The 111,174-nt window shown below is 65.9% G+C and carries 111 protein-coding genes, 5 tRNA genes and 1 pseudogene (2 of these 117 cut by a window edge); 66 read left to right on the top strand and 51 right to left on the bottom strand.

What is annotated here, in order from left to right; genetic code table 11:
- The 6 genes from ACNS84_RS09110 to ACNS84_RS09085 all read right to left on the bottom strand — a co-directional run.
- Positions 1-123, bottom strand: partial view of a branched-chain amino acid ABC transporter permease gene (locus ACNS84_RS09110; protein ID WP_435074525.1) — the beginning only. The gene continues 750 nt to the left of window position 1, outside the view; the window shows 123 of its 873 coding nt (coding positions 1-123); the start codon lies at positions 121-123; the stop codon falls past the left edge of the window.
- 60 nt (positions 124-183) lie between these two features.
- Positions 184-903: an ABC transporter ATP-binding protein gene (locus ACNS84_RS09105; RefSeq protein ID WP_435074524.1), complete on the bottom strand. Its 720-nt coding sequence runs from the start codon at positions 901-903 to the stop codon at positions 184-186.
- Position 904: 1 nt separating this feature from the next.
- Complete coding sequence (locus ACNS84_RS09100) at positions 905-1,615, bottom strand: ABC transporter ATP-binding protein (protein ID WP_435074523.1); 711 nt, start codon at positions 1,613-1,615, stop codon at positions 905-907.
- Positions 1,612-3,099 carry an amidase gene (locus ACNS84_RS09095; RefSeq protein ID WP_435074522.1) on the bottom strand — a complete coding sequence of 496 codons (1,488 nt, stop codon included), beginning with the start codon at positions 3,097-3,099 and terminating at the stop codon, positions 1,612-1,614. The genes ACNS84_RS09100 and ACNS84_RS09095 overlap by 4 nt, the downstream gene beginning before the upstream one ends.
- Entirely contained in the window at positions 3,074-3,508 is a 435-nt protein-coding gene (locus ACNS84_RS09090; RefSeq protein ID WP_435074521.1) for a GNAT family N-acetyltransferase, read from the bottom strand. Before ACNS84_RS09090 ends, ACNS84_RS09095 begins: the two co-directional genes overlap by 26 nt.
- A 92-nt stretch (positions 3,509-3,600) precedes the next feature.
- Positions 3,601-4,929 carry an ABC transporter substrate-binding protein gene (locus ACNS84_RS09085; RefSeq protein WP_435074520.1) on the bottom strand — a complete coding sequence of 443 codons (1,329 nt, stop codon included), beginning with the start codon at positions 4,927-4,929 and terminating at the stop codon, positions 3,601-3,603.
- A gap of 514 nt (positions 4,930-5,443) precedes the next feature.
- On the opposite strand from ACNS84_RS09085, the gene ACNS84_RS09080 reads away from it, so the two are divergent.
- The 4 genes from ACNS84_RS09080 (at position 5,444) to ACNS84_RS09065 (ending at position 10,772) form a co-directional block, all read left to right on the top strand.
- The gene (locus ACNS84_RS09080) at positions 5,444-6,685 is read left to right on the top strand and encodes a Zn-dependent hydrolase (RefSeq protein ID WP_435074519.1); all 1,242 of its coding nucleotides are present in this window, start codon (positions 5,444-5,446) and stop codon (positions 6,683-6,685) included.
- A 272-nt stretch (positions 6,686-6,957) separates the two neighbouring features.
- Complete coding sequence (locus tag ACNS84_RS09075; RefSeq protein WP_435074518.1) at positions 6,958-8,370, top strand: aspartate aminotransferase family protein; 1,413 nt, start codon at positions 6,958-6,960, stop codon at positions 8,368-8,370.
- A 306-nt stretch (positions 8,371-8,676) separates the two neighbouring features.
- Positions 8,677-9,243, top strand: a complete 567-nt coding sequence (locus ACNS84_RS09070; protein WP_435074517.1) for a peroxiredoxin — start codon at positions 8,677-8,679, stop codon at positions 9,241-9,243.
- A 296-nt stretch (positions 9,244-9,539) separates the two neighbouring features.
- The gene (locus tag ACNS84_RS09065) at positions 9,540-10,772 is read left to right on the top strand and encodes an MFS transporter (protein WP_435074516.1); all 1,233 of its coding nucleotides are present in this window, start codon (positions 9,540-9,542) and stop codon (positions 10,770-10,772) included.
- 314 nt (positions 10,773-11,086) lie between these two features.
- On the opposite strand, the gene ACNS84_RS09060 is transcribed toward ACNS84_RS09065, so the two are convergent.
- The 3 genes from ACNS84_RS09060 to ACNS84_RS09050 all read right to left on the bottom strand — a co-directional run bounded on the left by ACNS84_RS09060 (position 11,087) and on the right by ACNS84_RS09050 (position 13,138).
- Complete coding sequence (locus ACNS84_RS09060) at positions 11,087-11,608, bottom strand: Lrp/AsnC family transcriptional regulator (protein ID WP_435074725.1); 522 nt, start codon at positions 11,606-11,608, stop codon at positions 11,087-11,089.
- A gap of 245 nt (positions 11,609-11,853) precedes the next feature.
- Positions 11,854-11,928, bottom strand: a tRNA-Glu gene (locus tag ACNS84_RS09055).
- Positions 11,929-12,073: 145 nt separating this feature from the next.
- Complete coding sequence (locus ACNS84_RS09050) at positions 12,074-13,138, bottom strand: zinc-binding metallopeptidase family protein (RefSeq protein ID WP_435074515.1); 1,065 nt, start codon at positions 13,136-13,138, stop codon at positions 12,074-12,076.
- Positions 13,139-13,260: 122 nt separating this feature from the next.
- On the opposite strand from ACNS84_RS09050, the gene ACNS84_RS09045 reads away from it, so the two are divergent.
- Positions 13,261-13,551 (top strand): hypothetical protein, encoded by a 291-nt coding sequence (locus tag ACNS84_RS09045; RefSeq protein ID WP_435074514.1) that lies wholly within the window; start codon positions 13,261-13,263, stop codon positions 13,549-13,551.
- Between the two features lie 82 nt (positions 13,552-13,633).
- Complete coding sequence (locus tag ACNS84_RS09040) at positions 13,634-14,737, top strand: zinc-dependent metalloprotease (RefSeq protein ID WP_435074513.1); 1,104 nt, start codon at positions 13,634-13,636, stop codon at positions 14,735-14,737.
- 144 nt (positions 14,738-14,881) lie between these two features.
- Here the strand turns inward: ACNS84_RS09040 and pdxS are convergent, their stop codons facing one another.
- Entirely contained in the window at positions 14,882-15,790 is a 909-nt protein-coding gene (gene pdxS / locus ACNS84_RS09035; RefSeq protein ID WP_435074512.1) for a pyridoxal 5'-phosphate synthase lyase subunit PdxS, read from the bottom strand.
- A gap of 163 nt (positions 15,791-15,953) precedes the next feature.
- On the opposite strand from pdxS, the gene ACNS84_RS09030 reads away from it, so the two are divergent.
- Positions 15,954-16,667, top strand: coding sequence for a molybdenum cofactor guanylyltransferase (locus ACNS84_RS09030; RefSeq protein ID WP_435074511.1), 714 nt, complete (start codon positions 15,954-15,956; stop codon positions 16,665-16,667).
- Positions 16,668-16,709: 42 nt separating this feature from the next.
- Here the strand turns inward: ACNS84_RS09030 and ACNS84_RS09025 are convergent, their stop codons facing one another.
- Positions 16,710-17,231, bottom strand: coding sequence for a J domain-containing protein (locus ACNS84_RS09025; protein WP_435074510.1), 522 nt, complete (start codon positions 17,229-17,231; stop codon positions 16,710-16,712).
- A gap of 108 nt (positions 17,232-17,339) precedes the next feature.
- Between ACNS84_RS09025 and mutS the strand changes: the two genes are divergently transcribed.
- Both mutS and mutL read left to right on the top strand, forming a co-directional pair.
- Entirely contained in the window at positions 17,340-20,192 is a 2,853-nt protein-coding gene (gene mutS / locus ACNS84_RS09020; protein ID WP_435074509.1) for a DNA mismatch repair protein MutS, read from the top strand.
- Positions 20,182-21,960, top strand: coding sequence for a DNA mismatch repair endonuclease MutL (gene mutL, locus ACNS84_RS09015; RefSeq protein WP_435074508.1), 1,779 nt, complete (start codon positions 20,182-20,184; stop codon positions 21,958-21,960). Before mutS ends, mutL begins: the two co-directional genes overlap by 11 nt.
- Before the next feature lie 89 nt (positions 21,961-22,049).
- Here the strand turns inward: mutL and ACNS84_RS09010 are convergent, their stop codons facing one another.
- Both ACNS84_RS09010 and ACNS84_RS09005 read right to left on the bottom strand, forming a co-directional pair.
- Positions 22,050-23,267, bottom strand: a complete 1,218-nt coding sequence (locus ACNS84_RS09010; RefSeq protein WP_435074507.1) for a mechanosensitive ion channel family protein — start codon at positions 23,265-23,267, stop codon at positions 22,050-22,052.
- Between the two features lie 80 nt (positions 23,268-23,347).
- On the bottom strand, positions 23,348-24,607 hold the full coding sequence (locus tag ACNS84_RS09005) for a DUF7115 domain-containing protein (protein ID WP_435074506.1): 1,260 nt from the start codon (positions 24,605-24,607) through the stop codon (positions 23,348-23,350).
- Positions 24,608-24,773: 166 nt separating this feature from the next.
- Between ACNS84_RS09005 and ACNS84_RS09000 the strand changes: the two genes are divergently transcribed.
- The 3 genes from ACNS84_RS09000 (at position 24,774) to ACNS84_RS08990 (ending at position 25,943) form a co-directional block, all read left to right on the top strand.
- Positions 24,774-24,927: transfer RNA gene (locus tag ACNS84_RS09000), tRNA-Met, on the top strand.
- Positions 24,928-25,016: 89 nt separating this feature from the next.
- Entirely contained in the window at positions 25,017-25,511 is a 495-nt protein-coding gene (locus ACNS84_RS08995; protein WP_435074724.1) for a CBS domain-containing protein, read from the top strand.
- Positions 25,512-25,709: 198 nt separating this feature from the next.
- Complete coding sequence (locus ACNS84_RS08990) at positions 25,710-25,943, top strand: HalOD1 output domain-containing protein (RefSeq protein ID WP_435074505.1); 234 nt, start codon at positions 25,710-25,712, stop codon at positions 25,941-25,943.
- 153 nt (positions 25,944-26,096) lie between these two features.
- Here ACNS84_RS08990 and ACNS84_RS08985 read toward each other — a convergent pair whose 3' ends face one another.
- Complete coding sequence (locus ACNS84_RS08985) at positions 26,097-26,978, bottom strand: homoserine kinase (RefSeq protein ID WP_435074504.1); 882 nt, start codon at positions 26,976-26,978, stop codon at positions 26,097-26,099.
- Positions 26,979-27,108: 130 nt separating this feature from the next.
- Positions 27,109-27,360 (bottom strand): DUF8006 family protein, encoded by a 252-nt coding sequence (locus tag ACNS84_RS08980; RefSeq protein ID WP_435074503.1) that lies wholly within the window; start codon positions 27,358-27,360, stop codon positions 27,109-27,111.
- Positions 27,361-27,496: 136 nt separating this feature from the next.
- Here ACNS84_RS08980 and ACNS84_RS08975 point away from each other — a divergent pair, with 136 nt between their 5' ends.
- The 6 genes from ACNS84_RS08975 to ACNS84_RS08950 all read left to right on the top strand — a co-directional run bounded on the left by ACNS84_RS08975 (position 27,497) and on the right by ACNS84_RS08950 (position 36,728).
- Complete coding sequence (locus ACNS84_RS08975) at positions 27,497-28,774, top strand: TIGR00341 family protein (protein WP_435074723.1); 1,278 nt, start codon at positions 27,497-27,499, stop codon at positions 28,772-28,774.
- Between the two features lie 179 nt (positions 28,775-28,953).
- Positions 28,954-31,083, top strand: coding sequence for a formate/nitrite transporter family protein (locus tag ACNS84_RS08970; RefSeq protein ID WP_435074722.1), 2,130 nt, complete (start codon positions 28,954-28,956; stop codon positions 31,081-31,083).
- Between the two features lie 108 nt (positions 31,084-31,191).
- Positions 31,192-31,953 (top strand): SIMPL domain-containing protein, encoded by a 762-nt coding sequence (locus tag ACNS84_RS08965; RefSeq protein ID WP_435074502.1) that lies wholly within the window; start codon positions 31,192-31,194, stop codon positions 31,951-31,953.
- Positions 31,954-32,114: 161 nt separating this feature from the next.
- Complete coding sequence (locus tag ACNS84_RS08960) at positions 32,115-33,197, top strand: TAXI family TRAP transporter solute-binding subunit (RefSeq protein WP_435074501.1); 1,083 nt, start codon at positions 32,115-32,117, stop codon at positions 33,195-33,197.
- Positions 33,198-33,378: 181 nt separating this feature from the next.
- Complete coding sequence (locus tag ACNS84_RS08955) at positions 33,379-33,876, top strand: DUF1850 domain-containing protein (protein ID WP_435074500.1); 498 nt, start codon at positions 33,379-33,381, stop codon at positions 33,874-33,876.
- A complete protein-coding gene (locus ACNS84_RS08950; RefSeq protein WP_435074499.1) occupies positions 33,873-36,728 on the top strand; it encodes a TRAP transporter permease in 2,856 nt (951 codons plus the stop codon). The genes ACNS84_RS08955 and ACNS84_RS08950 overlap by 4 nt, the downstream gene beginning before the upstream one ends.
- 86 nt (positions 36,729-36,814) lie before the next feature.
- Here ACNS84_RS08950 and ACNS84_RS08945 read toward each other — a convergent pair whose 3' ends face one another.
- On the bottom strand, positions 36,815-38,011 hold the full coding sequence (locus tag ACNS84_RS08945) for a multicopper oxidase domain-containing protein (RefSeq protein WP_435074498.1): 1,197 nt from the start codon (positions 38,009-38,011) through the stop codon (positions 36,815-36,817).
- A 163-nt stretch (positions 38,012-38,174) separates the two neighbouring features.
- Positions 38,175-40,592 carry an amino acid permease gene (locus tag ACNS84_RS08940; protein ID WP_435074497.1) on the bottom strand — a complete coding sequence of 806 codons (2,418 nt, stop codon included), beginning with the start codon at positions 40,590-40,592 and terminating at the stop codon, positions 38,175-38,177.
- Positions 40,593-40,709: 117 nt separating this feature from the next.
- Between ACNS84_RS08940 and ACNS84_RS08935 the strand changes: the two genes are divergently transcribed.
- Together ACNS84_RS08935 and ACNS84_RS08930 are read left to right on the top strand one after the other, a co-directional pair.
- Positions 40,710-41,258 (top strand): metallophosphoesterase, encoded by a 549-nt coding sequence (locus tag ACNS84_RS08935; protein ID WP_435074496.1) that lies wholly within the window; start codon positions 40,710-40,712, stop codon positions 41,256-41,258.
- Positions 41,259-41,342: 84 nt separating this feature from the next.
- Positions 41,343-42,128, top strand: coding sequence for a hypothetical protein (locus tag ACNS84_RS08930; protein ID WP_435074495.1), 786 nt, complete (start codon positions 41,343-41,345; stop codon positions 42,126-42,128).
- Between the two features lie 16 nt (positions 42,129-42,144).
- Here the strand turns inward: ACNS84_RS08930 and ACNS84_RS08925 are convergent, their stop codons facing one another.
- Together ACNS84_RS08925 and ACNS84_RS08920 are read right to left on the bottom strand one after the other, a co-directional pair.
- A complete protein-coding gene (locus ACNS84_RS08925) occupies positions 42,145-43,701 on the bottom strand; it encodes a sensor histidine kinase (protein WP_435074721.1) in 1,557 nt (518 codons plus the stop codon).
- 8 nt (positions 43,702-43,709) lie between these two features.
- Positions 43,710-44,507: a DUF5806 family protein gene (locus ACNS84_RS08920; protein WP_435074494.1), complete on the bottom strand. Its 798-nt coding sequence runs from the start codon at positions 44,505-44,507 to the stop codon at positions 43,710-43,712.
- A 108-nt stretch (positions 44,508-44,615) separates the two neighbouring features.
- Here ACNS84_RS08920 and ACNS84_RS08915 point away from each other — a divergent pair, with 108 nt between their 5' ends.
- From ACNS84_RS08915 to ACNS84_RS08900, 4 genes are all read left to right on the top strand, one after another.
- On the top strand, positions 44,616-44,984 hold the full coding sequence (locus ACNS84_RS08915) for a universal stress protein (RefSeq protein WP_435074493.1): 369 nt from the start codon (positions 44,616-44,618) through the stop codon (positions 44,982-44,984).
- Positions 44,981-45,553, top strand: coding sequence for a GNAT family N-acetyltransferase (locus tag ACNS84_RS08910; protein WP_435074492.1), 573 nt, complete (start codon positions 44,981-44,983; stop codon positions 45,551-45,553). Before ACNS84_RS08915 ends, ACNS84_RS08910 begins: the two co-directional genes overlap by 4 nt.
- 93 nt (positions 45,554-45,646) lie before the next feature.
- Positions 45,647-46,270, top strand: a complete 624-nt coding sequence (locus ACNS84_RS08905; protein WP_435074491.1) for an adenylate kinase — start codon at positions 45,647-45,649, stop codon at positions 46,268-46,270.
- Positions 46,271-46,322: 52 nt separating this feature from the next.
- Positions 46,323-47,240 (top strand): DUF106 domain-containing protein, encoded by a 918-nt coding sequence (locus ACNS84_RS08900; protein WP_435074490.1) that lies wholly within the window; start codon positions 46,323-46,325, stop codon positions 47,238-47,240.
- Between the two features lie 71 nt (positions 47,241-47,311).
- Here the strand turns inward: ACNS84_RS08900 and ACNS84_RS08895 are convergent, their stop codons facing one another.
- On the bottom strand, positions 47,312-48,208 hold the full coding sequence (locus tag ACNS84_RS08895; protein ID WP_435074489.1) for a mechanosensitive ion channel family protein: 897 nt from the start codon (positions 48,206-48,208) through the stop codon (positions 47,312-47,314).
- A 66-nt stretch (positions 48,209-48,274) separates the two neighbouring features.
- Positions 48,275-49,597, bottom strand: coding sequence for a carboxylate--amine ligase (locus tag ACNS84_RS08890; RefSeq protein WP_435074488.1), 1,323 nt, complete (start codon positions 49,595-49,597; stop codon positions 48,275-48,277).
- Between the two features lie 104 nt (positions 49,598-49,701).
- Here ACNS84_RS08890 and ACNS84_RS08885 point away from each other — a divergent pair, with 104 nt between their 5' ends.
- Together ACNS84_RS08885 and ACNS84_RS08880 are read left to right on the top strand one after the other, a co-directional pair.
- Positions 49,702-50,208 carry a DUF5813 family protein gene (locus ACNS84_RS08885; protein WP_435074487.1) on the top strand — a complete coding sequence of 169 codons (507 nt, stop codon included), beginning with the start codon at positions 49,702-49,704 and terminating at the stop codon, positions 50,206-50,208.
- A gap of 117 nt (positions 50,209-50,325) precedes the next feature.
- Positions 50,326-50,649, top strand: a complete 324-nt coding sequence (locus tag ACNS84_RS08880) for a DUF7991 family protein (protein WP_435074720.1) — start codon at positions 50,326-50,328, stop codon at positions 50,647-50,649.
- 4 nt (positions 50,650-50,653) lie between these two features.
- Here the strand turns inward: ACNS84_RS08880 and tmk are convergent, their stop codons facing one another.
- Positions 50,654-51,259: a dTMP kinase gene (gene tmk, locus ACNS84_RS08875; RefSeq protein ID WP_435074486.1), complete on the bottom strand. Its 606-nt coding sequence runs from the start codon at positions 51,257-51,259 to the stop codon at positions 50,654-50,656.
- A 195-nt stretch (positions 51,260-51,454) separates the two neighbouring features.
- Here tmk and ACNS84_RS08870 point away from each other — a divergent pair, with 195 nt between their 5' ends.
- From ACNS84_RS08870 to ACNS84_RS08840, 7 genes are all read left to right on the top strand, one after another.
- Positions 51,455-52,807 carry a hemolysin family protein gene (locus ACNS84_RS08870; RefSeq protein WP_435074485.1) on the top strand — a complete coding sequence of 451 codons (1,353 nt, stop codon included), beginning with the start codon at positions 51,455-51,457 and terminating at the stop codon, positions 52,805-52,807.
- 122 nt (positions 52,808-52,929) lie between these two features.
- Positions 52,930-53,796 carry a universal stress protein gene (locus ACNS84_RS08865; RefSeq protein WP_435074484.1) on the top strand — a complete coding sequence of 289 codons (867 nt, stop codon included), beginning with the start codon at positions 52,930-52,932 and terminating at the stop codon, positions 53,794-53,796.
- Between the two features lie 121 nt (positions 53,797-53,917).
- On the top strand, positions 53,918-54,814 hold the full coding sequence (locus ACNS84_RS08860; RefSeq protein WP_435074483.1) for a complex I NDUFA9 subunit family protein: 897 nt from the start codon (positions 53,918-53,920) through the stop codon (positions 54,812-54,814).
- A 157-nt stretch (positions 54,815-54,971) separates the two neighbouring features.
- A complete protein-coding gene (locus tag ACNS84_RS08855; protein ID WP_435074482.1) occupies positions 54,972-56,150 on the top strand; it encodes a tubulin/FtsZ family protein in 1,179 nt (392 codons plus the stop codon).
- Between the two features lie 13 nt (positions 56,151-56,163).
- On the top strand, positions 56,164-56,826 hold the full coding sequence (gene cofC, locus ACNS84_RS08850) for a 2-phospho-L-lactate guanylyltransferase (RefSeq protein ID WP_435074481.1): 663 nt from the start codon (positions 56,164-56,166) through the stop codon (positions 56,824-56,826).
- Between the two features lie 89 nt (positions 56,827-56,915).
- Complete coding sequence (gene cofG / locus ACNS84_RS08845) at positions 56,916-58,079, top strand: 7,8-didemethyl-8-hydroxy-5-deazariboflavin synthase subunit CofG (protein WP_435074480.1); 1,164 nt, start codon at positions 56,916-56,918, stop codon at positions 58,077-58,079.
- An 80-nt stretch (positions 58,080-58,159) separates the two neighbouring features.
- Complete coding sequence (locus ACNS84_RS08840; RefSeq protein WP_435074479.1) at positions 58,160-59,023, top strand: mechanosensitive ion channel family protein; 864 nt, start codon at positions 58,160-58,162, stop codon at positions 59,021-59,023.
- Between the two features lie 66 nt (positions 59,024-59,089).
- On the opposite strand, the gene ACNS84_RS08835 is transcribed toward ACNS84_RS08840, so the two are convergent.
- Positions 59,090-60,559, bottom strand: coding sequence for an MATE family efflux transporter (locus tag ACNS84_RS08835; protein WP_435074719.1), 1,470 nt, complete (start codon positions 60,557-60,559; stop codon positions 59,090-59,092).
- 105 nt (positions 60,560-60,664) lie between these two features.
- Positions 60,665-61,420 (bottom strand): SDR family oxidoreductase, encoded by a 756-nt coding sequence (locus ACNS84_RS08830; RefSeq protein ID WP_435074478.1) that lies wholly within the window; start codon positions 61,418-61,420, stop codon positions 60,665-60,667.
- A gap of 90 nt (positions 61,421-61,510) precedes the next feature.
- Here ACNS84_RS08830 and crtID point away from each other — a divergent pair, with 90 nt between their 5' ends.
- The 7 genes from crtID to moaA all read left to right on the top strand — a co-directional run bounded on the left by crtID (position 61,511) and on the right by moaA (position 67,889).
- Positions 61,511-63,010, top strand: coding sequence for a bifunctional phytoene desaturase/3,4-desaturase (crtID, locus tag ACNS84_RS08825; RefSeq protein ID WP_435074477.1), 1,500 nt, complete (start codon positions 61,511-61,513; stop codon positions 63,008-63,010).
- Positions 63,007-63,906: a prenyltransferase gene (locus ACNS84_RS08820; protein WP_435074476.1), complete on the top strand. Its 900-nt coding sequence runs from the start codon at positions 63,007-63,009 to the stop codon at positions 63,904-63,906. Before crtID ends, ACNS84_RS08820 begins: the two co-directional genes overlap by 4 nt.
- The gene (gene cruF, locus ACNS84_RS08815) at positions 63,903-64,775 is read left to right on the top strand and encodes a bisanhydrobacterioruberin hydratase (RefSeq protein WP_435074475.1); all 873 of its coding nucleotides are present in this window, start codon (positions 63,903-63,905) and stop codon (positions 64,773-64,775) included. The genes ACNS84_RS08820 and cruF overlap by 4 nt, the downstream gene beginning before the upstream one ends.
- 133 nt (positions 64,776-64,908) lie before the next feature.
- A complete protein-coding gene (locus ACNS84_RS08810; protein ID WP_435074474.1) occupies positions 64,909-65,466 on the top strand; it encodes a hypothetical protein in 558 nt (185 codons plus the stop codon).
- Between the two features lie 91 nt (positions 65,467-65,557).
- A complete protein-coding gene (locus ACNS84_RS08805; protein ID WP_435074473.1) occupies positions 65,558-65,983 on the top strand; it encodes a universal stress protein in 426 nt (141 codons plus the stop codon).
- Positions 65,984-65,988: 5 nt separating this feature from the next.
- The gene (locus ACNS84_RS08800; RefSeq protein WP_435074718.1) at positions 65,989-66,756 is read left to right on the top strand and encodes an MBL fold metallo-hydrolase; all 768 of its coding nucleotides are present in this window, start codon (positions 65,989-65,991) and stop codon (positions 66,754-66,756) included.
- 128 nt (positions 66,757-66,884) lie between these two features.
- Positions 66,885-67,889, top strand: coding sequence for a GTP 3',8-cyclase MoaA (moaA, locus tag ACNS84_RS08795; protein ID WP_435074472.1), 1,005 nt, complete (start codon positions 66,885-66,887; stop codon positions 67,887-67,889).
- Between the two features lie 146 nt (positions 67,890-68,035).
- On the opposite strand, the gene ACNS84_RS08790 is transcribed toward moaA, so the two are convergent.
- Positions 68,036-68,110, bottom strand: a tRNA-Arg gene (locus ACNS84_RS08790).
- Positions 68,111-68,212: 102 nt separating this feature from the next.
- On the opposite strand from ACNS84_RS08790, the gene ACNS84_RS08785 reads away from it, so the two are divergent.
- Together ACNS84_RS08785 and ACNS84_RS08780 are read left to right on the top strand one after the other, a co-directional pair.
- A complete protein-coding gene (locus ACNS84_RS08785; RefSeq protein WP_435074471.1) occupies positions 68,213-68,839 on the top strand; it encodes an AAA family ATPase in 627 nt (208 codons plus the stop codon).
- Positions 68,836-69,288, top strand: a complete 453-nt coding sequence (locus tag ACNS84_RS08780) for an RNA-binding domain-containing protein (RefSeq protein WP_435074470.1) — start codon at positions 68,836-68,838, stop codon at positions 69,286-69,288. The genes ACNS84_RS08785 and ACNS84_RS08780 overlap by 4 nt, the downstream gene beginning before the upstream one ends.
- 56 nt (positions 69,289-69,344) lie before the next feature.
- Here ACNS84_RS08780 and ACNS84_RS08775 read toward each other — a convergent pair whose 3' ends face one another.
- From ACNS84_RS08775 to ACNS84_RS08765, 3 genes are all read right to left on the bottom strand, one after another.
- On the bottom strand, positions 69,345-69,923 hold the full coding sequence (locus ACNS84_RS08775) for a DUF7978 family protein (protein ID WP_435074469.1): 579 nt from the start codon (positions 69,921-69,923) through the stop codon (positions 69,345-69,347).
- Positions 69,924-70,191: 268 nt separating this feature from the next.
- Positions 70,192-71,112, bottom strand: coding sequence for a DMT family transporter (locus ACNS84_RS08770; RefSeq protein ID WP_435074468.1), 921 nt, complete (start codon positions 71,110-71,112; stop codon positions 70,192-70,194).
- An 84-nt stretch (positions 71,113-71,196) separates the two neighbouring features.
- Entirely contained in the window at positions 71,197-71,868 is a 672-nt protein-coding gene (locus ACNS84_RS08765; protein WP_435074467.1) for an ArsR/SmtB family transcription factor, read from the bottom strand.
- A 175-nt stretch (positions 71,869-72,043) separates the two neighbouring features.
- On the opposite strand from ACNS84_RS08765, the gene gpmI reads away from it, so the two are divergent.
- The gene (gene gpmI / locus ACNS84_RS08760) at positions 72,044-73,618 is read left to right on the top strand and encodes a 2,3-bisphosphoglycerate-independent phosphoglycerate mutase (protein ID WP_435074466.1); all 1,575 of its coding nucleotides are present in this window, start codon (positions 72,044-72,046) and stop codon (positions 73,616-73,618) included.
- 262 nt (positions 73,619-73,880) lie between these two features.
- Here gpmI and ACNS84_RS08755 read toward each other — a convergent pair whose 3' ends face one another.
- Positions 73,881-74,177, bottom strand: a complete 297-nt coding sequence (locus ACNS84_RS08755; RefSeq protein ID WP_435074465.1) for a hypothetical protein — start codon at positions 74,175-74,177, stop codon at positions 73,881-73,883.
- Positions 74,178-74,207: 30 nt separating this feature from the next.
- A complete protein-coding gene (locus ACNS84_RS08750) occupies positions 74,208-74,423 on the bottom strand; it encodes a hypothetical protein (RefSeq protein WP_435074464.1) in 216 nt (71 codons plus the stop codon).
- A gap of 310 nt (positions 74,424-74,733) precedes the next feature.
- Between ACNS84_RS08750 and ACNS84_RS08745 the strand changes: the two genes are divergently transcribed.
- The 8 genes from ACNS84_RS08745 (at position 74,734) to ACNS84_RS08710 (ending at position 82,282) form a co-directional block, all read left to right on the top strand.
- On the top strand, positions 74,734-75,876 hold the full coding sequence (locus ACNS84_RS08745) for a thiolase family protein (RefSeq protein WP_435074463.1): 1,143 nt from the start codon (positions 74,734-74,736) through the stop codon (positions 75,874-75,876).
- A 47-nt stretch (positions 75,877-75,923) separates the two neighbouring features.
- Entirely contained in the window at positions 75,924-76,511 is a 588-nt protein-coding gene (locus ACNS84_RS08740) for a DUF655 domain-containing protein (protein ID WP_435074462.1), read from the top strand.
- A 45-nt stretch (positions 76,512-76,556) separates the two neighbouring features.
- Positions 76,557-77,468, top strand: coding sequence for a 16S ribosomal RNA methyltransferase A (locus tag ACNS84_RS08735; RefSeq protein WP_435074461.1), 912 nt, complete (start codon positions 76,557-76,559; stop codon positions 77,466-77,468).
- An 8-nt stretch (positions 77,469-77,476) separates the two neighbouring features.
- A complete protein-coding gene (locus tag ACNS84_RS08730) occupies positions 77,477-78,715 on the top strand; it encodes a mechanosensitive ion channel family protein (protein ID WP_435074460.1) in 1,239 nt (412 codons plus the stop codon).
- Complete coding sequence (locus tag ACNS84_RS08725; RefSeq protein WP_435074459.1) at positions 78,712-79,302, top strand: HemK2/MTQ2 family protein methyltransferase; 591 nt, start codon at positions 78,712-78,714, stop codon at positions 79,300-79,302. The genes ACNS84_RS08730 and ACNS84_RS08725 overlap by 4 nt, the downstream gene beginning before the upstream one ends.
- Positions 79,303-79,381: 79 nt before the next feature.
- Entirely contained in the window at positions 79,382-80,383 is a 1,002-nt protein-coding gene (locus ACNS84_RS08720; protein WP_435074458.1) for a 5-methyltetrahydropteroyltriglutamate--homocysteine methyltransferase, read from the top strand.
- Positions 80,383-81,453, top strand: a complete 1,071-nt coding sequence (locus tag ACNS84_RS08715) for a methionine synthase (protein WP_435074457.1) — start codon at positions 80,383-80,385, stop codon at positions 81,451-81,453. Before ACNS84_RS08720 ends, ACNS84_RS08715 begins: the two co-directional genes overlap by 1 nt.
- A gap of 79 nt (positions 81,454-81,532) precedes the next feature.
- Positions 81,533-82,282, top strand: a complete 750-nt coding sequence (locus ACNS84_RS08710; protein WP_435074456.1) for a sugar phosphate isomerase/epimerase family protein — start codon at positions 81,533-81,535, stop codon at positions 82,280-82,282.
- A gap of 34 nt (positions 82,283-82,316) precedes the next feature.
- Here the strand turns inward: ACNS84_RS08710 and ACNS84_RS08705 are convergent, their stop codons facing one another.
- The 3 genes from ACNS84_RS08705 to ACNS84_RS08695 form a co-directional block, all read right to left on the bottom strand.
- Positions 82,317-83,099 (bottom strand): DUF7547 family protein, encoded by a 783-nt coding sequence (locus ACNS84_RS08705; protein WP_435074455.1) that lies wholly within the window; start codon positions 83,097-83,099, stop codon positions 82,317-82,319.
- Positions 83,100-83,184: 85 nt separating this feature from the next.
- A complete protein-coding gene (locus ACNS84_RS08700; RefSeq protein WP_435074454.1) occupies positions 83,185-84,429 on the bottom strand; it encodes a GNAT family N-acetyltransferase in 1,245 nt (414 codons plus the stop codon).
- A gap of 78 nt (positions 84,430-84,507) precedes the next feature.
- Positions 84,508-85,611, bottom strand: coding sequence for an NADH:flavin oxidoreductase/NADH oxidase (locus ACNS84_RS08695; RefSeq protein ID WP_435074453.1), 1,104 nt, complete (start codon positions 85,609-85,611; stop codon positions 84,508-84,510).
- 135 nt (positions 85,612-85,746) lie between these two features.
- Here ACNS84_RS08695 and ACNS84_RS08690 point away from each other — a divergent pair, with 135 nt between their 5' ends.
- A complete protein-coding gene (locus tag ACNS84_RS08690) occupies positions 85,747-85,908 on the top strand; it encodes a hypothetical protein (RefSeq protein WP_435074452.1) in 162 nt (53 codons plus the stop codon).
- Between the two features lie 80 nt (positions 85,909-85,988).
- Here ACNS84_RS08690 and ACNS84_RS08685 read toward each other — a convergent pair whose 3' ends face one another.
- From ACNS84_RS08685 to ACNS84_RS08670, 4 genes are all read right to left on the bottom strand, one after another.
- Positions 85,989-86,534: a DUF1684 domain-containing protein gene (locus ACNS84_RS08685; RefSeq protein WP_435074451.1), complete on the bottom strand. Its 546-nt coding sequence runs from the start codon at positions 86,532-86,534 to the stop codon at positions 85,989-85,991.
- A 73-nt stretch (positions 86,535-86,607) separates the two neighbouring features.
- Entirely contained in the window at positions 86,608-87,309 is a 702-nt protein-coding gene (locus tag ACNS84_RS08680) for a helix-turn-helix domain-containing protein (RefSeq protein WP_435074450.1), read from the bottom strand.
- 85 nt (positions 87,310-87,394) lie between these two features.
- Positions 87,395-87,673, bottom strand: coding sequence for a DUF7521 family protein (locus ACNS84_RS08675; protein ID WP_435074449.1), 279 nt, complete (start codon positions 87,671-87,673; stop codon positions 87,395-87,397).
- Positions 87,670-88,059: a helix-turn-helix domain-containing protein gene (locus ACNS84_RS08670; RefSeq protein WP_435074448.1), complete on the bottom strand. Its 390-nt coding sequence runs from the start codon at positions 88,057-88,059 to the stop codon at positions 87,670-87,672. The genes ACNS84_RS08675 and ACNS84_RS08670 overlap by 4 nt, the downstream gene beginning before the upstream one ends.
- 100 nt (positions 88,060-88,159) lie before the next feature.
- Between ACNS84_RS08670 and ACNS84_RS08665 the strand changes: the two genes are divergently transcribed.
- The 3 genes from ACNS84_RS08665 (at position 88,160) to rnhB (ending at position 91,097) form a co-directional block, all read left to right on the top strand.
- On the top strand, positions 88,160-89,794 hold the full coding sequence (locus tag ACNS84_RS08665; RefSeq protein ID WP_435074447.1) for a potassium channel family protein: 1,635 nt from the start codon (positions 88,160-88,162) through the stop codon (positions 89,792-89,794).
- Between the two features lie 165 nt (positions 89,795-89,959).
- Positions 89,960-90,331, top strand: a complete 372-nt coding sequence (locus ACNS84_RS08660; protein WP_435074446.1) for a 30S ribosomal protein S8e — start codon at positions 89,960-89,962, stop codon at positions 90,329-90,331.
- A gap of 70 nt (positions 90,332-90,401) precedes the next feature.
- Entirely contained in the window at positions 90,402-91,097 is a 696-nt protein-coding gene (rnhB, locus tag ACNS84_RS08655) for a ribonuclease HII (RefSeq protein WP_435074445.1), read from the top strand.
- Positions 91,098-91,157: 60 nt separating this feature from the next.
- Here rnhB and ACNS84_RS08650 read toward each other — a convergent pair whose 3' ends face one another.
- Together ACNS84_RS08650 and secF are read right to left on the bottom strand one after the other, a co-directional pair.
- Positions 91,158-92,759: a preprotein translocase subunit SecD gene (locus tag ACNS84_RS08650; RefSeq protein ID WP_435074444.1), complete on the bottom strand. Its 1,602-nt coding sequence runs from the start codon at positions 92,757-92,759 to the stop codon at positions 91,158-91,160.
- On the bottom strand, positions 92,759-93,640 hold the full coding sequence (gene secF, locus ACNS84_RS08645; RefSeq protein WP_435074443.1) for a protein translocase subunit SecF: 882 nt from the start codon (positions 93,638-93,640) through the stop codon (positions 92,759-92,761). The genes ACNS84_RS08650 and secF overlap by 1 nt, the downstream gene beginning before the upstream one ends.
- Positions 93,641-93,751: 111 nt before the next feature.
- On the opposite strand from secF, the gene ACNS84_RS08640 reads away from it, so the two are divergent.
- Positions 93,752-94,102 carry a DUF7968 family protein gene (locus tag ACNS84_RS08640; RefSeq protein WP_435074442.1) on the top strand — a complete coding sequence of 117 codons (351 nt, stop codon included), beginning with the start codon at positions 93,752-93,754 and terminating at the stop codon, positions 94,100-94,102.
- Positions 94,103-94,133: 31 nt separating this feature from the next.
- Here the strand turns inward: ACNS84_RS08640 and ACNS84_RS08635 are convergent, their stop codons facing one another.
- Together ACNS84_RS08635 and ACNS84_RS08630 are read right to left on the bottom strand one after the other, a co-directional pair.
- Positions 94,134-94,682, bottom strand: coding sequence for a DUF5812 family protein (locus ACNS84_RS08635; RefSeq protein WP_435074441.1), 549 nt, complete (start codon positions 94,680-94,682; stop codon positions 94,134-94,136).
- A 44-nt stretch (positions 94,683-94,726) separates the two neighbouring features.
- Positions 94,727-95,308, bottom strand: coding sequence for a DUF8056 family protein (locus tag ACNS84_RS08630; RefSeq protein WP_435074440.1), 582 nt, complete (start codon positions 95,306-95,308; stop codon positions 94,727-94,729).
- Between the two features lie 82 nt (positions 95,309-95,390).
- On the opposite strand from ACNS84_RS08630, the gene ACNS84_RS08625 reads away from it, so the two are divergent.
- Entirely contained in the window at positions 95,391-96,035 is a 645-nt protein-coding gene (locus tag ACNS84_RS08625; RefSeq protein WP_435074439.1) for an undecaprenyl diphosphate synthase family protein, read from the top strand.
- A 42-nt stretch (positions 96,036-96,077) separates the two neighbouring features.
- On the opposite strand, the gene ACNS84_RS08620 is transcribed toward ACNS84_RS08625, so the two are convergent.
- From ACNS84_RS08620 to ACNS84_RS08610, 3 genes are all read right to left on the bottom strand, one after another.
- On the bottom strand, positions 96,078-97,244 hold the full coding sequence (locus tag ACNS84_RS08620; protein WP_435074438.1) for an inorganic phosphate transporter: 1,167 nt from the start codon (positions 97,242-97,244) through the stop codon (positions 96,078-96,080).
- A 189-nt stretch (positions 97,245-97,433) separates the two neighbouring features.
- A tRNA-Gly gene (locus ACNS84_RS08615) sits at positions 97,434-97,504 on the bottom strand.
- An 88-nt stretch (positions 97,505-97,592) separates the two neighbouring features.
- Positions 97,593-98,378 (bottom strand): enoyl-CoA hydratase/isomerase family protein, encoded by a 786-nt coding sequence (locus tag ACNS84_RS08610; RefSeq protein WP_435074437.1) that lies wholly within the window; start codon positions 98,376-98,378, stop codon positions 97,593-97,595.
- Between the two features lie 59 nt (positions 98,379-98,437).
- Here ACNS84_RS08610 and ACNS84_RS08605 point away from each other — a divergent pair, with 59 nt between their 5' ends.
- Together ACNS84_RS08605 and ACNS84_RS08600 are read left to right on the top strand one after the other, a co-directional pair.
- Complete coding sequence (locus ACNS84_RS08605; protein WP_435074436.1) at positions 98,438-99,103, top strand: DUF7114 family protein; 666 nt, start codon at positions 98,438-98,440, stop codon at positions 99,101-99,103.
- A 113-nt stretch (positions 99,104-99,216) separates the two neighbouring features.
- Positions 99,217-99,288, top strand: a tRNA-Thr gene (locus ACNS84_RS08600).
- A 91-nt stretch (positions 99,289-99,379) separates the two neighbouring features.
- Here the strand turns inward: ACNS84_RS08600 and ACNS84_RS08595 are convergent.
- The 3 genes from ACNS84_RS08595 to ACNS84_RS08585 form a co-directional block, all read right to left on the bottom strand.
- On the bottom strand, positions 99,380-99,595 hold the full coding sequence (locus ACNS84_RS08595) for a hypothetical protein (protein ID WP_435074435.1): 216 nt from the start codon (positions 99,593-99,595) through the stop codon (positions 99,380-99,382).
- Positions 99,596-99,874: 279 nt separating this feature from the next.
- Positions 99,875-100,234: a helix-turn-helix transcriptional regulator gene (locus tag ACNS84_RS08590; RefSeq protein WP_435074434.1), complete on the bottom strand. Its 360-nt coding sequence runs from the start codon at positions 100,232-100,234 to the stop codon at positions 99,875-99,877.
- 284 nt (positions 100,235-100,518) lie between these two features.
- Positions 100,519-101,316: a TrmB family transcriptional regulator gene (locus tag ACNS84_RS08585; protein WP_435074433.1), complete on the bottom strand. Its 798-nt coding sequence runs from the start codon at positions 101,314-101,316 to the stop codon at positions 100,519-100,521.
- A 376-nt stretch (positions 101,317-101,692) separates the two neighbouring features.
- Here ACNS84_RS08585 and ACNS84_RS08580 point away from each other — a divergent pair, with 376 nt between their 5' ends.
- Positions 101,693-102,496, top strand: coding sequence for a TrmB family transcriptional regulator (locus ACNS84_RS08580; protein WP_435074717.1), 804 nt, complete (start codon positions 101,693-101,695; stop codon positions 102,494-102,496).
- 58 nt (positions 102,497-102,554) lie between these two features.
- Here ACNS84_RS08580 and ACNS84_RS08575 read toward each other — a convergent pair whose 3' ends face one another.
- Complete coding sequence (locus ACNS84_RS08575) at positions 102,555-102,827, bottom strand: HalOD1 output domain-containing protein (protein ID WP_435074432.1); 273 nt, start codon at positions 102,825-102,827, stop codon at positions 102,555-102,557.
- Between the two features lie 439 nt (positions 102,828-103,266).
- On the bottom strand, positions 103,267-104,172 hold the full coding sequence (locus ACNS84_RS08570) for a diacylglycerol/lipid kinase family protein (protein WP_435074431.1): 906 nt from the start codon (positions 104,170-104,172) through the stop codon (positions 103,267-103,269).
- A 444-nt stretch (positions 104,173-104,616) separates the two neighbouring features.
- On the opposite strand from ACNS84_RS08570, the gene ACNS84_RS08565 reads away from it, so the two are divergent.
- From ACNS84_RS08565 to ACNS84_RS08540, 6 genes are all read left to right on the top strand, one after another.
- Positions 104,617-104,973 carry a four-helix bundle copper-binding protein gene (locus ACNS84_RS08565; RefSeq protein ID WP_435074430.1) on the top strand — a complete coding sequence of 119 codons (357 nt, stop codon included), beginning with the start codon at positions 104,617-104,619 and terminating at the stop codon, positions 104,971-104,973.
- Between the two features lie 285 nt (positions 104,974-105,258).
- Positions 105,259-105,477: a DUF1328 domain-containing protein gene (locus ACNS84_RS08560; protein WP_435074429.1), complete on the top strand. Its 219-nt coding sequence runs from the start codon at positions 105,259-105,261 to the stop codon at positions 105,475-105,477.
- Between the two features lie 42 nt (positions 105,478-105,519).
- Complete coding sequence (locus ACNS84_RS08555) at positions 105,520-106,074, top strand: metal-dependent hydrolase (protein ID WP_435074428.1); 555 nt, start codon at positions 105,520-105,522, stop codon at positions 106,072-106,074.
- 190 nt (positions 106,075-106,264) lie between these two features.
- The gene (locus ACNS84_RS08550) at positions 106,265-107,428 is read left to right on the top strand and encodes an AI-2E family transporter (RefSeq protein WP_435074427.1); all 1,164 of its coding nucleotides are present in this window, start codon (positions 106,265-106,267) and stop codon (positions 107,426-107,428) included.
- Between the two features lie 568 nt (positions 107,429-107,996).
- On the top strand, positions 107,997-108,209 hold the full coding sequence (locus tag ACNS84_RS08545; protein ID WP_435074426.1) for a hypothetical protein: 213 nt from the start codon (positions 107,997-107,999) through the stop codon (positions 108,207-108,209).
- A gap of 389 nt (positions 108,210-108,598) precedes the next feature.
- Positions 108,599-110,581, top strand: a complete 1,983-nt coding sequence (locus tag ACNS84_RS08540; RefSeq protein ID WP_435074425.1) for an alpha-amylase family glycosyl hydrolase — start codon at positions 108,599-108,601, stop codon at positions 110,579-110,581.
- 226 nt (positions 110,582-110,807) lie between these two features.
- Here the strand turns inward: ACNS84_RS08540 and ACNS84_RS08535 are convergent, their stop codons facing one another.
- Together ACNS84_RS08535 and ACNS84_RS08530 are read right to left on the bottom strand one after the other, a co-directional pair.
- Positions 110,808-110,942 carry a hypothetical protein gene (locus ACNS84_RS08535; protein WP_435074424.1) on the bottom strand — a complete coding sequence of 45 codons (135 nt, stop codon included), beginning with the start codon at positions 110,940-110,942 and terminating at the stop codon, positions 110,808-110,810.
- A gap of 73 nt (positions 110,943-111,015) precedes the next feature.
- A pseudogene (locus ACNS84_RS08530) lies at positions 111,016-111,174 on the bottom strand (DUF8593 domain-containing protein); its annotated part runs 54 nt beyond the window's last position; the annotation flags it as partial.

Below are 111,174 nucleotides of genomic sequence, written 5' to 3'. Positions count from 1 at the left end.
ACCGAAGTTCAACACTCGTGCGACGCCCCAGATCAACGTGAGGCCGACCGCCATCAGGGCGAGCTGACCGCCGAAAAGCAGCCCGTTGATCACTTGCTGGACGAGTAGTTCGATGCTAACCATTGCGTTCACCCCACGGTAGGGATGCGCGTTGCCGTGCGTGTTCGAGTGTGCTTGACCCCGTCATTCGTGGCGTTCTCCGATGTACATCTCCATTATGTCTTCCTCGTTGCGGAGCGACTCGGTCTCACCCTCGTACTCCAGTCGTCCCTGATCGAGGACGTAGACGTACTCGGCAATCTCAAGCACTCGTCGCACGTTCTGTTCGATGATTAGCATGTCTCGTCCGCGATCTTTCAGGACCTCCACCTGCTCGAAGACATCGCCAACGAGGTCAGGCGCAAGCCCCGCGCTCGGCTCGTCCAACAACAGAATATCTGGGTCGGACATCAACGCCCGTCCGAACGCGACCATCATCTGTTGACCACCACTGAGATCGCCGGCTTGCTGGGTGCGCTTCTCTTCGAGCACGGGGAACATATCGAACACATCCTCGTACTGCCGGGCGAGGAACTCCTCATCGTCGATGAGGTAAGCACCCATCCGGAGATTCTCCTTGACGCTCATGTTCGGGAAGACGCTTCCTCCCTGTGGGAGCATCACGACTCCGCGTTCGAGTACCTCGCGAGGATGGTCATTCGTTACGTCCTCTCCTCTGATCGTGACCGTACCGTCCCAGACGTCGACCATCCCGAAGATGGACTTCAACATCGTCGACTTTCCAGAGCCGTTCGGGCCGATGATACAGTTCACCCGGTCTTCGGAGACCGTGACCGAGAGATCGTGGAGGACCTGGTTCTCACCGTATCCGGCATCGACGGCGTCGAGTTCGATGAGGCTCATCTCAGGTCCCCCCGAGGTACGCCTCACGGACGGTTTCGTTTCCACGGATCTCCTCGAAGGTTCCCGAGGCGATGTTTCGACCGGCGTTCATCACGACGACGCGCTCACAGAGTTCGCTTATTACGGACATATCGTGTTCGATAACGAGGATCGCGGTCCCTTGCTCGTTGATACGCTGGATGTCGTCTATGATGTCGTCCATCAGTGCCGGGTTGATCCCTGCCGCGGGTTCATCGAGCAGTATCAGGTCGGGTTCGAGCATCAGCACCCGCGCGAGTTCGAGCAGTTTCTTCTGGCCGCCGCTGAGCTCGTCGGCGCGGTTCTCGCGTACCTCCTCAAGGTGTAGCTCTTGGAGTAGCCGGTCGATCCGGGCCTCCTGTTCGGTCGGACCGCACGAGACGTTCGGAACGAGCAGGTTCTCGTACACGGAGAGCCGGCCGAACGGCTTCGATATCTGGAAGGTACGACCGATCCCGCCCTTCGAGATCGAGTCCGGCGAGTCACCGGTGACCTCGGTCCCGTTGAGCGAGATTCGTCCCTCATCCGGGGTCAGGAATCCAGTGATAAGGTTGAGCGTGGTCGTCTTACCAGCTCCGTTCGGACCGATCAGGCCGACGATTTCACCAGATTCTATCTCCAAGTCCAGCCCGTCGACGGCGACGATACCACCGAATCGTTTCTTGACGTTGTCGACAGAGAGTACTGGTGTCATCTGTCACCTTCGATCGCTTCCGGGGGGTACGCATTCCCCCAAGGAATTGTCTCTTCAATCGCCGCACTCGCGGACATCACTTCACTATCTCCGAGCCGGTCACCAACGACCTGCATTCCGATTGGAAGCCCGGAATCGTCGAACCCAACAGGGATCGAGGCCGCGGGATGTCCGCTGAGGTTCAGCGGCCACGTGAGCGTCCAGCCGTGCATGCGGTGAACGGACTCTCCGTCCACGGTCGGGTTGTCGACGTCGAGACCGAATGCGGTCCGGCCGAGCGTCGGCGTCACAAGCACGTCGACGTCCTCAAGCGCCTCGGTAATCGCGTCGTATACCGCAGTTCTGCGGCGGCGCGCCACCGCAAGAGTCATCGTATCGAGTTCGAGGCCGGCACGGATACGCGAGCGGACCTCGGGCGTGATCGGTTCATCAATCGTCAGCAGATCGATGTCGGAATCATGTTTGAGGTTTTCATACAGCCCCACGTATCGAGACTGAAGGATCCACTCGATCGCGTCGTGACGCTCCTCCCAACTCCCTTTGAAGCGGATATCGACCTCCTCAACGGTCGCGCCGGCCGCCGACAGGTCATCGAGGGCCGATTCGACTGTTTCCGAGACGGCCTTGGAGATGACGAAGTCACCAAAGTCCGGTGAGTAACCGATCCGGAGGTCAGCGAGATCAGGGGCTGACTCGACTGCGTCGCGGTAAGAACCGTTCGGAGTAGGGAGCCCATTAGGATCGCTGGTGTCGGGCCCAGCAATCACCTCGAGCATGAGGGCTGCGTCCGAGACGGTCCGAGTGATCGGGCCAAGGAACGTGTACGGGAGGAGATCCTGGAACGCGTCGGAACGAATCGGGCCTGCAGGTACACGGCCGAAGTCCGGCAGAAATCCGTACACACCACAGGCACTTGACGGGATCCGGATCGAGCCGGCCGCGTCAGATCCGAGCGCGATCGGAGCTAACCCGGCGGCGACTGCCGCTGCGCTTCCACCCGAAGAACCGCCGGTCGTCCGGTTCGGGTCCCACGGGTTCCCGGACGCGCCGAATACCGGGTTATCGGTCTTCGTTTTACGGCCGAATTCGGGAGTGTTCGTCTTTCCAAGGATGATCGCTCCCGCTTCCCGGAGTCGTGAGACGGCGACGTCGTCGTGCTCCGGAACGTAGTCAGCGAAGGCCGGGGATCCAAACGTGGTCCGCACGCCAGCGACGCGGTTTAGATCCTTGATCGCAACCGGGACACCGTGAAGCGGGCCGATGTCGTCACCGCGTTCGACAGCGCGCTCGGCCTCACGTGCGGCCTCTTTAGCCGATTCCGAACACACCGTGACGTACGCGTTGATCTCGGGATTCACCCGCTCGATCCGATCGAGGAACGCGTCGACGACCGCGACTGGCGAGCGCTCCCCGCGGCGAATGTCCGCAGCGAGCGTCGTTGCGGAGGTGTAACAGAGATCAGTTTGGTTGTGACTTGAGGTCATATTTAAATGAGTAGCAGTATTTTTCGTAGTTGAGATCGAGATAGAATCGGTGCGCATCTTCGCGCCAAAGCCCCGACTCAAGCTCGACGGCCACACAATCGTTGTCCGTGGCCCAGTTGTGGACGTACTCGAGAAGTTTCGTGCCGTACCCCTTCGAGCGATTATCCTCATCGACGACCAGGTCGTAGACGTACGCGTGTCGGCCAAGGTAGAAGTTCGTCGAGATCGTGACCCCGGCGACGGCGACCGGTTCGTCGTTCACGTAGCCTGCGAACAGCCGGTACCCTTCCTCGGCCATCGACTCATACAGCTCCTCGAATGATTCTCGGTTGAGATGGTCGCGGAGCTGCTGGAGAACGGGGAACACGGCCGCGCGTTCTTCGGCCGAAGTGACGGGCGTTATGCGCATTGCTCCCCACCCAGTCCGACTGTCTCTGATCTGGTGGTATTGGGTCGGCACGGACCGTTGTCACCGACCCGATCGTGTGCCTGCATTCGTGATCAGTAGACTGATGTGTCGATATCCGTGGTCGCGATCTCCGAAGGCCACACGAGATTGAGCTCCTGGTCAATCACTTGGTATCCCAGCGCAGACTGAGTGTCCGTACTCCCCCAGGCGGCTTGGTGGTTGTCCTGATAGCTGATGTACCCACTTCCTCCGGGGATTGGCTCGTGATCGAGGACGGTGGACTCCCACTCTTCGACACTCGCGGAGCGGAAGGCCTCGAGGCTCTCGAAGGCGGAGGCGTACTCCGCGATGACTTTGATGTTCTGGTAGGACAGCGCCGCACTGCCGGTCATGTCCATGTCGGTCCGCTCGTCCCACGCAGCTAGGGCTCCCTGTTCCTCAAGAAGCGCGTCGACGCGGCCTGCGTTTAGCATCGTGAGCGCACCGTTGGCGGCTTCACCTGCGGTTTCGCGCGCATCGGCGATCGTCAGGCCGTAGTTGTGGAAGAAGTGGGTGTCTTCGAACCCGGTCTCGGAGAACTGTCTGGCGAGATTACCGGCACCTGAGGAAGACGTTTGCACCGCCCAAACGACGTCAGGTTCGTTGGATTGGATCCGTGAGAGCAGCGAGGTGAAGTCGGTCGCATCGAGGCTGACTTCGTCTTGGGAGATGATTTCCCATCCGATCTTATCGAGCTCGCTCTCCATCAGATCCATAATCGAGAGGCCGTAAGACGTGTCTTCTCCGATGAGTGCAATGGATTTGTCTTCGTAGGGGAAGTACCCGGTCCCGTTCTCTTGGAACTGTTCGAGCAGCTGCCGCCAACCGACTGCGTACGCCTCCGACGGCGGCGTGGTCTTGAACACGTTCCACAGCTCCTGTTCGTTGATCTTGGTGACGATCGCACTTGAGACCGCCTCGTCGACAATCTGTGGGGTTCCCTGCTCAGCGGTGACCTCGACTGTCGCGAGCGCGACGTCACTGTGGAATCCACCGCCGATTGCGTCGACGTTCTCTTGTTGGATCAGACGGTTAACCTCGTTGCGTCCCGCCGAAGGTTGCGATTCCGAATCGCCGAATACGAGTTCGATGTCCTGACCGTGGATACCTCCGTCCTCGTTGATCATATCCCGGGACATTTCGGCGGCAATCTGTTTCTGCTCGCCGATATTTGATGCGGGACCCGAGAAGGGACCGTAAAATCCAATTTTTAGTCCGCTACCGCCTTCTCCGCCCCCTCCCAGACAGCCCGCCACAGAGGCGACTGTAATTCCGGCCCCGGTCGTCTTGAGGAAATCACGACGGCTCCCACGGTCTCTTTTGTTTTTATCCGAATAACCAGTACTCTGATCAGCTATCTTAGAATTGTCGTTCGATCTCATATGAGTGACATCCACTAGCGAGACTAAGACGCATGTACTTAAAGGTTGGTGGAGATTGGCTTTTACTGTGTCAAGGTAGACAATATAGGATTTAGTTTCACAAACAGAATCTATATCGGACAGAGTATAACAGTACCCGCGATGTCGAGAGGTGAAGATCTTGCTCGGCCTCCAACGGTAGTTTGATGTTCGGGTCTTCTAGAAGTTCTCGGAATGATAATATCTCAACGAGAACAGTTCGGAAGAAATCACCTCGAAGGGCGATGCACTTCAAATGTGAACGTAAAGCACGAAAAAAAGGGACTGCGAGGAGGTCAGCGAACATCCTACTGACATTGGGAGACCACGATTGCCTACCACTTATTCCGAGACAGATTTCGTTGTGATGGCGTACCCTGAGTAGCATCCGAATCAAGACTTGATTCGGGAAGCTAAATTGACCGACGACATCGGTGAAAATGAGCATATTTGCTGCTATCCCCGCCTATTAATAGGGTAACGATGACCTCGCCACATGGTCACTATCGACACAGATCGCTTCGAGAATACGTTCCGCAGGTACTCACAAATCGGCCGGACGGACGACGATGGCCTCCATCGTCTTGCGCTGACGGAAACGGACCGTAACGTACGAGATCTGTTTGTCGAAGATCTTGAATCGCTCGGGCTTGATATTCGTATCGACGAACTCGGGAATATTTTCGGTCGAAGAGAAGGAACTGATCCGGATGCGGCCCCTGTGCTGATCGGATCACATCTCGACTCACAGCCGTACGGCGGTCGGTTCGACGGACAGCTCGGGGTGCTCTCAGCCCTCGAGACACTCCGTAGCTTCGAGGATTCGGGAGTTGACCATCGACGACCGATCGAAATCGTGAACTGGACGAATGAGGAAGGCTCGCGGTTCAAGCCCGCACTCATGGGAAGCGGCACGTTCATCGGTGAGTTTGACATTGCAAATACGCTCGAACACACGGACTCCGACGGCGTCACCGTCGCAGAGGCGCTCAAGCAGATCGGTTATAATGGGGAAGAATCGTGTGAGCCACGGGAGCCGTACGACAGCTACCTGGAGTTACACATCGAACAGGGGCCGAAATTGGAAGAGGCCGGTCTTTCCGTCGGTGCCGTTGAGGGGGTCTTCGGGATGGCGTGGCTTGAAGCCACGATCATTGGTGATGCGGATCACGCAGGGCCGTCACCGATGCACTCCAGGCGAGACGCGCTTGTTGCCGCGTCTGATATCGTCACTTCGGTTCGCCGCCTCTCAAACCGCGTCGCAGACGACGTTGTCACCACGGTCGGCGAGCTTGAGGTCTCGCCCGGATCGATAAATGTCGTTCCTGCGGAGGCTCGACTGACTATCGACGTTCGGAGCTACGATGATGATGCCGTCGCTGAACTTGTTGATCGGGTTGAACGGGAAATTACGGCCGCTTGCAACCGTGAAAACGTTACGTACGAACTCGAAGAGATTTGGCGGATCCCCCATACCGAGTTCTCGCCGCGGGTGAGCCAGACGGTGCTAGACGCCGCAGAAGCAGTCGGAGCCGATCATCAGGCCATGGTTAGCGGCGCTGGCCACGACGCGACGTATCTCAATGAGATCACGGACGCAGCGATGATCTTCGTCCCGAGCATCGACGGCAAGACCCACAATGAGGCGGAGTACACGGAGATGGAAGACGCGGTTGCCGGCGCGCGAACGTTCGCGGAGGCAACGAAACAGTTGGCATCCCGATCGGACGACGCCTGAACGGTTTAGATATTCACGACGTATTTTACTGGAGAACTCTTACTCGAGTTCCGTACTGATTTGACGTCGTGAGGTCCTGTTCGGACGCGTGGCGGCGCGAACTGGCCGCATTCCGATCGGTATTGAATTACGAACACGTATGTGCGATTCTCGTGGACGCTGTTTCCTTGAACAGAGTTCAATTGAATCATTTTAACTAGTTTTTGAACTCTTCTGTGTGTTCTTCTTTGAATATTGCTTAAGTATATATACTCGCACGAGTGTCTTGACACATGGTAGCAAACCCACCGATCGACGAGATCCACTTTTCGATGGAGCCAGACGTGGAAACGGTCCCCGGACCACGAACAGAACAGTTGTTGGACCGCCAACGAGAGATCGATAGCAACGCCGTCGCTTACCCGCGTCGCATACCGATCGCGATCGGAGAGGCCAAAGGTGCAACCATCAGGGACGTCGACGGGAACACGTTTCTTGACTTTTTCGCCGGAATCGGCGTTTTGAACGTCGGACACTCCAACCCGTACGTCCTTGAGGGCGTTCACGAGCAACTGGATAAAGTCACTCACACGGTTGATTTCCCGACCGAGGCACGTATCGAGTTCATCGAACGGCTCAACGACATTGCACCTGACGGCCTCAGCGGGAACAGTAAGGTCATATTCGGTGGACCGAGCGGAAGCGACGCGATCGAAGGGTCGATCAAGCTCGCCAAACATAACACCGGCCGCCATGGCCTGCTCGCCTTCGAGGGATCCTATCACGGAACCACGGCCGGTGCGCTCAGTCTCACCGCCGGCAAAGCGTACAAAAAGGGATACGGGCCGCTGTTGGCCGACGCCGTCCACGTCCCGTTTCCGGACCCCACCGAGCCGGGACCAACCGGTGATGTCGAGCCGTTCTGCCCCTCCGATAACTGCTGTCAAGACGGCACCTGTGCGCGTGCGCTAGACGCGGTACAACGGAAGTTCGAGGGCACATATGGGGGACACGAATCACCCGCAGGAATCTGGGTTGAGCCGATTCAAGGTGAGGGCGGGGTGGTCGTCCCGCCCGAAGGATTCCTGAAGGGACTCCGCGACATCGCGGACGACAACGATGCGCTACTCATTTTCGACGAGATCCAGACCGGGTTCGGACGCACCGGTGAGTGGTTCGCAGCTGAGCACTGGGACGTGACGCCGGACGCAATGACGATGGCGAAGGGTATCGGCGGCTCCGGTCTCCCCATCGGTGCGATGATGTATCACGAAAAGTTCGACACGTGGGGCCCGGGCGGTCACGTTGGGACGTTCCGCGGGAACGTCCCCGCGTTCGTCGGCGGGACGCGCGCCATCGAGTACATCGAGTCCCACGACCTTCTTGATCACGCGACCGAGGTCGGGGAGTACATCCGGTCCCGGTTCCGTGAACTCGCCGAAGACATCCCTGAGATCGTTGATATTCGCGGGAAAGGACAGTTCACCGGCGTCGAATTTAAAGTGGATGGTGACCCCTCGAAATCACTTGTCGAATCGATCCAACTCGAATGTTACCACAGGGGCGTTCTCGTGTGGTACGCCGGCCGCCACAAGAGCGTCCTTCGACTGCTTCCGCCGCTCGTGTTGACCCAGCGCCAAGCGGAGGTCGGAATGAATATTATCACCGAATCGGTCCGTGACGTCCTCGCAAACCACAGCAGGTGAACTCACACACCTAGTCATGTCGGGGCCCGAGAAATACCGGCCCGTTCAAACCGTGTTTCCTAACGCGGCTATGCAACTTTGAGTACTCTGCTCAGTTGTACTCGCAGAAGGCGTAGCGATCAGTTCTCGTTCAGTCTAGAAGAACAGCTGTTCAGAGTAATTACATTACAATGTCTTATTTTGCGCGAACCCATCTACGCTCAGATCACGTCAATATACCATATACAACAACCCATGTATTGAACAATATTCAAAAATGCAGGATTTAGCGAATATTTATTTATTTTGGGTGTGCTCTGTAGCACAATGTCTAAAGATTTTCCGCTACCAGACGACCTCCCAGTGCCGGAAGACGACGGTGCGGCTGACCATCTCCAAGGGATGACGATGTGCGACGTGTCTCTCCCAGCGACCAACGACACGACGGTTAACCTCCAGGAACTCCCGACTCGAACGGTACTCTACGTCTACCCACTAACGGGGCGGCCAGATAAGGACGTGATCCCCGAAGGGTGGGAAGACGTTCCCGGTGCCCGTGGCTGTACACCTGAATCACGCGGTTTTCAGAGCCATTACGAGGAACTTCGAAATGAGGGAGTCAGGCGGATCTTCGGACTGTCTACGCAGTCAGTTGAGTACCAACGAGAGGCACGTGACCGTCTGAATCTCCCCTTCGAGATGCTCAGCGATTCCGGGTGGGAACTTGCAGACGAACTTGACTTGCCGACGTTCACCATTGAGGACAACGAGTATCTGAAGCGATTAACGCTGATCGTCTCTGATGGACGTATCGAACACGTCTTCTATCCGATCTTCCCACCGGACGAACACGCAAACGAAGTCCTAGAATGGATACGGAACAATCCCCGCTAAATCCTCTACACCACTATGTGTCTGGCTTTACTTCCTTTCACTCAACCCACTTACGCCTGTAGCCGTCTTCGAAGTTCAACAGTACCTCTGACACGACTCCGACGCGTTTCTCACCTTCCGTGGTCCGCACGACGAGACCCTCAACAGCGCGGACGAGAGCATACGGAAACACTCCTCAAGGCAGTCAAGGTCGCCGCAAGCACCACTCTCAACTACCGTGGAATGACAGACGAGTCGACCAGTACTTTGAGACAATGGTGCTGACGCGACTCAACACACGCCGCGTCCGATGGGTGATGTGGGGCGTACTCGCGTTCGGGTACTTGCTCATGAGTTTCACCCGTGTCTCGACGGCGGTACTGGCGGAATCGCTGACGCTCGCGTTCAACATCACAGCAACTGAACTCGGGTTGCTCCACTCGTCGTTCTTCTACCTCTACGCTGCCATGCAGTTGCCCGCCGGGGTGCTTGTAGACCGGTACGGTCCGCGCCGCGTCGCCGGAACAGGCACATTCGTGATGGGGTTCGGTGCCATGGCGTTCGCAATGAGTGACTCGTTCCTCGTGAACTTCCTGGCTCGCGCACTCGTGGGTTTCGGCGGGAGCGTCATCTTCCTCTCTATCCTCCGATTCGCCGTAACATGGTTCCGAGCGGATGAGTACGCCACCGTAACGGGCCTAACTATCGGCGTTTCAGCGCTCGGTGGCATCATCGCCACAACACCACTCGCCATCGCTGCGTCCGTCATCGGGTGGCGATCATCAATGCTCGTTATCGGATCGTTGTGCGTCGTCAGCGCTCTCTTCATCTTCCTGTCGGTCCGTGACCGACCGGTCGATGAAACCGACGACGAGTCACCAGAACTAACGGCCGACGGTGGACCTACGTCACTCCGTGACGACTTGCGATCCGTCCTTGGCGGCTCCGATGTCTGGGCCCTCGGTATCCTCAACTTTCTAATCCTCGGCGTCAACTTCACCATCATCGGCCTGTGGGGCGTCCCGTATCTCGTCCACCTCTACGATCTTTCCGTCGCACGCGCATCGCTGTACGTCCTCGCTGGCAACGTCGGCCTCCTTATCGGCTCACCGCTGTTTGGGTGGGTTGCGGACCGTACCGCCGCTCACACCGCGCTGGTGTTGATTTCGACGCTCACGTTCTGTGTCGTCTTCGGCACCCTTTCAGCTCTCGGGACGCCGCCCCTCGCTTTCGTCGGCATTCTCTTCTTCACGGCCATGTTCGTCAATGGCGGCGTGTCACTCGCGTTCACCGTCGGGCGTCAGCGACACCCCGACGAGGTAAGCGGAACGGTGAGCGGGACAATAAACAGCGTCGGCTACTTCGGGGCTGCCGTCGTGCCCGCACTAATGGGTGTGGTGCTCGACGTCTTCTGGACCGGGAAGATCGTCGACGGCACGCCCGTGTACTCCTTTACAGGCTATCGTATCGCGTTCGGTATCGCCACAGTTGCCGGCTTCGGAGCCCTCGCGTGTGCACTCTGGATTCACCGAACTCGACAGCCAAGCTAGCATTGTGCAGCCAGCGTACCGGCTCGTGAGCATCAAGAAACCAAACGCAATTCCGTACCGACGAGCACCGCCGTTTACAGCGATCGTATGCGACGATCCAAGTGGTGTTGATATTTCCATGCTGTTTCCCGGTTGAGTAACATGACACCGATGACAGCACGCAACCACAGACCAAAGGTCGTCGCAGATTCTCAACACAGTCCACGTCACATTGACAGAGAAACTCCCCCCAACGACTGGTAGAGCACTTCTGCTTCGCCGCTACTACCAAATCGACGCTACCCTTCCACCTTCTACAAATTCAACAGAGCAGGTTACTCAACTTGTTCTACCGTCTCGTCAAGTCCGTGCGAGTTCAGTAACGTCACTTCAGTGTAGTCGCGTAACATCCCTACGCTCTCATCTTCTTTGATCGAGCTGATCACGGACTTCGAACTCGTTCGTTGAATTCCGTCGATAGCCTCAAACTCCTCAACAAGCGTTTCAACCATGTCATGAGACGGAAGCCGTGAAATGACAATGAAATCAGTATCGCCCATCACAAAATACACTTCATTTACCCCCTCGATCTCGGCTAACGCTTTCCCAACTTCTTCCTGATACCCTTCCCCGAACTCAGCGAGCACTTCGGAAATAACTGTGAGACCTAATCCAGCCTTTTCGAAATCGATCTCAAACAACTCATTTTTGATCACCCCTCTATCCATCATATTCTTGATGCGATAATGGACCGTCGATTTAGGGATATCCGTCTCCTCCATTATTCGTTCCGGGCTGGTAGAGTTGTTCTCCGCGATCGAGCGTAGAATACGAACGTCCCGTGCATCAAGACTCATCTGAAACGCACCCCCGAACAGTTCCAACCACATATCGATCGGACACCAATCATACTTATTCAGTGTTGGTAGACGAATAAATATACTTGCCTCTAGAGACTCGGTCCCTCATACCCTGTAAATCACAAAAACTCCTGTCGCTCAACATACGCGATCGGGTCACGTGATTCGGATTCCGGAACGCTTCGAAGATGAATGGGGTAGTGAGTTTGAGAACTACCGATAGAAGTGTTAAGACGAAAGGATGCTCCGGCGGGGATTTGAACCCCGGTCATTGCCTCGAGAGGGCAATATGATTGGCCGGACTACACTACCAGAGCGTACGTCCGTTTGACGCATTTTCGGGTATGACTGGATGTTGTAAAACAGTTCCGTTTCAGCCGCGCCGTGCCCCGGTTTAGCGTGACTCGAATTCGACGGTAGCGGAGGCGAAAACGAGCGCAGAACCGCGAGATGGCACGCCCGTCAGACGTCGACGGTGAACGGGGTCGCGTCGGCGGCGCCGTCAGCGACGGCGGCCAGTAGATCGGCGACCGCGTCGAGGTCACCGAGGTCGACAACCTCGACGGGCGTGTGCATGTACCGGTTCGGGATCGAGACGTTGAGCGACGGAACGCCGCCGCGAGCGGTGTAGAACGCGTCGGCGTCTGTGCCGGTCCGAGTGCCCGCCGCCTGAAGTTGGACGTCGATCTGGGCGGTAGCGGCGGCGTCGCGCGCGAGGTCGACGAGCGCGGAGTGGTTCGCGCTCCCGCGGCCGATCACCGGTCCGGCGCCGAGTTCGACGGGACCGCGACGCTCGGTCTCGACGTCGGGGTTGTCGGTCGCGTGGGTGACGTCGACCGCGACGAACGCGTCCACGTCGTCGAGGTCGACACCGACCATCTGCGCGCCCCGGAGGCCGACCTCCTCTTGGACGGTGGAGACGGCGTAGACGGTCGTGTCGACGTCGCGTACGGCCGCCCGACGGAGCCCTTCTGCGGCCGCCCACGTGCCCGTCCGATTGTCAACACCACGGGCGGCGATCCGGTCGCCGACCAACTCCTCGAAGTCGGTCGAGAAGGTGACGGGATCGCCGACCTCGACGTGCTCGTGAGCCTCGTCGGCGTCGGTTGCACCGATATCGACGAACTGCCCGCTGATCTCGTCGTACGTGTCCTTCTCGGGGTCTCGAAGGTGGATCGCGGTCTGGCCGATCACGCCACCGACGGGTTCGTCCGCGTGGACCGTGACGTGCTGTCCCTTCGAGACGGTGCGGTCGGAGCCGCCGATACGCGAAATCCGGAGGAAGCCGTCGTCGAGCACGTCGCGAACGATGAACCCGATCTCATCGGCGTGGCCCGCCAGTGCGACCGTCGGCGCGTCCGGGTCGCCCTCGTGGACCGCGACGGCGTTGCCGTAGGCGTCGACCGTGACTTCGTCCGCGAACTCGCGGACGTAGTCGGCCCAGACCCGCTGGCTCGCGGTTTCGAACCCGGAGGGGCTGGCGGTCGCGAGCAGATCATCGAGAAACATCCGGCCGCGCTCGTGCATGGAGACGACTGACGCGGCAGACGGCAAGAACCCGCCGGTCCGCGGCGGCCGGTGTGGCGATTAGCGGAGTGGTCCTCGGTGCCGCCGCCACGACTAAATCGTTGCCGTACGAACGACGGGATATGGGAGAATCCTCAATCACCATCCTGGAACTTCACCTCGGCGACGGCGATATCGAGATCGGTCCCTTCGAGCTCTTCGGTTCGGCCGACGGGGCGGAACTGACCGCGGTCGCAGACGCGGAGGCGGACGATGACGAGACGGACGTCGGGTCCGACGGCGGCGTCTCCGCGAAGTCGGTCGCCGGACTCCTGCTTGCGCTGATCGCGCTCGCCGCGGTCGCGGTCGGGGTCGCGAAGCTCCGAGGCGACGAGGAGGAGGAGATCCCGTCGGGGATCGCCGGCGACGAGTGAGCACGGTCGGCGGCAGGATTCGGCGCGCACGCCGTCACCGAACCGACACAAGCGATTTGAGGCGGGCACCCCTCCGATGCGTATGGACATCCTCCGAAGCCTGCGCACGGTCTCCGAGGCGTCCGGCACCGGCGTCGTCGATTGGGACCGGGCCGCGGCGGCCGCCAAGGCGAGCACCGATCCCGGATCGCTCGCGCTGACGCCCGCCGAGCGCGAGGGATACGCCGCCGACGTTCGCGAGGCCCGCACGCGGTTGAGCGAGGTCGCCGGAATCGCGTTCACCGTGCCCGATTCGATCGAGGTGCAGAACCGGCACCACTGGATCGACGCGAGCGTCGGCACCTTCCGGAACGTGATGGCGCCGATCGAGGCGGCGGCGACCGAGGCGAACGACGCGCCGGCTGAGCCGACGACCGACGGTGAGTGGACCGCCAACGGCCCCCTCGACCGAGTTCTGGACCCGTTCGACGTCGGCACGGGAGGTCCCGGCACGTCTCCCGGCCCGGTCACCGCGTTCTCTCGCGACGTCTCACGGATCGCCAACACCGGAACGATGGCGTTCGCGCTTAGTTTCCTCGCGCGGAACGTGCTCGGGCAGTACGACCCCCTGCTGTTGGCCGACGAGCCGGACGCCGACCACGGGCTCTACTTCGTACATCCGAACATCGTCGCCGTCGCGGCGTCGCTCGACGTCGACTACCCGCGCTTTCGCCGGTGGATCGCCTTCCACGAGGTGACGCACGCGGCGGAGTTCGGTGCGGCGCCGTGGCTCCCCGAGTACCTCGAATCTCGCGTCGAGCGCGGCGTCGAAGGGTTAACCGCGGACGAACTGACGATCAGCGGATTCGACACGGAGGCGTTCAGCGAACTGCAAGCGGCGATGACGGCAATCGAGGGGTACGCGGAGGTGCTGATGGACCGCGCGTTCGACGACGAGTACGCCGACCTGCGACGGAAACTCGACGCGCGTCGCGGGGGCGGTGGACCGATCCGTCGGCTCGCTCAGCGCCTCCTCGGACTCGGCATGAAACGCCAGCAGTATGAGCGCGGCGCCGCCTTCTTCCGGCACGTCGCCGACGCGCGGGGCATCGAGGCCGCCGGCGTCGTCTGGGAGCGCCCGGAAAACCTTCCGACGAAGGCCGAACTCGACGATCCCGAGGCGTGGCTGATGCGGGTCGATCCGTAAGAAAGGGTTGCGCAGCGGGGTCGAAACCGCCAGGAACGACTCGGGCGGGCAGACGGACGGACGCACCGCTAACGGGGAGTAGACGGGTATCGCACGCGGTCCAGCCGGACCGACTGTCTATCTAAAAGCGCGACGGGCGTCGGGTTAGACGCCGCGGCCCTGCAGTTTCTCCTCTTCGGGCATGTCCTCGTTGGACTGGCCCTTCATCCCTTTGCCCGTCCCGCTCGCGATCCGGGCGAGTTCCTCGGGGTCGTCCCAGTTGTTGACGGCCTCGACGATCGCGGTACCCATCGCCGCGGGGTCCTCCGCGCCGAAGATACCGGAGCCGACGAAGATGCCGTCACAGCCGTGGTACATCATTAGCGCCGCGTCCGCGGGCGTCGCGATCCCACCGGCGGCGAAGTTGACGACCGGGAGTCGACCGGCTTCTGCGGTCTCGTGGACCAGGTCGTGGGGGGCGCCGTGTTCGCGGGCCCACTTCTCGCGCTCCTCGTAGTTGAGTCCGGTGAGCGTCCGGATCTGGGTTTTGATGGTGCGCTGGTGCTTGACTGCCTGGTTGACGTCGCCGGTGCCAGCCTCGCCCTTCGTCCGGATCATCGCCGCGCCCTCGCGGATGCGCCGGAGCGCTTCGGGGAGGTTCCGGGCGCCGCAGACGAACGGGGACGCGAAGTCGCGCTTGTCGGTGTGGTACTCGTCGTCAGCGGGCGTGAGCACCTCCGACTCGTCGATCATGTCGACGCCGAGCGCTTCCAGAATCTCCGACTCCTTGCGGTGACCGATTCGGGATTTCCCCATGACGGGGATCGAGACCTCGTCGATGACCTCGGGAACGCGCTCGGGGTCGGGCATCCGGGCGACGCCGCCGCGCTTTCGGATGTCCGCCGGGACGTGTTCCAACACCATCACCGCGACCGCGCCGGCGTCCTCCGCGATGCGGGCCTGTTCGCGGTTGACGACGTCCATGATAACGCCGCCCTTTTGCATCCGCGCGAAGCCGCGCTTGACCAGGTCGGTCCCACGCTTCAGCTCTTCGAGATCCGTGGCCTCTGCCATGATCGATCGGTGGGTCGCCGGCCACTTAACGGGTCGCTTTTCGGTGGTAGGCGGCGCCGAGACGCGCGACCAGACCGGCACCGAAACCCGATCGCAGCGGCCCTCATTCCACACCGCGTGTGTCACCGCAACCGGCAAGGTCTCGGCCCCCGCAGGGACAGGTATGACGACCGGAGCGATCATCGCCGGCGGGCGCTCCACTCGCTTCGGCGACCGCGACAAGTCCGTCGCGGACCTGGCCGGCGTTCCGATGATCCGACGGGTGGCGGATCGGCTCGCGGGGGCCGGCGACCCGGTTCCGCCGGGTGCGGCCCGCGCCGCGGGCGGCGATCCGGCGGTCGACGACCTCGTGATCAGTTGCCGCCCCGACCAGCAGGAAGCGATCGCCGCGACGCTCGACGGGTTCGCGCTCCCGGTCGCGTGGGCGCTCGACGAGGAGCCCGATCTCGGCCCCGTGGCCGGGATCCGCAACGCCTGTCGGGTCGCCGCCTCGGAGTACGTCGCGGTCGTCGCCTGCGACATGCCGTTCGTCGACCCCGCCTTTCTCGCGTCGCTGCGGGAGGACGCCGCGGGTCACGACGCAGCCGTCCCGCGGCTCGACGACCGCTGGTTCCAGACGACGCAGGCGGTGTACCGCGCGAAATCGATGGCCGCTGCCTGCGACCGCGCGCTCGCCGCTGGCGAACGGAAAGTGCTTGCGCCGTTAGAGCGGCTGGATCAAGTCATCGTCGACGACGAGGCCATCCGTTCGCGGACGACGGCACGGACGTTCACGAACGTCAACACTCGCGAGGAGTTCGCCGAGGCGGCGGTCGCAATCACGAGGGCAGTTGAGGGAGATGCCGACGCCAGCGGGTCCGCCGACGGCGAGCACTGACCCGTCTGTCGCTCCGATCGTCGGCCGACCGACATCCGTCGATCAGTTCTTCAGCGTCTCGTACGCCTGGTTCAGCTTTTTAAACGCCTCCTCGTCGCCGTCCGCGCTATCGGGGTGGAGTCGCTTCGCTCGCTCGCGGTACGTCGAGCGGATCGTCTCCTGACTGGCAGTTCGGTCGAGTCCGAGCGTCGCGTAGGCCTCGGGTTCGGACATCCCGTCGGCCGGCGGCGCGCGGTCCCGCGGGTCGCGTCGGTCGTCGGTCGTCGCACCGCCGAAGCCGCCGTCGGTCGCGCCCGCAGTCCGGTGCGCAGCGCGGCGGTGTTCGGCCGTGCGGGCGCGCCGCCGTGCCCGCTCACGTTGGGTCGGTCCCGCGCGTGCCGCCTCGCGGTGGACGCGGTCGCGGAGCTTCCCGCTGGCGTGGTACCAGAGGAAGTACGAGACGACGCCGAACGGGACGGCCACGGCCAGCAGCACCGGCGAGACGACGACTCCGGCGACGAGGAGGAGAGCCGTCAGTGCGATGAACGTCGCCGCCATGCCGACGATGATCGTCCGATTCGTCACGTGCGTAGTGAGGGTCCCATCGTTGTAAGCGTCTCGGCGGTCCGGGGACCGACCGCCGCGTCCGCCGCCTCCGTACCGTTTATGCCCGCGGGCGCCCGGGTTCGCGGTATGCCAACTGCGGACCGAGACGTCGCGACGGGGCTCCCGCCCGGGATCGCCGCCGCCCGCGAGGAGCTCACCCCGATGCTCTCGCAGTACGCTGACCTCTGTGCCGCCCACGAGGACGCGCTCGTGCTGTTCCAGGTCGGCGACTTCTACGAGGCGTTCTGCGAAGCGGCCGAGGCAGTCGCGCGGATCTGCGAGGTGACGCTCACGGAGCGCTCCGACTCGACCGGCGACTACCCGATGGCGGGGATTCCGATCGACAACGCCGCCCCCTACCTCGAGTCGCTGCTCGACGCCGGCTACCGCGTCGCCGTCGGCGATCAGGTCGAGGACGCCGAACAGGCGTCGGGGCTCGTCGACCGCGCCGTCACCGAAGTGATCACGCCGGGGACAGTCGTCGAGGACGACCTACTGGAGGCGGGGACGACCAACTACGTGGCGGCGGTGGCCGCGGGCGACGGGGGCGACGCCGACTCCGAGAGCGAGGTCGGCCTCGCGGCCGTCGACGTCTCCACGGGCGAGTGTCTCGTCACCTCGGGTGACCGCGACGCGGTCGCCGGGGAACTCGACCGGATCGCCCCGGCGGAGCTGATCGCGGGCCCCGGCGCCCCCACCTTCGAGCCATCAGATGCCGAGAACGGCTGGACGGTCCACGAGTACGACCCCGACGCCTTCGGGCGGCGCGCCGCCACGGAGCGACTGGAGCCGTACCTCCCGGCGCCTGACCGTCGGTTCGAGAGCGACGCCGAGCTTCGCGCGGCCGGCGCCGTCCTCGCCTACGCCGAGTACACTCAGGGCGACGACGGCCCGCTCTCGTACGTCACGCGGCTCCGACGGTACGACCCCCGTGACCGGTTGCGCCTCGACGCCGCCGCCCAGCGCAGCCTGGAGCTGTTCGAGAACCGCGGGCTCGGCGCCAGCGACACCCTGTTCGACGTGCTCGACGAGACAAGTTGTGCGCTCGGCCGCCGGTGTCTCGAGCGGTGGCTCCGGCGACCGCTCGTCGACGCCGACGCGATCCGGAGCCGCCACGACGCGGTCGGCGAGCTCGCCGAGCGCACGCTGGTCCGCGAGGGAGTCGCCGACGCGCTCACGGCCGCCTACGACTTGGAGCGCCTCGTGGGGCGCGTCTCTCGGGAGCGGGCCGACGCCCGCGACCTGCGCTCGCTGCACGCGACGCTCGCTGTCGTCCCGGAGCTGAAGGCGGCACTCGCGGGAGCGGAGGGAGAGGGCGCCTCCGACTCCAACTCCGACGCAGACCGCCCCCGCACCGACCACCTCCGCGACCTCCGCGACCGGCTCGACGAACTCGTCGAGGTCCGCGAGCTGATCCACGAAGCGATCGCCGTCAACCCGCCGCCGGAGATCACCGACGGCGGCGTGATTCGGGAGGGGTTCGACGACGACCTCGACGCGCTCCGCACGACCGAGCGCGAGGGGCGTGAGTGGGTCGCCGACCTGGAGGCGAGCGAGCGCGATCGCACCGGGATCGACTCGCTGTCGGTCGGGCACAACCAGGTCCACGGCTACTACATCGAGGTGACCGACGCCAATCTCGACCGGGTCCCGGACGACTACCACCGTCGGCAGACGCTGAAGAACAGCGAGCGCTACTACACGCCCGAACTCAAGGATCGCGAGGAGGAGATCGTCGGTGCCGCCGAACGCGCGAACGCGATGGAGTACGAACTGTTCGCCGAGGTTCGCGAGCGCGTCGCGGCCGAAACGGAGCGAATACAGGGGCTCGCGGACGCGCTCGCCGAACTCGACGCGCTCTGTTCGCTGGCGGCGGTGGCCGTCGCGGGCGACTACGTCCGCCCGACGATCGTCGACGACCCCGACGCCGGAGTCGAGATCGAGGGCGGGCGCCATCCCGTCGTCGAGCGCGCCGAGGCCTCGTTCGTCCCGAACGACGTCGACCTCGCGCGGGGGTCCGTCGCCGTCATCACCGGACCGAACATGAGCGGGAAGTCGACGTACATGCGGGCGGTCGCACTGGCGGTCGTCCTGGCGCAGACCGGCTCGTTCGTCCCCGCGCAGGCGGCCTCGATCCCCGTCTTCGACCGGCTGTTCACCCGCGTGGGCGCCTCCGACGACATCGCGGGCGGGCAGTCGACGTTCATGCGCGAGATGAGCGAGCTGACGGAGATCCTCCACGACGCCGGCCCGGACTCGATCGTCCTGCTCGACGAGGTTGGCCGCGGCACCGCGACGACCGACGGGCGCGCCATCGCCCGCGCGGCCGCCGAGTTCGTCCACGACGAGCTGGGCGCCACCGCGCTCTTCGCCACCCACTACCACGGGCTCACCGACCTCGCCGAGGAGCGCGAGCGCGTCTTCAACCTCCACTTCACCGCAACCCGCGAGGACGGCGACGTCACGTTCCTCCACCGGGTGGTCCCCGGCGCCTCCTCCTCGTCGTACGGCGTCGAAGTCGCCGAACTCGCCGGCGTTCCCGCACCCGTCGTCGAGCGCTCTCGGTCGCTGGTGGCCGCGGACGAGACCGACGGCGCTCACTCGTCGGACGCACGCGACTCAGAGGAGACGGACGCGTCGCCCGAGGACCTCGACCCGCCGGCAGACGCCGAGGAGCCGGACGACGTCTCGCTCCGCGAGTTCCTCGCTGAGGAAGGTGCGGGCGACGACGCGGGCGACGGTGACACGCGGACCGCGGGTGAGAGTGAGGCGTCGACCAGCGGCGACGGAAACGCCTCGACCGCGGGCGACCGGACCGAGGGCGACGACGCGAGCGACCTCGCCGCCCACCTCCGCGGGATCGACCTCGCCCGGATGACGCCGATCGAGGCGCTGAACGCCCTCCACGACCTCCAGTCGAGGCTCGACGATGGCGGGTGAGGAGCGCGCCGGGAGCGATCAGCCGGCGGAGGCCCGGGATGGCGCGGCGGAGTCGCCTCGGGTTCGCCGGCTCGAACCGGCCACGGTCGATCGGATCGCCGCTGGAGAGGTGGTCACTCGACCGGCGCGTGTGGTCGGCGAACTGATCGACAACGCGCTCGACGCCGGCGCCTCGGCCGTCGAGGTGACGGTCGACGGCGACGGTACCGACCGGATACGCGTCGTCGACGACGGTCGCGGGATGTCTCGCGCGGACGCCCGTCGCGCGGTCGAGCGCCACGCGACCAGCAAACTGGCGCCCGACGGCGACCCGGTCGGCGTCGACTCGCTCGGATTCCGAGGCGAGGCGCTGGCCGCGATAGCCGACGCCGCGAGGCTCGAACTGACGACGAACGACGGCGGCGCTGCGGGGACGCGAGTGGTCGTCGACGGAAACGCCGCGACCGCGGGTGACCGGACCGAGGGCGACGGCGAGAGTATCGAGGCGTCAGACGCCGGCCGAGCCCGCGGAACCACGGTCGTCGTCGAGGAATTGTTCGCGACGCGCCCGGCGCGCCGAGAGTCGCTCGCGGGGGCGGCCGCGGAGTTCGCGCGGGTTTCCGCGCTGGTCGCCGATTACGCCCTCGCGAACCCGCAGGTCGCGTTCACGCTGGTACACGACGGGTCGACCACGCTGTCGACGCCCGGCACCGGCGTGACAGACGCGCTGTTCGGCGTCTACGACCGCAAGACAGCGAGCCAGTCGACCGAACTCGCCGCGAGCGTCAGGGTCGAGACAGAAGAGAGCGAATCCGTGGCGACCTCGGTCGACATCGCCGGCGCGCTCGCGTACCCCTCGGTGACACGCGCTTCGCGCGATCACGTCAGAGTCTCGGTGAACGGGCGGCCCGTGCGGAACGACCGGCTCGCGGCCGCGGTCCGGGCGGGGTACGGCCGCCTGCTTCCGGACGGTCGCGAACCGGTGGCGGCCGTGGATTTGCGCGTCCCGCCCGTCCGCGTCGATCCGAACGTTCACCCCGCGAAGCGGGAGGTCGGACTGCGCGACGCCGACCGGATCGCGAATGTGGTCGAGTCGGCAGTCGCGGACGCGCTCACGGGGGCGGACCTCCGACGGAAAGCCGACGTCGACACAGGGGTCGAGTCGGCGCTCGTTCCTGTCGGCGGCGAGGAGGGCGAGCGTCCAGCCGCCTTCGCGGACGCAGAGCCGATCGGGACCTTCCGCGACCTCTACCTCCTCGTCGAGGCCGGCGACGAACTACTCGTCGTCGACGGCCACGCCGCCCACGAGCGCGTGAACTACGAGCGCCTCTCCCGCGCGTTCGACGATGAGCCAGTGCCGACCGCCGCGCTAGACCCGCCGGTAATCTGCTCGCTGTCGACCGACGAGGCCGCGGCCGCGGAGGCGCACGCTGACGCGCTCGCGGCGCTGGGCTTCGAGACGGCACCGTTCGGCGGCGGGACCGTCAGGCTCCGGAGCGTGCCGGCGCCGTTCGGCCGAGCAGCCGACGCGGACGCGTTCCGCGACGCGCTGGCGTCGCTGTCGGGAGGTGAGTCGCCGCGGGACGCCCGCGAGGCATCGCTCGCCGACCTGGCGTGTCACCCGTCGCTAAAGCGCGGCGATATCGGGGAGCTGACCCGAGAGGAGCAACGATCGCTGTTGGATCGGCTCGGCGAGTGCGACCGACCCTACGCCTGTCCGCACGGTCGGCCGACGGTGTTGTCGGTCGACGAGGCGACTTTTGCGGCTGGATTTGGGCGGGATCGGTGACGAAGCCGCCCGCCCCGCGCCTCTCGGCTATCGATCGCCGGTGACACGTCGTCTGAGGACGTTCGGAGCCGAGCGAAGGCGACGCAGCCTCAGACCGGCCGGTCGCTCGCGCGGCCCTCCCCAGCGCTGTCGAACTGCTCGACCCGCTCGACAGACTCTTCCGTCGATTCGGGTGAGTACGAGACGGTCCGCTGCGGGTACGGAATGGTGATTCCGGCGTCGGTGAAGCGGTCTTGAATCAGCTCCACGGCGGTCGCCTTCGAGCGCCACCGAGCCTGCGGCGTCGGTGGGTCGATCCAGAAGCGGAGGTCGAGCAGGATGGCGGAGTCACCGAATCCGGAGGGGATGGCGTACGGCTTCGGATTGTTGGCGATCGTGTCGATATCTTCGAGGACCGCCTCCGCGATTTCGCTCGCGACGTCGGGGTCGTCGTCGTACCCAATGCCGACCTCCATGTGGATGCGGAGCCGACCATCACGGCTCCGGTTCGTGATCGCCTGATTGGTGACGAGGTCGTTCGGGACGACGACGTACTCGCCGTCGAAGTTCCGCATGTGGGTGTTCATGATCGTGATGTCGGTGACGAACCCCTCCTCGTCGCCGATGGCGACCCAGTCGCCGATCTCGAACGGCCGGGCGAACATCAGGACGAAGCCGGCGATGAGCGAGCCGAGGGTCTGTCGAGCCGCCATCCCGAGCACGATGCCGAGGAAGCCCGCGCCCACGAGGAGGCCGCCGAGGTTCACGCCCCAGATACCGAGGACGGTGATGCCCGCGACGACGAGTAGTCCAACCTGCATGATACGGGTGAGGAGCTGCTCTTGATGGGCTGTGATACGGTCGCTGTCGTCGGAGAGCGCGGAGACGTACGCCTCGAGCACGTCGCTCGCGACGTACGCGCCACCGAGCAACAGCCCCGAGAGCACCGCTCGCCCGGCGACCGTCGCAGCGTTTTCCGCGACCGGGAGAACCGCGACGACGACCGCAAACTGTCCCCACAGCGTCAGCACGGCGACGGCGGCGAGTGCGAACAGCGCGATCTGGAGGAGACCGACGAACAGCCGCAGTGTGAACGAGACGGGAATCGCCTCGCGCAGCGTCTCGACGGAGGACTCGCCTCGGCCGTCGAGGAAGCGCTCTAACCACCCCGCGAAGAGGCGCTCGCCCGTCCGAACGGCTCGCGGAAGCAACAGCCATCCAATTCCGAGCGTCAAGAGGAGAATGCCGGCCGTCACGGCGAGGCGCGCTTCCGGCGTCACGACGCCCCCCAGCGCCGCGTCGATCCAAGGGCCGAGTTGTGCGGTCACGCTCTTCGACTACGCCGTCGCACGTAAAAATGCATCTTCACAGCTATCGATTTGGAGAATCTCGGCCGGCCGCGCACCCCTCAGCGTCCGCGCCGAAGCTCCTCGATCAGCTGTTCGATGAGCGCCGACTGCCGATCGAGCCGCTCGGACTGCTCCTCGACGGTGTGGCGCAGCCTCGCCACCTCGGTCGCGAGGTCCTCGCCCTCGACGCCAGCGGTCTCGAACGGCGAGCCGTCGAAGGCATTGGCGTCGGTGGTGTCCGCCTCCCCCGGCGTCGCCGGCTCACCGGGTGCGGTCGGCACGGTCTCGCTCCCTGCGGGTTCGCCGGCGGCGTCGCTCGCGAAGTCGGCCTCGTCGGACGGTTCTGCGTCGACCGCCGGCTCCGCGGCCGGGCTCTCGGCCAGCGGATCGGTGTCGACGGCGTGGCCGGCGAGGGCGTCGCCGGCCTCGGCACCGAGCGGGTCGGCGTCGTCGACCGACTCCTCAGCTATCGGTTCGGCCGCCGGGTCTGCCCCGCCGGCGGGCGCGGCCGTGGTAGCACTGTCTCCCGTCCCCTCGTCCTCGGGTATCGACGTCGCCCCCGCGCTCAGTTCCGCTTCCGCCTCGGCCTCCGCGTCGGCGACCGGCGAGGCTGACAGCGGGTCGGGGCCTTCGCCGAAATCGGTGGTGCTGTCGGCGTCGGCGTCAGATTCGGCCTCGTCGTCGGCGACCGTCACGCGGAACTCCTCCAAGCTCCCGACGTCGTGGTAGTCGCAGACGGCGTCGACGAGGGTCTCGCGGAGGTCGCGTGCGGACTCGTTCGGGGCCTTGAGTCGCTCGGAGCGGCCGCCGTGAGCGAGCACGACGGAGGTCGCGACCGTCCCCTCCTCGAAGTCGAGGTCGGTGAGGTCGGCGTACGGGAACTCCTCGAACTCCTCGTCCCAGACGGCGGAGCCGACGTGTTTGACGAGTCGCTCGCTGGTCACGACGAGGGTGAGTTCCGAGAAGCGGAAGGTGCGGAGGACCGTCTCGCCGGGGTCGGTGACGCCCGTCGCGGAGAGGACGCCGGCGAGGATTGGGTGGAGGACCTCGTCCGCGCGCTTCGCCGGCAGCGAGAGGGTCTCGTCGCCGCCGAGGCCGTAGCCGAGGGTGAGTTTCGCCTTGCGGCGGCCCGTCGAGACCGCGATACGCTCGACGTCGTGGGAGTACTCCGCGACCGACTCGTCCGACAGCAGCCCGTCGCCGCGATAGACGAGCGTTCGCGTCGGCGTCACCGCGAGCCGGTCGTCTCCCCCCAATGAGACCTCGGCGACGACGCTCTCGTCGCCGACGGTCTCCACAAGCAGGTCGGGAAGGCTCATACCCCGGAATTTTCCCCGCCCCGCATAAATCCGCGGGGTCCGGTTCTCAGATCAGACAACGCGGGACTCGGTCGCCGCCGGCTCCCTCCCGCCGGCTCTGTCACCACCTCACATTCCTCCGATGGATGGGAAGCTTAAAGGGTCTCATCGCGGTACGAAACAGTGAGGCCGGGTGGCTTAGCTGGACATAGCGCCGCACTCATAGGGTTCGGAGATTCGGTGCGGTGACGCCTTGGAAGCGTCCGCGTCCTTCCCGTGGCTCCGCCGAGCCTCGGACCTGGGACATGCGGAGATCGTGGGTTCGGAGCCCACCCCGGCCACTTTTACCTGCTCTCCACACGTGACGAGCCACTGCGCGCTCATCGCGCTGGTCGAAACGACTACCACGCCCGGACACGACGGCGAAGATATGCACGCGCGTGACCTGATGGAGACGGACGTGAAGACGCTCGCCCACGACGAGGACGTCGCCGACGCGTTCAGGAAATTCGCTCGCTATTCGTTCAGCGGCTTCCCCGTCGTCGACGACGAGGACCGCGTGGTCGGCGTCGTCACCGAGTCGGACCTCGTCGATCTGTTCGAGCCCGACGACGAGACGCTGTGGATTCCGATCGGGCTCCCGCCGTTCGTCGACACGCTCACGTATCAGGTGAAGGCGCCGTGGGCCGACCTTGATCTTGGCGTCGACATGGTTCGGAACGCCGACCGACCCGTCTCCGACGTGATGAGCACTGACGTGGTGACGGTAACCCCTGACGCCGACGTCGACGCGGTGCTCGACCTGCTCGCCGGCGAGGGCCCCGACATCAACCGGGTTCCCGTCGTCGACGACGACGGACGCATCGTCGGGATCATCGCCCGCCAGGACGTGATCCGCGCGTTCCGCGACGAGCGGTTACGCTGAGCGGAGCGAAGACCACGCCGTTGCCGCCGGTCGGACCGAGACGTGAGTGAGAGTCGATCCCGCGACGAGTGCCGGGGACGTGCGAACGGTTTAGTCGCACGCAACGGCCCTCTCGGTTTCGGTCACCGTCACGCGACCGGCAGCCGGTGTGCAGCGGCGGATCAACAACCTCTTACAGGATTACTCGAACTGAGAGGTATGGACGCAGACTCTCCTTCAGAGAGTGTTATTCAGGGTATCTCCGAAGCAGAGGGGGTAGATGAGGAAAGTATCGACCCGCTGTTCAATACAATCGATCCCGACGCACTGGATCAGATCTTCCGGAATCTGTCTAACGGCCCGAATCGGACCGGCGGAAAAGTCGAATTCACCCACGAAGGGTACGACGTGACCGTGTGGGCCGACGGCGGCGTCTCGATAGAGAAATCTTGATAGAGAAATAGACCGTCTCGGCTGCTCTGGTGTGCGTTTTTCTTCTGTACGGCACTTGAGGCAGCGGACCGCCTGTGGGTCGAGGTTGCGAGACGGTTGGGGGTCGAAACTGCGACGCCGTACTCCGCTACCCATCGAGAACGTGTCTCGCCGTCACTCCTCCAGTATCGTCGACCCTTGCCCGATCCGACTCTGGTAGGCACGGGCGTCGATCCCGGCGTCAGCGAAGGCGTCGAGCATCGCGGCGGCAACCCCACGCCGGTGCCCCTCGCGACAGACGGCGAGGATTGCTGGGCCGGCACCGCTGACCGTGACGCCTGCGGCGCCGGCCTCGAAAGCGGCGGCGCGCACGTCGTCGTATCCGTTGATCAGTCTCGCGCGCTCGGGCGTGACGACGGGGTCGGACATGCCGGCGCCGACGAGGTCGGGGTCGGAGCGACACATGCCGATCGCGAGGGTGGCCGCGTTTCCCACCGTCTCGACGAGGTCTTCCATCGATGCGGATTCGGGGACGACCCGTCGCGCGTCGCGGGTCGAGACCGCGATGTCGGGGAGACAGACGACGAGGGGGACCGCCGCGTCAACCGAGTGCGTGCCGTCCTGCGTCGTCACGGTGAATCCGCCGAGGATCGAGGGCGCGACGTTGTCCGAGTGGGCGACGCCGGAGACGACGGCCTCCCCCTCGGCGGCGATCGGGACCAGTTCGGACCGGGAGAGCCCGCGGTCGTACAGCTCGTTGAGTCCGACGGCGGCGCCCGCGGCGCTGGCGGCCGACGAGCCGAGCCCGGAAGCCGGGCGGACGCCCTTATCGATGTGGATGCGCGCGGGGGCGTTGAGGGCCTCGACGACCGCGCCGACGGTGTTCTTCTTGGGGTCTTCGGGGATGTACTGCGCGCCGACCCCGGTGACCTCGATCGTCGTCTCCGCCGCCTTCTCGACGGTGACGACGTCCGCCGGCCGCGTGAGGGCCGCGCCGAACACGTCGAACCCGCTACCGAGGTTCGCGCTCGTCGCGGGTGCCCGTACCGTAACCATGCCGATGAGTGTAGCCCGGGGTGCAAAAAGGAGCGGGATCGAACAACGGCGGCCGAACGGGAGCCGATCGAGGTGCGTCGCTGGGGGCGGGGGGCGACGGCGGAGAACGGGTCGGAGGGGCGCGCGCCGATTAGCTGTCGGCCATCGTCCACAGCAGCGTGCCGATGAGGATGAGCGGGATGCCGATGAGGATGTACGTCTTCGGCATCGTCGTGTACGGCGCGACGAGGAATATCAGCCCGAAGCCGCCGAAGACGGCGGCGATCACGCGCTGGGACTTCAGCGGCACGGATCCGAGCAGCGAGACGATAAACCCGAGCAGTATGACGTGCCCGAGATGGTAATCGAGCAGGAACGTGTCGATAGCCAGCGGCGAGAGCATTCTTGTTCGAAGGTCCGAGGGATTCGCGCATTAAAGTTCCGTTTCTCGCGGACCGACGGTGCCGCTCGACCCGGGATCCCACCGCTCCTTATAAGCGTCGGCGGTGAAACTGCCCATCGTGCGACTCGTTCAAGTCATGATCCCGGCGGGAAAGCGCGCGGCGGTGATCCGCGCGCTCGACGACGAGGGGGTGGACTACGTCGTCACCGACGAGACGAGCGGCCGCAAGTACACCGCGGTTGCGATGTTCCCGCTCCCCACCGCCGCGGTCGAACCCGTCTTGGAACGCCTCCGCGAGGCGGGGATCGACGAGCGGACCTACACCGTCATCGTCGCCGCCGAGACAGTCATCTCCCACCGCTTCGAGGCGCTCGAGGCCGAGTACGAGAGCAACGGCGAGCGCAGCAGCGATCGAATCTCCCGTGAGGAGCTACAAGCGAAGGCCGACGACCTCGCGTCCGGTCTCGGCACGTACGTACTGATGACGGTGATATCGGCGGTGATCGCAACCGCGGGCCTCCTGCTCGACTCGCCGGCGACGGTGGTGGGGTCAATGGTGATCGCCCCCCTGATCGGTCCGGCAATGTCCGCCGCGATCGGCACGGTCGTCGATGACGAGGAGATGTTCCAGCGCGGTGCGCGGATGCAAGTTATCGGGGTCCTCGTCGCGGTCGCGGCAGCGACGCTGTTCGCGTTCGCGTTGCGGACGCTCGCGTTCGTGCCGCCCGGATTCAACCCGCTCGAACTCGCGGAGGTGTCGGAACGGCTCGCCCCGAACGTCCTCGTACTCGTCGTGGCGATCGGTGCCGGCGTCGCCGGGATCGTCTCGCTGATGACCGGCGTCTCCGCGACGCTCGTCGGCGTGATGATCGCGGTGGCGCTCATCCCGCCCGCCGCCGCCGTCGGTATCGGGATCGCCTTCCAGATCCCTCGGCTCGTACTCGGCGCGGGCGTGATCGTTGCGGTGAACGTCCTCTCGATCAACCTCTCGGCGCTGGTGATGCTGTGGTACGAGGGGTACCGGCCGCAGCGGTGGTTTCGCGAGGACGAGGCACGCTCGGCGCTGGTGAAGCGCGTCGCGGTACTCGTCGCCGCCATCGCGGTGTTGTCGGTGTTCCTCGGCGGCGTGACCTACGATTCGTACGTTGCCTCGACGACCGAGTCCGACATTCGGACCGCCGTTGGCGACGAACTGGAAACGATGGACGCCGGACTGGAACTGATCGAACTCAACGTCGAGCGCCGCGGGACCCTGCCGCCCCTCAACACCGAACGCGTGGTGATCACGGTCGGGGCGCCGCCGGGCGGAGGCGGCGCAGAAGACATCGCCGAGACCCTCGACCGACGGATCGAGGCGACGATCGGCGACGAGGTCGCGGTGGAGGTCCGGCTCGTGACAGTCGATCGAGCCTGACTCGGCCTGCCCTCGATCGCTAACGCGTCTCTCGACGCCGGGTGGCGATCCGGGCGGTTTCTGAGAGAACGCCACAGCCGGGCGTTCCACGGCGAGTGGCAAAAGAGCAAGTACTTTTTACCGTCTCGCCGGTGGCTACGGTAGTGACCGATTCGACACACCCCGACGACGACGATTCGATGCGCGAGGTCGTCGAGCGCTCCCGAAGCGGAGCGCCGGCGGTCGGTGAGGCGGTCCGAGACCGCTTCTCTTCCGACGAGGTGTTCCAGCGAATCGTCGCCGCCGCGGACGAGGAAGTGACCTCCGGGGGACGCGAGCTCTTCTTCAGCGGCGTCGCCGCGGGACTGGCCATCACGATCACCTTCATGCTGTACGCCTCGCTGACGGCGGCGACGGACGGCCACCCGATACTGAGCGTCATGCTGTATCCGCTCGGGTTCGTCTACATCATCATCGGCGGGTACCAGCTGTACACGGAGAACACGCTGCCGCCCGTCGCGCTGACGCTCGAACGGCTCGCCAGCCTGCCGACGCTGTTGCGCCACTGGACCATCGTCCTCGCCGGGAACTTCACCGGCGGGGCGTTCGGCGCCGTCGTGCTCTCGTACGGCGGCGTCTTCAGCGGCGACACCGTCGAGTCCGCCATCTACATCTCTAGCGGCGGACTGGACGTCGGCTTCTGGCCCCTCTTCTTCAAGGCCGCGATGGCGGGGCTGATCGTCGCCGGAGTCGTCTGGGTCGGGTTCGCCTCCACGAACTCCGTCACCCGGTTGGTCGTCGTCTACCTCGCGTTCCTCGCGATACCGCTCGGTGACCTCTACCACGTCGTGGTTTCGTTCACCGAGGTGCTGTACCTGTTGTTCGCGCAGAGTCTCGGGCTCTACACCGGCGGGATCACCATCGTCGGCGGGCTCGGCGGCTTCGTCCTTCCGGTCCTGCTCGGAAACACGATCGGTGGGGTGGTGCTCGTCACGCTGGTGAACTACTTCCAGACCAGCGAGGAACGGCTCGAAGAGGCGCGCTTCGAGGGAATGAACCGGCGGCTGACGGTGCCCGAGTGGGTGCTCGGCCGGGCCGCGGGGCGCTCGTACGTCCCGATACTGGACGCCACGGAGGCGACGCTGTTCGCCAGCGAGGGGCATCGGATCATGGTGCCGATCACGAACCCGCGGGCCGACGGACCGATCGTCGAACTCGCGAGCCGACTCGCCAGCGACCACGAGGAGGGACTCGTTCACATCGTCCACGTCGTGCAGGCGCCCGAGCGCATGTCGCTGTCGGCCGGCGCGGGGCGGATCGCCGACGTCTCCGAGGAGGGGATGTCGGGGCTCCGCGAGACGGCAGAGGGGTACGACATCAACGTCTCGACGTCCACCGTCGTCTCGCACCGCTCGTTCGAGGAGGTGTTCAACATGGCGCGACGGACCCGTCCGGACGCCGTGCTGATGGGGTGGGGCGAAGACCAGCTGTGGAACGCCGCGCGCGCGGAGCGTCCGATAGACGAACTCACCAACCAGCTTCCCTGCGACTTCCTCATCCTGAGCGAAAGCGACCTCGACACCTCGCGGGTCCTCCTGCCGACCGCCGGCGGCCCGGACTCGGCGCTCGGCGCGGAGGTCGCAGGCGTGCTCTCCCGGACCGCCGGCGCGGAGGTGTCGCTGCTGCACGTCGTTGACGGACCGAAGGACCGTGCCGCCGGGGAGGGGTTCCTCGCGAACTGGGCGATCGAACACGGCCTCGACGACGCGAAGCGGATCGTCGATACCGGCGGTGACGTCGAAGGCGCCATCGCGCGCGAGGCCGCGAACAACACGCTCGTCATCATCGGTGCCACGGAGAAGGGACTGCTCTCCCGGCTCGTCTCGAACTCGCTGCATTTGGACGTGATCCACGACGTCGACTGTTCGGTGCTCCTCGCCGAGCGCCCGAGCAGCCGCTCGATCCGCGAACGCCTGTTCGGGCCGGGACGTCGGGTCACCGGCCCGCAGAACGGTGGCGTCGAGCGCGACTCCGACGCGTCGCAGGGCGCCGCGCTCTCGGGGCCCGACGATTCGGGTCCCATCCCGGAGCTCACGCGGACGGGCGACGAGCCGGAGCCGGCCGACGAGGGCGAACCCGCTGAGGAGTCAGCGGCGCCGGCAGAACGGACGGAGTCGGCGGTTATCACCGACCACGAAGATCCGGACGACGAGGAGTCCGACGGAGACGAGAGGGCCGACGGCGAGAGAGACGAGACGTCACCGGAGCGGTCGGTCGTGACCGATCACGATGATCCGGACGAAACGGACGACGCCGAAGACGCGGCGTAACCGACGGCGTCCCGTGCTCGACCGCGCTAGCTCACGCGGCGGCCGATAACGCAAAGAGCTCTTTGTCTCACCGGCGACTTATTGTCGGTTCAACGTGGTATAACGAACATGGACCGAAGACTGATGACTGCAGTGGGAGTCGCGTTGCTCGTCGCGCTCGCGGGCTGTTCGGGAGTCACCGGAACGACCGGCGACATCGGCGCCGACGCGAACCCGGTCTCGGCCGAGGAGCCGACGCTCGAACGGAGCATCGAAGTGACCGCGAGTGGCGAGGCCACGACCGAACCGGACCGCGCCACGATCCGCGTGGCGGTGACCGCCACCGGCGACACCTCGGCCGCCGTCCGCGATGATCTCGCCGACGCAGACGGGGCGCTTCGCGCGGCCCTGACCGACTGGGGGATCGACGAGGACGACATCCGAACCGACGTGTACGACGTCCGCGAGACGTACGAGACCAGAGAGAATCCGGACCGAGCGAAGTATCAGGGCATCCACCGATACGCGGTCACGATCGACGACGTGGACGCGGTCGGTGACGTGATCGATGTCGCAGTGGACGCCGGCGCCGACGAGGTACAGCGGATCGAGTTCGGACTGAGCGAGGAGCGCGAGCGTGAGGTGCGCGCGGCAGCCATCGAGAACGCGATGGCGAACGCCGACGCCGACGCGGCCGTGCTCGCGAACGCCAGCGGGCTCGAGGTTACCGGCGCCTACCGCGTCTCCACCGCTGACTCCGGGGTGACGCCGTACCGCATCGCGGAAACCGCGATGAGCGGGGACGACGGGGGCGCCTCGACCGGAATCGAGACCGGTGACGTGACCGTCAGGATCACCGTCAACGTCTTGTACGGCGCCGCACAGGCCTGAGCCGTCGCCGAGGAGAGGTCTGTTTCCGACGCCGCGCACGCGATCGGCGAAACGTGACACACGTGATATTCGTTTCGGATCTGGTGACTTTGTTCAATTCGTTCATGTCTTACTGCGCTTTCACCGACAGGTACATACGGTTTCGATCGAAAGAGTATGCCATGCAGGACGATTACATCCCAGAAGATATCGATCGTCGTAAAATGCTCAAAGGCGCCGCGGCTGCCAGCCTGATCGGCATCGCGGGCTGTTCGGGGAACGGCGGGGACGGCGGTGACGGTTCCGACGGCAGTGACGGCTCCGACGGCGACGACGGAATGGACGGCTCCGACGGTTCCGACGGCGGCGACGGCTCCGACGGCTCCGACGGCGACGACGGCGGCGACACGGAGACACGCCTGAGCTGGCACGCTGGCGGAACCGGCGGGACCTACTTCCCGCTCTCGAACGAGATCAAGACGATCGTCGAGGCCAACACCGACTTCTCGCTGAACGTTCAGTCCACCGGGGCGAGCGTCGAGAACGTCGGCAGCCTCGCAGACGGCTCGGCCGACTTCGCGCTGATCCAGAACGACATCGCCTCGTTCGCGAAGAACGGAACGGGCATCGACGCCTTCATCGACAACCCGATCGAGAGCCTCCGGGGCGTCGCGACGCTGTACCCGGAGACCATCACGCTGGTCACGCTGGCGGAGAACGATATCTCCTCGGTGAACGATCTCAGCGGCGCGACGATCAACACCGGTGACCTCGGGTCGGGTACCCAGGTCAACGCGAATCAGATCCTGGAGTCGCTCGGTGTCACGGACTACAACGAGCAGAACGCCGGCTTCTCGCAGGCGTCCGAGCAGCTCGCCAACGGCGACATCGACGCGGCCTTCGTCGTCGGCGGCTGGCCGGTCGGTGCGATCGAAGACCTCGCGAACACGAACGACATCCAGATCGTTCCGATCGCGGGCGACGACCGCGAGGCCGTCAAGGCTGACGCCTCCTGGTTCGCGAACGACACCATCCCCGGCGGCACGTACTCCGGCGTCGATGAGGACATCGAGACCGTCGCCGTGCAGGCGATGATCGCCACACATTCGGGCGTTCCGGCCGACACGGTCGAGACGGTCACCGCGGCCATCTTCGACAACCTCGACGAACTCACGATCAAGACCGACTTCATCACCGTCGAAAGCGCGCAGGACGGGATGTCCATCGAACTGCACGAGGGAGCCGCGGCCTACTTCGACGCGTAAGCGCTCCGAAGACGCCTCGAACGCGGACGGCTCGCTCGGGCTCGGAACGGCGGCCGAGCGGACGGCGCTTGCCGAGAGACGCCCCCGCTCGCCGCGGGACGGCGTCCCGGACAGCCACCCGCGCACCTCGAAAATCAATTCACGTCGCCAGAACTCAGCGTTATAACTACTACCCTAATACATGGGCCGCCTTTCTCAGCAGAACGTCGGTGCAGCACTTCTCGCGCTTGTGGTGTTCGGGTTCGTCCTCGTCGTAGTGACCGCTCCTATCGGGGCCGTCCTCGTCGTCGAGGACATCGACTCGGGCGAGCGGTACGTCGCGGAACCGGTGAACGAAGGGAGCACGGTCGCGCTCGAGTACACGCACAGCGTCGAGAAATCCCGTGTGTACGACGAGTACCGGGTCGACGGACAGACGCTCGTGAACACACGGATGGAGTTCGAGTCGTACGGGTGGGGGCTCCCCGCGCGCGTCAACGTCACGAACGTGAACGGGACTCTCGTGTACGAGCCCGCAGAACCGATAACCGAACTCGAACGACTCTCCGTCTCACCGGGGCGGATCGCCGGCCACACGCTGATCGTTGACGAGCGACGGTATGACCTCGTCGCGGTCACCGACGCCAACGACGTGACGTTACACATCGAACGACAGTCGCTTCTCGAGATGATCCTATGACCACGACCAACCGGAACGACGGCGGCATCGACGATCCGAACGACGACGGCCCGGGAGGACCGCCTCCCGGAGAACCCGGCGGCGACGGGTCGGGCGCGGGCGATCCGCCGGAGGACGTGGAAGGAGATCAGCTCTCCCGCGAGGAGGCGGACGAGTTGATACAGGAGATCGAGCGCCGCCGCTCGTTGCAGGGGATCGCCGCGGTGGCGGTCGCGGTGATCGGGATCATGTTTTCGATCTTTCAGCTGTTTCTCGCCGCACGGAGCTTCACGTTCGAGGTCTGGCTCCCGACCGTCGAGATCGCTGGGATCTCGCTCAGCCCGGTGCAGATCTCGCTCCAGCTCCTGCAGGCCAACGCGATCCACGTCGCCTTCGCGCTCGTGCTTACCTTCCTGCTGTTCCCGGTGAGCACCGGCGACGGAATCATCGCACAGAGCTTCGGTCGGATCGTACCGGCGGCGTCTCAGCGCCTCGGTGACCAAAACCCGGTTACGCGGGTGATCGAACGGGTTCGGGCGGGGGTTCGCTGGGCGATGCTCGACCCCGACCGCGACCGAGTGACGCCGATTGACCTGGTGTTCATCGTCATGGCGTTCATGTCGGCGTTCTACTTCCTGACGGAGTTCGCCGAGATACAGAACATGCGCGTCTTCGGGGTTGACTCAGGGCGCCCAATTACCGAGGTGTACGCGTTCCTACAACCGCTGCTCGGCGGGATTCCGTTCGTGAGCGAATACTCGTACGCGATGATGCTCGGCGCCATCGGCGTCCTGCTCGTGTTGGAGGCCACCCGCCGGACGCTCGGTCTCCCGCTGATGATCATCGTCGCGACGTTCATCGTCTACGCCCGCTGGGGATACCTCATCAGTTCGAGCACGCCCTTCCTCGGCCTGCTCGCGATCCCGGAACTCACCTGGCCGGACATCGTCCAGAATCTCTGGTACAACACCGAAAACGGGGTGTTCGGTATCCCGGTGACGGTGTCAGTGAGCTTCATCTACATCTTCATCCTGTTCGGCTCGTTCCTCGAAATGAGCGGGGCCGGCCAGTGGTTCATCGACCTCGCGTACGCGCTCACCGGGGGTCGTAAGGGCGGCCCGGCGAAGGCGAGCATCCTCGCCAGCGGGTTCATGGGAACGATCTCTGGCTCGTCGATCGCGAACACCGTCACGACGGGCGCGTTCACGATCCCGCTAATGAAGCGGTCGGGCTACTCGCCCGAGTTCTCGGGCGCCGTCGAGGCGTCCGCGTCGTCGGGGGGGCAGATCCTCCCACCCGTGATGGGAGCGGCCGCCTTCCTGATGGTCCAATACACGGCGACGCCGTTCGCCGACATCATCGTCATCGCGACGATTCCCGCCATCGTCTTCTTCTTCGGCGTCTGGGTGATGGTTCACCTCAAGGCGGTCGAGGAGGGCATCGGCGGCGTCTCGGGCGAAGACACGGTCGGTCTCTGGGGCCACTTCAAACGCGGCTGGTTCTACCTGGTGCCGATCGGGCTCCTCCTGTACTACCTCATCATCGAGCGGCTCTCGGTCTCCCGCTCGGCGTGGTTCACACTCGTCGCTCTCGTCGGACTGATCGCGCTCGTCTCGGCGTACAGCGATGAGACACGGCTGCGTCTTGCCGCCATCTTCGCTGCGATCGTCGGCATCGAAGTGGCGAGCCACATGCTGGCCGGAGTGAACGTCATCGGCCTCCTCACCGGCTCTGGCGAAGCGGGGCTGCCGGTCGGCCAAGCGTTCACCGCGATACTCGCGGGGATCGAGTGGTATGCGATGCTTGCGGGAGCGCTCACGCTGCTGTCGAAGCCCGACCTCGACGCGTCGCTGCTCGATCTCAACCCGTCGGTTCGAGACACCGCTGAGACGATCGGCGATCGGACCGGCCGAGACTTGGAGGACAGTCAGCCGTTCAAGCTTGCCACCTTCGTCGTCACGTCGATGGAGCAGGGCGCGCGCACCGCGGTCCCTGTCGTGGTCGCGGTCGCGGCCGCGGGGATCATCCCCGGCGTCATCAGCGTCTCCGGGCTCGGCCCCAACCTGACCTCGCTGCTGCTGGCGCTCTCGGGCGGTTCGATCGTGGTCATGCTACTCGTGACGGCCGTCTCGAGCATCATCCTCGGAATGGGGATGCCCACGACGGTCACGTACATCATCCTCATCTCGATGCTCGCGACGCCGCTCGTGGAGTTCGGCATCCCGCTTCTGGCCGCCCACCTGTTCATCCTCTACTTCGGTGTGATCGCCGACATCACGCCGCCGGTGGCCGTGGCGGCGTACGCCGCCAGCGGGGTCGCCAAGTCCGATCCCTTCGAGACCGGCGTGAAGGCGTTCTCGCTGTCGCTGAACAAGGCGATCGTCCCCTTCGCGTTCGTGCTCGCGCCGGGGATCGTGCTGTTGCGCGAGAAGGCGAACGCCGCCGATCTGCCGCTTCGAGAACGGTACCGCGTGATCGGGTTCCAGGACCTCGCTGAGCTAAGCTACTCGGTCCCCGAGATCCTCGTTCCCGTCATCGGGGTGTTCCTCGGCGTGGTCGCGCTCGGGGCGACCGTCATCGGGACGCTGTACACGCGCGTCGGCCGGCCCAGCCGCGCCGCGTTCGCCCTCAGTTCGCTGCTTCTGATGGCACCGGGACTGCTTTCCGAGTCCGTCTTTGACACGCTCGGGCTCGTCGGCGTGAGCGTCTCCGTCGACGCGCTCCTCCTCGACTTGACCCTGCGTGCCGCCGGCTTCGTCCTGTTCGTCGTGCTGACCGTCCGAAACCGGCGGAAGGCCGACAGCGAGGGCGACGACGGGACCCACGCCGGCGTGGAGTCGGCCGAGGTCTCCACCGGCGCCGACTCGGCCTGAGCGAGCTGTCAACGTATTTTGACCGGAAAAGCTGTAAAAGCGCGACCGGGAAACAGGCTCGGCAGATTCTAGAAGGGCGTCCCCCGTCAGGCCTCGTAGCCGGCCATATCCATCATGGACGCGAACTGTTCGGTGTCCGTGACGCTCTCGTACGCCAGCCCACCGATCATCCCGCCGGGGTAGGTGTCGCCGTTCATGGCGTGGTTCACCTTGTGACAGTGGAGCGCGTACACGCCCGGGTCGGCGCTGGCGGTGAACTCGATCGTCTTCCGCTCGGCGGGCGCGATGGGAATCACGTCCTCGCGGTGTCGGGCGGCCTCGGGGATGACGCCGCCGTCCTTCTCCACGACGGTGAACCCGTGGTTGTGGGTGTGCATCGCGTGCGACTCGTAGCCGGCGTTGACGTAGTGAATCCGGACTCGGTCTCCCTCCTCGACGATGAGCGGCGACCCCTGCTCGGGGTGGAAGGTGTACGGAGCGCAGCGACCGTTCACGGTGAACGCGTCGGGGTTGCGGTCGCGGTGACTGAAGTCGACGTCGCCGCCGGCCATCATGGAGGACAGGCGAGTGTCCCAGTCTTTGATCGTCATGAACGCCTCCTTGTCGGGGGCCTCGTACCCCTCCGGGTCGACGCGGAGGATCCCGTACATCCCCATGTCGAGGTGGTTCTGCGTCTGGTAGTGGCAGTGGTAGAAGTGGGTCCCGGGCTGGTTCGCGGTGATCTCGTAGGTGTGCTTCTCGCCGGGCGCGACCTGCTGTCCGGTCGTCGTGGGGACGCCGTCGTCCATCCAGCTCTTCGAGAGCCCGTGGACGTGGAACGTGTGCGGGCGGTTGTGCGCCGAGTTGTCGTAGGTGATCTCCATCTCGGTCCCCTCGGTCACCCGAAGCAACGGGCCGGGGACGCTGGGGTCCGTGTCCGGCGTCTGCCACGCCCAGACCTCGGGCAGTTCCCACGGGCCGCCCTGCGTCTCGTCGCCCAGCAACTGGTGGCGACACGGCGTCGTGGACACCGTGATCTTGCCGTCTCGCTCGTCGAGGTCGATTGTCGACCGCGGGGTCGTGTACGGGTGGTCCGTCGCCACGTCGGTGGAGTCGCTCCCCGACCACTCCTCGACCTGTTGGGCCGCCGCCCCGCTGCTGGCCGCGTTCTCCGCGCCGCTCGCGCTCTCGGCACGCGGCGCGCCACAGCCCGCGATCCCGGCCGCCCCGAGCGCCGCGGCCGTTGCGAGGAACCTGCGTCTGGAATTCGTGCGTCGACCGTCGTTGTCACCGTCTCTCGTCATATCAGAACACCGACGGCGCAGTGTATTAAGCTGGAAACCGGATCAACAGATCGTGAGAATGAGGTCTGAACTCGGCACGTTTTTATAGTAGAGTAGTGCCGTCGTGGTCTCTCCGCGGTCTCCCGGCCGCATCGGCCGGGCACCGCTGTGGAACACGTCCGAGCTACTCCTCGGCCTCGGGCTCGGCGGCCTGTGTCGGGCGACGCTGAATCCCCCTGAGGTACCGGTAAATCGGGTACACGTACTCCTCGATGGGACCTTGCACCCCGCGCGGACTCGAGTACACCAGCACCGGCACGCCGCTCCCCTCAGCGAGTTTTATCACGTTGTCTGGAGTGCTCCCGAAGACGCGACGCCGGAGGCGACGGGTCCGGGTGGCCCCGATGAGCAAGATACCGCCGTTCTCGCTCGCCTGATCCACCAACCCGTCGGCGATCGTCTGGGCGGTGATATTGTGGATCTGAACCGACGCCGCGTGGGGGAGTCCGGAGACGGTCGCCTCCGCGTTCTCCGGGCGGCCCTCGCCGCCTTCCGGCGTGATGTTGATGACGTGGATCTCCGCGTCCTGCTCGCCCATCCGGTCGATGAGCGAGAGCAGGTCCATGTGGTGCGGGCCACCGCCGGCCCCGATGTTGACCACGTTGAGGTCCTCCGGACCCATCACGCCGTTCGCGAACAACACCCCGCAGGGAGACTTGTACTCCACGTGTTCGGCGATCTCGGTGTGCTCTTCGGGATAGCCCATCAGCACGAGGTCGGACCCCTCGTCTCGCGCCGACTGGACGATGTCGAAGCCGACGTCCCGACAGGTGTGTCCCTCGACAGTGTAGGACGTGTCGAGGTCCTCGGCCGCCAGCAGGTCTTGGATGCGTCGCACACGGCCGCGAGTGATCTCCTCGACCGCCTCGTACGGCGTCTGTTCGGGGATCTGCGTGACGGTCATTACGTCGACGAACGTCTCGCCCGGCTGGAACTCACCGATCGCCGCCGCGAGTCGGAGGTATCTGACGGCTCGGTCCGGCCGTGCGACCGGGACGAGGATGCGGAACGAGTCCTCGCTCGACACCTTCGGAGCGCCCGTCGCTGCGTCGGTGGGTTCGGCGGTATCGACGTCGACCCCGGCCGTCCCCTCCGTCTCCACTCGGCCGTCGGGTCCGGTCGGCGGGACCACCTCCGTGTACAGTTCGTCCATGTCCGGCTCGCCGCCCCAGATCAGATACAGCGCGAGCACGAGAACGACGAGGATGATACCGACGACGACGCCTTTCACCGGAAGGTTGGTGATGAGCGCGACGTTGGCGAGAACGCCGATGATCGGAATCACCGGAACGCCCGGCACTCGGAATCCGCGCTCGAGGTCCGGATACCGTCGCCTGGAGTAGATGAGCGCGATGTTGACCACGGAGAGCGGCAACAACAGGTTCAGCGTCGCGAACCCGGTGAGCGTCGTCAGCCCCAAGTTGGTGAGGGTGATCGGCCCGAGCGCCGGCAGCGCCACCGTGAGATCGAACGGGATCGCACCGCCTTCCGCCGGAAAGAGCCCGATGAACACGACGATCAGCGCGACGATCACACCCGTCGCCGACATCACGCTCCAGAACGGGGTGCCGTACTGCCGGTGGATGCGCGAGAACGGCCGCGGCGCCTGCCCCTGTCGGCCCATCAGCGACCCGATCCCGCTGGCCGCGAGGATGCTCGCGTTCGACGCGCTCACCATGCTGAAAATCGCCCCGGCGACGATGAGCGAGCGCCCCATCGGACCGAGGAATCCGGCGGCGACGCGGCCCATCGCGGTCTCACCTTCCCGGGCGATGACTTCGGCCGGGACCGGCGAGTTCACCATCGACACGATGACGAGCGCGTAGAGGATCGTCACCGTGAGAATGCTCGCACCGATCGCGAGCGGCACCGTCCGGCGTGGTTCGATGATTTCACCGGCGCTCGCGGCGATCGCGGAGAATCCGAAGAAGGTGATGAACGCCAGCGCGGCGATAGAGACGATGCCGACCACGTCGGTGCTGAAGCCGGCGGCGAAGGTGCCGACGGCAACGGCGGGGCCCCTGAACGCGAAGGCGCCGCCGACGAACGCCAGGAGGACGGCCACCTTGGCGCCCGTCACGAACAGCTGAAAGGTCCCGCTTTCCTCGGTCCCACGAGCGTTAAGCGCGCCGAGCAGCAGCGCCGCGAGCACGCCGGAGGTCCCGTGGGGGAGGAAATGAAGCCCCTCCGGAAGGATGAATCGGACCACCCACTCGTCCATCGTTGCGAGGTAGAAGGCGGTCGTGCCGGTGTAGCCTAAAAACAGCATCGCGCCGACGACGTAAATCAGCGTGTCGTGCTCGAAGGTGCGAGAGGAGAACAGGTAGCCGCCGCCGTTCTCGGAGTAGATCGACGCGAACTCCGAGTACGACGCCGCGGTCAGGCTGGCGACCACCGCCGCGATGACGAAGGCGATCACGGCGCTGCTCCCGATCTCCGCGACCGCCGTGCCGGACAGCGAGAATATCCCCGCTGCGATCATCGTCCCCAGCCCGATCGCGTAGGCTATTTTGAAGTCAAGCGTTCGGGTGTGCTCTACCATTGAGAGACGATCCGAAACCGGCATACCAAAAACTATTGATCCGGTACTTGTCCCCGGGAGAGATTGTCGAATCCGAACGCACGGGGACTTTATTCGCCTCCGCCGCGAACCGCCGCCATGCGCGTCGGTATCGTCTCCGACACTCACGACGACCTCGCCGCCGTCGAGGCGGCCGTATCGCTGTTCGACCGCAAGGGCGTCGACGCCGTCGTCCACTGTGGCGACTTCGTCGCGCCGTTTTCAGTGACTCCCTTCGACGTCGGCGGTGTCGACTTCTACGCCGTCCGTGGCAACAACGACGGTGAGTGGGCGGTCGAGTCGACCGTCGAGTCGTTCGGCACGTACCTCGGCGAAGCCGGAGTGCTCACGTTCGGTGGCGGGGGGAGCAACGGGGAGGGCGTCGACGTGGCGGTCACCCACGGAACGAGCGGCGTCGTCGTCGACGCTCTCGTCGACTGCGGCGATTACGACTACGTTCTCCACGGTCACACGCACGCCCACGGCGTCGAAGAGCGCGACGGGACGGTGCGTGTGAACCCCGGCGGCATGCCTATCCCGGTCGACGGCGCGGACGACGCCTTCCACGTTGCGACGCTTGACATCGGGGGCGGCAACGAGGGAGCAAGCGGCGCCGACGCGGTGACGCATCACACGCTCGATCTCTGATGGAGGGTCGCGACGCGACGATCGACACGCAAACGGTCGTTTGCGTCATCGGGGGCCTTTTGAAGTGTCAGTCAAAGACGGTGTATGGACAGGCGTACGTTCCTCCTCGGGGCTGGCGGGGCGGCGAGTGCCCTCGCCGGCTGCGCCGACCTCGACGCGCTCGGTGACTCGACCGTCGCCGAGCGAAACCTTCCGAAGCGACCGACTGACCCGACGCCCGAGTCGGTTGCGGCGTACGTCGCGGAGTACGAGGAGGTCCGCGCGCACAACCGCCACGCGAGGGCGGGCGCGACCGAGGTGACCGTCGAGGCGGTCGCGACGTTCGATCACGCCGCCGGCGGCGACAGCTTCGCGACCGCCCAGCACGCCGGCACCGCCTCCTACGACGACGAGGGCGACAGAACAATCGATGAGGTGACCGGCCGTCCGGTGCCGTATCTGGTCGCCTCAGACCGGACGCTCCGAATGCCGGTCGAACGTCGGCGGGTCGGAACCGACGCGTCCGATCGGCCGTCGAACGAGACGACGTCGCCCCCACTCGGCGTCCGGCTCTGCAACGTCAGCGACGAGCCGCGCGAGTTCGCGGTGACGGTGATCCGGCGCGACGCCGAGCAAAGTCACGACGCCGACGGCGGGGCGGTCCTCTCGACGGCCGTCGGGCTCGGTCCGGAGCGCGCTCTGGAACTGCTGGCGATCACCGACGTTCGCGGAACCTACCGCGTCACCGCCAGCATGGAGGACGGCGGCGTCACCGGACAGGGACGGATCGATGTCGGGCTGCCGAGCGCCGACCGCGGCCCCAACGTCGACGTAATCGTCGACGACGGCGGCGTCTCCGCGTGGCACCTCCCCTCCTTCGAGGGAATCTGAGCTGAGTTGCCGACGGTCAGTCGTCGGCGGCGGCGGCGGTGTCGGCCGGCTCGACCCCCCGGAACTCGAAGCGAGCGCCGCCGTCCGGCGCGTCGACGATCTCGACCGACCACCCGTGCGCGTCGGCCACCTCCGCGACGATCTTCAGCCCGAACCCGGTCCCGTCTTCGTCGGTCGACACTCTCGCGTCGAACGCTTGATCGCGCACCTCCGCCGAGATTCCGGGCCCGTCGTCGGCGACGTAGAAGCCGGCGTCGCCCGACGTCCCGTCGAGTTCGCCGATCTCGACGCGGACGTCCGGGCCGCCGTGGGTGACCGCGTTGGCGAACAGGTTTTCGAGGGCCTGTCGCAGTCGGCTCCGATCGGCTCGCAGCGCGACATCGCCGACGACGGCCAGTTCGGCGTCCGCCGTGTCGACGTTCGCCCAGCACTCCTCGGCGAGCGCGGAGAGCGACACAGCCTCGGTTTCGTCGATCGCGGTGCCCTGCCGCGCGAGCGTCAGCATGTCCTCGACGAGCGCCCCGATCCGGTCGAGCGAACGGGCGACAGTATCGAGCTCCGGAGGCACCTCCCGGTCCTCCGCCAGTCGGGAACGAATGAGGTCGAGGTTCCCGATCGCGACGTTCAGGGGGTTTCGGAGATCGTGCGAAACGAGGCTGGCGAACTCCTCCAGGCGATCGCGCTCGCGAGAGACCTCTCCCTCACGGGCCCGGAGCTGACGCTCTCGTTCGATCCGGACGAACACCATCGCCACCGTCGCGGCCCAGATTCGTGCGACCGCGAGGTCCGAGTCGTCGAACGCGTCGGGTTCGGTGGCGCCGATGTTGATTACCCCGTAGCGACCGATCGGGAGCACGAGTTCGCTTCGGATCGGCGAGTCAGGGTTGTGTCTGTCCGAGTCCGTGCGGGTGTCGGCGATGTACTCCGGCTGTCCGGATTCGAACACCTCCCAGGAGATGCTCCGGTCGTCCGCCGAGAAGACGGGGTGCGCGCCCACCACCTCGTCGGCGGCCTCAGTCCACACGAGCGGGTCGAGCGCGTCCCGCCCCTCGTCGTACAGCCATATCGCCGCGATCGGATGGCCGAGCACCTCCTCGATGTACTCCACCGCCGCCTCCGCGGCGAGTTCCCTGTCGGTGGTCTTCAGCAGGTCCTGCGTCGCCTCGTGGAGCGCCTCCAACGTCTGTGTCCGGCTGTGCAGTTCCGCCTCCTCCGCGCGCTCCTCGCGCACGTCGACGACGGTGACGACTAGGTACCGCTCGCCGTCCTGCTCGAACGGGCCCAGACTGATCGTCACGGGGACCTCGGAGCCGTCGGCGCGTCGTGCCGTCAGATCGATGCTCGCGGCCATCGACCGCGGCTCGGGGGCGGCGACGTGACCGTAGAGCTCTGCGCCGGCCGAGCCGCCGGACGGGTCGTAGAGGAGCGCTTCGACGTCGGTTCCGTCTACCGACTCCGGCGCGTAGCCGAGGACGGTCTCGACCCACGGGTTGCCGGCGCAGACGACGCCGTCGGTGTCGACGATCAGCACCGCGTCCGGGATGCCACCGAGCGCCTCCGGAAATCGCTCCATCTGTGTCATCAACGCTCCTCTGCGGGCTCGTGGACGTGGCCGCACTCGGGGCATCGGACCTCCTCGCCGCGGAGGTCAGCCGAGGAGGCGCGCACCTCTCGCATCACCTCGCTGATCCGGTCTTCGGCCTCCAACTCGTCGGCGACGGCCAAGTCGACACCCTCGACCTCCAGCAGGAACTTCGCGACCTCCGTCACCTCATACATCATCTCGTCCAAGTCCTCGGCGGTGAAGAAACCGGACATCGCCCCGTAGAGGAACGTGGCACCCGCCTTCGTCACCTTCTCTTCGAAGGCGTAGCGCGCCTGATTCACCGCCTGCGGCGTGTACGTGTCGGTCATGAAGGGGACGAGCGCCGGGAGGTTCTCGCCGATCTTCGTCATCTCGACGCCGGTCTCGGTGCGGAAGTCAGCACAGAGCCGCGCGATGGCCCATTCGCGGGCGGTGATGTACGTCCGATCGCGGAGGAACTCGTTGACGCGTTCATAGCGGGCGCCGTCCATCTTCTTGAACCGCTCGTACTTGCGGACCTCCGGCGGGACGTCGGGTGCCTCATCCTCGGGAGCGTCGCCCCCGAACGCCTCATCCTCGGGAGCGTCACCGTCCGAATCGACGCCTGCGCCGCCCGTGGGATTCGTGTCGCCGACGACGGGCGAGTCGTCGCTCGCGTCGTCGTCGGATGGGCCAGCGGCCTCGTTCGGGGCGACGGCCTCGTCGGTGGACCCCGGAGCCCCCTCGCCGTCGGTCGGCGACTCGCGGACGGGGTCCGACCCCTCGTCCGACGCGGGACCGGGTTGGTCAGTCATATACGGATAAAGCCGACCCCCTGAACAAAAGGGTTGTCGCTGACGGCGGTCGGGAGCGAGCACGACCGCGGAGATCCATTTTTGTACCGTCGAGTGAACGTGCACCGTATGAAGATACTCTGCGGGATCGGCGGCAGCGACGACTCATTTCGCGCACTCGAGCGGACCGTCGACCGAGCAGCGGTCGCGGACGACGACCTCACGATCGCGGTTGTCGACAACGAGGACTCGTCGGTCTCTCCGGACGACGTGATGGAGCGCGCTCGCGACGCGATCGACAATCGCGGGATCGACGCCGACATCAGGCGAGTCGGAGGCGACCCGGGAAGCCAGCTGGTAGAGATCGCCGAGCGCGAGGGGTTCGACGAGATCGTTCTCGGCGGCGGTCACACGAGCCCGATGGGGAAGATCACGATCGGACCGATCGCCGAATTTGTGCTGTTGAACGCCAAGACGTCGGTCAGGTTAGTCAGATGAGCGACCGACGTTACCCGGACACGGTGGCCGACGCGTTCCCGACGCCGCCGACCGAGTTCACAGATCGGGAAGATCGGACCGTCGAGATCCGAGCGTACGACGGGTCAGAGGCCGGGTACGAGTCGCTCGTCGAGATGTACGACTCGTTCGACCCGGCGGACCGGGCGCAGGGGATCCCGCCGGGCGGGGAAAAGCGTATCCGGGAGTGGTTGGACGCGATCCTCACGGACGACTGCTACAACGTGATCGCGTGGTACGGCGACGAGATCGCCGGTCACGCGACGCTGGTCCCCGACGGCGACGCGTACGAACTGGCGATCTTCGTCCACCAGACGTACCAGCGGGCCGGGATCGGTACCCACCTCATTCGCGGCTTGCTCGGCTACGGCCAGGCACAGGGAATCCAGAAGGTGTGGCTCACCGTCGAACGCTGGAACCGAGCGGCCGTCTCGTTGTACAAGAAGATCGGCTTCGAGACCTCGAACGCGGAAAGCTTCGAACTGGAGATGGGCCTCCGCCTGAACGAGGGGGCGGAAAACGCGGTTGAAAGCGACGCGGACGAGGCGTAGCGCCGGGAGTCCACCCCTCCGGCACGCCGTACGCGGCGCCCCTCGCTCGCCGGGATCTTCAAGCCTTTACGTGCGGCGAGCGAGCGCTCCGGTATGAGTCATCGCATCCTGCTGCTGGGAGCGCCCGGCGCCGGAAAGGGGACGCAGAGCGCGAAGATAGCCAAGGAGTACGGCGTCGAACACGTCACGACCGGCGACGCGCTCCGCGCGAACAAGGACATGGAGACGGAGTACGGGACGCCGCGCTCGTTCATGGAGGCGGGCGACCTCGTCCCCGACCCGGTCGTCAACGAGATCGTCCAAGCCGCGCTCGACGACGCCGACGGCTTCGTGCTCGACGGCTATCCGCGCAACCTCGATCAGGCCGAGTACCTCTCGGAGATCACCGATCTGGACGCCGTGATCTACCTCGACGTCGACGAGGAGGTGCTCGTCGACCGGCTCACCGGCCGCCGGGTGTGCGCCGACTGCGGCACGAACTTCCACGTCGACTTCCAGCCGCCGGCGGAGGAGGGCGTCTGTGACGAGTGCGGCGGAGAGCTGATCCAGCGCGAGGACGACACCGAGGAGACGGCCCGCGAGCGCCTCCAGGTGTTCTACGACAACACCGAGCCCGTGGTCGACCACTTCCGCGACGAGGGCGTCCTCGTCGAGGTCGACGGCGAGGCGACGCCGGACGAGGTCTTCGATCGGATCCGCGACGTCGTCGAGGCGTAAGCCGACACCGATCCTACAAGGTTCTTAACCGTCGGCTGCTAATCGCCCGCTAATGAGCAAGGTCGAACGAAGAGTCCGCTCGCTCGTCAGCGAGGACGGCGAGATGCGAGACGCCTTGGAGGTCGTCCTCGACCGCGCTACCGACGGCGAGGTCCAGTGGGTCGACGTCCGCGACGAGATCACCAGCGGTCAGTGGGGCCGCCTCATCGAGAAGGAGATCCTCATCGACGGCGAGGCCGGCTTCGCGCTGGCCGACCCGGACGAGATCGAAGCGGGAATGAGCGAAAAGAGCGATGGTGGCGTCGGTAGCGGCGGCGACATCGAGACGCCGGAGACGACCTCGTGGTCGAAGTGGGACAAACTCGCCGCGGTCGCGACCCTCGGCGCCTTCGTCGGCTACGCGGTCGGTCCCGTCCGTGACACGATCGCAGGCGCGCTCGACATCGTTCTCGGGCCGCTGCTGAACGTCGTCCCCTTCTACGTCGTCATCATGGTGATCGCGCTGGGGACCGGGATGTACTCCACGCTGCTCCGCGCGGGGCTCATGGACATGGAGAAGATGAGCCAGTACCAGGACCGCATGAAGGATATCCAGGAGCGGCGCAAGGACGCGAAAGACCGCGACGACGACGAGGCGTTAGACGCCATTCAGGAGGAGCAGATGGACGCGATGGGCGACCAGCTCGGAATGTTCAAAGAGCAGTTCCGCCCGATGGTGTGGATCATGTTCCTCACCATCCCCGCGTTCCTGTGGATGTTCTGGGTAATCGGCTACCGCGGCTCCAGTACCGCCTACCCGGACGTCGCGGCCCAGGAGCTGATCGTGCCGCTCGCCGGGACCGTCACGTGGGACACGGGAATCGTCGGCCCGATCCAGATGTGGATCCTCTGGTACTTCCTGTGCTCGATGGCGTTCACCCAGCTCGTCCAGAAGAGCCTCAACATCCAGATGTCGCCGTCGTCCTCGTAACGACGCCCGTGCGAATCGGGCGACTGCGGTGGTATTGACGCCGCTGTTCTTTCATTTGTCCGTCGTCGCTGTCACTCTCGCGTCGCGCGCGAATCGGTCGACCCGTCCGGACGCTCCGTCACAGTCAGTTCACCCGAGAGCATCTGCCCGGACGGCGGCGCGAGCGTGATACCCTCCTCGTCGAAGTGCCGCTTCACGAGTCGGCGGAAGTCGGAGCGGAGCGTCAACACGTCCTTGTTTCTCGGATCGTTGATCCAGAACTCCGCCTGAATCTCGACCGCGTTCTCCCCGAGTTCGGTGACGCGGGTGTTCGGTGCCGGGTCGTCGAGCACCGTGTCGAGGTTCGAGACGACCTGTTGTAGCTCCAGCAGTGCCCGCTCGGTGTCCTCGTAGTAGGCGACGAACACCTGTTCCGTGACCCGATAGGTGGTCCGACCGTAGGGGCGAGTGATCGCGTTGGTCGTGAGCTCCGTGTTAGGGATCGAGATCGTCTCGTTGTCCGGCGTCCGAACCCGAGTGACGCGGAAGTCGACCGCCTCGACGGTGCCGCTTCCGTCCGGCCACTCGATCCAGTCGCCGACGTTGAAGTCCGGGTCGGCGACGAGGAACATCCCGCTGATGAGCGACCCGAACACCTGCTGTCCGGCGATACCGAGCGCGAACGTGATGGCCGCGATGATGACCGCCGACTCGGAGAGCACCCGCCCGTAGCCGGCGGCGATGATGCCCGTGAGGGTCGCGAACCCGATCAGCACCACCCGGAGATACGTCTTCGCCGCGGTCTCGATCGTGGGGTTGTTTCGGTTGCGCGACCGGATGATCCGAGTGACGAGCGGGGTGAGAAACGTCTGGCCGACGAGATAGACGATCCCGAACCCCACGACGAACCAGAACAGCTCCGCCAGCACCTGGTTGTACGTCGACAGGACGTCTATCAGCCACTGCGGCGGGGAGAGCGAACCGGTCATGGGCTGAAATCACGGCGTGCGGGTAAAAATCCCGACCGCCGACCGCGCGTCCGGGCCGCCGCCCGCTCAACAGGAGCAGTAGTAGTCGCGATCGGCGAACTCCGTCTCGAACAGCTTCGCGGCCGGGCCGGGGTCGGAGGGACGGTAGACGCCGGTCGTCAGGTCGCCCTCGCGCTCGAACGCGCCGGAGACGAGCCGCCGCCAGTCGGCCGGCGCCAGTTGGTCCCAGAACGCGTCGTCGCCCGCGAGCAGCGAGAGGTAATCACTGAGGAACACCCACCGCGTCGGCTCGACGCCTCGCGACTCGTACGGCACGTCGGTGACCGAGGCGTAGGCGGCCATCGGGAGGTTCGCCCCCGCGGCGACCGGCATCCCGATCCACTTCCACGGTCGCGTGTTGACGTCGAGCAGGAGGAACTCGTCGCGGTCGGCGTCGTAGACGAACTCCGCCTCGCTGATGCCGTGGTAGCCCGCGTCGTCGAGCACCGCGAGCGCGCGCTCCCGAATCGCCGGCTCGTCGGCCGTCTCGACCAGACAGGAGGTACCGAACTGCTGCGGGTACCGGACCGCCGCGTTGCCGACGACGGCGAGCGCGTCGTCGGTCCCGGACGGGGGCACGTACGAGGCCAGCGAGTGATCCCGGCCGGTCGCGATATCGACGCGCTTCTGGGCCATCACGGCGATCCCAGCGTCGCTGGCGGCCGCCACCACGTCGGCGAACTCCTCGCGGTCGGCGACCTCGATGACGTTGGTGCCGAACGCCTCCTCGAAGTCGCGCTTGAGTTCGGGTTTCACCACCAGCGGGAAGCCGAGCGCCGCGGCGGCCTCGTCGACCGTCGCGTCCGGCGCTCGCGTCGCCGCCGCAGCGGTCTCCGCCAACCGATAGGTCTCGGGGTACGGCACGCCGAGCGCCTCGCAGGTCGCGTACAGCGCCGACTTGTTCAACACGTCGTCGAGGGTGTCGATACCCGAGAACGGGAGCCGGACGCCGTCGGGGTCGGCCTCGGCGTACGCCAGCGCCCACTCGTCCATGCAGCCGAAGGCGACTGCGTCGGTGCCAGCGGCGTCCACGACCGCCTCTACGTCCTCGCGAAATCCCTCGATGTCATCGAGGGGGTAGGTCACGGCGCCCGCGTAGTCCACGGCGTCGGAGGGCGGTGCGAGGCCGTCGTGGCGGACGGCGGCGGACGCGTCGCCCGCTGCGGTGTCGACCGCGCCGCCCTCGCCGGCACGGTCGAGGGCGATCACGGGCACGTCGTGAGCGTCGAGCGCGCGGGCGACGGCGAGTCCGGTCACGTGGGCGTTGCTGACGAGGGCCGGCGGGCGGTCGAACGAGGCGTCCGCGAGCGCCTCGACGAGCGCCTCGGTCGAGAGAAACTGCGCTGCCATACCACCTGTCGCCGGGCCAGGTACAAAATCGCACCAGTACCGGCCCCGCGTGCCACTACTGGAGACGCAACGCGCTTTTGGTCGCGCCGCGCCTTTCCCGATGTATGAGCGAGACAGAGCTGCCGGGTCGAGTCCGTCGCGCGTTCGCGGATCACGGCTCCTTCGAGCCCGCCGACGGGGAGGGCGTGTGGACCTCGGAAACGACCGCGTTCGACGGGCGGGTTCGCGCCGAGCCGGCCGCGGACGGCCGGACGCGGTTCGCGGTGACCGTCCGCGTGCCGACCCTCTCCGCGACCACCGCGGACGAGGTCGCTGACGTGGTCGAGGAGGGATGGACGGAGACGTTCGAACTCCGGGTCGTCGACGTCGGCGGCGTCACCCGCGGCGAACACGAGTTCGATCCGGTCGTCGCGGTCGACGACGGCGAGATCGTCATCGACTTCGAACTGACCGATATCAACGAGCGGCGCGGCGTGAACGACGCGGGAGCCCTGATCAACTTCGTCGAAGGGACCTACGTGCAGGGCGTGATCCCCGGATACGAGTACACCGATCCGGTGGCCGGACTGCTGTCGTCGGCGCGCCAGCAGGGCAACGACGGCGGGTTCTGACCGGGCTGCGGCGTCTTATTTAAAAAGGTTGCCGCGCGGCGACCGCTGTTGCTTTTAAACATTGATCGCGGAGCGGCGGGCCGATAGGGGCAAATGCCGGGAGCCCGTACGGAGGGTATGCTCGCGCTGATCGGGTTCGTCAGCCTCCTCGCGCTGGTGGCGTTGCACACGCTGGTCGCCGGGGTGACGACCCGCTTCTTCCGGCTTCGGCTGTCGACATCGTGGGGGGCGGTGGTGTACACGATCGTCCTGACACCGATGCTCCTGCTGATCTCGATGCTCGTATTCACCGGCGTCTTCAACGTCGGCGCCGGCGTCAACCTCGGGAGTCCGACAGTGTTGGTCGGGCTACTCGTCTTCCTCCCGGTCGTGCTCGGCGCAGCCATCGACTACCTCTACGTGCCCTCGCCGGACGAGTACGAGCTTCCGGACACGCAGTAAGCGACTACGACTCCGCGTCGACCAGGTCCGCGACGACCGCTGCGACGCGGGCCAAAACCGCCTCGGGCGACCGCGTCGCGTCGACGCGTACGAACCGGTCCGGCTCCGCGTCGATCAGCCGCTCGTAGTTGTCGCGGACCGCGGCGAGGTAGCCGTCCTGTTCGAACTTGTTCGTGCGCCCCGCGCGCTCGGCGGCGGTGCGGGCGTCCAGGTCGAGGTATATCGTCGCGTCGGGCGGTCGAGAGAAGGGCGCGTGGATCGCCCGAATGTATTCGAGGGTATCGGGAACGTCGAGAGAGACGTCGCTCGCGTCGAGCGTCGCGGCCTGGTACGCGAACCGGGAGTCGGAGTAGCGGTCGGAGACGACGAGGTCGCCGTCGGCGAGGGCGGGCGCAACCGTCCCAGAGAGGTGGTTGGCGTGGTCGGCGGTCAGGAGGAACAGCTCCGCGAGGGGGTCGGCGTCGTCGGCCGCGATGGAGCGGTCGACCGCTTCGCCGTACCAGCTGTCGGTCGGCTCGCGGGTAAACGTCGCGTCGGGGTAACGCTCCCGGAGCGCGTCCCACACCGTCGTCTTCCCGCTCCCGTCGAGTCCCTCCAGCGTGATCAGCATGGTCGCGCTCGGACGCGCCGGGGAATAAACGGCCCGGGTTCCGGGACGGACCGACGGGTCCGAGTTCGGCGTCGGTCCCCGAGGGTGGCCGCCGCGTCGTGGTCGACGACCCACGCCGCCATTTTTAGTGCCCCGGCGGTGAGTCATCGACATGGGTAGCAACTCCCCCGCATCGCCGCCGACACGGAGGCACCGATGGTAGCCGTCGCGGTGTCCGTCGCCCGAGTGGTCGGAGCACTGGTGTTGGTGGTTCTGAACGGCTTCTTCGTCGCCTCCGAGTTCGCGTTCGTTCGGGTCCGATCGACCTCCGTGGAGCAGCTCGTCGAGGAGGGACGCGCCGGGTCGGGCGCGCTACAGGACGTGATGGAGGGCCTGGACGACTACCTCGCCGCGACGCAGCTCGGGATAACGATCGCTTCGCTCGGGCTCGGGTGGATCGGCGAGCCGGCCGTAGCCGCCCTCATCGAGCCGGCGCTGGGGTCGCTCCTGCCGGAGAGCGCCGTCCACCTCGTCTCGTTCGCGATCGGATTCAGCGTCATCACGTTCCTCCACGTGGTGTTCGGCGAACTGGCGCCGAAGACGATCGCTATCGCGCAGGCGGAGCGGATGGCGCTGCTGCTCGCCCCGCCGATGAAGCTCTCGTACTACCTCTTCGCGCCCGGCATCGTCGTCTTCAACGGGACCGCGAACCTGTTCACGCGGGCCATCGGCATTCCGCCCGCCTCCGAGACCGACGAGACGATGCAAGAGCGCGAGATCCGGCGCGTCCTCGCGCGCTCCGGCGAGGCCGGTCACGTCGACCAGGGCGAAGTCGACATGATAGAGAGCGTCTTCGAACTCGACGACACCGTCGCCCGCGAGGTGATGGTGCCACGGCCCGACGTGGTGACGCTCCCCGCCGAGCGAGCGCTGCCGGAGATCCGGAACACCGTACTGGAAACCGGACACACCAGATACCCGGTCGTGGCCGACGCGGACGCCGACCGCGTGATCGGCTTCGTCGACGTGAAGGACGTGCTGCGCGCCGGCGAGGCCGGCGACGAGGCGGCGACGGCGGCGGATCTCGCCCGGGAACTGGTCGTCGTCCCCGAGACGACCGCCATCGGAGACCTCCTCGTCCAGTTCCGCGAGGAGCAACGTCAGATGGCCGCAGTCGTCGACGAGTGGGGCGCCTTTGAGGGCATCGTCACCGTCGAGGACGTGATGGAGGCGCTCGTCGGGGACCTCCGCGACGAGTTCGATACCGACCGCGGCGAACACACGATCCGAGCGCAGGAGGACGGCAGCTACGAGGCCGACGGCTCCGTCTCGCTCTCCGCCGTCAACGACGCCCTCGGAACCGATCTCGAGCGCAACGGGTACGAGACGCTCGGCGGACTCGTGCTGGACGGACTCGGTCGCACGGCAGAGGTGGGCGACGTCGTCGAGGCCGACGGCCACCGCTTCGAAGTCACGGCCGTCGACGGTGTCCGGATATCGACGGTTCGGATCGAACCGTTCGACGACGGCGACGCGGAGACCGACGGCGACGAGGACGCCGGGGAGTAGTTCGCAACCGAATCGCTCGGAATCGAAACCGAGGCGATCGCGAGCGAGGAGACCGCAGCGCCGGACGGGGATTCACCCAGCCGCACGGGCATTTTTTGTCGGTCGGACGCGACTGTGCGCGCATGTTCGACCGGATCCTGTTCCCGACCGACGGCAGCGACGGAGCGGAAGCGGCGTTCGACCACGTCCTCGACGTGGCGACCGACCACGGGGCGACGGTCCATCTGCTCAACGTCGCCGACACGACCCACGACAGCGTCACGCGGATCGGACGAACGGTGATAGACGTGCTCGAACGAGAGGGCGAGGAGGTGGTCGAAGCGGCCGCGGAGCGGGCCGCAGAACGCGGCGTCGAGACGGTGACGGCGGTGTTACAGGGCGGCGTCCCCGAGACGATCACGGCGTACGCGTCGGACCACGCGATCGACGTGATCGCGATTCCCACGCGCGGCCGAACGGGACTGGACCGGCTACTACTCGGGAGTACCACCGAACGCGTCGTTCGTCGGTCGAGCGTCCCGGTCCTCAGCATTCAGCCGGGCGGCGAACCGATAGCGTATCCGTATCGGGACATCCTCGTCCCGGTCGACGGAAGCGAGTGCGCCGACGCGGCCCTCGACCGCGCGGTGGCGCTCGCGGCCCGAAGCGGCGCGACGCTGCACGTGCTCTCCGTCGTCGACCTCGGCGGCCTCGGGATAGAGGCGTACTCGGGAATCGAGTCGCTCGTGTCGTCGGCCGAGGAACTCGTGGACGCGGCCGCCGCCGTCGCCGAGGCGGCGGGCGTGGAGACGGTCGAACACGTTGAGGCCGGGTCGTCACCTGCCCGCGTAATCCAGGCGTACCTCGCGGACCACGACGTCGACCTCGTGGCGATGGGCACGCGGGGTCGGACGGGCGTCGAGCGCTACCTCCTCGGGAGCGTGGCCGAGCGCACCGTGCGAACCGCGCCGGTTCCGGTGTTAACCGTGCCGGACGCGGACACAGCGTGAGATCGGACGGAAATCGAGACACCGCGGAGCGCCTCCACGAGCGCCGTACGGCCCAAGGCGCGTCCGCGTGAGCACCCAGTCTCGCGGTAGGTTTACGGGGCCGCCTCACGTTTAAACGGACATGGATATCTTAGTAGCAGGCGGGACCGGATTTATCGGGTCGTACCTCTGTCGGGCGCTCGTCGAGGGCGGCCACGACGTGACGGCCCTCGCCCGCTCCGACAGCGAGACGCCGGAAGGCGTCGACCTCGTCGTCGGGAACGTGACGGAGTACGACTCGGTCGCGGGGGCGGTCGCGGGCCGAGACGCCGTGGTGAACCTGGTCGCCCTCTCGCCGCTGTTCGAGCCGAAAGGCGGGAACGCGATGCACGACCGGATCCACCGGGGCGGAACCGAGAACCTGGTGAACGCCGCCGAGGCCGGCGACGTCAAGGGGTTCGTTCAACTGAGCGCGCTCGGCGCGGACCCGGTGGGCGAGACGGCGTACATCCGCGCGAAGGGACAGGCGGAGGAGATTGTGCGCGAGAGCGACCTCGACTGGACGATCTTCCGGCCCTCGGTCGTCTTCGGTGAGGGAGGAGAGTTCGTCTCGTTCACCAAGCGGCTGAAGCGGATGTTCGCGCCCGGCGTCCCGCTGTACCCACTTCCGGGCGGCGGAAAGACGCGGTTCCAGCCCATCCACGTCGAGGACTTCGTGCCGATGCTGGTCGCCGCCCTGGAGGACGACGAACACGTCGGCGAGACCTACGAGATCGGCGGCCCGGAGACGCTGACGCTCCGGCAGGTGACCGACCTCGTGTACGAGGCCGAACGCAAGGGCGTCACCATCGTCTCACTGCCGATGCCACTCGCCAAGATTGGGCTGTCGGTGCTCGGTGCCATCCCCGGCTTCCCGATGGGACCCGACCAGTACCGGTCGTTACAGTTCGACAACACGACCGCCGACAACGACGTCGTCGCCTTCGACGTCGACCCGGAGGAACTGACCACGCTCGCCGAATACCTCGGTGTCCAATGAGCGGGCCGATCGCTGGACGAAGGGGCGGTAAGGAGATCCAAACCGCTCTCACGGCACGGCTCGTTTCAAGGAGATGGATATCAGCGATGGTAACGGCAACCGAAGGTTTAAATATGACATCACGTTCTGTTCATTTCAAAGGCGGAGGGAGCACACGATGAAACTTGCAATGATTGGATTCGGACAGGCGGGGGGAAAAGTCGTCGATAAATTCCTGGAGTACGACAAGCGGACGGGCTCGGAGATAGTCCGGGCGGCCGCGGCCGTGAACACGGCCAAGGCCGATCTCATGGGCCTCGAGCACATCGCCGAGGACCAGCGCGTACTCATCGGGCAGTCCCGGGTGAAGGGCCACGGGGTCGGCGCGGACAACGAGCTCGGCGCGGAGATTGCCGAGGAGGACATCGACGAGGTGCAGGGTGCCATCGATTCGATCCCGGTCCACGAGGTCGACGCGTTCCTCGTCGTCGCCGGGCTCGGCGGCGGGACCGGCTCCGGCGGCGCGCCGGTGCTCGCGAAGCACCTCAAGCGGATCTACACCGAACCAGTCTACGGGCTCGGCATCCTGCCGGGCAGCGACGAGGGCGGTATCTACACGCTCAACGCCGCCCGCTCGTTCCAGACGTTCGTCCACGAAGTTGACAACCTGATGGTGTTCGACAACGACTCCTGGCGGAAGACGGGCGAGTCCGTCCAGGGCGGTTACGCGGACATTAACGACGAGATCGTTCGGCGATTCGGCATCCTCTTCGGCGCCGGCGAGATCCAGCAGGGCCAAGAGGTCGCGGAGAGCGTCGTCGACTCCTCCGAGATCATCAACACGCTTTCGGGCGGCGGTGTCTCCACCGTCGGCTACGCGGAAGAAGAGGTCGAAGAGCGCACCTCCGGCGGGCTGCTCTCGCGGCTCCGCAACGACGACGACGGCGACGAACTGGACAGCGCGCACACCACGAACCGCATCACCAGCCTCGTCCGGAAGGCGGCGCTGGGGCGGCTCACGCTCCCCTGCGAAATTGAGGGCGCGGAGCGCGCGCTGCTCGTGCTCGCCGGACCGCCGGAGTACCTCAACCGGAAGGGTATCGAGCGCGGGCGGAAGTGGCTCGAAGAGCAGACCGGCTCGATGGAGGTTCGCGGTGGCGACTACCCGTACCGCGGTGCCGGCTTCGTCGCGACCGTGATCCTGCTGGCGGGCGTGACGAACGTCCCGCGGATCAAGGAGCTCCAGCAGGTCGCCATCGAGGCGCAGGACAACCTCGACGAGATCCGTCAGGAGAGCGACGAGAACCTCGACGAGCTCGTCAGCGACGACAGCGACGAGCTGGAATCCCTGTTCTAAGGCGACCCTCCAGATGGAGGTCATCGTCCCGTTTTCGACCGACCGCCCCAAGTCGCGACTCTCCGGGGTTCTCGACCCCGACGAGCGGGCCGCGTTCGCGCTGGCGATGCTTCGCGACGTTCTCGACACGATAGCGGCCGCCGGCGGCGACCCGCGAGTGCTCGCCACCGCGCCGGTCGACGGTGACCTCCCGTGCCCCGTGGACGTCGACGACCGTCCCCTGACGCCCGCCGTCAACGCAGCGCTTGAAGAGCGGTTCAGTGAGCGGTCGAATGAGCCGGACCCCGTCGCCGTCGTCATGGCCGACCTCGCGCTCGCAACACCTGCGGCGCTCGGAGAACTGTTCGCGGCCGGACGAGAGACCGACGTCGCCGTCGCGCCCGGTCGCGGCGGCGGGACGAACGCGTTCGTCACGAGCCATCCCGACTTCCGGGTCGATTACCACGGCGCCTCCTACCTCGATCACCGCCGGAACGCTGCGGCGGTCGGTGCGAGCGTCGCGGTCGTCGACTCCTACCGGCTCGCAACCGACGTGGACGAGCCGGACGACCTCGCTGAGGTGCTGATCCACGCCGAGGCGGACGAGAGGGGCGGCGGGAGCGCGGCGCGGTGGCTCCGCGACGCGGGGTTCGCACTCGACGCGACGGACGGTCGGGTCGGCGTTGAACGCGATTGACAGTTGAACGCGAGTGACGAAACCCGCAGACGCCGGCGCGCGGATCCGCGACCGCGATCCTTTTTGAGGCCCCCGCGTGAGAGGCGAACGTGTTCACGGGTGCCGAGGCGTACGGGATCGACCTGTCCATCGACGCCGACCGCGTCGAGCAACTGCTGTCGGTGACGCCCGCCGACGTCGACCCGGCCGAGCGGCTCACCTTCGCGCGGAACGTCTTCATCCCGCTGACAACGGCCTGCCGGTACACCTGCACCTACTGCACCTACTACGACGTGCCGGGCGAGGCATCCCTGCTCTCCCCCGAGGAGGTCCGCGAGCGCTGCCGCGTCGGCGCCGACGCCGGCTGCACGGAGGCGCTGTTCACTTTCGGTGACGATCCGGACGAGCGGTACGTCGCGGTTCACGAGACGCTCGCCGAGTGGGGGTTCGACTCGATTCACGACTACCTGTATCGGGCCTGCGAGATCGCTCTGGAGGAAGGGCTCCTGCCCCACTCGAATCCCGGCGACCTCACGGAGGCGCGCTTTTCGACGCTCCGGGAGGTGAACGCCTCGATGGGCGTCATGCTGGAGACGACCGCCGAGGTCGACGCCCACAGCGGCGGACGGCGCAAGACCCCCGGCCAGCGCCTCAACACGGTCCGGGCGGCGGGCCGTCAGGGCGTCCCCTTCACCACCGGCATCCTCGTCGGCATTGGCGAGGGATGGCGCGACCGCGCGGAGAGCCTGCTCGCGATCCGCGAACTGCACGAGCGTCACGGCCACGTGCAGGAGGTGATCGTGCAGAACGTCGTCCCGAACGAGCGGTCGGCGTTCGCGAAACCGGACACGGCGACGATGCGCCGCGTCGTCGCGATGGCCCGGACCGCGCTCCCGCCGGAGGTGTCCGTGCAGGTACCGCCGAACCTCTCGCCCGCGGCCGACCTCGTCGACTGCGGAATCGACGACCTCGGCGGCGTCTCGCCGGTGACTGACGACTACATCAACCCCGCCTACGCGTGGCCGGACCTCGACGGTCTCAGAGCGGTCGCCGACGCCGGCGGGATGGCCCTGCGCGAACGCCTCCCGACCTACGCGCGGTACCTCCCGGACGACGTCCGCCCGGCGGGCGTCGACCCCGCCCCGGCGCCGACCGGACGCGATGCGTGGATCCCCCAGGCGGTCCGCGATCGGATCCGCGCGGACGACGCTCACGGGCGGCGACTCCGCGGCGTCGCCAGAGGGAACGGACCGCTCGCGGTGCGGAGCGACTGAGCGTCCCCGCGGTGATCGACCGCCGATAAACAACTGCGCGGTCAGTAGTTTCTTTATATACACTTCCCAATAACGGGGTGATGGTACCACTACAGTTCGGCGGTGCCGGATTGAGTGCGGCCCTGACGGGGATTCTGCTCTCCGTGGCGCTGTTCCTCGTCGGGTTCGTCGGCGTGTTGCTGCTCGGAAAGTTCCTGCTCGTCCCGGCGGTCAACCGGGTGTTGGGATCACGGGGCTTCGACGAGGCCGTTCGCAGCCTCGGGTCGAGCGTGGCGAACGCGGTCGTCTGGGTGGCGGCGATAGCCATCGGATTCACGATGGCGGGCTACGGCGCGTTCCTCTCGGCGTTCGCCGTCTTCGGCGGCGCCATCGCGCTCGCGGTCGGCTTCGCCGCGCAGGACCTGCTCGGCAACTTCGTCGCGGGGATATTCATCCTGAAGGACAAGCCGTTCGAGGTCGGCGACTGGATCGAGTGGGACGGCAACAGCGGGCGCGTCGAGGACATCGACCTTCGCGTCTCGCGGGTCAGAACGTTCGACAACGAGCGGATCACGGTGCCGAACGGCGACCTCGCGAACAACGCCGTCACCAATCCGGTCGCGTACGAGACGCTGCGTCAGAAGTTCGTCTTCGGCATCGGCTACGACGACGACATCGCGCAGGCGACCGACATCATCGTCGAGAAGGCGGAAGCTCACCCGGATATCCTCGACGACCCCGGCGTCTCGGTCCGACTCGTCGAACTCGGCGACTCGGCCGTGGGGCTCCAGTCGCGCTGGTGGATCGCCGACCCGGATCGCGGCGACTTCGTCCGGGTGCGCTCCGAGTACGTCACCGCCGTCAAGGAGGCGTTCGACGATGCCGGCATCGACATGCCGTACGTCCACCGGCAGCTCACCGGCAGCGTCGAAGTGCTCGAATCGGTCGCGGACGACGACCAGTAACGAATCGGAGCGTGACGGTCCGGACCGAATCGACCGATATCGGTACGAGACCGCCCGCGCCGGCGGTCAGTCCGTCGACGGCCCGTCGTCAACCGACGCGTCGCCGTCAGCCGCGGCCGGACGGTACTGCCGGCTGACGGCCTGCCACCGGTTCGACCGAAACCGCGCGAGGTTGAGGCCGGCCGGCACCAGCTTTTCGGCGATCACCGCCACGTACAGCGCGGCAACGCCGAGTGGCGTCACCAGTCCGAGCAGCGCGGCGGGAAGCGCCACCACGTATAGCCCGATCATCGACGCGAGGAACGGCCACCGGGTGTCGCCGGCCCCCCGGAGCGACCCCGTCACGGAGCCGTCGATGCCGAGTGGCACCGCCGATATCGCGGCGACGACGACGAACGCTGCCGTCGCCGTCACGGCCGCCGGCTCGTCGACGAACACGCGGGCGATCGGGTCGGCCGACGCGATGACGGCCGCCGACGCGAGCACGTAGACCAGCGCCGACAGCCGGATCACGTCCCGGCCGTACTCGGTCGCGAGCGACTCTTCGCCGGCGCCGAGCCGCTGACCGACGAGGGTGCTCGCGGCGATGGAGAATCCCCAGCTGAAGCTCCCGAGAAGCGCCCGGACGCGGCGCCCCACTTCGAGAGCGGCGACGGTCGCGGAGCCGAACGAGGAGGCGATCCAGAGGAGGGGGAAGACGGCGATTCCCTCGGCCACCCGACGCCCGATGAGGGGCGCGGAGACGCGGAGGAGTTGGCGGACGAGGTCGCCGTCGATCCACGGCCCGTCGCGTCCGACCGGGACCGGCGAGGCGCCGCGACCGAAGTACGACCGGCCGGTCATCCCCCACGAGAGCGTGATTCCGACGAAGACGATGGAAACGGCGGTGCCGAGACCGGCGCCGAGCACGCCGAGGCCGACGCCGAGCACGAGCCAGACGGTGAGCGCGACGTTGAGGAGGGCGCCGCCGGCACGGACGACCATCGGCGTGAACGTGTCCCCGACACCGGCGTAGGTGCGGCTCGCGATCATGTTGAAGAACTCGAAGGCGAGCGCCGGCGCGGTGACGGCGAGGTAGACGCTCCCGGCCCGGAGCGCGGTCCCCTCGCCGCCCGCGAGCGCGATCAGCGGCTCCGCGAACGCGACGAAGCCCGCGATAATGGGTACGACGAGCGCCAGCGACACGAGCAGCGACGCCTTGACGACGAGCGCGGCGCGGTCGCCCTCGCCGCCGCCGTAGTTCTGCGAGACGAGCGACACCGTCCCGCCGGCGAGGCCGATGGAGACGAACTTTGCGAGCTGCCAGTAGGCGAACGCGAACGCCAGCCCGGCGACGGAGGGCGCGCCGAGCGCGATGCCGACGACCGCCAGGTCGACGGTGTTCTTCGACATGATGGCGAACCCGGTGACGATCCGGGGCCACGCCAGGTCGAGCGTCTCGACGAACCGGTCGCGGTCGATGACGCCGGCACGGTCGAGCGCGTCGGCCGTGAAGTCACCGAGCCGCGAGAGCGCCGCCCTAAGTCGGCGGGCCACGGCCCGGAGTCGTGATCGCATCGGCGGGGCTACGAACCGCGGCGGCTTGGGTCTGTCCACCTCGGCGGCCCCTCGCCGGGGCCCTCTCGACTCGAAACCCGCCGCTCAGCGCGTCGCCGACTTCCACTCGCGGAGCCCGAGCCGACCCCCGTTCAACTCGTCGGCTGGCGCCTCGGTGGCCGCCCAGACGAACAGTGGCGCGACGCTCGCGGGGTCGCGAGCGCGCTCCATCCCGGTGAGGTCGGTCGCGACGAGCCCCGGATCGACGACGCCGACGGTCGCGTCGAGGTCGGCGGCGAATCCCCGCGCGACCGCCTCGGCCGCCGCCTTCGAAACCGCGTACGCGCCCATCCCGGCCTTCGACTCGTGGGCGACCGACCCCGAGGGGACGAGTACCCGCGCGTCGTCGGCGAGGTGCGGGACCGCCTCGGCGACCGTCGCGAACACGCCGCGAGTGTTGGTCCGCATAGTGTCGTCGTAGTCGGCGTACGAGATCTCGTCCGTCGGGCTCTTTCCGGGACCGCCGTGGAAGACGGCGGCGTTCGCGAACACGACGTCGATCGGTCCGCCCTCCCGAGCGGCCCGCTGGAAGAAGCCCTCGAGGTCGAACTCGTCGCGGACGTCGACGCGCTCGCCCCACGCGACGCCGGCGGTCTCGTCCTCGGAAGATTCGCCTTCGGTGGAGTCGCTCCCGCCGTCCCCCGCCTCGGCCGCACCGGCGTTCAGTTCCGCGACGGTCCGATCGACGGCGTCACCGTCGCGGCCGGAGACCGCGACGAACGCTCCTCGGTCGACGAACGCCGCGGCGACCGCCCGCCCGATTCCGCTCGTTGCCCCGGTGATCGCAACCGTCGGTTCCATATGGAAATCACTACGAGCGTTGTCGACTTAGGCGTACCCACTCGCCGCGTCTGGCCGGCATTTATACCGACACCGTCCCTATACGATCGCATGGACGTGGCCCCGGATATCGACGCCTTTGCCGGCGAATCCGTCGTCGTGATCGGCGGCGGATTCGGCGGTCTCTCGACAGCGTGTTACCTCGCGGACGCCGGCGCGGAGGTGACCCTCTTGGAGAAGAACGAGCAGCTCGGCGGGCGTGCGAGTCGGCTGGAGGCGGACGGCTTCCGGTTCGACATGGGCCCCTCGTGGTATCTGATGCCGGACGTGTTCGAGCGCTTCTTCGGCCACTTCGGACGCTCTCCCGACGAGTTCTACGAGTTGGAGCGGCTCGACCCACACTACCGCGTGTTCTGGAAGGACGGCGACAAGGTCGACGTGCTCCCGGAGCGCGAGAAGAACAAACGACTCTTCGAGGAGTACGAGCCCGGAGCCGGCGAGGCGTTCGAGGCGTACCTCGATGAGTCCGAGCGCACCTACGAGATCGGGATGGAGCACTTCGTGTACGAGGACCGCCCGCGGCTGCGCGATTACGTCGACAAGGACGTACTCCGGTACTCGTGGGGACTCTCGCTGCTGGGGAAGATGCAGGGACACGTGGAGGAGTACTTCGACCACCCGAAGCTCCAGCAGCTGATGCAGTACACGCTGGTGTTCCTCGGCGGCTCGCCGCACAACACGCCGGCGCTGTACAACCTGATGAGCCACGTGGACTACAACATGGGCGTCTACTACCCCGAAGGAGGGATCGGCGCCGTCGTCGACGGCATCGTCGAACTCGGCGATGACCTCGGCGTGGAGTACGTCACCGACGCCGAAGTGACGGGGATCGAGGGGCGCCACGGTGCGTTCGCGGTCGACACCGCCGACGGCGAGCGCTACCTCTCGGATCTGGTCGTCTCCGACGCCGACTACGCGCACACCGAACAGGAGCTGTTACCGCCGCGCAAGCGACAGTACACCGAGGAGTACTGGGAGTCGCGGACGTACGCCCCCTCCGCGTTCCTGCTGTACCTCGGCGTCGAGGGTGACGTGCCGAACCTCGAACACCACACACTGGTGTTGCCGACGGCGTGGGACGACCACTTCTCGCAGATTTTCGACGACCCGTCGTGGCCCGACGATCCGGCGTACTATCTCTGTGTCCCCTCCGAGACCGACGACACGGTGGCACCGGAGGGCCACAGCAACCTCTTCGCGCTGGTGCCTATCGCGCCGGGGCTGGAGGACACGCCCGAACTGCGCGAGGAGTACCGCGACCTCGTGTTGGACGACATCGCCGAGAACACCGGGACGGAGCTCCGCGACCGGATCGTCTTCGAGGAGACGTTCTGCGTCGACGACTTCGCCGACCGGTACAACAGCTACCAGGGGAGCGCGCTCGGACTGGCGCACACGCTGCGACAGACCTCGCTGCTCAGGCCCTCGCGTGCCTCTGACGAGGTCGACGGCCTCTACTTCACGGGGTCGACGACGACGCCCGGCATCGGCGTCCCCATGTGTCTCATCAGCGGACAGCTGACGGCCGAGGCGGTCTCGAAGCCGACGTGATTGACGCCGTGACCGACACAGCGACCGATACCGATCGAGGATCGATCGCCGCTGACCTCCGCTACCTGCTGGTGTTGTCGCGACCACGCTTCTGGCTGTACCTCGCGGGGCCGGTCGCGGTGGGTGTCACCTACGGCATCAGCGACGTGAGCGAACTGTTCACGCCGACGACGGTCGCGCTGGCGGCGTACTTCCTCGTGCCCGCCAACGTCTTCCTCTACGGCGTCAACGACGCGTTCGACGCCGACATCGACGAACTGAACCCCAAGAAGGAGGACCGCGAGGCCCGGTGGCGGGGGAGTCGCCTCGTCGCCGTCGCGGTGCTCGCGTCAGCGCTCGCGGGGCTCGCCACCTTCGCGGTCACGCCGCGGGTCGCGTGGCCGTACCTCGCCGGTTTCCTCCTGCTGTCGGTCGGGTACAGCGCACCGCCGGTGCGGTTCAAGACGACGCCGTTCCTCGACTCCATCTCGAACGGCCTCTACGTCCTCCCCGGCGCGGCCGCGTATGCGACCGTCGCGGGGAGCCACCCCCCGACCGCGGCGCTCGCGGGCGCGTGGCTCTGGACGATGGGAATGCACACGTTCTCCGCGATTCCGGACATCGAACCGGACCGCGCGGCCGGGATCCGGACGACGGCGACCCTGCTCGGCGAGCGGCGGACGTACGCCTACTGCTTCGCGTGCTGGGCCGCCGCCGCGGCCGCGTTCGCCGCGGTCGACCTCCGACTGGGTGCGCTGCTGGGCGTCTACCCGCTCTTCGTCGCATGGGTCGCCGCGTCGTCCGTGTCGGTCGACCGTGCCTACTGGTGGTTCCCGGCGCTCAACACCGCCGTCGGCACCCTGCTGGCGATGGGGGGCCTCTGGCGTGTCTACCCGATCACGGAGGTGCTCGCGTGAGCGACGAGTCCTCCGAGTCGGCGACAGCGACCGCGAATGCGCTTCTCGCACGGCTCCCCGACACCCGCCGCGGGACCGAGGCACTGCTCGACCGGACCGTCCGCGAGAATCGGTTCACGATCGCCGTGCTGTTCCCGCTCGTCGGCGCGTTCGCGCTCGTCGGCAGCGCAGAGGGGTGGGTGCCGGAGCCGTTCGCCTTCAACCCGTGGTTCGTGTTGTTCGGCGTGCTGGTGATGCGCTCGCCGCTCGTCGTCGGCGTGTTACCTGCGATCGACCGCCGCGCGCTCGGGTGGATCGGCGTCCTGATCGCGTACACCTACGTCATCGAGTTGGTGGGCGTCGCCACGGGGTGGCCGTACGGCACCTTCGAGTACACCGTCGACCTCGGGCCGATGCTCGGCGGCGTCCCGGTCGCGCTCCCGGTCTTTTTCATCCCGCTCGTGGTCAACGCGTACCTCCTGTGTCTGCTCCTCCTCGGGTCGCGCGCGTCGAACGGCTGGCTCCGGCTGGCGTCGGTGATCGCCGCGGTCGTCGCGATGGACGTGGTCCTCGACCCCGGGGCGGTGTCGCTCGGCTTCTGGAGCTTCGGCGGCGGGAGCTTCTACGGCGTCCCGCTCTCGAACTACGCCGGCTGGGTGGTGTCGGCGACCGTCGCGGTCGTCACGCTCGACCGGGCGTTCGCGGGGACGACGCTTCGCGACCGGCTGTACGACTGCGACTTCATGCTCGACGACATGGTGAGCTTCGTGATCCTCTGGGGCGGGATCAACCTCTGGTACGGCAACCTCCTCCCGGTAGCCGTCGCCGCCGCGTTCGGCGTCGGCCTCGTTCGAGCGGACCGGTTCGACGCGCGACTGTTCCTGCCGTAAGATCGGGGCCCGAACGCGGAACGGATCGGTCCGGCGTCGGCGAGGCCGACACGACAGCCATTTTAGGTGCTCGTCTCGTTCTCGTAGGTATGACAGTTCAGCAGATGCAGGCGTGGCGGGTCGGGGCGGGGGGATGAGTCGGTTGGCGATCGAATACAGCGCCCACGACCGAGTCCGGGAGGTCGTCGATCGGCTGACCTACTGCGCCGAGCACGTCAGCGTCGAGTTCGACGGGTGGGAGGAGCCGCACGTCAAGGGGCCGGGGTTGTACTTCGCGGTCGTCGCCGACCGCGACTTCGGCGCGTACGCCGACGCGATGGGCGACAACCGATGGCCCCGCGAGAGCTGCGCGTCCGTGTTCGACGAGGAGGCGTTCGTCGACGCCGTCGGTCCGGTGAGCGTCGAGCAGGACGGCGGCGTCGTTGTCGCGGTCGACGGCGAGATAGAGGAGCAGATGGTCCGGTTCCGCGACCTCGGCACCCGGAGCGGCGAGTCCGGCCTCGTCGACGACGTGAGCTACGAGCCGTGGATGGGGTCGCGACACATGAGCGCGATCGAGACCTCGGTCCGGCCGGAGGTCGTGGCGACGGTGACGCTCAGCGAGGAGACGGGGCGTGTGAGCGTCTTCCGCGACGGCGAGGCGGAGTCGATGCGGCGCCAGGAGATCGGCGGGCCGTGGCGGACGGAGTAGACGTAGACCGGCGGGGTGATCGGCGGGCCGCGTTCCCGGCGCTCGGGTGCGATGCCCCATCGTTAATGGGTCGCCGCTCGAACCGGTGGGTATGTACGACGACATCCTGGTCCCGACCGACGGAAGTGAGGCGGTCGACCGCGCGCTCGATCACGCAGTTCGGCTGGCGAGCGACCACGACGCCACGGTTCACGCGCTGTACGTCGTCGACCAGCGAGTCACGACCGCGAACTCCGGCGAACTCCACGACGAGGTCGTCGCGGACCTAGAGGCGCAAGGCGAGACGGCGGTCGCTGCGGTCGCCGAGCGTGCCGAGGCGGCCGGTCTCGACGTGGAGACGCATATTGCCAGAGGGACGCCCGACACGGAGATCGTCTCGTACGCCGATCAGAACGGGATCGACGTGATCGTGATGAGTCCGGAGGGGAAGTCGCCGCGCGAGCGCATCCGGTCGCTCGGCAGCGTCTCGGACCGCGTCGCCGACGACGCGACAGTCCCGGTGTTCCTGATCAAGTGAGCCGCATGGAACTCACCGTCCTCGGCTCCGGCAGCGCGATGCCCGTCCCCGAGCGCGCGCAGGCTGGGTACCTCCTCGACGATCGCGACCGATCGCTCCTCGTCGACTGCGGGAGCGGCGTCCTCCAGCGACTCGCCGCCACCGAGACCGGCTACGAGGGGGTCTCGACGGTCCTCCTCACGCATCACCACCTCGACCACGTCGCGGCGCTGCTCCCGCTCCTGAAGGCCCGATGGCTGGCGGGCGCGGAACACCTCGAGGTCGTCGGTCCCGCGGGGACCAAATCGCTCGTCGACGGCCTCCTCGACGTGCACGACTACCTCGAGGGTCGGGTCGACCTCGCGGTCCGGGAGGTGTCGGCGACGCGTCCGTTCGTGGCGGCCGGCTTCGACGTCGCCGCCCGCGAAACCCGTCACTCGATGGACGGACTCGCGTACCGCTTCTCGCCGCCGGGCACCGATATCGACCCCGCCGACGGCCCGCTCACGCTGTCGGGCGACACCGAGGCATTCGCGGGGATGGCGTCGTTCGCCGACGGGAGCGACGTGCTCGTCCACGACTGCTCGTTCCCGGACGGGACGAGCGTGTCGAACCACCCGAACCCCACCGAGTTGGGTGAGTCGCTCGCGGGGGTCGACGTCGATACCCTCCTGCTGTCGCACCTCTACCCGCACACGGGCGGCAGAGAGCGCGAGATGATCCGAAGCGTCCGCGAGGCCGGGTTCGAGGGCGACGTCGAGGTCGCGAGCGACGGGCTCCGAATCGGGCTCTGAACGACGCGCCGGTCGAGGCCACAGCGGCGGTGTCAGTCGAACCCCCTTCGGAGGGCGTAACCGGTGATCGTTTCGCCCGGTCACGATCGACCCAGATGTTTAAGCGATCACGCCTGCTTTCACTTGTCATGACCGGGCCACTCGCGGACGATTTCGGGCGGGAAGTGACGGGGGTTCGGATCTCGCTTACCGACCGCTGTAACTTCGACTGCGTCTACTGTCACAACGAGGGGTTAGGCGACACGCGAGGCCCGATGGAACCGAGTGAGGACGAGATGAGCGCCGACGACGTGGTTCGCTTTCTGGAGGTCGTCGAGGGGTACGGCGTCGACTCGGTGAAGTTCACCGGCGGCGAGCCGATGCTCCGACAGGACTTAGAAGAGATCATCGAGCGCACGCCCGACTCGATGGAGGTGTCGATGACGACGAACGGGACGTTCCTCCCCGGCCGCGCCGAGGACCTGAAGGCCGCCGGACTCGACCGGGTGAACGTCTCGCAGGACGCGCTCGACCCCGACGACTTCGCCGAGGTGACCAAATCCGGCGCGTACGAGCAGGTCTTAAAAGGCGTCAAGGCGGCCGTCGACGCCGGCCTCGACCCCGTAAAGCTCAACATGGTCGTCTTCACGCACACCGCCGGCTACGTCGAGGAGATGGTCGACCACGTGGCGGAGAACGAGGGGCTCCAGCTCCAGCTCATCGAGTACATGCCGGAACTCACCGGGAAGCCGGAGTGGAACATCGACATCGGGCGCGTCCACGACTGGCTCGCCGGGAAGGCGGACCGTGTCGAGCACCGCGAGATGCACGACCGCAAGCGCTACTTCGTCGGCGAGAACGCAGACGGCGAGGGCGGCGGTATGGTCGAAATCGTCGACCCCGTCGAGAACGAGTCGTTCTGCGCGAACTGCGGTCGCGTCCGCGTCACCCACGAAGGGTATTTAAAAGGCTGTCTCAACCGCAACGACGACCTTCGGTCGATGGGCGAGATGAGCCGCAAGGAAATCGCGGAGACGTTCGAGGAAGTGGTAGCTAATCGGGTGCCCTACTACGGCGAGTACCTGATCGAGAACGACGAGGGCGAGTACGAACTCAACGAGGAGTACCTCGGAACGCCGAGCGTGGCCGACTAAGAGATCGCATCGCGAGTGGCGGCGGAGCCGACCGCGGCCCGTTCCGGCCGCTTCCCCGTGTGTCACCGGTGCTCGTGACGCTCGTCGGTTGCTCCAAATCGGCGACGAGCCACTCCGCCCGCGAGAACGAGTGCGACGGCATCGAACGAGCACGATGGGATTCGAACCCACGACCATCGGATTAGAAGTCCGACGCTCTATCCTGGCTGAGCTACGTGCCCTCGTCTCGTACTCTGCCGCCCGATATAAAAAACGCCGACGGTTCGGACCGGCGCCGTGACTCAACAGCAGACCTAAGTCCGGCACGGGACTACTCCGCGCCAATGAACGTTATCGGAACCGTCGGGCTCCCCGGAAGCGGGAAGGGGGAGGCGGCGAACGTGGCCGAGGCGGCCGGCATCCCGGTCGTCGTGATGGGCGACGTAATCCGGGCGGAGTGCCGCCGCCGCGGACTCGACCCCGCCGAGCACCACGGCCGGATCGCGCGGGCGCTCCGCGAGGAGGAGGGCGACGACGCAATCGCCGCCCGCACGCTGCCGCGTATCCGCGAGGCCGCCGCGGAGAGCGACCGCGACGCGGTCCTCGTCGACGGCCTGCGCTCCACCGTCGAACTGGAGCGCTTCCGCGAGGCGTTCGGCGACGACTTCACCCTCGTGGCGATCCGGGCGCCGTTCGAACTGCGCGCCGAGCGCCTCGACGATCGGGGTCGCGACGACTCCGACTCGGACCTCGAGGCCCTCCGCGAGCGCGACGAGCGCGAAATCGATCTCGGCCTCGGCGACACCCTCGAACGGGCCGATGTAGAGGTCGACAACACGGGAACGCTCGCGGCGTTCCGGACTCGCATTCGCGAGGTGCTGGGGGTCTCGGCGGGGGCGGACGCGGAGGGCTCCGCCGACCCGGACCCGGACGCCGCCGAGCCGGCCAACGCCGGAGGTGACGGCGCGTGATCTACAGCATCGACGTGCGAATCGAGGTCCCGGTCCACGACACTGAGGTTACCGACCGGGTCGACGACGCGGTGCGAAACGTGTTCCCCGACGCGGAGCCGGTCCACGAAGACGGGCTGCTCGTCGCCGAGGCGCACACCCTCGACGCCTTCTCCGACGTGCTTCACGAACAGGAGATACTCGACACCGCCCGCCGAGTGTTCCTGCGGAACAGTACCGAGGACGGGTTCGCGTTCTCCTTAAAAAAGCAGGCCGCGTTCGAGGGAATCGTCAACTTCGCGGTGGGCGAGTCCGACGAACTCGGCGAAATCAACGTCGACGTCCGCGTTCGCGAACCCGACGTCGAGGCGTTCATCGACTACGTCGCACCGGAGACCGACAAGGGCCGACCGGTCGACCCGGTTCGAGAGTACGGCGACCGATTCGACCCCGACCCGGACGACTACTGAGTTCGGGAGGCAGGCAAGCGACCCTTCTGCTGACGTTCGCGCGGACGCTCGTTCGGTCAGTCGCTCAGCAGCGTCGCCCCCGCGCCGCCGGCGGCGCCGAAGCCCGCCGGGTACACTGCCCCGGCGAGAAGGACGGCAGTGACGACGTCGGGAGCGACCGCCCCGTCGCCGACCGAGTACCGGAAGAGGAGCGCGCCGATCACGGCCAGCGGGAGGTATCCGCCGATGACGAGTGACCCGGCCTTCGCACCGTCGACCAGTTCCGTCGCCCCGGCGACCCGACCGGCGACGAGACCGGCGAGGAACAGCAGGACCGGCGGAACGACGAACAGCAGCGACAGCGATCCGCCCTCGGCCTGCGAGATGAGGTTCACCGTCCGAGAGCCGCCGACCAGCGACGGAATTCGGGTGTTGACGAAGTGTCCGTTGTAGAACACCCACCCGATCGCCTTCCAGACCGGGATCGGGTCCCCGCCGAACAGGTCGGCCAAGAAGTTGACCCCCGCGAGTTGTTCCTCGACCGCCGACTGCTGGGTGACGTACGTGAACAGGTAGCCGAGAAGGTACGCGACGGCGCCCGCGGCCGCGCCGCCGACGATTCCGTTCGTACCGCTCGTTCGGTCGGGGAGGGACATGACCCCGATTCGTTTCGGGCGTGATAAGTGTTTGTTGGCTCACGGCGGGTGTGTAAGAACCGCGTCTCAGCCGGCGAGGCAACCGAATTCCGGTAGTTCGTGGCCTCGATTCACTCCGTCTGTGAGATAGTGTATTAATCTCGTCGTGGACTCTCGCGTCGGCGAAGGTCAGGTGTTTCACAACAGCCCCTCGCGACGGCCAGTCTCGCAGCACCGGCTAATAGGATCGGTGAGTGTGCGTCGAGTTGGCATACGCCGTCCAGGCGACTTACCCGGCGATGCCGTACTCGCGGAGCGCGGACCGGAACGCCGCCCGCTTCACCAGCACGAAGCCGAGACAGATGATCAGGAAGCCGGCGACGGTGTTGAGGGTGATCCCCTCGTTTAAGAACAGCCAGCCGGTGACCGCGGCGAATATCGGGGCGACGTAGGAGACGAGGTTGATTTCGATGGGGCCGAGTCGGTCGAGCAGGTCGAAGTAGATGAGGAAGCCGAGCCCGCTGGCGGCGACCGAGAGGTACGCCAGCGACAGGATCCCCTCGGTCGTCCAGGAGACGGCGTTGACGGACTCGCCGAGCCCGACGGACAGCAGGTGCATCAACAGCGCGCCCAGCAGCATCGACCACGCTTCCATCGTCTCGATGGAAATGTCGGAGTCCGACGCGCGGGTGAGCACCGACCCGAGCGCGAACGAGGCCGCCGCCAGCAGGACGAGGAGTTTCGCGACCGCGCCGCCGCCCGTCAGGTTCGAGAGGTCGGGTGCGGCCAGCACGACCGCGCCGACGAGGCCGACGAGGAGTCCGGTCACGCCGACGACCGTCAACCGCTCGGAGGGGAGGAAGGCGCGCGCGAACACGGTCGTCAACACGGGCGAAAGGCTGACGATCACGGCCGCGACCGCGCTCGTCACGGCCGGGTCGGTCTCGCCGATGAAGAGGAACGCGTGGTAGGCGGCGATGATCAGCGTCGAGCCGACCGCGACGACGGCCCACTCGTCGCGTCCGCGCGGAATCGGATCGTCGACGACGTATGCGGCGTACCCGAGCATGATGACGCCGGCGACGTCGTACCGGAGCGCGGCGAACAGCACGGGCGGGAAGTACGCCAGCCCGGCCTTGATGGCCATGAACGCGGATCCCCAGATCGCGGCGAGGACGACAAACAGCGCGAGGTTCCGGGCTCGGGTCACACGCCATCTCCTCGGGGCGCAGTTCAAAAGCTTCCGGAAGCGGCCGGACGTGCTGGGAGGGGCGACGAAATCGACGCCGGCGCGCTACCGGACGCGGTAGTGCTCGCCGTCACCGTCGCCCTCGCGGGCGAGGACGCCGACGTCGGCGAGTCGGCCCAGCGCGTCGGCGACGGTGCTCTCGCGGGCGCCGACCTCGTCGGCCACGGACGCGGGGGTGCCGTCGGTTTCGACGACCGCGGCGAGGATCGCGGCGTAAAAGCGGCTGTCGGCCTCAGTGCCGAGTCGCTCCTCGATCTTCGCGAGCGCGTCCTCGACCCGTCCTTGCACCCACCGCTGGGCCAGCGAGAGCTCGCGGTCGAGGTCCTGGAGTCGGGCGTACTCCCCTGCGAGGTCGGCGATGTCGTTCGACGTGCCCGACCCGTCGGGCGCCTCGATGGTGAGGTGGGGACACCGCCCGGACATGTCGAGGCTGTTCTTGGCGGGATAGGCGCTCTTCGCGCCGAAGCCGTACGGCGAGACGCTCACCTCCAGTCTGAGGCTCCGAGAGATCCGGAAGTACTTCCGGCGTTGGTCGTCGGTCGTCGACTCGATCAGCCCGGCTTCCTCCAGCTTCCGCAGGTGGTCGATGACCGCCTTCGGGCTCACGTCGAGGTACTCCGAGATCTCCGTGACGTAGCAGGGCTTGGTGGCGAGAAGCCGGAGGATGCGCCGCCGGTTCTCGTTGCCGAGGAGATCGAGCAGTACCGCGGAGTCCATTAACGTATGGTTAGCGTCGGATATATAAAAGGCTGACTTACGGCGCGCGACCGGCCGCACCTCGGTACGCGGACCGGCGTCGCGTGACGATCACGGGCGATGACGGCCGTGCGGGTGCCGTGCTGGGATCGCACGGAGCGAAGGGTAGTTACCCCGCCGCGGGGAACAAGAGAGTATGCAAACGGCGCTTATCGTCCTCGACGGTTGGGGACTCGGACGCGGTGCGGGCGACGACAGTGCGGGCGAAGACGGCGACCCGGTCGACCCCTCGGGGCGTCCGGCCGGTCGGGACGCGGTGGCGGCCGCCGACACGCCGACGTTCGACGACGCGACCGAGCGCGGTGCGGACGGGAGGCTCGTCGTCCACGGGCGACGCGTGGGACTCCCCGAGGGGCAGATGGGGAACTCGGAGGTCGGTCACCTGAACATCGGCGCGGGACGGGTCGTCAAGCAGGCGTACACCCGGATCACGGACGCGCTCGAAGCGGGGTCGCTCTCGGACAACGACGCCATCGCGGGGGCGCTGGAGCACGCCCGATCGACCGGCGGGCGGGTCCACTTCATGGGGCTGGTCTCCGACGGCGGCGTCCACTCCGACGTCGAACACCTGCTCGCGCTGATCGACGCCGCGGCCGACGCGGGGGTGCCGGCGACGACCCACGCGTTCACGGACGGCCGTGACACGGCCCCGGAGATCGCCGACCGATTCCTCGCCGAGGTGGAGGCGAAGGCCGACGAGCGCGGGACGGGGGACGTCGCGACCGTCACCGGACGGTACCACGCGATGGACCGCGACGAGAACTGGGAGCGGACGAAGAAGGCGTACGACGCCATCGTCGAACGCGAGGCGCCCCACCGAGCCGACACGGCGGTCGAGGCCGCGACCGAGGCCCACGCCCGCGGCGAGACGGACGAGTTCATCGAGCCGACGGTCGTCGACGACGAGCCGCCCCTCAGCGACGACGACGCGGTGATATTCTTCAACTTCCGGGCGGACCGCGCCCGCCAGCTTGTCCGCCTGCTCACCGACACCCGACCCGAGTGGTCGTTCGAGGTTGACCAGCCCGACATTCGGATGACGACGATGACCGAGTACGACGAGACGTTCGAGTTCCCGGTCGCGTTCCCGCCGGAGATCCCCGAGAACACCATCGGCGAGGTCGTCGCCGACGCCGACCTCACCCAGCTTCGGATCGCCGAGTCAGAGAAGTACCCGCACGTGACGTACTTCCTCAACGGCGGTCGCGAGGTGAAGTTCCCCGGCGAACTGCGCAAAATCGTGAAGAGCCCCGACGTCCCCACCTACGACCGGCAGCCGGAGATGTCGGCCCCGGAGCTCACCGACGAGGCGATCGGTATCATCGAGACCGAGGACCCCGACCTGATGGTCCTCAACTACGCCAACCCGGACATGGTGGGTCACACCGGCGACTTCGACGCCGCGGTCGCGGCGGTGGAGGCCGTCGACGCCCAGCTCAGTCGGCTCCTCGACGCGGTCGCCGACTCGGGCGGCCACGCGGTCGTGACCGCCGACCACGGCAACGCCGACGACATGGGGACTCCGGAGGAGCCCCACACCGCTCACACGTTCAACCCGGTCCCGTTCGTCTACCTCACGCCCGACGGCGACGACGGCGGACGGACGGTCCGCGAGGGTGGCTCGCTCTGCGACATCGCCCCGACGCTCGTGGACCTGATCGGGGTGGATCGACCGGCGGAGATGACCGGCGAGTCGCTTCTCTCGGACTGATTCGGGTCTGTTGAACGCGACTCAGTCGTCGATCAGGTCCGCGACCGAAAAGGCGACCCCGAGTGATCCGACGCCGAAAATATTGTGGCCGCAGCCGTGGCCGTTCCCGCCCTGTTTCGGTCGACTCGACGATCGCATCAGTTACCATGATAACCATTCGCGAGGATAACGGAAATAGGCCCTGTTGAGCTCCTCCGTCGGCGTTCGGGTATAGGGCTGGGCCGAACAGGGAGGTCCGGCGTCGGGGGCGGCCAACGACCGATTACCGGTTGGACGGGTTCTGCGGGCGCGTCAACTTGTTTCCGAACCCGCCCTCGACGTCGACGTGGTACTCCCAGTCACCGCCGAAGGTTTCGGGACGGTCGCCGGTGTACCGCGGGTCGGTTTCGTGAACGATGGTGTAGTTGTAGGTGCCGTTGTCGTCGTAGCCTCGGCAGTTGATCTGGTTCTTCACCCACCCGGAGTCGAGGAACGGGTCGTTCTCGAACGTGCCCCGGTACTGCACTTTGTAGTAGCAGTTGGTGATGGTGGACTGGTCGAGTTCGTCGAACCCGCTCACGGTGCCTTGCGTGCGACCGTCGCCCAGGTCTCAGTAGTAGTCACCGTTCGCGTCGTAGGCGTACCGCGACTTGTACGCGCCCGTGACGACTTCGCCTTCGTCGGGGATGCCGTTGCCGTCTTCGTCTTCGAAGTTGCTTTTCGCCGTGCTACCGAGCGCGGTTCCCACCGGGACGGCCGTGAGCGCCGTTGCCCCCGCGACACCGTGGAGCAGTCGGCGACGAGTCGTATTGTCTGGGTTGTTCATGTTAATCAGTAATCATGATGGCGGACCAGAATATAACAATTTCTACTGATTTGTGACACTGTCTGGATATCCGATAAGACACGAAACTGAGCAGGTACCGTCGTCGCAGATGTCGCTGCGCTCGCTCGCAGAACGGTTCTGTGCTACGCTCGCTCGCAGAACGGTTCTGTGCTACGCTCGCCCGCTGTCGGCGGTCATACCCGGCAATAGCACGCGTGTAACTGTCAACGGAGTCAGTAAACCGTAAACTCCGGGCATATTTCCGCCTGTTCCACGGCCATTTAAGAGTACCACGGACCTGTGATCATTCATGACAGACGAGACGACACCGGTGATCGCCGCCGCCTACCGAACGCCGCAGGGAAGAGACGGAGGCGTCTACGAGGACGTCCGGAGTGAGGACCTCTCGACGACGCTCATCGACCACACGCTTGCGGAGACGGGGCTGACGAGCGACCACGTCGACGACCTGATGTGGGGCGTCGCCCAGCAGCGTACCGAGCAGGACAACAACGTGGCCCGCGTCATCGCGCTGCTCTCGGAACTCGGCGAGTCCGTGCCCGCAACCTCGATCAACCGCTGGTGTGCCTCCTCGATGCAGGCGATCATCTCCGCATCGGACGCGATTGCGGCGGGGAACCGTGACTGCATCGTCGCCGGCGGCGTCGAGAACATGAGCCGCGTTCCGATGGACGGCGACTCTTACCAGCACCTTCACCCGGAGCTCTCGGAGCAGTACAACCTCTTCCAGCTGCAGATGGGGATGACCGCCGAGAAGGTGGCCGAGGAGTACGAGGTGAGCCGCGAGGCCCAAGACGAGTACGCGGCCCGGAGCCACCAGCGCGCGGCCGAGGCGACCGACTCGGGCCGGTTCGACGACGAGATCGTTCCGGTCGAGACGGACGACGGCCTCGTGGAAGAAGACGAGGGGATCCGCCCGGATACGACGGCCGAGAAGCTCGCCGGCCTCTCGCCCGCGTTCACCGGCGACGGCACGGTCACGGCCGGGAACTCCTCGCAGATATCCGACGGCGCGTCGCTGACGCTGGTGACGAGCAAGGCGTTCGCCGAGGACCACGGGCTCGACGTGCTCGCGGAGGTCGGCACGAACAACGTCGCCGGCGTCGACCCGACCGTGATGGGGATCGGTCCGGTGCCCGCGACGCGGGGCCTGCTCGACCGTGCCGGGACGACAATCGACGACTACGACCTGGTCGAACTCAACGAGGCGTTCGCCTCGCAGTGCGAGTACTCCCGCCGCGAACTCGGCGTCGACGAGGAGCGGTACAACGTCAACGGCGGCGCAATCGCCATCGGGCACCCGCTCGGTGCCTCCGGTGCGCGCCTGCCCGTGACGCTGCTCCACGAGATGCAGAAACGCGACGCCGACCGCGGACTCGCGACGCTCTGCGTCGGCTTCGGGCAGGGCGCCGCGATCGAGTTCTCACGATAGGCCCGCGCGGCAGCGGTTTTTTCACCGTACGGGGCGATGAATCGAGCATGAGCGATTCCGAAACCGACGCGCCCGACGCGGCGGACGACGACGACGGCCCCATCGCCGTCCTACTCGACGTGTTACCGAACGGGCGACCGGACGACGATCGCCCCCCGTCACGGAAATCGCCGGTCGCGTACGGCCTCGGGACCAACTCGTTCCGGCTGTACGAACTCTCCCTCGACGATGACGCCGACGTCTCCGTGAGCGACCGCCTCGCGCTCGACGGTCCGGCCGTCGGTCGGTACCGCGAGGTGTCGTACGACGACCTCACTCGAAACGCGGCCGCGGAGGTGGAGTACGCGGTCGAGGATATCGTCGACGCCGACGAGCGGCGGTTCGTCGACTTCTACAACGAAGCCGGTCCAATCACCCTCCGGCTCCACCAACTCAATCTGCTCCCCGGGGTCGGCAAACAGCTCCGGAACAACGTCCTCGACGAGCGCAAGCGCGGCCCCTTCGAGAGCTTCGACGAGGTGTCCGAGCGCGTCTCGGGCCTCTACCGCCCGCGTGAGGTGATCGTCGAACGGATCGTCGAGGAGATCCGCGAGGACGACCTGAAGTACCGGTCGTTCGCCGGGCGCGACGAGTGAGCCTCGAAACGGGACTTTTACCCGGAACGCCGGTCTATCGCGGCCATGACCGACTTATCGACGGGTGAGGCCGCGGCGTACGGGGACCGCGACCCGGACGCCCTCGCGCGGCGGGCCGGGGAGCGCGCGAACCCCGACCGCGACCAGCACTTCCTCGTCGACGACCGCGTGCTCGACCGAATCCCCGGATACCTCCCGGACGACGCCGACACGAGCCACTTGCTGGAGATCGGCGGCGGGGCGGGGGCGCTCACTGACCGACTGCTGGCGACGATCGCGAGCGACGACGGCGATGGCGACGGCGACGCCCCCGGCCACCTCTCCGTGATCGAGCGCGACGGGACGTTCGCCGCGTTCCTTCGCGAGGAGTTCGCGACCGCGGTCGACGACGGCCTCCTCGACGTGATCGAGGGCGACGCGCTCGATGTCGACCTCCCGCCCTTCACCGCCTGCGTCGCCAACCTCCCGTACGGCGTCTCCTCGGAGATCGCCTTCCGCTTGCTCCCCGAGGGGAAGCCGCTCGTGTTGATGTTCCAGGCCGAGTTCGCCGAGCGCATGGTGGCGTCCGCGGGCGAGTCGGAGTACGGCCGGCTCTCCGTCTCGGCGCAGCACTACGCGGCCGTGGAAATCGTCGAGCGCGTTCCGAAGGAGGCGTTCGACCCCCAGCCCGCCGTCGAAAGCGCCGTCGTCCTGTGTACGCCCCGCGACCCCGACTACGCCGTCGGCGACGAGGCGTTCTTCCTCCGGTTCGTGAAGGCGCTGTTCACCCAGCGGCGCAAGACGATGCGGAACGCGATCCGGAACACGGCCCACATCTCCGGGCTCGACGCGCCCGAGGCCGTCGTCGAGGCGGCCGACGAGGAGCTTCTCCGCCGGCGCCCCGGGACGCTGGAGCCCGCCGCGTTCGCCGCGCTGGCCGAACTGGCCCGCGAGCACGGCTCGCCCGGCGAGGCGTGACCGCGGAGATGGGACTCGCGCTCGTCCAGTCGGCATTCGGGCACGTCGCGGTCGGGGCGGCTTCCGCGACGCCGCTTCCGGAGCTGTTGACCGCCGGCGGCACCGCCACCGGACCCGTCGGAGACCTCTACGGCACCCTGACCGAGAACGTGCGGCGCACTATCGCCTCCGCGCTGATCGTCGCCGCCGTGCTCGGCGTGCGGGCGTTCACCGCGTGGGTGAAGCGGCGAGACGGGGAGCTGTCGTCGATGAAGCGTCTGCTGCTCTCGACGTCCGTCGGCGCCGCCACGGCCGTGGGGGCGCTCTCGCTGCTCGTAGTGTGGGACCGGAGCGGCGCGCTCGTCGACGCGTACGAGTCGGCCGCGATCACGAACCAGCTGTCGAACGTCGTGCTCGCGGTGGTGCTGCTGGCGAGTGCCTACGCGCTCACCGACTTTCTCGGCGGTCTCATCCGCCAGATATCCGCCGAGAGCACCATCCTCACCGACCATCAGGAGGAGGTGGTTCGGCGGCTCACGCAGCTGACGGTGTACACCTTCGCGCTGCTCGTCGTGGTCGGGTTGTTCACCGACAACGTCGGCGGCCTCCTCGTCGGGGCGGGGTTTTTAGGAATCGTGGTCGGGATGGCGGCCCGACAGACGCTCGGCGCGGTGCTCGCCGGGTTCGTGCTGATGTTCTCCAGACCGTTCGAGGTCGGCGACTGGGTCGAGGTCGGTGACCACGAGGGGACCGTCACGGAGATTTCGATCATGAGCACCCGCCTTCGGTCGTTCGACGGTGAGATGATTACGCTCCCGAACGACGACGTGCGATCGGGCTCGATCATCGACCGGTCCCGCCGGAACCGCCTGCGGATCGAGATCGAAGTCGGCGTCGACTACGCGACCGACATCGAGCGCGCGGCGTCGGTGATCGAAGGCGTCGTCGCCGACGTCGACGACGTGGCCGCGATGCCCGAGCCGGACGCCGTGACGAAGCGGTTCGACGACTCGGCGGTCGTCCTGGGCGTCCGGTACTGGATCCGGAACCCGAGCATGCGGAAGCGATGGCGGACGCAGACCGCCGCCATGGGCGCGATCAAGACCGCGTTGGAAGACGAGGGTATCGTCATCCCGTTCCCGCAGCAGACGCTCTCCGCGCGGACGGACGACGCGTCCGGACCGCAACTCGACGCGTCGGTCGAGGGGCGAGCGACGACGCGGGGCGGAGGGAGTCCGAGCGACGGGAGCGAGGAGAACAGCCAATGAGCGACGACACCGCCGCCGACCTCGCGGCGCGTCGCGGCGTCGACGAGGCGGTCGTCTACCAGCCCGCCGAGGACTCCGGGCTCCTCGCGGAGGCCGCCGTCGAGACGGCGCACGGTCGCGTGCTGGAGGTGGGGACCGGCTCGGGCTGGGTCGCGGCGCGCGTCGCCGAGGAGCGTGACCTCGACGTGGTCGGCAGCGACCTCAACCCGCACGCGGCGCGGCAGGCCCGCGACCGCGGCGTGGAGGGCGTCGTCGCCGACCTCTGTGCACCGTTTCGCGCCGACGCGTTCGACACCGTCTGTTTCAATCCGCCGTACCTTCCGACCGACCCCGACAACGAGTGGGACGACTGGATGGAGCACGCGCTCTCGGGGGGCGAGTCGGGTCGCGAGCTTATCGAACCGTTCCTCGCGGACGTGGGACGCGTTCTCGCGCCCGACGGCGTGGTACTGCTGCTCGTCTCCTCGCTGACGGGGTACGACGAGGTGCTCGCCCTGGTCGACGATGCCGGCTTCGACTACGAGGTGGTCGTCGAGGAGTCGTTCCCGTTCGAGAGCCTCTCCGTGCTCGCGCTGCGATCGACGTGAGTCGATGCCGAAGGGATATTACTTTTAAGCATAAACTGCATTAGCAAATATTATACGACGGCATATCGAATTTCTGGTGATGACTGAACGTGTCGCGGCCACGCCGGGGCTGTATCCGCTTCCGGACTGGGCGAAAGAGACGCTCTCCGACCTCAAGGGTCACCAGAAGGGCGACCTGTTGAGCGGCGACGAGAGCGAGGCGATCGTCGAGCAGTACGACGAGGTCCGTGCGGAGTACGTCGACGACCAGTTGGACGCCGGCCTCGACCGCGTGGTCGAGGGGCAGGGACGCTGGGACGACATGATCGCGCACCCGCTGACGGTACACGACAGCGTCGAAACCGGCGGGATCGTGCGATACTACGACAACAACAACTTCTACCGCGACCCGCGCGTGGTCGACGACCTCGACTTCTCGGGCGACGTGGCACGCGAACTGGAGTCGGCGAGAAAGCTGATCGACGGCGAGGCACCTCTCGCCGCGACGCTGCCCGGACCCTACTCGCTGGCCGACCTCGCGAGCGACGAGTACTACGGCGACGAGGCCGAGTTCCAGGCCGCCATCGCCGAGTTCCTCGCCGGCGAGGTCGAGGCGTTCCCCGCTCACGAGACGCTGTTCCTCGTTGAGCCGTCGCTCGTGACGAACCCGCCGAGCGAGGGCGCGGAGTCGACCGCGACGGACGCCATCGCGACGGTCGCCGACGCGACCGACGCCGACGTCGTCGTCCAGACCTCGTACGGCGCGCTCGGTGAGAAGCTGTACGCGCACCTCGTCGACGAGGCGGGCGCCGACGCGCTCGGACTCGACCTGGTCGCCGGCGACCGCGACGACTCGGTGTACAACGTGCAGGAGTTCGGCACAACCGACTCGCTCGCGCTCGGCCTCGTCGACGGGCAGAACACGCTCGTCGAGGAGCCGGAGACGGTCGCGGAGCGCGTCGAGTGGTTCGAGTCGCAGATCCCCGCCGAGGGGTTCGACCGGACGTATCTCACGCCCAACACGGAGCTGTTCTACCTGCCCGCGAACAAGTACCGCGCGAAGCTGAACACGCTGGCCGCCGCCGCGGAGGTGCTCGAATAATGGTCCGAAACCCGTCTGCCAACCGCGAACAGTTCCGCCCGAACGACCACCCGAACGACGCGTTCCTGCTGACGACCGTCGTCGGCTCGTACCCGAAGCCGAAGTGGCTGAACCGAGCCGACGAACTCGTCGACGACCCGGACTCGAAGTTCGACGCCGCGGACCTCGACGAGGCCCACGACGACGCCTGTCGGCTCATCACGCACGAACACGAACGCGCCGGGCTCGACACGGTCGTCGACGGCGAGATGCGCCGCAACGAGATGGTGGAGTTCTTCGCCGAGCGGATCGACGGCTACGAGTTCAACGGGCCGGTGAAGGTGTGGGGCCACAACTACTTCGACAAGCCCTCGGTCGTCGAGGAGGTCGAGTACGACGAGCCGTGGCTCGTCGACGAGTTCGAGTTCACCACGAACGTCGCCGAGCGCCCCGTCAAGGTCCCGATCACGGGGCCCTACACGCTCGGATTCTGGGCGTTCAACGAGGCGTACCCCTCCACCGAAGAGCTCGTCTACGACCTGGCCGACCTCGTCAACGAGGAGGTCGAGAAGCTAGTCGAGGCGGGCGCGCGCTACATCCAGATCGACGAGCCCGCGCTGGCGACGACGCCGGAGGACCACGCCATCGTCGGCGAGGCGCTCGAACGCATCGTCTCGGGCATCGACGAGGAGGTCCGCATCGGCCTCCACGTCTGCTACGGCGACTACTCGCGGATCTACCCCGAGATCAACGACTACCCGATCGACGAGTTCGACGTCGAACTGTGTAACGGCGACTTCGAGCAGATCCCGACGTTCACCGATCCCGAGTTCGAGCCTGACCTCGCGCTCGGCGTCGTCGACGCGCACACGGCGGAGGTCGAGTCGGTCGAGGAGATCAAGGAGAACGTCCGACAGGGGCTCCGCGTCGTCCCGCCGGAGAAGCTCACTGTCTCGCCCGACTGCGGCCTGAAGCTCCTGCCCCGCGACATCGCGTACGGCAAGATGGAGAACATGGTGACCGCGGTCCGAGAGGTCGAAGCCGAGATCGACGCCGGCGAAATCGACGTCGACAACCCGCTCGACGACTGAGTTCGGCAGCAACTCGACCACGGCATCACCGCGACACGCCGTACACTACTTATAACACGCCGCCGCACGCACCGCCGATATGGATATCGGCCTCACCGTCGGCGACGACCTCGACCGCCTTGAGGCGTCGCCGTCACGGTTCGACTTCTGCGAACTCGGGGTCGGCGAGCCGACGCTCGTCCCCGGCGCGATCGATCCCGAGCGCATGGAGCGGGCGCTCGACGGACGCGACCTGCTCGTCCACCTCCCGTACGGGCAGCGGTTGGCGACGTACGTCCCCGAGGTCAACGACGCCATCGTCGACTACCAGCGGCGCCTTTTAAATGACGCCGGCGAACTCGGCGCCGAGAAGGCGGTCCTCCACGCAACTTCCGTCGACCGCGACGACGTCGAGTTCCGCGAGGTTGCCGCCGAGCAGCTCCGTCGAATCGCCGACGCCGGGCGCGAAGCGGGTGTCGAGGTCGTGGTCGAGAACGTCGGTCACCAGCACGCGGGGCTCCAGCTCTCCGTCCTTGGCGAGATCGCCCAGGAGACCGACACCCCGATCTGCTTCGACGTGGGACACGCGTACATGGAAGCCGGGAACAAGGCCATCACGCGGTTCCTCCGCGCCCACGGCGACCGCGTCTCACACCTCCACTGTCACGACGTGCGTCGCCGCGGCGACACCCACCTCCCGGTCGGCGCCGGCGAGGTGGAGTACGAGGCGGTGGCGGCGGAACTCGACGGCTTCGACGGCACCGTCGCGCTGGAAGTGTTCACCGACGACGACGCCCTGCTCGTCGACTCCGCGGAGCGCGTCGCCGACGTCCTCGGCGTGGATTTTTAAGTTCGAACGCGAGGTCGTCGCGGCGAGCGGGTACTCAGGTCTCGTCCGCGTCGTCGTCGGTCGCGGAGTCGCCGCTCTCGTCAGCCGTGTCGTCCGCGTCGTCGTCCTCTTCCTCCTCGTCCGCGTCGTCCCCGTCGACCTCGCGCTTGATCGACTCTAGCTCGGACTCGACGTCGACCTCGGGGGCCGGGTCGTCCGCGGCCTCGGCCTCACCGGCGGCCGCAGTCTCCTCGGACTCCGCGTCGGGGTCGGTCACGTCGATCCGAACGCCGCGGGCGCGGCCGGAATCGTCGCGATCCCGCCCCGCGTCCCGGTCGCTGCGACGGTTCGGCCGCCGCGCGGCGTCGGCCTGTCGCCGACCTTCCTCGATCCGCGATTCGATCTCTGCGGTCAGGTCCCGGGCCTCGGCGATGATCGACCGCGAGGCGGCCTCCTCCGGGAGGTCGGCCTCTGAGAGGGCCGTCCGGAGTTCGGCGAGCGACCGGGCGAGGCCGGCGCTCGCGCCGTCGCGCACGTCGGCGAGGCGGTCGGCGGTCGCGCCGGCGTCGTCGGCGAGATTCCGGCCGGGGTCGGCGATCCGGAGGGTTCCGCGGAGCAGTTCGAGCGACTTTATCGTGGTCTCCAACAGCGCGATGACCGTCGGAATCGTGTACTGCTCGGTGAACCGGAGTAGTTCGGAGAGGCTGGGCGGCCGCGGCGGCTCGCGTCGGTCGCGGCCGGACTCCCGCAGGTCGCGGCGAAGCTCGGTCAGAACGTCTTCGAGCTCGTCGAGGCGCTCCTCGAGCTCGTCGTCGCGTCGGTCGTCGCGGGAACTCATACCACGTGGTACGCGTCGCGCGAATAAAAAGGCCGGCCGAGACAGGCACGCGCCGAAGCCGACGGTGAGGTGCCGAGTCGGCGGCTCAGAACCCCTCGCGGAAGTGCGTCGTCCGCGGCGGGAACAGGGCGCGGAGCGCGGCGGCGACGTCGTCGTCGAGTTCGCCCCCGTCACCGGCCGCGAGTCCGCCGGCTCGACTGAGTTCGTCCACGGAACGATAGCCGACGTACAGCTGAGAGAGCGCACCGACGTCGGCGGCGGCGTCCGCCTCGACGGACTCGGGCTCGGCGTCGTGCGGCCCGACCGAGACAGAGCCCGGCGCGACGACCACGCGAAAGACGGCGTCGTTCCACGGTGCGAGCGCGTCGTCGACCGACAGCGAGAGCGTCGCCTCGGTCGCCGGGTTCGGATCGAGCGTTTCGAGGGCGGCGGCCACGTCGACAAGTCGGGCCATCGGTCCGGTCCCGACCTCGCAGGTGACGGCGCTGGGGTCCGCGACGAGGTCGAGAAGCAGGGCGTCCGGCGGCGCACGAATCCGGACCTCGCCGACCTGCGAGTCGTGGTTTCGACAGAAGCGAAGTAGCTGGAACCACGCCTCGTCGTCGGCGACGGCGATGTCGGAGACCCGCATGACGGCCTCCTCGGCGTCGTCGGGGTCGTCGTCGAAGGTGTACCGACAGAGCCCGCGGAGGTCACCGTCGCGCTCCCACCCGTACACGAACGGGTCCGTCTTCCACCCCTGCAGGACTCGTTCGCGCCACCACTCCTCGGTCCAAGCCATCGTGAGGTCGTACCGCTCCGCCATCGACGCGAGGAGCGACCTGACGGCCGCGTAGTCGTCCTCGTCGAGCGGGCGGAAGCTCCCGGCCGCGTCGCCGTCGCTCGCGATCAGTTCGTCGACGAAGCCGAGCTGGTCCGGCGGCGCGGTGAGCCGTCGATACCGGCTGGCGGTCGCCCAGCCGAACGACGCGTAGAAGGGATACTCGAAGGGCCATAGGACCGAGAGGTCGACGCCGCGGTCGCGGTACTCGGTCAGCGACTCGCGGAGCAGACGCCGGACGTTCCCCTGCCTTCGGTGTTCTGGCGGGGACGCGACCGCGGAGAGCCCGGCGATGTCTCGGTCGACACCGCGGATCCGGAGCGTGAAGTAGTGATGCGCGCAGACCGCGACGAGATCGTCGCCCGCGTCGAACAGGCCGCGCCGCTCGGAGACGGTGTCGTGATCGTCCGCCTCGTCTGGGTCGTACGGCCCCTCTGCGGGGGCGAAGGCGTACCGCATGAACGCGGCGAACTCGTCGGTGCGCTCATCGGGGACGGGTCGGTACTCCATACGCGGTCGGCTCCCGGAACGAGAATAAGTGTTGTCGGAGTGTGCGGTGAATTCTCGTCTACCGTCCCCGGCAATCTCTCAGTCGAAGCGGCCGCGCCGGTACTGCACCGGCCACTCGACTTCCGCGCCGAGTTCGTGGGCGGCCTCCAGCGGCCAATACGGGCGTCGTAGCATCTCTCGGCCGAGTGCAACGAGGTCTGCCCGTCCGTTCCGGACCAGGGCGTCGGCGTGCGTCGGCTCGGTAATTCCGCCGACCGCGGCGACCGGCACGTCGGTTCCCTCGCGGATCGCCTCGGCGTAGGGGACCTGATACCCCGGCCCCGTCCCCGGAATCTGCTGATCAGGGTGGATCCCCCCGCCGGAGACGTCGATCAGATCGACGCCGGCCTCGGCGAGGAGCGGGGCCAGGCGCACGGAGTCGTCGACGTCCCACGAGTCGCGGTCGGGGAGCCAGTCGGTCGCCGAGATACGGACGAACACCGGCTTGTCGTCGGGCCAGACGTCGCGGACGGCCGCGACTACCTCGCGAAGGAGTCGCGTCCGATTCTCGAAGCTCCCGCCGTACTCGTCGTCGCGGTCGTTGGTGACCGGCGAGAGGAACTGGTGGAGGAGGTAGCCGTGGGCCGCGTGAACCTCGGCGATCTCGAAGCCGGCGTCGAGCGAGCGGTTCGCGGCGTCGGCGAACGACTCGATCACGTCGTCGACATCTTCAACGTCCATCCGGCGGGTCGCCGCAGGCTCGCCGGTGTCCGCGTGGTCGCCGTCCGGATACGGCTCGTCGGTCGCGGAGACCGTCTCCCAGACCGTCGGATCGGCGGCGGGGATCGGGTCGCCCCCCTCGGCGGGCGGACGGTGCGAGGCCTTGCGCCCGGCGTGCGCCAGTTGGATTCCGGGCGTCGAACCCTGCGATCGGACGAACTCGACGATCGGTTCGATCGTCTCGGCGTGCTCGTCGGACCAGATGCCGAGACAACCGGGAGTGATCCGACCGCGCGCTTCGACCGCGGTCGCCTCCGTCATCACCACGCCGGCCCCGCCGACCGCGCGGGAGCCGAGGTGGATTCGGTGCCAGTCGTTCGCGAACCCGTCCTCCGCGGAGTACTGACACATCGGCGACAGCATCACGCGGTTCCGGAACTCGGTGTCGCGCAGCGTGAGCGGCGCGAAAAGCGAATCCGTCATCGTCGGAGCGGACGGCCGCCGCTGGGTAATGCGCTCCGATCCCCCGCGCGGATCGCCGCGTCCCGCGATCCGTGGACCCGCGCCGTTTTAGGCCGACCGAAACCTATAACCAGCCGTACCCCTGACGGAGTGGTAATGACCACTGGGGACCGGATCGACCGCAGCGGCGATGAGTCGGCGGACGCACGCCCGACCGTCGCGGCGAGTCGCTCTTCACCCGACCGGACCATCTTCGCGGAGCAGGGGAACACGGACGCGTGGATCGCGACCGACCTGACGGTCGAGTTAGAGCGGTAGGGCGGACCGGGCAGTTCGGCGACTCAGCGACTCGACGTTTCGTTCGATGACCATATCCGATGACCGCCGCGGATCGCGGCTTACTCGAGGTCGGGCGCGCGCTCGCCGGCCGGAACGACTATCTCGAGCCAGTTCTCCTCGGGAGGAAGCGGACAGGCGAACGTCTCGCTGTACGCGCAGAAGGGGTTGTACGCGAGGTTGAAATCGAGAGTGACGACACCGCCGTCGTCGAGGTCGCCGTCGGGCTCCAGCTCCATGTATCGACCCTGGTAGTACGTTTGCTGACCGGTCGTCTTGTCGCGGAAGGGGACGAAGATGGCGCCCTCCTCGCCCTCCTGTCGATAGCCGGCGAGCGTATGCTCCTCGCCGTTGACGTCGAACGCGAAGGTGACGACCCGGAGGTACCGGACCGGGTTGCTCGCGGTGGTCTCCATCTCGACCGGCTCGGGGTCGTCGTGGACAGTCACGGTCGCCTCGACGCGGTAGTCCGGATCGGGCGGGAAGTAGTCGAGGCCGTCGAACCCGTCGCGGTGTTCGGGCGGGATCGGCGACTGCGGGTGCTCGGCGAAGAAGTCGTCCTTCTCGCGGCGGTTGGCGCGAAGCCGCTCGGCGTACTCGTCGGTCATACGCGGTGGAAGGGGCGCCGGCGGTTTCAGGGCCGCGGTTCGAGCGGGTCGACGATCCATCTCGCCGAACCGCTCACAGCGTCTGGAGGTCGGCGAGGCAGTCGTCGAGGTCGCGCGTCGACGTCGCCAGCGAGAACTGATCGACGCGCGCGAGGTCGGCGGCGTGGTCCCAGAGATCCTCGGCCTCGATGCCGTGGAGAACGACCGCGTTCGGCGTCGGACTCACGACCCGGAGCGCGACCAGCGGGGACTCGCCGCGGGTCACGCCCGTGAACACGAGCGCGCGGTTCGTCGACTGACCGTACAGCCGGTAGAACTCCTCGCTGGAGAGCCGCGTGATCGCCTCGATGGAGTTGATCACGGTGTGGCCGTTGACGTGGTCCTGGTCGCCGCGAACGATCTCCGTCGCGTCCATCGCGTCGTAGAACTCCTCGACGGGCACCGCCGTGGAGTACTCGCGGAGGTCGTGGACGATGTCGCTCTCGAAGCCCGCCGAGAGCACGCGAGCGTACTGGCGGAGCCGGCCACCACCGCGGCGCTCGTCGATGTCCAACAGTCCGTCGACGATCCGACGCACGACGCCGATACCGGGGCTCTCGCGCCGGCCGCTCTCGTAGTCGGAGATCACGGACGAGGAGACCTCGAGCTGATCGGCGAGCTCCGTCTGCGAGACGTCGAAGTCGGTCCGCCACTTCCGGAGCGTCGCCCCGGGGTCGTCACTGAGCGTTATCTCGCCGGCGATCCGGCGAGAGAGCTCCTCGCGTGCGTCGCTCATGACGCGAAGTGACGACGGAGCGGCGCAAAAGGCTACCGAAAGTGGGGTTCGTTAAGTGTCGATATCCGCGGGCGCGTCGAGGCGGTCAATCCACGTACAGCGAGTAGACGATAACGCCGAAGCCGACCGCGGTCAGCAGGCTGTCTATCGCAATTCCCACCGCGAGGGGAGCGCCGATGAGTTGGTGCGAGACGCCGCCGACCAATGCGCCAACGGTGACGATACCGAATCCGGCCCCGAGCGCACGCAGCGAGGGATCACCCGTCCTACCGTACGCGCGGATCGCGTGGTAGGTGATACTGCCACCGAGCAGTAGGATGGCGGTCTTTGCGATGATGATGGCCAAATTTATGTGTGTTGTCATGTTTCCTCTCGCAGTTCAGACCACAGATCGGCCAGCCGTTCGTCCCGTGTGCGCTCCGGCCGCGAGAACTCGATGGACAGGTCGCGATGCGCGTCGTCCGCCCCGTCGAGCGAGACGGTCACCGAGTCGAACGAGACGGAGTACCGTGTCGTGTGTTGTCCGTCGCGACGGATGTCCGTCGACTCCCGGAGCAGGGAGGCATCGGTGAGCTTCTCCAGTTTGCGGTACGTCGTCGACAGGGGGATGTCGCACTCCTCGGAGAGGTCGCTCGCCGTCTTCGGCTCGGTGAGCGCCGTCACGATCCGGCGCGCGGCGTCGTCGGCCAGCGCGTCCAAGACGTCGTCGACCGACGGCGGATCCTCCTCCCGCGACGAGTTCCGCACCATGTCCGGTGTTAGAGACCCCCGTGAGTTAAACCATCGACCTTCGGCTCCGACGGCGACGGACGTGGCCCGTTTTTGTGGGTGGGTGGTGTACGAGAGCCAAATGGACTCGTGGAAGCGTCGCGTGATCGGGTACTTTGGTTTCGTCCTCTTCGTGCTGATCTTCACCGCGGTCGTCTACCGGTACGGGATGCGGGTGTACGAGGGCGATCCGCGCACGCTGATCGAGTCGCTGCGATTCTCGATCGAGATGTTCACGACCACCGGATTCGGCGGCGACGCGCCGTGGGAGAGCGAGCAGATGAACGCCTTCATCGCCGTGATGGACCTCGTCGGGATGGTGCTGCTGATCGGCGCGCTGCCCGTGGTGGTGACGCCGCTGTTAGAACAGGCCTTCTCGACGAGCGCACCCACGTCGCTGGACGAGGGGGTATCTGGGCACGTCGTCGTCTGTTCGGACACCTCGCGGTCGGCGGCGCTCATCGAGGAGTTCGACTCGCGCGAGATATCGTACGTGATCGTCGAACCGGACGCCGAACGCGCGGTTCGGCTTCACGAAGCGGGTCAGACGGTGATCCAGGCGGACCCGGAGTCCACCGACGGACTCGCCGCCGCGAACCTCTCCGAGGCCCGCGCGCTGATAACCGACGTGTCGGACAGGGTCGACGCGAGCATCGTGCTCGCCGCGAAAGAGCTGGCACCGGACGTGCGCGTCATCAGCGTCGTCGAGGACCCCGATCGCGAGCGGTATCACCGGCTCGCCGGGGCGGACGAAGTGCTGTCGCCGCGGGTGCTGCTCGGCGAGAGCCTCGCCGCGAAGGTGACGACCGCGCTCCAGACGGACCTCGGTGAGGCGGTCGACATCGGCGACTCGCTCCAGCTCGCGGAGGTGTCAGTGCCGCACGGGAGCCCGATAGCCGGCTCGACGCTGGCGAACAGTGGGGTTCGCGAGCGCGTCGGCGTCAACGTGATCGGCGCGTGGTTCAACGGCGAGTTCGACGCGGCGCCCCCGCCGGACGCGACGCTGTCGCCCGGAACGGTGCTGCTCGTCTCCGGGCGATCGGATCAGCTGGAGCGGCTTGTCGAGCTGACGAACTCCGCGACGCGTCGGTTCGGAGCCGGCGAGATAGTCATCATCGGCTACGGACAGGTCGGCCGCACGGCCGCCGAGGCCATCCGAAGCGCCGACTTGCCGGTCACTATCGTCGACCAGACCGACGCCGAGGGCGTCGACGTGGTCGGCGACGCCACCGACCCGGAGACGCTGCGTGCCGCAGGCGTCGAGGCGGCGCGAACGGTCGTGCTCGCGCTTCCCGACGACACCACGACGGAGTTCACGACGCTCGTGGTCCGCGACTTGGCGCCGAACACGCAGATCCTCGCCCGTGTCGAAGAGGCCCCGAGCATCCAGAAGATGCATCGAGCGGGCGCCGACTACGTGCTCTCGCTCGGTCGAGTCACCGGCCGCCTGTCCGCCTCGACGGTCCTCGACGACCGCGACGTGCTCTCACTGGATCAGCAGATAGAGGTCGTCAGGAGCCGCGTGCCGCGACTCGTCGGGCGAACCGTCGGCGAGGCGAACGTCCGCGAGACGACCGGCTGCACTGTCATCGCGATCGAGCGCGGCGACGAGACGCTGACAGAGATCGGTCCCAACACGCAGATCCACGCGGACGACGAACTCATCGTCGTCGGTGACGACGAGGGAATCCGAGAGTTCGAGCATCGGTTCGCGTGACCGCGGGCGACGCGTTCTGGAAGCGCGGGCGTCGAGTTCCGCGGCCGTGAGCCCGTCGCGTCAACGGCCGCGTGCCTCCCGGGAGGGGCCGTTGCCCCGTCAGGTCCCGTCTCGGCACCGAGGCGAGTCGAACGCTTCAAGTATTCGCTGGCTGTTCTTGTCTGTATGAAAGACCAGGGACGTTCCACGCGCAAGCGGACGGGCGGCCGACTCAAGCACGCCTCGAACAAGAAGCGCCACCAGCTCGGGCGAGAGCCGGCCGAGACAACCGTCGGCGAGACGCGAGTCCAGTACATCGACTCCCGCGGTAACGAGAAGAAGGTCCGCGCGCTCTCGACGAACGTCGCGCAGGTCGCCGACGGGAGCGAGGTCAGCGAGGCCGAGATCGAGAACGTCGTCGACAACCCCTCCAACGTCAACTACGCTCGCCGGAACATCGTCACGAAGGGCGCCATCATCGACACGTCCGCCGGCCGCGCCCGTGTCACCTCGCGCCCCGGTCAGTCCGGACAGGTCAACGCCGTCCTCCTCGACTGAAGGGACCGACGGCCGGCCGTTCCCGGCCGCTTTCTGAACGTATTTATCCGTCCCCAACGACCAGTGACGCGTGTATCTCGGCGTCGACGAGGCCGGTAAGGGACCCGTGCTCGGACCGATGGTCGCCGCGGCCGTGCTCTCGGACCCCGCGAGCCTCCCGACCGGCATCGACGATTCGAAGCGACTCTCCCCGGAGCGACGCGAGACGTTAGACGAGGCGATCCGCGGAATCGACGGCGTCGCGCTCGGCGTCGCGTTCGTCGAGCCCGCCGAGATCGACCGGCCGGACACTGATATGAACACGCTCACCGTTCGCGGGCAGGCGCGGGCTGTACGGGCCGCACTAGACGGGCGTGAGTCGAGCGTGCGCGTCCGCGTCGTCGCCGACGCGGGCGACACCAGCGAGGCGCGGTTCGCGCGTCGGCTCGGCGAGTTTGTCCAAGAAGACTCCGAAGACTCCGAAGACGACGACCCTCCGACGGTCGACGTCGAGGCCTACCACGGCGCGGACGAGTCGGACCCGGTCGTCGGGGCGGCGAGCGTGGTCGCCAAGGTGGCCCGCGACGCGCGGATGGCGGCGATCGACGACGCGTATCCGACGTACGACGGCGTCGGGAGCGGCTATCCGAGCGATCCGTCGACGCGGTCGTTCCTGCGCGCGTACGTGGCCGATCACGGTGACGTGCCAGACTGCGCCCGCCGGTCGTGGGCGACCTGTGACGACGTGTTGGCGGCCGTCGAGCAGTCCGGGCTCGACGAGTTCTAAGCTAGCACCGAGGCCGTCCCGGTCTCGGCGCCGAAAAAAGCGAACAGCGCCGCGACCCGCTCACCGGATCGTCAGGAGTCGGCGCAGGATGTCGCCGTAGGCGGGGCGGGTGACGAGAACCCCGATCAGGACGCCGAGGATGGTGAATATCGCGAACCCGGAGAGGTCTCCGAGCGAGAGCACCATTAGCGGCGACATCGCGACGATAGTCGTCGCGGCGGCGGCGCCGATGACCCAGAAGGCCCGGCGGAACCGGGAGTCAAACACCTTCCGGGAGTTGACGTCGCCTTCGCTCATCACCTCGTCGGCGATGATCACGAGGTCGTCGACGCCGGTCCCGACGACCGCGATGAAACCGGCGATGACCGCGAGCTCGATCGGATAGCTCACCAGAGCGGCGAAGCCGAGCAGGGCGTACACCTCCGCGAGCGCCGTGACGATCATCGGCAGCGCCACGGCGGGCTCGCGGTAGCGTAAGAACACCATGCCCGCGACCGCGAACACCGCGAGAATCCCCGTCACCAGCGAGTAGTTCTTGTAGTTCTCTCCCTGCGCGGCCGAGATGGTACTGGACGTCCCCTGGCCGCTGATGTCGAGTTCTGCCGGCAGCGCGCCGGCGCGCAGATTGACCGATATCTCCTGGGCCGTCGAGAACTCGCCCGTGGTCAGCCGGAAGTTCGCGGTGTCGGCCCACGTGCCGGCCTCCATGCTGGCGGCGAGTCCCGGGTCCATCCCGAAGGAGTTGACGACTTCGCCGTTGACGGTGAGCAGGAGACACGGGTTCGAGTTCTCGATCTCGCCGGTCTCGGGGTTGTACCCGCAGCGGTCGCTCTCGGACTGGTACGCTGCCGGGAACCCGCGGTCGACGACGGCCTGTTGGAACTGCGCCGCGGGCGACTGCTGGCCGTCTGACGCCGTGTTCCTGACGTTCACCGGTACGTACGAGATGGTGGTGCGCTCCTGTTGAGAGGCCGTGCCGATGTTCTCGAAGTCGTCCTGAATGAGGACCCCTTCGTCGACGGCAGTGCCGTTTGCGGTCGGGTACGCGATGTCAATCTGGACCGTGCCGCGCTCTTCGAGGAGCGAGACCACGTCGCTCCGGTTCTCTCCCGGCACCTCGACGAGCATGAAGTACTCGCCGCTGAGCGACTGTACCTGCTGGACGCTGCCGCCCGAGAGCCCCGCCTCGTTGATCTTCCCCTCGATGATGCTCTGCGTCAGGTCGCGAGTCTCAGCGGTCACGCCGGAGCGGATCCCGTCGTACTCGTAGCCGGAGGCGTCCATCGCCGCGCGGAATTCGTCTTCGGTCACGGACGGGTCGGTCACCTCGATGGCGCGAACGTCCTCGCCCACGCTCGACCCGACGTCGCGAAGCTGAACGCCGTCGAGTTCCTCAGCGACGGTCAGTTCGACCGTCGCGGGGTCGTCGCCGGCGAAGTCGACGCCGGTGGCGGTGTACCCCTGTAGCGGCGCCCGAACGCGGGTTCCACCCTCCAAGTCCAGTCCGTACTGGAGGTTCGTGAGTCCCTGACTGGCTTCGTCCTGGCTCTCGCCCGGCGCGGTCTCAGGCGCGAACTGCGGGGCGAACAGCGCGACCGACGCACCGACCACGACGACGACGAGCAGCAGGATGCGCCAGTTGTTCTTGATCGGTTCCAACATCAGTTCTTCACCCCCTCGAACTTGTACCAGCGAAGCAGTGAGACGTTCAGCAGGTACGTGTTCATCAGGTCGGCACAGAGGCCGACCGAGAGGATGATCCCGATGTTTCGGAGGAGATCAACGCCGAAGACGGTCGCGACGATGGCCATCACGATCATCGCGGCCATCGACGTGAGCGTCATCGTCACCCCGGTCCGCATCGCGCGGCTCACCGACTCGTAGAAGTTGCCCGTCCGCCGCAGCACGGAGTTGTTCAACAGGATGTCGGAGTCGACGCTGTACCCGATGATCATCAGGAGCGCCGCGATGGTCCCGAGCGTCATCTGGATGCCGAGAAGGTTCATCACCGCGACGGGGATGACCAAGTCGGAGAACGCCGAGGCGACCACCGCGAGCGAGGGGATGAACGTCCGGAACAGCGCGAACACGAGCACACTCATCCCGAGGAACGCCAGCGCGACCCCGAACACGGCGGTCCGGGCTGTGTCGCTGGCGAAACTCGGCGACACCTGGTCGACCGCCGTCGTGGTGAGTCCCGCCTCGTCGGCCCGTTGGCCCAGTTCCTCGGCTAGTCCCTCCGGATCCTCGTCGGCCGCGCGGAAGGTGACGACGTACACGTCGTCCGCGGGTATCGACTGGATCGAGTCTGGCTGCCTGTCGAATTCGGTCTCGATGCGTTCCTCGACGTTCCCACCGTCGTCGGCGATCCGAAGCTCGACGCCGCCCGTGAACGCCAAGCCGAGGTTGGCCGGCGCACCCGTGACGAGATACCATCCCAAGATGATGGCGAGTGCGAGGACGAGCACGCCGAGCGGAATCGCCACGAGCTGCCGGTTCGAATAGTCGGTGTAGTTGACTTCCGGTACCTCGATCCCTAACATAAATACCGGTTCCTTCGCGGGCGCGAATAAGCCTTCTCAATCAGTGGCGCTCTGGCGAGCGCGACGCGAATCACCGAAACGGACAACCCGACGCGCGCGGTATATCGACCGATGAACACCCCCGAGGCCACGCGCGTCGTCCTCTCGTACCCCGAGGGGCTCAGCGATTGGGGACGCGACCAGGTCGAGACGGACCGCTACCGAGGCTACTTCGCCCGGGTGATGGACCGGGCCGCGGTCGGCGACATCCGCGAGGAGTTCGTCGACGTCGGCTGCTGCGGGGACAGCCTCGACGTGCCGTTCCGCGTGGAACGGCTGGAGGTCGACGGCGACGATGTCGACATCGCAGTCGTGACGAGGGACACCGCCGTCGACTACGAGACGCGGCCCGGAGGCGTCGACGGCGGCTGGCGGGTCCAGAGCGCGGCCGGCGAGACCTGCGCACGCCCCGATCAGGACTGAGTGAGCCGAGTGCGGTCCGCCCCCGACGGCGTCACGGCATGTACCGGACGCTGACGACGCCGGGTTCGGAGCGGACCTCGACGCGGTTCACGCCGAGCCGAGCGGCCCGCGACAGCGTCGCCTCGCGATTCTCGATCACGTCCGCGACCGCGTCTCCGGTGTCCGACTCGGGCGGCGTCAGTACGTGGATCTCGCCCACGCCGGCGCGCGGTTCGCGCGCGAGTTCTCCGGTGGGCGTCTCGGCCGCGAGCTCGCGCTCGTGAACCGTCGGGGGCTCGTCGCTCTCTTCGACCGAGAGACGACGCCGCTCCGTCACCTCGATCACGCGGTACGTCACCTCCATCGGCGGGTCGGGCGCGACGGTCGCCTCGACCGCGTCGTCCACCTCGAGACCGGGATTCGAGCTCAGCGTGTGCACCTGCCCGTCGTGGACGTCCTTCAACACGGCCGAGTCGCTCTCGACGTGCGTTACGAGGAACGTGCTCTCCTTCCCGTCTGCGTGTTCCGCCCCGTCGTCGGTCGGCGTGTCGGCTGTGTGCTCCGATCCCGCCGTGTCGGTGCCGTCCGGCTCGTTGGTCATTGACGGAGATACGCGACCGAGCCTTTTCCGGGTTTCGAGCCGCGTCAGTCGTCTTCGATCGAGGGTTCGCCCGCGGCGGCGGACGGCTCGTCGATCGCTTCCTCGGCGGCCGTCTCGTCGGCAGTCACGCGGAGTCGGTAGTGGATCGCGAACACGACGAGCGCGGCAACGACCGGGGGAACGAAGCCGACGGGCCGTGGGAGCGCGTAGAGAGCGTTGACAACCACGGATTCGGCTGGCTCGCGAAGTTCGGCCGGCGCGGAGATAATCATCCCGACGTACAGCGACAGGAGGAACAGGAACCCCCCGTACGCCATTTTTCGATCGTATCCCGGCCGGACGGGGTCGTCGCGGCGGTGTCGCCGCGCGACGAACAGCAACGGGGCGAGCAGCGGCGCGACCGCGGCGAATCCCGCGATCACGTACAGCGACCGCGAGAAGAGGAACGTGCCGCCCTGCACGTCGGCCGTCTCAGCCATCCAGACGACGAGCGCGAGGGTGACGACGGTCGCGATCAGCCCGGCCGTGAGCGCGCCGATAACGCCGTACACGCGCATCGTCCACGACTCGGTGTGTCGGATCGCGTAGGGAATCGCGCCGAACACCCCGCGGTAGCTGTCTGCCATCGTCTAGGTTACGGCCGACGTCGAATTAAACCCCTCGTCGGCGGACGCGGAGTTTTACATACACGGGGAGGAAGCGTCGTACGTGGGTCTGTACGACGCGTATCTCACCGTCCGCCATCGCCTCCACGACGGGGAGCCGCCGGAGCACGTAGCGATCGTCATCACTGAGCGTGACCTCCTCGTCGACGGCGCGTTCGACACGCTCGCCGAGGCGCTCGGGTGGGCACTGGAGTACGGAGCCGAGCGCGTGACCGTGTCGGTCTCGGTGCTCGACGAGTCCGTGGTCCCGACGCTCACGCGCGAACTGCGTCGCCTCGACGCGCCCGCCCCGTTCGTCGTGCGCGGTCCCGAAGACACCGAGGGATCCGCGCCGTCGCCCGACGCGACCGAGTCGGGCGCGGCCGACGCCCCCATTCGGATCACGGTGGGACTCGGCGGGAAAGCGGAGTTCGCCGCCGCGGTCCGAGAGCTCGCGAGCGACGTCGACGCCGGGGCACTCGATCCGGCATCCATCGACGCGGACGACGTCAGCGACAGACTCGTGTTCCCGGAGGAGCCGGACCTCGTGATCAAGACGGGCGCGGAGCGGCTCTCGGACTTCGCTATCTGGCAGTCGGTGTACGCGGAACTCTACTTCACGGACGTGAACTGGCGCGACTTCAGGAGGCGAGACTACCTGCGCGCAGTCCTCGACTTCCAGGACCGACAGCGACGGTTCGGGCGGTAACGCGGTTGCCCCGGCGTCGCGTTCACGGACGGAGGGGCCTCCTCACCAGATGTAGTGGAACAGCAGGGTGAACGTGACGAGCGCCCCGACCGTCGAGAGGAGCGGAACGACGTTCTGCATGAGCACGACGCGCGCACTCGTGCTCGGGTTGAACAGGTCCGACGCAGAGGGGATATCCTTCGGATTGCCCTTGCCGATCTCCTCCGTTCCGTCCGCCTTCAGCGCGCCGACGGACACCTTCGGCTCCTTCTCGCCGCTGATCCCCTGTCGCACCGTCACCGTCCTGGTCGCGCGTCCCCAGCCGAGGCCGACGATCGACATGGTCGCGATGATGACGAACGAGGCCGGGATTCCGACCGCGGAGAGGCTGATGACGATTCCGGAGGAGACGCAGGCGACGACAATCGCTGCGGTCAGCGGGAGGTCGGTGATGTCGTTTCCGAGCGTGTCGAGGGTGCGCCGCGCGATCGTAAACGCCCCCACCGCGACCGCGGCACTCCCGAGCAGGATCATCGGCGTCATCTCGACGTTGTCGAGCGCGACGAGCGGCGCGATAGCGTTCGCGATGTTCGAGGTGCCGGATGAGAAGGCCATCAGGCAGCCGATCGCGATGACGACGAAGCCGCCGACGAGTTCGCGTCGGGTCGTGTTCGGTCCGGCCACCAGCTTCGGCACGACTCCCGAGCGGTTGATCTCGAAGAGTGCGCCGTCGGTGCTGTCTATCGCCACCCAGCGGTCGATAGCCGGGTAGAAGTAGCGACCGACGACGCCGGAGACCCAGAACCCGATGATCGGCGCGACGATCCACCAGATGGCTATCTCGCCCATCACCGCTCTATCGAGGGTACCCGTCGCCAGTCCGAGTCCCGCGATCGCCCCCACCGCCGTCATCGAGGTCGACGCCGGAACGCCGGCGAAGTTGCCGATGAACAGCGCGCCCCCGATGAAAAAGAGGACCACGATGCTCGTCTCCAGGGTGAATACGTTCCCGCCGGTGACGAGGTCCTCCCCGAGCGTCGTCACGACGCGCTGGCCGAGCGTGCCGGCACCGATAAAGAAGAACACGGACATCAGTGCCGCCGCACCCGACTTCGAGAGAACGCCCGACCCGACCGCCGGACCGAACGCCGGGCCGGTCGTGGCGCCACCGATGTTGTACCCGACGAACGCTGCGACCACGAACCCGACGAGAAGCAGGACCTCAACCATATACTTGTTATAACAACGCACGTCCGGTTAAGCGAACAGGTTTACGCCGACGAGGAAGGTACCGACAGCCAGTCCGACGGGGCGAACGCTAGCGGCAGAACTCAGTCGAAGAATACATCGGAATAAATCGGAATACTTCGGTCGAGACTCCGCGAGCGGAGAGTCAAGACGACGAACGACCACAGAGAGTGCACCGGCCGAGATTTGAACTCGGGTTGCAACCATGGCAAGGTTGCGTGATACCACTACACTACCGGTGCGTGCTTCGCACTTATTGGTTGGCCGGAGATCCACTTAAACCTGTCACATCGGGACGGCGCCGGAGTCGGAATGCACCGACTGCTCGCCTCACTCCCCCCTCGCCGCCGCTATCTCCCCGCCGTGTGACCTGACGAGCGCGGCGAACGCCGCTGCCTCCGCCGCTTCCTGCGTCGCGTCGTCCCGACGGTCGCGAATCCGCCGCTTGATCGCCCGCAGCGCGTCCGGCTTTCCGGCCGCTATCGTGTCGGCGACCGCGCGCGGGTCGTCGACGACCCGGGAGACGAGTCCGGTTCGGAGCGCCGCGTCGGCGTCGAGAACGCGGCCCGAGAGCGCGAAGTCGAGCGCGTCGCCCTCACGCATCACTCGCGGGAGCCTGACCGTACCGCCCCACGCGCCGAACAGCCCGAATTCGACGCCGGGTTCCGCGAACGTCGCGGCGGGCGTGGCGACCCGGACGTCGGCCGCGAGCGCGAGTTCGACGCCGCCGCCGCGGGCCGCGCCGTCGATTCCACAGACGACGACCGTGTCGGCGTCCGCAATCGCCGCGGCGGTGCGTTGTCCCAGCCGGGCGAACGACGACGCGGCGGTCGGATCGGCTCCGGCACCCGCGCTGTCAGTGTCGCCGCTGTCGTCGGGGACCTCGAAGTCGTTCGGGACGTCGACGTCGCCGCTTGCGTCGAGGTCAGCGACGGCTTCCAGGTCGGCGCCGGCACAGAAGGCGTCGCCGGCGCCTCGGAGGTAGGTCACGGGCGTCTCGGCGTCGGCGACGGCGCTTCGGAGCGCGGACAGATCTCTGGGCCGAAGCGCGTTTCGCCGCGCGGGACGGTCGAGCGTGACGACGCGAACGCGGTCGTCGGTACGGGTGCGGATCACGGTGTCGTGTCCCGGTCGTTTCCAAAGGTCTTTGCCCTTCGCTCGACTATCTTACGGCAATGGATGATGCCGCGCGAGCGCGTGAGGCAGCACACGAGGCGCTCGCGGACGTCGAGCCCGCGCAGTTGCGAGGGACCCTCGAGAAACGCATTCTCGACGCCGCCGTGACGCCCGGCGTGCTGGCGTTGGTCACGGCCCGTGCGGTGGACCCCGACGTGGACCTGGACGAGGTCGTCGACCGGGCGGCGGGCGTGCAGCTCATTTACGAGGGTCTGCGACTTACCCGCGCGCTGGCTCACGACGAGCCGTGGGTGACCGCGCCGACCCGCGAGAGCGACATCGACGCTGACATGGACGTGCTCACGGCCGACGTGCTCGTCTCACGCGGATTCTCGCTGCTGGCGTGTACCGAAGCGGCCGGCGCCGCGGTCGAGGTCGTTCGCGCGTTCGGCCGCGATCAGACGCTCCGCGACCGCGAGGGGATCGACTCCGCGGCGGCGACCGCGCTCGACCGGAACCTGGAGGTCGACGCCCTCGAACTGGCGGTCGTCGCGGGTACGACGGCCGTCGGCGGTGACCCGCCCGAGGAGCTGCTGACGTACGCCCGCGAGCTGGCGGCCGACTACGACCGCGAGTTCCCCCCGCCGGGGCGGGCGCTCCCGGAGGCGACCGCCGACCGGATCGCGGACATCTCCGACCGCGCCGTGAGCGCGACGGATCGGTGAGCGGCCGACCGTCGGGCGGGTGATCTGCGTGGCCGGGTGACGGCCGGATCGGGCGACGACTCGCCGGCGGATCGAAACCCATAAAGTCGAATCCGGTCAACGACTGATTGCGTGCCTGGGTAGCTTAGCGGTAAAGCGCGTCCTTGGTAAGGACGAGACCCCGAGTTCAAATCTCGGCCTAGGCTTCAGGAACACGGCTTCAGAACCGTTCTCCGGTATTCTACTCGTTGTCCGTGGCTTCGTCCTCGAAGAACTCCTCGTGTGGAGAGACGGCAGTCAACTCGATACGCACGTCCACATTAGCGGAGTGAACTCCTCGAACATCGGTTGTTCCTCGTCTATCTCCTCTACCTTCGGATACAGGGGTTCGTCGCCGTAGTTCAAGCCGCGCAGGACCACGGTTTGCGGCGATTTTGTGACGGTCTCGATAACCGCTGCGCTCGGGGCCAGCGACGACCAGTCGGTCTCGGGGTCGACTGACACCGTCTGCATCGGTACTCGGGCCGTAATCGTCTCCGTGTTCGGGGTAGTCACGAGTGATCCCGCCAGTACGTCGATGCGGGTGTCCAGCCACGTCGATTCTGTCGGTGCGAATTCATACTGTGGATGGTTGATTCGTCGGATTCCGAGAATTTGACCGTAGTAAGACGCCAAACATCCCGTGAGGAACGTCGAACTCGCCTCTCACGGGCGATGTTGGCGTCTTCACAAGGCCGAGTAGTTCCCACATTGAAACAGTGTGTTGCCCGTTATCACCCACTGCTTCTTTGACTATCCGGGACCAGCTCCGGGAATGTGAACTACTTTTTCGCGGCCCAACTGAAACCGTCCGACGCTGCCTTCGGCTTCAAGCCTGCTGAGGTCTCGGCTGATTTTCGACGCGGACCAACCAGTGTATCTGACGATTTCCTGTTGTTTTAGATTCCCGCCTACGTGCCGTAGCAACTCCAGAATGAACTGGTCGACCGATAAATTGTACTCCACAATTATCTGCGCAGGTACTATTTCATTACCGTGGATGAGGGAATCCAACGCCTCTCCCAAGGGCTGCACTTCGCTCCGTGATTCTGTTTCCATCTTCGTTGCGATGGGGTCTTTCTTGGCCTTCCCACCATTCCAATTGGTGGTCATAGTCCCTCGGAACAAGGCTTCAAACCGGGTTTTCGCTTTATGTATTACGTTCATCTGTGTGGTGGTGATGTCGAGGGTTCAGAATTTTCGATCCGAGAGGTACGTGAGAACCATGCTAGTTGTGCCCTCACGGATCAGCGGTACCTGCGACAATGTGGGTTGCACTATACACTATTAGGGCGCACATATATGTAAACAAGCTAGTTATTCACGCTTGTTTTTGTTTTGAATATGTGAGTGAATCCTTGCCAGAGTATGTTAGTAGAACGTTTTACACATGGCCGTCAATTTGGATCTTCCGCGTCAAGTCGCCAGGTGAAAATGGCCTTCAGAACCACGACCAAACTGTTCGTTTCACCATCGCCCCAGATGGCAGTCTCCGACCGCGGGTCCGAGAGGGTCGCATCCTCATCGTTGACGAGCGCACTCACGAGGGCCTTTTCGCCGTCGACCATCATGAGCCGTCCCGCCGACGTGTCCGACCAGATCCACAGCGACTCAAACATCGTCGCGCCGGGAATTTCGTCCCGAATGCGTTCCTGAACCTCCGTCGACACTCCGGCGAGTCGGATCGAAACACCCCGCTCTGCGGCCTCGCCCAACTCCTCGATCAGGTTCTCGGTCAGGAGATCCTCGGTGGTCATGTAGACTATTTCCTCCTCCGCACTGGCGAAGAACTCTAGGACTCGTTCCGTGACCGCCTCCTGCCCGTCTACCGTCCAGACACCGCGCTGCTCGGCACGACGTTTATTGGGTTCGAGTTTTCCCAGCGCCGTCTGGAGCCGTTCAGCGCGGTGCTGAAGCTCGTGTTCGAATGTCCGACTTGCGGTTTCAGCGGAGGTCGCCCAGAACTTCTTGGGCGACGATTGGAGGATATCGACGAGCCCCCGGTCGTGTAACTCGTCGATCGCGTCGTATACTCGAGTGCGTGGGACCTCCGATACTTGACTGACGTCTCTGGCTGTCCCCGTGCCGAGGCTAGCAAGCGCGACAAATGTCCGCGCTGCGTAGGCACTCAACCCGAACCGTTCGAGTTGCTCGATCGCGGCGGTCTGTGGATCCTCGTCTGGTTTATTACTCATCGATTGGGCTGATGTGGTTCATTGTGAGCGCAGCCACGCAGAGAGTGGCCGGGCCGGCACGCAGCAGTAGGGTGGTTGGGACACAGAACCAGAGGTTGACCTTCACGCGGTATATCTCTTTTGTGATTAAACGGGTGACACTCTACACTCTCGTTTTATAGTGTTTCGATACTGAGAAACCCAGAGCAGCCAGTTGTCACTGTCATAATCACAATGGAGTTTGCCAAATTCGCTATAGAACCGGGTTCAGACGCTTACACCCTTCATTTCACGACCCATTCGCAATTACTGTCACGAACTGGGTGACAACATCTATCCGTGTCGGGAGCGAACTATTCAGAGAATCACTGGGGGACACCTCGTGAGATTGAGACACATGACTACTACTGAAAATTTGGAAGAGGCAATCGAAGTCCTCCAGCAACTCGGCTTAAAAGAATACGAGGCGCGGTGCTTCGTCGGCCTGTCCCGTCTCAAAACGGGAACAGCAAAGAAATTGAGTGAGATGACGGAGGTTCCTCGAACGCGTGTGTACGACGCGATTAGAGTGTTGGAGGCGCAAGGCCTAGTCGAGATCCAGCATTCGAGCCCACAGCGGTTCCGGGCGGTTCCGCTCGATGAGGCAACCGAGACACTGCGCGACCAGTACGAATACCGCGTCGATCGACTCCACAATGCGCTGGACACAGTCGAAATCATCGAGGAAGACGGCGAGACATCCGTCCAGCAGGTGTGGGCGATGTCCGGGCGCGACGCGATCCAAAATCGGACGGACCAACTCATCGAAAAAGCGTCCGAGGAGATCGTGCTGGTACTGGGCGACGAGTCACTGCTGACCGAGGATCTCGTTGCCAGACTCAACGACGCCGTTGCCGAGGTCGACCTTCTCATCGGTGCGTTGACGGAGTCGCTTCAAAACCAGATCCAAAAAGCCGTGCCGGACGCCACGACGTTCATCTCTGGCCTAGAGTGGCTACACGGCGAGAACGTTACTGAAGATGAAACGGCAATCGGCCGGCTCCTTCTGGTCGACCGCTCGACAATCCTCGTGAGTTCGATCATGCCCGGCAGCAAAGAGGAAAAAGCAATCTTCGGCGAGGGATTCGGGAACGGTCTCGTCGTAATCGCTCGGCGACTCATGGCTCAGGGGTTGCTGACTGCTCGTGACCCCATGGAGTGACCTCACGACATGTAGACTACTGACTCATCCGTCACCGGACGCAACTGTCGGTGGGTCCTCAATCACGTTCGCCGTAGGAACGGTCTTCGAGCAGCTGAAGAGTGATATACTCATCGTTGTCAATCGTGATGTAGCAATCGCTGAAAACAAACGAGACACGTCCACCCGTTCGAGGTGTTCCGTCGTACCGCGGGCCGAACAACGAGTCTAACGCGGCCGGATCAACGACGTCCGCAAGTCTGAGGGAACGTGGTTTACGCCCGGCAACTGCGCTCACCGCGCGTACAACGGCCGTGCTGACCGATTCGTCAGGACCGAGTTCGTACTCCATAATTCTGATTCGTACTGCACGATCAAGAACTCTGTAGTTTTTCACCCGATTCATCAAAACAACTCCCGGATATGGCATGGATGCGCGTGTTGACACCGCTAGGCGAGAGGGGGGTCAAATGAAATCGACAGGTCCTGTCACTTCTACCCGGAAGGCAAAACTCGTATTCGTTTCGAAACAGGGGGATCCGGTTCGTCACACCACCTAGTTGTTGGTGGTACTACCGCCGGCAAGAGAACTCCGAGCACACCGATCACCACCGCTACTCGGTGTTCATGAACAATCGGGAGAGCAGGCACCACCCTGAGCATGGCTACTGGTTGATCAAGCGAATGAACCACAACCTCGGAGAATGGATTCTACACTTCCAGAGAAGTTGAGGCTGGACGTCTCATGAGTGGTCAATTTCTCGCAGGGTTATCGACCGATAACCACCTTCTCAGCCGGGATTGGGATCGTACGTCTCTCCGACTGCGACGGTAAGTATTTGTGGGCGGACAGTAAGTGACAGCTCTCGTTCCCGAATGATCTCGCCGTCCAGGCTGAATCTGGTCACATCCGGGTTATCAATCGTAATCTCGAGTGATGGGGCCTTGAACCGTTTTATAGACGCTGAATCGCGCCCGAGCAACCGTTCGACGACAGTATCACTCATCAGATCCAGTGCAGAGACATCTTCAATAACAACGACATCGAGAAGGCCATCCTCCATATTGGCCTGGCTGGTTCCACTGGTCGGATACCGGCGACCGTTTCCGACCAGTACACAGAGGGCATCACCGGCCCACGCGGTCGTCTCCTGGCCGGCGTCTCCGATGTCGACCGTGAGACGAAGCAATTCGAAGTCCGACACGGTTCGAAGGGTCGTGAGTACGTACGCCAATACGCCAAGTTGGCGTTTCATTTCCGACGGTGTCTCGCTGCTCGACTCCGCAGTCAGGCCTGCGATACAGGAGTTTACAAAGAGGTGTTCGTTGGCGTAACCGAGATCGATTCGACGCCGGTCACCGTCCTCTAGAACGGCGAATGCAGTGTCGAGGTCGGGAATGCCGATCTGTTCCGCAAAGTTGTTGCCAGTTCCGAGCGGGAGTATGCCGAATTCGACATCATCGAACGCCTCTGCCCGGTCGATTCCCTGAACAACCTCGTTTACGGTTCCATCACCGCCAGCAGCAACGACAGTGGAAAAACCCGCTTCGGCAGCCTCCGCTGCGAGCGTAACCGCGTCTCCTGCTGTTTCGGTTTGTTCGAGTGTGTATCCGAGTTCATCCGCACGACGACGAACGGTCTTACCGTGGTCTTCGCTTCCACTTCCTGGGTTGTGGATTATGATCTTCTGGGGCATACTGGTATCTTACCGGTCTCGAAGCGAATACAGAGTCAGCACGTTCGGCTGTCAGTCCCTCTTCGTAGCCGTCTTGGGACACAGTAACAATTGGATGGGAACTATATAAAGTATCGCTAGCATTCGGAGTGCCAGGCCCAGAAGAATGTGAGACGGCAATCCCTGGTCACGTGAAACAAATCGTCGAAGGGACCTCCTCTACTATAGACGGATCAATCATTCCTTTCATACTGAATACGGCTAGCAAGAGGGCTGTGGCCCCGAATTCTGGAATGTGACTGTGACGGCTTTGTTGAAATCCTCTTGGTCAGACACAAACTGGGATGAAACAACCGGTAAGTGGGTGTGCGTACCTACCGCTCGTTAGCAGTTCGGGAGTAGGGCTGAGACCTTGCTATTGCAGGGTGATTGTTTATTCAGTTGGCACGTCTCCACGTGAGTGGAATGTCCCTATCAGAAACCGTCTCGAAAATCGAGAGCCTGAGCGACGAACAACGCGACTGCATTGAGAACTGTAACGAGGCAGCCCAAGTCTGCGAGTGGTGTGCCGACGAGTGCCTCGGCATGGAGGAGATGGAAGAGTGCGCTCGGCTTTGCCGAGATGTCGCCGACCTCACGACGATGCACGCCCGCTTCATGGCGCGCGGGTCGAACTACAGCGGTCAGCTCGCTCAGGCATGTGCTCAGGCGTGTGAGGACTGTGCCGACGAGTGTGAGAACCACGACGCCAATCACTGTCAGGTCTGTGCAGAGGTTCTCCGGGAGTGCGCCGAAAGCTGCCGCCAGATGGCCAACGCGTAACCCACCGGTTGACGGAATTTCCGATTTTTCAGCATCAAGCCGGTATCTGCTGAAGGCTTGTTCAATACATAGCGCGTCCGGAGGCATCGGGATTACTAACTGAGGTACCTGTACTTAGCGAGTTGGGCACTATTCCTGTTAGCTGGTGAGGATTTCAACAAAGCCACTTTGACCTAATTGACTGGGTGAATTACTCTCACACAGATAGAGTCACTCGAATACTCAAAACACAAGATGAATGTGAATATGTCACGAGTTTAACTACTCGAAAGACGTAGGTAGGGTATGATAGAATCACACGGAGTTCTAGATAGTGCTGTCTCAACCCAGGCGGTACAGTTGCAGTTCGGGGGTGGGTTCATTGAGCTTGCATTCCTCTTCTTGATACTCGCGGTCGTCGCAGCAGTGCTCGGTGCTCGAGGGGTCGCTGGACTCAGTATGAACATCGCAAAATGGCTCGTCATCATCTTCGTCATTCTCGCGATTATCACGTTCATTCTGTAGACTCAGAATGATACCTGTCGAGTCAGTCCGAGGTAGCGGTCGATGGTAGATGTCATGGGGCACCTCGCATTCGGATTGCTGTTCGCGCTCCCGGCGTGGTTCGTCTGGAACGACAGGGCCAGCGTCGTGTTCGTCGCCTTCGCGGCAGTCGCCGCGCTCTTCCCCGACATCGACCTGTGGCTCGTGATGCTATTCCCCGGCGAGGTCCATCACCACGGGGTGACGCACACCGTTCTGTTCGTGACAGTCGCGGGTCTGGTCGGTGCAGCAGTCCTCGCGGCGCTGTTCACCGGTCGGATCGACGAGTGGATCGAGAGCGAGCGATTCGACAGATCCCGTCTGTTCGTGTTCTCGTTCCTGGGATTCCTGGCCGGAGGCCTCAGTCACGTGTTCGCCGATATGCTCTCAGCGCCCGACATCTCGACGCCCATCGAACCCCTGTGGCCCATCGTCGACGGGTCCTGGGGTATCGACCTCGTCTGGTACAACGCCAGCTGGATCAACGTCGGGTTTCTCACGGTGATGGTGATCGCACACGTTTCGATCGGGTATCTGACCACATCCCCCGACCACCGCCATCGGCTGCTCCCACTATGAGACCGCCACGAGACGAACAGACACGATACGGGCTCGAATCGTCGGGGAAGAGACGCCCTCGCCGGTCGTTCAGTCGCGCGAGCGGTCGAGCATCGGCGCGTGAGAACCGGCCGGGGACCCGTTCGTCCTCGATCCGCTACAGGGAACTCCCGTCCTCCCCGGGGAGCCAACGGACGGGAGCGGCTGGATCGTGACGGTACCGGACAGGAGTGGTACGTTCTGGTGGCTGTACGTGTCCGTCCTCGCGGGCGCGGCGCTGTTTATCGCGCACACGTTCGTCGGCATGTTCGTTCTGGGCGTGTCCGGGTACTACGCTACCCGGCCGATCTCCAACCGCTTCGAGACGGTCACCGAATCGAAGCGGATGGCAGCCGGGCTGACTGCGCTAACGGTGCTCGTTCCGATGCTGGTGCTCGCGCTCTACGCCGGAATACGGATCCTCCTGCAGATCCAGCAGCAGTTCGACGACAGTGTGTCCTCGATGCTCGTCTCCAGGATTCTCGGTCCAGACGTCGAAGAGACGAGTCCGGCTGCGCTGCTCAGAAATCCGGCGTCGCTCGATCGACTGACTGACCTGCTGTCCGGGGACACCCTCCAGCAGGGACTACAGGTTCTCGAATTGATCTCCGGAACGATCCTCCTGCTATCCCTGGCCGTGACACTGTCGTACGCACTGCTCGTATACGACGAGGCGCTCTCGAGCGCGTTCGCGAAGCTGGTCGGGGGTCAAGAAGAGACCGTGTTCGCGTATGGCCTCGCCGTGGACACCGATCTCGAGTCGATCTTCTTCGGGAACCTTCTATTCGTCCTCTTTATGTCCGGGGTAGCGACGACGGTGTACACGATCACGAACCTCGTCGCACCGCCCGAGATGCAGATCCCGATGGTGTTCACGCTGGGAGTGCTCACGGGACTCACCAGCCTCATCCCCGTAGTCGTCAGCAAGGTAGTTTATATTCCGATCGTCGCGTACCTCGCCGTTCAGGCAGGAGGCCGGCAGTTCGTCTTCCTCGGCGCCCTCCTCGTCGTCTACTTCATCGTGCTCGATATCCTCCCACAGTCGGTCGTCCAGCCCTACATCTCCGGGCGAAAGATGAACTCGATGCTCCTCCTCTTTGCCTACATCCTCGGCCCGATCCTGTTCGGGTGGTACGGCTTGTTCCTCCTGCCCATCGTGGTCGTCCTGATGCTGGAGACGGTTCGGATCGTCCTCCCCGAACTCCTCCACGGCGACCCCATTGTGGCGGAGCCCCACCTCGCCGAGGGGACCGGTGCCGACGCGGAGGAGATGCAGCAAGACGATGCCGACACGGCTGCGTCGGATACAGATGGACCGGGCACGACCCAGGGGTAATCCCGTATCATAGGAACGCCGTCGTGATCGGGAATATCGAAGCCGGTCGGGGAGAACGAGCCTCCCGATCGGACCGGGTGTTCGATTTTTACGGAGGTCACGGACGGCGCCACCCATAACCACCGGTTCGAGTGGCCGATGTGGCTGTCAACTCGGGGTTTCGCGACCACGTACCGGTCGCCCTGGAGGCGGTCGTCGGTTCCGACGTCGGGGGGTATCCCCGTTCCGCGAACCGTCGGAGACTGGTCGGCGATGGTCGTCTCGATGAGTGCTCCGATGCCACCTCTACGTCTCTCTGACGGCAGTTCGCTTCCTGGCGTCGGCTCTCGTTCGGTAGGTTCAGTTGGCTCACACGTTGACGAACAGCGGCGAGCCACATCAGGCTGTTACCCAAAGAGTTGGGACCGATAGCCCCGACTGTCGGCTTCGCGTACCGGTTCAGGCCGACTGCGAACTGCCTCGCTTCTCGGGATTCCGGTCTCTCCCTACGACCAGCACGGCGCGGACACTGGTTGGCCGGGCCGTCCGACCGGTGGCGCTGGAGACGACGTCACGGCGACACCGAGGTGTGGCCGCTCTCGAAGCGGCTCTTGCCCATCTCGGGATGGCGCTTCCAGACGGGCATCTCGGTACTCCCCCGCGTTCGGACGAGTACGCCCAGTGCTTCGAGTCGTTCAAGCCCGGCCTCGGCGGCTGCTTCACCAACGTTCAACCGTTCGACAACGGAGCACAGCGTGTGGGGTTGGCAGTCGGCGAACAGGTCGAACACTGGCAAGAGTAACGGCGGCTCTGCTGATTGCGTATCGTTCGTCACGCTCCAGCGTACATGGTGTCTCATCCTGTACCTATTGCTTGCAGGTGCGTGGGTGCTCGCTGCTCGACTGTCTGGGTCGGTGCGGGGCTCGTCTCTCGACTTGTCCGCGGTGTCCTCAGTGTCCGAATGACGCATCGCTTCGGTCGGACTGCAACCTTCCTGTTCAGTGTGCTGCACCTCGGGTGGAGCGGGCTCCGTGTGTTCCGGATGCACGAGCGGTCGTCGTGGATGGCCCTCCAGCGTCCCCTCCTTCTTCGCGGACCCACGTGACGTGTCGCCGCACAACCGTGTGCCGAACCGCTCGCCTTGTCGTCGCAAGGGATGGTCTCATGCGAGACAACCCCCTCCGGATGTGCATGACAGACGAAACGAGTTCGAGATTTCCTCCCGTTCGAGACTCCGGTATCCTCCGAATCCCGGCACTCGACGTTGAGGGGGTAGAGATTCGCTTCGCACCGCTCTTGTCTCGTGCCGACTTCGACCCCAGTAGCTGGGAGCGCAAACCGCTGTCGGCTGTGCCGGACTCGCCGGGGTGGTACCAGATCGACCTGGACGAACTCGGGCTTGCAGACGGTCAGTACGAGTACGAGTACGCACTCGACCGGGGTGGTGACGACCCCGATATCGCGCCGGATCCATTCGCCGAAGAAATCACTCGCTTTCAGGGCTACCGCGGGACGTTTCGGATTCGTGACGGAGAGCAGTTCCGTCCACCGTTCTCCTGGGACGACGAAATTCCGGACGACGGGCTTCCAGCGAACGAGGAACTGGTCATCTACGAGTTCCCACCGCGCTGGGCAGCCCCGGTGTCCCACGACTACCGGCGGAACGTCGCCGACGGCGACTTTCAGGACCTGTTGACGGACCACCTAGACAACCTCGTCGACTTGGGCGTCAACGCGATCGAACTACTGCCGATTCAGGACGCCCCACAGAGCCTCGGCTGGGGCTACGGCACACGGTTCTTCTTTGCTCCCGACAGTGACCTCGGCGGCCCAGTCGACGCGAAGTTCCTCATCAAGGCCTGTCATCGGCGCGGGATACGAGTGTTCCTAGACGTGGTCGTGAATCACGCGACGGGCTGTCCGCTAGAAACGCTGGCAGACGAGTGGTTTTTCCTGCACCCGGACGAGCAACCGGATCGACCCACCTGGGGTGGGCGGCGGTTCGACTTCGAATCGGTCGTCGACGACGTTCATCCGGCCCGCGAGTTCCTCTGTCGGATGGCAGAGTACTGGGTCGAAGAGTACCACGTCGACGGGTTCCGGTTGGACGAGTTCAAAGGTGCAGACCACTGGCGGTTCTTCCAGCAGTTTCGCGACCGAACGTGGGCCGTACAGGACGAACTGTTCCCCGAGCGGCCGTTTCTCGTAATCGCCGAGGACTCTCACGCACGTCCGCAGATCGTCCACGACAACGACGAGAATCCCGAGGGGCGGACGGTCGTCGACAGTATGTGGAACTTCGCCTTCCAGGAGGAGTCCCGACGTCTGCTCCGGGGGGACATCGAACCGGGTCCCGATCAGCCGCCGCGGAGTGACCGTCTCGAGGCTCTGATAACGGGAGACAGAACGTGGGACGACCTGACGGGGGAGTTCGACGACGGATTCGCGGACCTCACCAAGACGGTCAACTACATGACCTCACACGACGTCGGCTCGGAGGGCGACCAGCGGCTGATGAATTTCGTCTTCGGAGAGATGGTCCGAGAGCGCGGCCTCGGTGACGGTTCGATTGAGAACGTCAAATACCTCATCGACGATCTCGTGACCGCAGAGTCGGACGTCCAGCTTCACACACACACGGAGGCAGTCGACCGACTCCGGAGTGCGTTCGCCCTCCTGTTGACGTCTGCCGGCATTCCGATGTTCCTTGCCGGCGAGGAGTTCGGCGACATCCACGACCTCGATTACACCGACTGGCAGCTCAAGATGGAGGACCCCGTCGACTGGACCCGGCGTGACTATCCGGGACACGCGGGGCTGCGCGACAGCGTGCGCGACCTCATCCACCTCCGGACGTCGACCGAGGCGTTGCAACGGAACGAAGTCGAGACCTTCTACGTCGATCCGACGATGGACGAAAACGACGGCAGCCGCGTGTTCGCCTACTGCCGGACGAAAGGGGATACACTCGGCAGCGAGGAACAGGTCGTCGTCGTCGCCAACGTGGGTCCACAAGCGTACGACTCGTACGACGTCCCTTGGTATTGGCCGGACGCGGAGAGAGTGACCGAACGGGGTGCACCGCTGGGTGAGACTGCGTTCGAAATCTCGCCGGACGAGGAGGGTGCGACACTCTCGCTCTCCCCGTTTCAGGTGCGGATATTCACGACCTGACGATAGCGATCCCTCCGGTCTCGACGCCCCTGTTCTGCGCCGCAAACGCCCGCCCACCGTGCGCTGTGACCACGGGGTGATCGACAGTCTCGTGAGCGCACAGTGGTCATCCTTCGAGTGGTTATACTCCGCCACCGGGTGCTTGCGTCGGCAGGCACATCGCCTATTCGTATGTGTCCGTTCTGTACTGCTACACCATGATCAAACGCCTACTCAAATTCGCGTACTACGCCTCCAGCGTCATCACGACGGCGTACCTCCTCAAAAAGCTGCTCAGCTCCCTTCGCCGTCGGTCGACCTGAGAGGGACGATCGTAGAAGCCCCTCGATTCGGGCTCGGCCGACTCGAACGCTGTTGCCATCCGGGGACCTCCGGGTGGCTCCGATACTCTCTCTGACTACCGCTAATCCCTCGACCCCGGGTTGACGACCGCTTCAGGAACGGAGTCTGATCTCGTCGTCGGTGATAGTGTCGATCTGCTCATCGTTGAGTCGGTACGTGTCCTCGTTGGGCTGGTCGTCCCCTCCGAGCGTGGTGCTGACCGTGTCGACCAGTCCAGGTTCTGGATCGACGTGTGCCTGCCCGTGTTTCAC

It is taken from the genome of Halorubrum wangae (genome assembly GCF_051194135.1).
Taxonomy (GTDB): Archaea; Halobacteriota; Halobacteria; order Halobacteriales; family Haloferacaceae; genus Halorubrum.
The sequence above is the reverse complement of the archived record's forward strand: the minus strand, read 5'-3'. Positions and strand labels throughout refer to the sequence as shown.

Coding starts and splice junctions, on each gene's coding strand:
- ACNS84_RS09105 (WP_435074524.1), bottom strand. CDS start 903: ATGAGCCTCATCGAACTCGACGCCGTCGATGCCGGATACGGTGAGAAC.
- ACNS84_RS09100 (WP_435074523.1), bottom strand. CDS start 1,615: ATGACACCAGTACTCTCTGTCGACAACGTCAAGAAACGATTCGGTGGT.
- ACNS84_RS09095 (WP_435074522.1), bottom strand. CDS start 3,099: ATGACCTCAAGTCACAACCAAACTGATCTCTGTTACACCTCCGCAACG.
- ACNS84_RS09090 (WP_435074521.1), bottom strand. CDS start 3,508: ATGCGCATAACGCCCGTCACTTCGGCCGAAGAACGCGCGGCCGTGTTC.
- ACNS84_RS09085 (WP_435074520.1), bottom strand. CDS start 4,929: ATGAGATCGAACGACAATTCTAAGATAGCTGATCAGAGTACTGGTTAT.
- ACNS84_RS09080 (WP_435074519.1), top strand. CDS start 5,444: ATGGTCACTATCGACACAGATCGCTTCGAGAATACGTTCCGCAGGTAC.
- ACNS84_RS09075 (WP_435074518.1), top strand. CDS start 6,958: ATGGTAGCAAACCCACCGATCGACGAGATCCACTTTTCGATGGAGCCA.
- ACNS84_RS09070 (WP_435074517.1), top strand. CDS start 8,677: ATGTCTAAAGATTTTCCGCTACCAGACGACCTCCCAGTGCCGGAAGAC.
- ACNS84_RS09065 (WP_435074516.1), top strand. CDS start 9,540: ATGTGGGGCGTACTCGCGTTCGGGTACTTGCTCATGAGTTTCACCCGT.
- ACNS84_RS09060 (WP_435074725.1), bottom strand. CDS start 11,608: ATGAGTCTTGATGCACGGGACGTTCGTATTCTACGCTCGATCGCGGAG.
- ACNS84_RS09050 (WP_435074515.1), bottom strand. CDS start 13,138: ATGCACGAGCGCGGCCGGATGTTTCTCGATGATCTGCTCGCGACCGCC.
- ACNS84_RS09045 (WP_435074514.1), top strand. CDS start 13,261: ATGGGAGAATCCTCAATCACCATCCTGGAACTTCACCTCGGCGACGGC.
- ACNS84_RS09040 (WP_435074513.1), top strand. CDS start 13,634: ATGGACATCCTCCGAAGCCTGCGCACGGTCTCCGAGGCGTCCGGCACC.
- pdxS (WP_435074512.1), bottom strand. CDS start 15,790: ATGGCAGAGGCCACGGATCTCGAAGAGCTGAAGCGTGGGACCGACCTG.
- ACNS84_RS09030 (WP_435074511.1), top strand. CDS start 15,954: ATGACGACCGGAGCGATCATCGCCGGCGGGCGCTCCACTCGCTTCGGC.
- mutS (WP_435074509.1), top strand. CDS start 17,340: ATGCCAACTGCGGACCGAGACGTCGCGACGGGGCTCCCGCCCGGGATC.
- mutL (WP_435074508.1), top strand. CDS start 20,182: ATGGCGGGTGAGGAGCGCGCCGGGAGCGATCAGCCGGCGGAGGCCCGG.
- ACNS84_RS09005 (WP_435074506.1), bottom strand. CDS start 24,607: ATGAGCCTTCCCGACCTGCTTGTGGAGACCGTCGGCGACGAGAGCGTC.
- ACNS84_RS08995 (WP_435074724.1), top strand. CDS start 25,017: ATGCACGCGCGTGACCTGATGGAGACGGACGTGAAGACGCTCGCCCAC.
- ACNS84_RS08990 (WP_435074505.1), top strand. CDS start 25,710: ATGGACGCAGACTCTCCTTCAGAGAGTGTTATTCAGGGTATCTCCGAA.
- ACNS84_RS08985 (WP_435074504.1), bottom strand. CDS start 26,978: ATGGTTACGGTACGGGCACCCGCGACGAGCGCGAACCTCGGTAGCGGG.
- ACNS84_RS08980 (WP_435074503.1), bottom strand. CDS start 27,360: ATGCTCTCGCCGCTGGCTATCGACACGTTCCTGCTCGATTACCATCTC.
- ACNS84_RS08975 (WP_435074723.1), top strand. CDS start 27,497: ATGATCCCGGCGGGAAAGCGCGCGGCGGTGATCCGCGCGCTCGACGAC.
- ACNS84_RS08970 (WP_435074722.1), top strand. CDS start 28,954: ATGCGCGAGGTCGTCGAGCGCTCCCGAAGCGGAGCGCCGGCGGTCGGT.
- ACNS84_RS08965 (WP_435074502.1), top strand. CDS start 31,192: ATGGACCGAAGACTGATGACTGCAGTGGGAGTCGCGTTGCTCGTCGCG.
- ACNS84_RS08960 (WP_435074501.1), top strand. CDS start 32,115: ATGCAGGACGATTACATCCCAGAAGATATCGATCGTCGTAAAATGCTC.
- ACNS84_RS08955 (WP_435074500.1), top strand. CDS start 33,379: ATGGGCCGCCTTTCTCAGCAGAACGTCGGTGCAGCACTTCTCGCGCTT.
- ACNS84_RS08950 (WP_435074499.1), top strand. CDS start 33,873: ATGACCACGACCAACCGGAACGACGGCGGCATCGACGATCCGAACGAC.
- ACNS84_RS08945 (WP_435074498.1), bottom strand. CDS start 38,011: ATGACGAGAGACGGTGACAACGACGGTCGACGCACGAATTCCAGACGC.
- ACNS84_RS08940 (WP_435074497.1), bottom strand. CDS start 40,592: ATGGTAGAGCACACCCGAACGCTTGACTTCAAAATAGCCTACGCGATC.
- ACNS84_RS08935 (WP_435074496.1), top strand. CDS start 40,710: ATGCGCGTCGGTATCGTCTCCGACACTCACGACGACCTCGCCGCCGTC.
- ACNS84_RS08930 (WP_435074495.1), top strand. CDS start 41,343: ATGGACAGGCGTACGTTCCTCCTCGGGGCTGGCGGGGCGGCGAGTGCC.
- ACNS84_RS08925 (WP_435074721.1), bottom strand. CDS start 43,701: ATGGAGCGATTTCCGGAGGCGCTCGGTGGCATCCCGGACGCGGTGCTG.
- ACNS84_RS08920 (WP_435074494.1), bottom strand. CDS start 44,507: ATGACTGACCAACCCGGTCCCGCGTCGGACGAGGGGTCGGACCCCGTC.
- ACNS84_RS08915 (WP_435074493.1), top strand. CDS start 44,616: ATGAAGATACTCTGCGGGATCGGCGGCAGCGACGACTCATTTCGCGCA.
- ACNS84_RS08910 (WP_435074492.1), top strand. CDS start 44,981: ATGAGCGACCGACGTTACCCGGACACGGTGGCCGACGCGTTCCCGACG.
- ACNS84_RS08905 (WP_435074491.1), top strand. CDS start 45,647: ATGAGTCATCGCATCCTGCTGCTGGGAGCGCCCGGCGCCGGAAAGGGG.
- ACNS84_RS08900 (WP_435074490.1), top strand. CDS start 46,323: ATGAGCAAGGTCGAACGAAGAGTCCGCTCGCTCGTCAGCGAGGACGGC.
- ACNS84_RS08895 (WP_435074489.1), bottom strand. CDS start 48,208: ATGACCGGTTCGCTCTCCCCGCCGCAGTGGCTGATAGACGTCCTGTCG.
- ACNS84_RS08890 (WP_435074488.1), bottom strand. CDS start 49,597: ATGGCAGCGCAGTTTCTCTCGACCGAGGCGCTCGTCGAGGCGCTCGCG.
- ACNS84_RS08885 (WP_435074487.1), top strand. CDS start 49,702: ATGAGCGAGACAGAGCTGCCGGGTCGAGTCCGTCGCGCGTTCGCGGAT.
- ACNS84_RS08880 (WP_435074720.1), top strand. CDS start 50,326: ATGCTCGCGCTGATCGGGTTCGTCAGCCTCCTCGCGCTGGTGGCGTTG.
- tmk (WP_435074486.1), bottom strand. CDS start 51,259: ATGCTGATCACGCTGGAGGGACTCGACGGGAGCGGGAAGACGACGGTG.
- ACNS84_RS08870 (WP_435074485.1), top strand. CDS start 51,455: ATGGTAGCCGTCGCGGTGTCCGTCGCCCGAGTGGTCGGAGCACTGGTG.
- ACNS84_RS08865 (WP_435074484.1), top strand. CDS start 52,930: ATGTTCGACCGGATCCTGTTCCCGACCGACGGCAGCGACGGAGCGGAA.
- ACNS84_RS08860 (WP_435074483.1), top strand. CDS start 53,918: ATGGATATCTTAGTAGCAGGCGGGACCGGATTTATCGGGTCGTACCTC.
- ACNS84_RS08855 (WP_435074482.1), top strand. CDS start 54,972: ATGAAACTTGCAATGATTGGATTCGGACAGGCGGGGGGAAAAGTCGTC.
- cofC (WP_435074481.1), top strand. CDS start 56,164: ATGGAGGTCATCGTCCCGTTTTCGACCGACCGCCCCAAGTCGCGACTC.
- ACNS84_RS08840 (WP_435074479.1), top strand. CDS start 58,160: ATGGTACCACTACAGTTCGGCGGTGCCGGATTGAGTGCGGCCCTGACG.
- ACNS84_RS08830 (WP_435074478.1), bottom strand. CDS start 61,420: ATGGAACCGACGGTTGCGATCACCGGGGCAACGAGCGGAATCGGGCGG.
- crtID (WP_435074477.1), top strand. CDS start 61,511: ATGGACGTGGCCCCGGATATCGACGCCTTTGCCGGCGAATCCGTCGTC.
- ACNS84_RS08810 (WP_435074474.1), top strand. CDS start 64,909: ATGAGTCGGTTGGCGATCGAATACAGCGCCCACGACCGAGTCCGGGAG.
- ACNS84_RS08805 (WP_435074473.1), top strand. CDS start 65,558: ATGTACGACGACATCCTGGTCCCGACCGACGGAAGTGAGGCGGTCGAC.
- ACNS84_RS08800 (WP_435074718.1), top strand. CDS start 65,989: ATGGAACTCACCGTCCTCGGCTCCGGCAGCGCGATGCCCGTCCCCGAG.
- moaA (WP_435074472.1), top strand. CDS start 66,885: ATGACCGGGCCACTCGCGGACGATTTCGGGCGGGAAGTGACGGGGGTT.
- ACNS84_RS08785 (WP_435074471.1), top strand. CDS start 68,213: ATGAACGTTATCGGAACCGTCGGGCTCCCCGGAAGCGGGAAGGGGGAG.
- ACNS84_RS08775 (WP_435074469.1), bottom strand. CDS start 69,923: ATGTCCCTCCCCGACCGAACGAGCGGTACGAACGGAATCGTCGGCGGC.
- ACNS84_RS08765 (WP_435074467.1), bottom strand. CDS start 71,868: ATGGACTCCGCGGTACTGCTCGATCTCCTCGGCAACGAGAACCGGCGG.
- gpmI (WP_435074466.1), top strand. CDS start 72,044: ATGCAAACGGCGCTTATCGTCCTCGACGGTTGGGGACTCGGACGCGGT.
- ACNS84_RS08750 (WP_435074464.1), bottom strand. CDS start 74,423: ATGAACAACCCAGACAATACGACTCGTCGCCGACTGCTCCACGGTGTC.
- ACNS84_RS08745 (WP_435074463.1), top strand. CDS start 74,734: ATGACAGACGAGACGACACCGGTGATCGCCGCCGCCTACCGAACGCCG.
- ACNS84_RS08740 (WP_435074462.1), top strand. CDS start 75,924: ATGAGCGATTCCGAAACCGACGCGCCCGACGCGGCGGACGACGACGAC.
- ACNS84_RS08735 (WP_435074461.1), top strand. CDS start 76,557: ATGACCGACTTATCGACGGGTGAGGCCGCGGCGTACGGGGACCGCGAC.
- ACNS84_RS08730 (WP_435074460.1), top strand. CDS start 77,477: ATGGGACTCGCGCTCGTCCAGTCGGCATTCGGGCACGTCGCGGTCGGG.
- ACNS84_RS08725 (WP_435074459.1), top strand. CDS start 78,712: ATGAGCGACGACACCGCCGCCGACCTCGCGGCGCGTCGCGGCGTCGAC.
- ACNS84_RS08720 (WP_435074458.1), top strand. CDS start 79,382: ATGACTGAACGTGTCGCGGCCACGCCGGGGCTGTATCCGCTTCCGGAC.
- ACNS84_RS08715 (WP_435074457.1), top strand. CDS start 80,383: ATGGTCCGAAACCCGTCTGCCAACCGCGAACAGTTCCGCCCGAACGAC.
- ACNS84_RS08710 (WP_435074456.1), top strand. CDS start 81,533: ATGGATATCGGCCTCACCGTCGGCGACGACCTCGACCGCCTTGAGGCG.
- ACNS84_RS08705 (WP_435074455.1), bottom strand. CDS start 83,099: ATGAGTTCCCGCGACGACCGACGCGACGACGAGCTCGAGGAGCGCCTC.
- ACNS84_RS08700 (WP_435074454.1), bottom strand. CDS start 84,429: ATGGAGTACCGACCCGTCCCCGATGAGCGCACCGACGAGTTCGCCGCG.
- ACNS84_RS08695 (WP_435074453.1), bottom strand. CDS start 85,611: ATGACGGATTCGCTTTTCGCGCCGCTCACGCTGCGCGACACCGAGTTC.
- ACNS84_RS08690 (WP_435074452.1), top strand. CDS start 85,747: ATGACCACTGGGGACCGGATCGACCGCAGCGGCGATGAGTCGGCGGAC.
- ACNS84_RS08685 (WP_435074451.1), bottom strand. CDS start 86,534: ATGACCGACGAGTACGCCGAGCGGCTTCGCGCCAACCGCCGCGAGAAG.
- ACNS84_RS08680 (WP_435074450.1), bottom strand. CDS start 87,309: ATGAGCGACGCACGCGAGGAGCTCTCTCGCCGGATCGCCGGCGAGATA.
- ACNS84_RS08675 (WP_435074449.1), bottom strand. CDS start 87,673: ATGACAACACACATAAATTTGGCCATCATCATCGCAAAGACCGCCATC.
- ACNS84_RS08670 (WP_435074448.1), bottom strand. CDS start 88,059: ATGGTGCGGAACTCGTCGCGGGAGGAGGATCCGCCGTCGGTCGACGAC.
- ACNS84_RS08665 (WP_435074447.1), top strand. CDS start 88,160: ATGGACTCGTGGAAGCGTCGCGTGATCGGGTACTTTGGTTTCGTCCTC.
- ACNS84_RS08660 (WP_435074446.1), top strand. CDS start 89,960: ATGAAAGACCAGGGACGTTCCACGCGCAAGCGGACGGGCGGCCGACTC.
- ACNS84_RS08650 (WP_435074444.1), bottom strand. CDS start 92,759: ATGTTGGAACCGATCAAGAACAACTGGCGCATCCTGCTGCTCGTCGTC.
- secF (WP_435074443.1), bottom strand. CDS start 93,640: ATGTTAGGGATCGAGGTACCGGAAGTCAACTACACCGACTATTCGAAC.
- ACNS84_RS08640 (WP_435074442.1), top strand. CDS start 93,752: ATGAACACCCCCGAGGCCACGCGCGTCGTCCTCTCGTACCCCGAGGGG.
- ACNS84_RS08635 (WP_435074441.1), bottom strand. CDS start 94,682: ATGACCAACGAGCCGGACGGCACCGACACGGCGGGATCGGAGCACACA.
- ACNS84_RS08630 (WP_435074440.1), bottom strand. CDS start 95,308: ATGGCAGACAGCTACCGCGGGGTGTTCGGCGCGATTCCCTACGCGATC.
- ACNS84_RS08620 (WP_435074438.1), bottom strand. CDS start 97,244: ATGGTTGAGGTCCTGCTTCTCGTCGGGTTCGTGGTCGCAGCGTTCGTC.
- ACNS84_RS08605 (WP_435074436.1), top strand. CDS start 98,438: ATGGATGATGCCGCGCGAGCGCGTGAGGCAGCACACGAGGCGCTCGCG.
- ACNS84_RS08595 (WP_435074435.1), bottom strand. CDS start 99,595: ATGCAGACGGTGTCAGTCGACCCCGAGACCGACTGGTCGTCGCTGGCC.
- ACNS84_RS08590 (WP_435074434.1), bottom strand. CDS start 100,234: ATGACCACCAATTGGAATGGTGGGAAGGCCAAGAAAGACCCCATCGCA.
- ACNS84_RS08585 (WP_435074433.1), bottom strand. CDS start 101,316: ATGAGTAATAAACCAGACGAGGATCCACAGACCGCCGCGATCGAGCAA.
- ACNS84_RS08580 (WP_435074717.1), top strand. CDS start 101,693: ATGACTACTACTGAAAATTTGGAAGAGGCAATCGAAGTCCTCCAGCAA.
- ACNS84_RS08575 (WP_435074432.1), bottom strand. CDS start 102,827: ATGGAGTACGAACTCGGTCCTGACGAATCGGTCAGCACGGCCGTTGTA.
- ACNS84_RS08570 (WP_435074431.1), bottom strand. CDS start 104,172: ATGCCCCAGAAGATCATAATCCACAACCCAGGAAGTGGAAGCGAAGAC.
- ACNS84_RS08565 (WP_435074430.1), top strand. CDS start 104,617: ATGTCCCTATCAGAAACCGTCTCGAAAATCGAGAGCCTGAGCGACGAA.
- ACNS84_RS08560 (WP_435074429.1), top strand. CDS start 105,259: ATGATAGAATCACACGGAGTTCTAGATAGTGCTGTCTCAACCCAGGCG.
- ACNS84_RS08555 (WP_435074428.1), top strand. CDS start 105,520: ATGGTAGATGTCATGGGGCACCTCGCATTCGGATTGCTGTTCGCGCTC.
- ACNS84_RS08540 (WP_435074425.1), top strand. CDS start 108,599: ATGACAGACGAAACGAGTTCGAGATTTCCTCCCGTTCGAGACTCCGGT.
- ACNS84_RS08535 (WP_435074424.1), bottom strand. CDS start 110,942: ATGGCAACAGCGTTCGAGTCGGCCGAGCCCGAATCGAGGGGCTTCTAC.